General features: G+C 59.1%; 99 protein-coding genes, 1 tRNA gene and 2 rRNA genes (2 of these 102 only partly in view). 59 read left to right on the forward strand and 43 right to left on the reverse strand.

Features of this window, described 5'->3' with window-relative positions:
• From ACTG2T_RS09765 to tcdA, 3 genes are all read left to right on the forward strand, one after another.
• A 23S ribosomal RNA gene (locus ACTG2T_RS09765) occupies positions 1-1,520 on the forward strand (it extends 1,370 nt beyond the left edge of the window).
• 83 nt (positions 1,521-1,603) lie between these two features.
• Positions 1,604-1,718: ribosomal RNA gene (gene rrf / locus ACTG2T_RS09770) — 5S ribosomal RNA — on the forward strand.
• Positions 1,719-1,911: 193 nt separating this feature from the next.
• Positions 1,912-2,748, forward strand: coding sequence for a tRNA cyclic N6-threonylcarbamoyladenosine(37) synthase TcdA (gene tcdA / locus ACTG2T_RS09775; protein ID WP_330125316.1), 837 nt, complete (start codon positions 1,912-1,914; stop codon positions 2,746-2,748).
• Positions 2,749-2,769: 21 nt separating this feature from the next.
• Here tcdA and ACTG2T_RS09780 read toward each other — a convergent pair whose 3' ends face one another.
• The gene (locus tag ACTG2T_RS09780) at positions 2,770-3,204 is read right to left on the reverse strand and encodes a SufE family protein (protein WP_201948443.1); all 435 of its coding nucleotides are present in this window, start codon (positions 3,202-3,204) and stop codon (positions 2,770-2,772) included.
• A 13-nt stretch (positions 3,205-3,217) separates the two neighbouring features.
• A complete protein-coding gene (locus ACTG2T_RS09785; protein ID WP_330125315.1) occupies positions 3,218-4,438 on the reverse strand; it encodes an aminotransferase class V-fold PLP-dependent enzyme in 1,221 nt (406 codons plus the stop codon).
• Between the two features lie 181 nt (positions 4,439-4,619).
• Here ACTG2T_RS09785 and rep point away from each other — a divergent pair, with 181 nt between their 5' ends.
• Positions 4,620-6,632, forward strand: coding sequence for a DNA helicase Rep (gene rep / locus ACTG2T_RS09790; RefSeq protein WP_330125314.1), 2,013 nt, complete (start codon positions 4,620-4,622; stop codon positions 6,630-6,632).
• A 2-nt stretch (positions 6,633-6,634) separates the two neighbouring features.
• Here rep and ACTG2T_RS09795 read toward each other — a convergent pair whose 3' ends face one another.
• The 5 genes from ACTG2T_RS09795 to ACTG2T_RS09815 form a co-directional block, all read right to left on the reverse strand.
• The gene (locus ACTG2T_RS09795) at positions 6,635-8,911 is read right to left on the reverse strand and encodes a putative bifunctional diguanylate cyclase/phosphodiesterase (RefSeq protein WP_330125313.1); all 2,277 of its coding nucleotides are present in this window, start codon (positions 8,909-8,911) and stop codon (positions 6,635-6,637) included.
• An 84-nt stretch (positions 8,912-8,995) separates the two neighbouring features.
• Complete coding sequence (locus ACTG2T_RS09800) at positions 8,996-9,451, reverse strand: c-type cytochrome (protein WP_019444987.1); 456 nt, start codon at positions 9,449-9,451, stop codon at positions 8,996-8,998.
• Positions 9,452-9,648: 197 nt separating this feature from the next.
• Positions 9,649-10,677, reverse strand: coding sequence for an L-threonine 3-dehydrogenase (tdh, locus tag ACTG2T_RS09805; RefSeq protein ID WP_330125312.1), 1,029 nt, complete (start codon positions 10,675-10,677; stop codon positions 9,649-9,651).
• Positions 10,678-10,732: 55 nt separating this feature from the next.
• Positions 10,733-11,923 (reverse strand): glycine C-acetyltransferase, encoded by a 1,191-nt coding sequence (locus ACTG2T_RS09810; protein ID WP_005342487.1) that lies wholly within the window; start codon positions 11,921-11,923, stop codon positions 10,733-10,735.
• Positions 11,924-12,038: 115 nt separating this feature from the next.
• A complete protein-coding gene (locus tag ACTG2T_RS09815; protein WP_005340848.1) occupies positions 12,039-12,683 on the reverse strand; it encodes a TetR/AcrR family transcriptional regulator in 645 nt (214 codons plus the stop codon).
• A 158-nt stretch (positions 12,684-12,841) separates the two neighbouring features.
• On the opposite strand from ACTG2T_RS09815, the gene rfaD reads away from it, so the two are divergent.
• The 4 genes from rfaD (at position 12,842) to ACTG2T_RS09835 (ending at position 17,687) form a co-directional block, all read left to right on the forward strand.
• Complete coding sequence (gene rfaD, locus ACTG2T_RS09820) at positions 12,842-13,798, forward strand: ADP-glyceromanno-heptose 6-epimerase (protein WP_005340846.1); 957 nt, start codon at positions 12,842-12,844, stop codon at positions 13,796-13,798.
• Between the two features lie 118 nt (positions 13,799-13,916).
• A complete protein-coding gene (locus ACTG2T_RS09825; protein ID WP_330125311.1) occupies positions 13,917-15,677 on the forward strand; it encodes a polysaccharide deacetylase family protein in 1,761 nt (586 codons plus the stop codon).
• A gap of 7 nt (positions 15,678-15,684) precedes the next feature.
• Positions 15,685-16,932 carry an O-antigen ligase family protein gene (locus ACTG2T_RS09830; protein ID WP_330125310.1) on the forward strand — a complete coding sequence of 416 codons (1,248 nt, stop codon included), beginning with the start codon at positions 15,685-15,687 and terminating at the stop codon, positions 16,930-16,932.
• On the forward strand, positions 16,929-17,687 hold the full coding sequence (locus tag ACTG2T_RS09835) for a glycosyltransferase family 25 protein (protein ID WP_127007243.1): 759 nt from the start codon (positions 16,929-16,931) through the stop codon (positions 17,685-17,687). Before ACTG2T_RS09830 ends, ACTG2T_RS09835 begins: the two co-directional genes overlap by 4 nt.
• Before the next feature lie 46 nt (positions 17,688-17,733).
• Here the strand turns inward: ACTG2T_RS09835 and ACTG2T_RS09840 are convergent, their stop codons facing one another.
• Positions 17,734-18,795: a glycosyltransferase gene (locus ACTG2T_RS09840; RefSeq protein WP_236758168.1), complete on the reverse strand. Its 1,062-nt coding sequence runs from the start codon at positions 18,793-18,795 to the stop codon at positions 17,734-17,736.
• Positions 18,796-19,031: 236 nt separating this feature from the next.
• Here ACTG2T_RS09840 and ACTG2T_RS09845 point away from each other — a divergent pair, with 236 nt between their 5' ends.
• Complete coding sequence (locus ACTG2T_RS09845; RefSeq protein WP_330125320.1) at positions 19,032-20,231, forward strand: 3-deoxy-D-manno-octulosonic acid transferase; 1,200 nt, start codon at positions 19,032-19,034, stop codon at positions 20,229-20,231.
• 43 nt (positions 20,232-20,274) lie between these two features.
• Here the strand turns inward: ACTG2T_RS09845 and ACTG2T_RS09850 are convergent, their stop codons facing one another.
• Positions 20,275-20,814, reverse strand: a complete 540-nt coding sequence (locus tag ACTG2T_RS09850; protein ID WP_330125309.1) for a hypothetical protein — start codon at positions 20,812-20,814, stop codon at positions 20,275-20,277.
• Between the two features lie 298 nt (positions 20,815-21,112).
• Here ACTG2T_RS09850 and ACTG2T_RS09855 point away from each other — a divergent pair, with 298 nt between their 5' ends.
• The 7 genes from ACTG2T_RS09855 to ACTG2T_RS09885 all read left to right on the forward strand — a co-directional run bounded on the left by ACTG2T_RS09855 (position 21,113) and on the right by ACTG2T_RS09885 (position 26,723).
• A complete protein-coding gene (locus tag ACTG2T_RS09855) occupies positions 21,113-21,829 on the forward strand; it encodes a substrate-binding periplasmic protein (protein ID WP_330125308.1) in 717 nt (238 codons plus the stop codon).
• A gap of 60 nt (positions 21,830-21,889) precedes the next feature.
• The gene (locus tag ACTG2T_RS09860; protein WP_330125307.1) at positions 21,890-22,711 is read left to right on the forward strand and encodes a helix-turn-helix transcriptional regulator; all 822 of its coding nucleotides are present in this window, start codon (positions 21,890-21,892) and stop codon (positions 22,709-22,711) included.
• 40 nt (positions 22,712-22,751) lie between these two features.
• Complete coding sequence (locus ACTG2T_RS09865) at positions 22,752-23,387, forward strand: LysE family translocator (RefSeq protein ID WP_204380458.1); 636 nt, start codon at positions 22,752-22,754, stop codon at positions 23,385-23,387.
• A 57-nt stretch (positions 23,388-23,444) separates the two neighbouring features.
• Positions 23,445-24,575, forward strand: a complete 1,131-nt coding sequence (locus ACTG2T_RS09870) for a PotD/PotF family extracellular solute-binding protein (RefSeq protein WP_330125306.1) — start codon at positions 23,445-23,447, stop codon at positions 24,573-24,575.
• 390 nt (positions 24,576-24,965) lie between these two features.
• A complete protein-coding gene (locus ACTG2T_RS09875; RefSeq protein WP_100644777.1) occupies positions 24,966-25,622 on the forward strand; it encodes a DUF3313 domain-containing protein in 657 nt (218 codons plus the stop codon).
• Positions 25,623-25,722: 100 nt separating this feature from the next.
• Complete coding sequence (locus tag ACTG2T_RS09880) at positions 25,723-26,085, forward strand: cystatin domain-containing protein (RefSeq protein ID WP_026034886.1); 363 nt, start codon at positions 25,723-25,725, stop codon at positions 26,083-26,085.
• A 125-nt stretch (positions 26,086-26,210) separates the two neighbouring features.
• The gene (locus ACTG2T_RS09885) at positions 26,211-26,723 is read left to right on the forward strand and encodes a cupin domain-containing protein (RefSeq protein WP_330125305.1); all 513 of its coding nucleotides are present in this window, start codon (positions 26,211-26,213) and stop codon (positions 26,721-26,723) included.
• A gap of 101 nt (positions 26,724-26,824) precedes the next feature.
• Here ACTG2T_RS09885 and ACTG2T_RS09890 read toward each other — a convergent pair whose 3' ends face one another.
• Entirely contained in the window at positions 26,825-27,325 is a 501-nt protein-coding gene (locus tag ACTG2T_RS09890) for a DUF1993 domain-containing protein (RefSeq protein ID WP_330125304.1), read from the reverse strand.
• 311 nt (positions 27,326-27,636) lie between these two features.
• Here ACTG2T_RS09890 and ydfZ point away from each other — a divergent pair, with 311 nt between their 5' ends.
• The 5 genes from ydfZ (at position 27,637) to ACTG2T_RS09915 (ending at position 31,465) form a co-directional block, all read left to right on the forward strand.
• Positions 27,637-27,834: a putative selenium delivery protein YdfZ gene (ydfZ, locus tag ACTG2T_RS09895; RefSeq protein WP_005342516.1), complete on the forward strand. Its 198-nt coding sequence runs from the start codon at positions 27,637-27,639 to the stop codon at positions 27,832-27,834.
• Between the two features lie 202 nt (positions 27,835-28,036).
• A complete protein-coding gene (locus tag ACTG2T_RS09900) occupies positions 28,037-28,474 on the forward strand; it encodes a DUF2846 domain-containing protein (protein ID WP_330125303.1) in 438 nt (145 codons plus the stop codon).
• Positions 28,475-28,671: 197 nt separating this feature from the next.
• Complete coding sequence (locus tag ACTG2T_RS09905; protein WP_201906050.1) at positions 28,672-29,502, forward strand: sce7726 family protein; 831 nt, start codon at positions 28,672-28,674, stop codon at positions 29,500-29,502.
• 16 nt (positions 29,503-29,518) lie between these two features.
• Entirely contained in the window at positions 29,519-30,424 is a 906-nt protein-coding gene (locus ACTG2T_RS09910; RefSeq protein WP_330125302.1) for a sce7725 family protein, read from the forward strand.
• Between the two features lie 6 nt (positions 30,425-30,430).
• Entirely contained in the window at positions 30,431-31,465 is a 1,035-nt protein-coding gene (locus ACTG2T_RS09915) for an RES family NAD+ phosphorylase (RefSeq protein ID WP_201906054.1), read from the forward strand.
• Between the two features lie 98 nt (positions 31,466-31,563).
• On the opposite strand, the gene uvrD is transcribed toward ACTG2T_RS09915, so the two are convergent.
• Positions 31,564-33,735 (reverse strand): DNA helicase II, encoded by a 2,172-nt coding sequence (gene uvrD / locus ACTG2T_RS09920; protein ID WP_330125301.1) that lies wholly within the window; start codon positions 33,733-33,735, stop codon positions 31,564-31,566.
• 506 nt (positions 33,736-34,241) lie between these two features.
• Between uvrD and ACTG2T_RS09925 the strand changes: the two genes are divergently transcribed.
• From ACTG2T_RS09925 to ACTG2T_RS09940, 4 genes are all read left to right on the forward strand, one after another.
• Positions 34,242-35,240, forward strand: a complete 999-nt coding sequence (locus ACTG2T_RS09925) for a BMP family lipoprotein (RefSeq protein WP_005340803.1) — start codon at positions 34,242-34,244, stop codon at positions 35,238-35,240.
• A gap of 85 nt (positions 35,241-35,325) precedes the next feature.
• A complete protein-coding gene (locus ACTG2T_RS09930; RefSeq protein ID WP_100644783.1) occupies positions 35,326-36,891 on the forward strand; it encodes an ABC transporter ATP-binding protein in 1,566 nt (521 codons plus the stop codon).
• A complete protein-coding gene (locus ACTG2T_RS09935) occupies positions 36,891-38,009 on the forward strand; it encodes an ABC transporter permease (protein WP_005357011.1) in 1,119 nt (372 codons plus the stop codon). The genes ACTG2T_RS09930 and ACTG2T_RS09935 overlap by 1 nt, the downstream gene beginning before the upstream one ends.
• Positions 38,010-38,011: 2 nt before the next feature.
• Positions 38,012-38,977, forward strand: coding sequence for an ABC transporter permease (locus tag ACTG2T_RS09940; protein ID WP_021230728.1), 966 nt, complete (start codon positions 38,012-38,014; stop codon positions 38,975-38,977).
• A 266-nt stretch (positions 38,978-39,243) separates the two neighbouring features.
• Here the strand turns inward: ACTG2T_RS09940 and ACTG2T_RS09945 are convergent, their stop codons facing one another.
• Complete coding sequence (locus tag ACTG2T_RS09945) at positions 39,244-41,235, reverse strand: bifunctional 2',3'-cyclic-nucleotide 2'-phosphodiesterase/3'-nucleotidase (protein WP_330125300.1); 1,992 nt, start codon at positions 41,233-41,235, stop codon at positions 39,244-39,246.
• A 356-nt stretch (positions 41,236-41,591) separates the two neighbouring features.
• On the opposite strand from ACTG2T_RS09945, the gene ACTG2T_RS09950 reads away from it, so the two are divergent.
• Complete coding sequence (locus tag ACTG2T_RS09950; RefSeq protein WP_330125299.1) at positions 41,592-42,533, forward strand: hypothetical protein; 942 nt, start codon at positions 41,592-41,594, stop codon at positions 42,531-42,533.
• A gap of 80 nt (positions 42,534-42,613) precedes the next feature.
• On the opposite strand, the gene mgtE is transcribed toward ACTG2T_RS09950, so the two are convergent.
• From mgtE to argS, 9 genes are all read right to left on the reverse strand, one after another.
• Positions 42,614-44,038, reverse strand: a complete 1,425-nt coding sequence (mgtE, locus tag ACTG2T_RS09955; RefSeq protein WP_330125298.1) for a magnesium transporter — start codon at positions 44,036-44,038, stop codon at positions 42,614-42,616.
• Positions 44,039-44,184: 146 nt separating this feature from the next.
• Positions 44,185-45,585 (reverse strand): siroheme synthase CysG, encoded by a 1,401-nt coding sequence (gene cysG, locus ACTG2T_RS09960; protein ID WP_330125297.1) that lies wholly within the window; start codon positions 45,583-45,585, stop codon positions 44,185-44,187.
• A 12-nt stretch (positions 45,586-45,597) separates the two neighbouring features.
• On the reverse strand, positions 45,598-46,410 hold the full coding sequence (gene nirC / locus ACTG2T_RS09965) for a nitrite transporter NirC (protein ID WP_330125296.1): 813 nt from the start codon (positions 46,408-46,410) through the stop codon (positions 45,598-45,600).
• A 56-nt stretch (positions 46,411-46,466) separates the two neighbouring features.
• Complete coding sequence (gene nirD, locus ACTG2T_RS09970) at positions 46,467-46,784, reverse strand: nitrite reductase small subunit NirD (RefSeq protein ID WP_330125319.1); 318 nt, start codon at positions 46,782-46,784, stop codon at positions 46,467-46,469.
• Positions 46,784-49,330: a nitrite reductase large subunit NirB gene (gene nirB / locus ACTG2T_RS09975; protein WP_330125295.1), complete on the reverse strand. Its 2,547-nt coding sequence runs from the start codon at positions 49,328-49,330 to the stop codon at positions 46,784-46,786. Before nirB ends, nirD begins: the two co-directional genes overlap by 1 nt.
• A 264-nt stretch (positions 49,331-49,594) precedes the next feature.
• On the reverse strand, positions 49,595-50,923 hold the full coding sequence (hslU, locus tag ACTG2T_RS09980) for an HslU--HslV peptidase ATPase subunit (RefSeq protein WP_005340773.1): 1,329 nt from the start codon (positions 50,921-50,923) through the stop codon (positions 49,595-49,597).
• A 66-nt stretch (positions 50,924-50,989) separates the two neighbouring features.
• A complete protein-coding gene (gene hslV / locus ACTG2T_RS09985) occupies positions 50,990-51,523 on the reverse strand; it encodes an ATP-dependent protease subunit HslV (protein WP_005342555.1) in 534 nt (177 codons plus the stop codon).
• A 187-nt stretch (positions 51,524-51,710) separates the two neighbouring features.
• Positions 51,711-52,556, reverse strand: a complete 846-nt coding sequence (locus ACTG2T_RS09990) for an SPOR domain-containing protein (protein WP_005340771.1) — start codon at positions 52,554-52,556, stop codon at positions 51,711-51,713.
• 3 nt (positions 52,557-52,559) lie between these two features.
• Positions 52,560-54,305, reverse strand: coding sequence for an arginine--tRNA ligase (gene argS / locus ACTG2T_RS09995; protein WP_005355547.1), 1,746 nt, complete (start codon positions 54,303-54,305; stop codon positions 52,560-52,562).
• 310 nt (positions 54,306-54,615) lie between these two features.
• Here argS and ACTG2T_RS10000 point away from each other — a divergent pair, with 310 nt between their 5' ends.
• The 3 genes from ACTG2T_RS10000 to ACTG2T_RS10010 all read left to right on the forward strand — a co-directional run bounded on the left by ACTG2T_RS10000 (position 54,616) and on the right by ACTG2T_RS10010 (position 56,580).
• On the forward strand, positions 54,616-55,182 hold the full coding sequence (locus ACTG2T_RS10000) for an LON peptidase substrate-binding domain-containing protein (protein ID WP_101530424.1): 567 nt from the start codon (positions 54,616-54,618) through the stop codon (positions 55,180-55,182).
• A gap of 140 nt (positions 55,183-55,322) precedes the next feature.
• Positions 55,323-55,892: a sigma-70 family RNA polymerase sigma factor gene (locus tag ACTG2T_RS10005; protein WP_005355542.1), complete on the forward strand. Its 570-nt coding sequence runs from the start codon at positions 55,323-55,325 to the stop codon at positions 55,890-55,892.
• Complete coding sequence (locus ACTG2T_RS10010) at positions 55,885-56,580, forward strand: ChrR family anti-sigma-E factor (protein ID WP_236368155.1); 696 nt, start codon at positions 55,885-55,887, stop codon at positions 56,578-56,580. Before ACTG2T_RS10005 ends, ACTG2T_RS10010 begins: the two co-directional genes overlap by 8 nt.
• A gap of 66 nt (positions 56,581-56,646) precedes the next feature.
• Here the strand turns inward: ACTG2T_RS10010 and bacA are convergent, their stop codons facing one another.
• The 5 genes from bacA to galE form a co-directional block, all read right to left on the reverse strand.
• Complete coding sequence (gene bacA / locus ACTG2T_RS10015; protein ID WP_005355537.1) at positions 56,647-57,462, reverse strand: undecaprenyl-diphosphate phosphatase; 816 nt, start codon at positions 57,460-57,462, stop codon at positions 56,647-56,649.
• A gap of 115 nt (positions 57,463-57,577) precedes the next feature.
• A complete protein-coding gene (gene galM / locus ACTG2T_RS10020) occupies positions 57,578-58,567 on the reverse strand; it encodes a galactose-1-epimerase (protein WP_330125294.1) in 990 nt (329 codons plus the stop codon).
• The gene (gene galK / locus ACTG2T_RS10025) at positions 58,564-59,712 is read right to left on the reverse strand and encodes a galactokinase (protein ID WP_330125293.1); all 1,149 of its coding nucleotides are present in this window, start codon (positions 59,710-59,712) and stop codon (positions 58,564-58,566) included. The genes galM and galK overlap by 4 nt, the downstream gene beginning before the upstream one ends.
• Complete coding sequence (locus ACTG2T_RS10030; protein ID WP_330125318.1) at positions 59,709-60,767, reverse strand: UDP-glucose--hexose-1-phosphate uridylyltransferase; 1,059 nt, start codon at positions 60,765-60,767, stop codon at positions 59,709-59,711. The genes galK and ACTG2T_RS10030 overlap by 4 nt, the downstream gene beginning before the upstream one ends.
• Positions 60,768-60,827: 60 nt before the next feature.
• Complete coding sequence (galE, locus tag ACTG2T_RS10035) at positions 60,828-61,841, reverse strand: UDP-glucose 4-epimerase GalE (protein WP_330125292.1); 1,014 nt, start codon at positions 61,839-61,841, stop codon at positions 60,828-60,830.
• A gap of 202 nt (positions 61,842-62,043) precedes the next feature.
• Between galE and ACTG2T_RS10040 the strand changes: the two genes are divergently transcribed.
• The 6 genes from ACTG2T_RS10040 (at position 62,044) to ACTG2T_RS10065 (ending at position 71,949) form a co-directional block, all read left to right on the forward strand.
• Complete coding sequence (locus tag ACTG2T_RS10040; RefSeq protein WP_330125291.1) at positions 62,044-63,051, forward strand: substrate-binding domain-containing protein; 1,008 nt, start codon at positions 62,044-62,046, stop codon at positions 63,049-63,051.
• A 189-nt stretch (positions 63,052-63,240) separates the two neighbouring features.
• Entirely contained in the window at positions 63,241-66,300 is a 3,060-nt protein-coding gene (locus ACTG2T_RS10045) for a beta-galactosidase (RefSeq protein WP_330125290.1), read from the forward strand.
• A 276-nt stretch (positions 66,301-66,576) separates the two neighbouring features.
• The gene (gene mglB / locus ACTG2T_RS10050; RefSeq protein WP_005340747.1) at positions 66,577-67,563 is read left to right on the forward strand and encodes a galactose/glucose ABC transporter substrate-binding protein MglB; all 987 of its coding nucleotides are present in this window, start codon (positions 66,577-66,579) and stop codon (positions 67,561-67,563) included.
• A gap of 53 nt (positions 67,564-67,616) precedes the next feature.
• On the forward strand, positions 67,617-69,137 hold the full coding sequence (gene mglA / locus ACTG2T_RS10055; RefSeq protein ID WP_330125289.1) for a galactose/methyl galactoside ABC transporter ATP-binding protein MglA: 1,521 nt from the start codon (positions 67,617-67,619) through the stop codon (positions 69,135-69,137).
• A gap of 16 nt (positions 69,138-69,153) precedes the next feature.
• The gene (mglC, locus tag ACTG2T_RS10060; RefSeq protein WP_005342585.1) at positions 69,154-70,164 is read left to right on the forward strand and encodes a galactose/methyl galactoside ABC transporter permease MglC; all 1,011 of its coding nucleotides are present in this window, start codon (positions 69,154-69,156) and stop codon (positions 70,162-70,164) included.
• Between the two features lie 51 nt (positions 70,165-70,215).
• Complete coding sequence (locus tag ACTG2T_RS10065) at positions 70,216-71,949, forward strand: methyl-accepting chemotaxis protein (RefSeq protein WP_330125288.1); 1,734 nt, start codon at positions 70,216-70,218, stop codon at positions 71,947-71,949.
• Positions 71,950-72,016: 67 nt separating this feature from the next.
• On the opposite strand, the gene trmA is transcribed toward ACTG2T_RS10065, so the two are convergent.
• Positions 72,017-73,150 carry a tRNA (uridine(54)-C5)-methyltransferase TrmA gene (trmA, locus tag ACTG2T_RS10070; RefSeq protein WP_042081769.1) on the reverse strand — a complete coding sequence of 378 codons (1,134 nt, stop codon included), beginning with the start codon at positions 73,148-73,150 and terminating at the stop codon, positions 72,017-72,019.
• 170 nt (positions 73,151-73,320) lie between these two features.
• On the opposite strand from trmA, the gene ACTG2T_RS10075 reads away from it, so the two are divergent.
• Both ACTG2T_RS10075 and ACTG2T_RS10080 read left to right on the forward strand, forming a co-directional pair.
• Positions 73,321-74,463 (forward strand): DUF5610 domain-containing protein, encoded by a 1,143-nt coding sequence (locus ACTG2T_RS10075; protein WP_330125287.1) that lies wholly within the window; start codon positions 73,321-73,323, stop codon positions 74,461-74,463.
• A gap of 89 nt (positions 74,464-74,552) precedes the next feature.
• Positions 74,553-75,086, forward strand: coding sequence for a cobalamin adenosyltransferase (locus tag ACTG2T_RS10080; RefSeq protein WP_058059398.1), 534 nt, complete (start codon positions 74,553-74,555; stop codon positions 75,084-75,086).
• A 99-nt stretch (positions 75,087-75,185) separates the two neighbouring features.
• Here the strand turns inward: ACTG2T_RS10080 and malZ are convergent, their stop codons facing one another.
• From malZ to ACTG2T_RS10125, 9 genes are all read right to left on the reverse strand, one after another.
• Positions 75,186-77,015, reverse strand: coding sequence for a maltodextrin glucosidase (gene malZ / locus ACTG2T_RS10085; protein ID WP_330125286.1), 1,830 nt, complete (start codon positions 77,013-77,015; stop codon positions 75,186-75,188).
• A gap of 5 nt (positions 77,016-77,020) precedes the next feature.
• Complete coding sequence (locus ACTG2T_RS10090) at positions 77,021-77,869, reverse strand: HDOD domain-containing protein (protein WP_064341032.1); 849 nt, start codon at positions 77,867-77,869, stop codon at positions 77,021-77,023.
• A gap of 70 nt (positions 77,870-77,939) precedes the next feature.
• Positions 77,940-78,356 carry an META domain-containing protein gene (locus tag ACTG2T_RS10095; protein ID WP_064339147.1) on the reverse strand — a complete coding sequence of 139 codons (417 nt, stop codon included), beginning with the start codon at positions 78,354-78,356 and terminating at the stop codon, positions 77,940-77,942.
• A 165-nt stretch (positions 78,357-78,521) separates the two neighbouring features.
• Positions 78,522-79,883 (reverse strand): molecular chaperone, encoded by a 1,362-nt coding sequence (yegD, locus tag ACTG2T_RS10100; protein ID WP_330125285.1) that lies wholly within the window; start codon positions 79,881-79,883, stop codon positions 78,522-78,524.
• 92 nt (positions 79,884-79,975) lie between these two features.
• Positions 79,976-80,965 carry a 2-hydroxyacid dehydrogenase gene (locus ACTG2T_RS10105; RefSeq protein WP_005340720.1) on the reverse strand — a complete coding sequence of 330 codons (990 nt, stop codon included), beginning with the start codon at positions 80,963-80,965 and terminating at the stop codon, positions 79,976-79,978.
• A gap of 74 nt (positions 80,966-81,039) precedes the next feature.
• On the reverse strand, positions 81,040-81,534 hold the full coding sequence (locus ACTG2T_RS10110; RefSeq protein ID WP_005355485.1) for a CreA family protein: 495 nt from the start codon (positions 81,532-81,534) through the stop codon (positions 81,040-81,042).
• Positions 81,535-81,560: 26 nt separating this feature from the next.
• Entirely contained in the window at positions 81,561-82,007 is a 447-nt protein-coding gene (locus tag ACTG2T_RS10115; RefSeq protein WP_330125284.1) for an Mpo1 family 2-hydroxy fatty acid dioxygenase, read from the reverse strand.
• A 62-nt stretch (positions 82,008-82,069) separates the two neighbouring features.
• Positions 82,070-82,927: a hypothetical protein gene (locus ACTG2T_RS10120; protein ID WP_330125283.1), complete on the reverse strand. Its 858-nt coding sequence runs from the start codon at positions 82,925-82,927 to the stop codon at positions 82,070-82,072.
• A 147-nt stretch (positions 82,928-83,074) separates the two neighbouring features.
• A complete protein-coding gene (locus tag ACTG2T_RS10125) occupies positions 83,075-83,461 on the reverse strand; it encodes a TraR/DksA family transcriptional regulator (RefSeq protein ID WP_005356952.1) in 387 nt (128 codons plus the stop codon).
• A 480-nt stretch (positions 83,462-83,941) separates the two neighbouring features.
• On the opposite strand from ACTG2T_RS10125, the gene ACTG2T_RS10130 reads away from it, so the two are divergent.
• The 9 genes from ACTG2T_RS10130 (at position 83,942) to ACTG2T_RS10170 (ending at position 93,137) form a co-directional block, all read left to right on the forward strand.
• Complete coding sequence (locus ACTG2T_RS10130; protein ID WP_013723370.1) at positions 83,942-85,273, forward strand: glutamine synthetase family protein; 1,332 nt, start codon at positions 83,942-83,944, stop codon at positions 85,271-85,273.
• 187 nt (positions 85,274-85,460) lie between these two features.
• Complete coding sequence (locus tag ACTG2T_RS10135; protein ID WP_330125282.1) at positions 85,461-86,822, forward strand: aspartate aminotransferase family protein; 1,362 nt, start codon at positions 85,461-85,463, stop codon at positions 86,820-86,822.
• 53 nt (positions 86,823-86,875) lie between these two features.
• Complete coding sequence (locus ACTG2T_RS10140) at positions 86,876-87,973, forward strand: extracellular solute-binding protein (protein WP_005340709.1); 1,098 nt, start codon at positions 86,876-86,878, stop codon at positions 87,971-87,973.
• A gap of 119 nt (positions 87,974-88,092) precedes the next feature.
• Entirely contained in the window at positions 88,093-89,178 is a 1,086-nt protein-coding gene (locus ACTG2T_RS10145) for a polyamine ABC transporter substrate-binding protein (RefSeq protein ID WP_139733582.1), read from the forward strand.
• A gap of 78 nt (positions 89,179-89,256) precedes the next feature.
• Positions 89,257-90,411 carry a polyamine ABC transporter ATP-binding protein gene (gene potA / locus ACTG2T_RS10150; protein WP_005340704.1) on the forward strand — a complete coding sequence of 385 codons (1,155 nt, stop codon included), beginning with the start codon at positions 89,257-89,259 and terminating at the stop codon, positions 90,409-90,411.
• On the forward strand, positions 90,408-91,313 hold the full coding sequence (locus ACTG2T_RS10155; protein WP_005340703.1) for an ABC transporter permease subunit: 906 nt from the start codon (positions 90,408-90,410) through the stop codon (positions 91,311-91,313). Before potA ends, ACTG2T_RS10155 begins: the two co-directional genes overlap by 4 nt.
• Entirely contained in the window at positions 91,310-92,155 is an 846-nt protein-coding gene (locus ACTG2T_RS10160) for an ABC transporter permease subunit (protein WP_374880156.1), read from the forward strand. Before ACTG2T_RS10155 ends, ACTG2T_RS10160 begins: the two co-directional genes overlap by 4 nt.
• A 45-nt stretch (positions 92,156-92,200) precedes the next feature.
• A complete protein-coding gene (locus tag ACTG2T_RS10165; RefSeq protein WP_330125281.1) occupies positions 92,201-92,905 on the forward strand; it encodes an MOSC domain-containing protein in 705 nt (234 codons plus the stop codon).
• Between the two features lie 155 nt (positions 92,906-93,060).
• Positions 93,061-93,137, forward strand: a tRNA-Pro gene (locus ACTG2T_RS10170).
• 260 nt (positions 93,138-93,397) lie between these two features.
• Here ACTG2T_RS10170 and ACTG2T_RS10175 read toward each other — a convergent pair.
• Both ACTG2T_RS10175 and ACTG2T_RS10180 read right to left on the reverse strand, forming a co-directional pair.
• Positions 93,398-93,925, reverse strand: a complete 528-nt coding sequence (locus ACTG2T_RS10175; RefSeq protein ID WP_005356927.1) for an AbiTii domain-containing protein — start codon at positions 93,923-93,925, stop codon at positions 93,398-93,400.
• A 124-nt stretch (positions 93,926-94,049) separates the two neighbouring features.
• Complete coding sequence (locus ACTG2T_RS10180) at positions 94,050-94,514, reverse strand: thioesterase family protein (RefSeq protein WP_330125280.1); 465 nt, start codon at positions 94,512-94,514, stop codon at positions 94,050-94,052.
• A 133-nt stretch (positions 94,515-94,647) separates the two neighbouring features.
• On the opposite strand from ACTG2T_RS10180, the gene recQ reads away from it, so the two are divergent.
• A complete protein-coding gene (gene recQ, locus ACTG2T_RS10185) occupies positions 94,648-96,483 on the forward strand; it encodes an ATP-dependent DNA helicase RecQ (protein WP_201975670.1) in 1,836 nt (611 codons plus the stop codon).
• Between the two features lie 67 nt (positions 96,484-96,550).
• On the opposite strand, the gene ACTG2T_RS10190 is transcribed toward recQ, so the two are convergent.
• Positions 96,551-96,853: a c-type cytochrome gene (locus ACTG2T_RS10190; protein ID WP_127007298.1), complete on the reverse strand. Its 303-nt coding sequence runs from the start codon at positions 96,851-96,853 to the stop codon at positions 96,551-96,553.
• Positions 96,854-96,958: 105 nt separating this feature from the next.
• Here ACTG2T_RS10190 and ACTG2T_RS10195 point away from each other — a divergent pair, with 105 nt between their 5' ends.
• The 3 genes from ACTG2T_RS10195 to ACTG2T_RS10205 all read left to right on the forward strand — a co-directional run bounded on the left by ACTG2T_RS10195 (position 96,959) and on the right by ACTG2T_RS10205 (position 99,518).
• Complete coding sequence (locus ACTG2T_RS10195) at positions 96,959-98,386, forward strand: protein adenylyltransferase SelO (RefSeq protein WP_330125279.1); 1,428 nt, start codon at positions 96,959-96,961, stop codon at positions 98,384-98,386.
• A gap of 10 nt (positions 98,387-98,396) precedes the next feature.
• A complete protein-coding gene (locus ACTG2T_RS10200; protein WP_127007301.1) occupies positions 98,397-98,684 on the forward strand; it encodes a DUF3630 family protein in 288 nt (95 codons plus the stop codon).
• Between the two features lie 159 nt (positions 98,685-98,843).
• Positions 98,844-99,518: a 7-cyano-7-deazaguanine/7-aminomethyl-7-deazaguanine transporter gene (locus ACTG2T_RS10205; protein WP_127007303.1), complete on the forward strand. Its 675-nt coding sequence runs from the start codon at positions 98,844-98,846 to the stop codon at positions 99,516-99,518.
• A gap of 270 nt (positions 99,519-99,788) precedes the next feature.
• On the opposite strand, the gene rraA is transcribed toward ACTG2T_RS10205, so the two are convergent.
• Positions 99,789-100,274, reverse strand: a complete 486-nt coding sequence (gene rraA, locus ACTG2T_RS10210) for a ribonuclease E activity regulator RraA (RefSeq protein ID WP_005340678.1) — start codon at positions 100,272-100,274, stop codon at positions 99,789-99,791.
• 146 nt (positions 100,275-100,420) lie between these two features.
• On the opposite strand from rraA, the gene ACTG2T_RS10215 reads away from it, so the two are divergent.
• The gene (locus ACTG2T_RS10215; protein ID WP_127007305.1) at positions 100,421-102,274 is read left to right on the forward strand and encodes a methyl-accepting chemotaxis protein; all 1,854 of its coding nucleotides are present in this window, start codon (positions 100,421-100,423) and stop codon (positions 102,272-102,274) included.
• Between the two features lie 122 nt (positions 102,275-102,396).
• Positions 102,397-103,047, forward strand: coding sequence for a chromophore lyase CpcT/CpeT (locus ACTG2T_RS10220; RefSeq protein ID WP_005355447.1), 651 nt, complete (start codon positions 102,397-102,399; stop codon positions 103,045-103,047).
• A 110-nt stretch (positions 103,048-103,157) separates the two neighbouring features.
• Here ACTG2T_RS10220 and rpmE read toward each other — a convergent pair whose 3' ends face one another.
• Positions 103,158-103,373 (reverse strand): 50S ribosomal protein L31, encoded by a 216-nt coding sequence (gene rpmE / locus ACTG2T_RS10225; RefSeq protein WP_005340673.1) that lies wholly within the window; start codon positions 103,371-103,373, stop codon positions 103,158-103,160.
• Positions 103,374-103,520: 147 nt separating this feature from the next.
• Between rpmE and priA the strand changes: the two genes are divergently transcribed.
• Complete coding sequence (gene priA / locus ACTG2T_RS10230; RefSeq protein WP_330125278.1) at positions 103,521-105,728, forward strand: primosomal protein N'; 2,208 nt, start codon at positions 103,521-103,523, stop codon at positions 105,726-105,728.
• 64 nt (positions 105,729-105,792) lie between these two features.
• Here priA and ACTG2T_RS10235 read toward each other — a convergent pair whose 3' ends face one another.
• Positions 105,793-106,884, reverse strand: a complete 1,092-nt coding sequence (locus ACTG2T_RS10235) for a hypothetical protein (protein ID WP_330125277.1) — start codon at positions 106,882-106,884, stop codon at positions 105,793-105,795.
• A gap of 286 nt (positions 106,885-107,170) precedes the next feature.
• On the opposite strand from ACTG2T_RS10235, the gene ACTG2T_RS10240 reads away from it, so the two are divergent.
• From ACTG2T_RS10240 to dtd, 5 genes are all read left to right on the forward strand, one after another.
• Positions 107,171-108,604: a DUF2867 domain-containing protein gene (locus ACTG2T_RS10240; protein ID WP_069527629.1), complete on the forward strand. Its 1,434-nt coding sequence runs from the start codon at positions 107,171-107,173 to the stop codon at positions 108,602-108,604.
• 168 nt (positions 108,605-108,772) lie between these two features.
• A complete protein-coding gene (locus tag ACTG2T_RS10245; protein ID WP_069527627.1) occupies positions 108,773-109,999 on the forward strand; it encodes an aromatic amino acid transporter in 1,227 nt (408 codons plus the stop codon).
• A gap of 254 nt (positions 110,000-110,253) precedes the next feature.
• Positions 110,254-111,495, forward strand: coding sequence for a malic enzyme-like NAD(P)-binding protein (locus tag ACTG2T_RS10250; protein ID WP_042081680.1), 1,242 nt, complete (start codon positions 110,254-110,256; stop codon positions 111,493-111,495).
• 176 nt (positions 111,496-111,671) lie between these two features.
• Positions 111,672-112,544, forward strand: a complete 873-nt coding sequence (locus ACTG2T_RS10255; RefSeq protein ID WP_041209731.1) for a virulence factor BrkB family protein — start codon at positions 111,672-111,674, stop codon at positions 112,542-112,544.
• 92 nt (positions 112,545-112,636) lie between these two features.
• Positions 112,637-113,074, forward strand: coding sequence for a D-aminoacyl-tRNA deacylase (dtd, locus tag ACTG2T_RS10260; protein WP_005356887.1), 438 nt, complete (start codon positions 112,637-112,639; stop codon positions 113,072-113,074).
• Here dtd and ACTG2T_RS10265 read toward each other — a convergent pair.
• On the reverse strand, positions 113,063-113,743 hold the full coding sequence (locus ACTG2T_RS10265; RefSeq protein WP_330125317.1) for a spermidine synthase: 681 nt from the start codon (positions 113,741-113,743) through the stop codon (positions 113,063-113,065). The genes dtd and ACTG2T_RS10265 overlap by 12 nt on opposite strands.
• A 170-nt stretch (positions 113,744-113,913) precedes the next feature.
• On the opposite strand from ACTG2T_RS10265, the gene ACTG2T_RS10270 reads away from it, so the two are divergent.
• Positions 113,914-114,602, forward strand: the 5' portion of a protein-coding gene (locus ACTG2T_RS10270) for a bifunctional GNAT family N-acetyltransferase/hotdog fold thioesterase (protein ID WP_330125276.1). It continues 220 nt past the right edge of the window; the window shows 689 of its 909 coding nt (coding positions 1-689); it begins with the start codon at positions 113,914-113,916; its stop codon lies off the right edge, out of view.

Here is a 114,602-nt window from a genome sequence, read left to right on the forward strand (position 1 = left end):
AGCAGGTTAATATTCCTGCACGACTTGTAATTGCGATGGGGGGACGGAGAAGGCTAGGTGGGCCAGGCGACGGTTGTCCTGGTGAAAGTGCGTAGGTGGTGTTTCTAGGCAAATCCGGAGACACAACACTGAGACACGAGACGAACGCACTACGGTGCGGAAGCCATTGATGCCCTGCTTCCAGGAAAAGCCTCTAAGCTTCAGATTACAAGTCATCGTACCCCAAACCGACACAGGTGGTCGGGTAGAGAATACCAAGGCGCTTGAGAGAACTCGGGTGAAGGAACTAGGCAAAATAGAACCGTAACTTCGGGAGAAGGTTCGCTCCTGACAGTGAAGTCCCTTGCGGATGGAGCAGTTGGGAGTCGCAGTGACCAGATGGCTGGGACTGTTTATCAAAAACACAGCACTCTGCAAACACGAAAGTGGACGTATAGGGTGTGACACCTGCCCGGTGCCGGAAGGTTAATTGATGGGGTTAGCGCAAGCGAAGCTCTTGATCGAAGCCCCGGTAAACGGCGGCCGTAACTATAACGGTCCTAAGGTAGCGAAATTCCTTGTCGGGTAAGTTCCGACCTGCACGAATGGTGTAACCATGGCCATGCTGTCTCCACCCGAGACTCAGTGAAATCGAATTCGCCGTGAAGATGCGGTGTACCCGCGGCTAGACGGAAAGACCCCGTGAACCTTTACTACAGCTTGGCACTGAACATTGAACCTACATGTGTAGGATAGGTGGGAGGCTTTGAAGGCGTGACGCTAGTTGCGCTGGAGCCGTCCTTGAAATACCACCCTTGTATGTTTGATGTTCTAACGCAGGGCCCTGAATCGGGCTCGCGGACAGTGCCTGGTGGGTAGTTTGACTGGGGCGGTCTCCTCCCAAAGAGTAACGGAGGAGCACGAAGGTTGGCTAATCCTGGTCGGACATCAGGAGGTTAGTGCAATGGCATAAGCCAGCTTAACTGCGAGACGGACAGGTCGAGCAGGTACGAAAGTAGGTCATAGTGATCCGGTGGTTCTGAATGGAAGGGCCATCGCTCAACGGATAAAAGGTACTCCGGGGATAACAGGCTGATACCGCCCAAGAGTTCATATCGACGGCGGTGTTTGGCACCTCGATGTCGGCTCATCACATCCTGGGGCTGAAGTCGGTCCCAAGGGTATGGCTGTTCGCCATTTAAAGTGGTACGCGAGCTGGGTTCAGAACGTCGTGAGACAGTTCGGTCCCTATCTGCCGTGGGCGTTGGATGATTGAAGGGAGTTGCTCCTAGTACGAGAGGACCGGAGTGAACGAACCTCTGGTGTTCGGGTTGTCACGCCAGTGGCACTGCCCGGTAGCTAAGTTCGGAATCGATAACCGCTGAAAGCATCTAAGCGGGAAGCGAGCCCTGAGATGAGTCATCCCTGACCCCTTGAGGGTCCTAAAGGGCCGTTGGAGACCACAACGTTGATAGGTGGGGTGTGTAAGCGCGGTGACGTGTTGAGCTAACCCATACTAATTACCCGTGAGGCTTAACCATACAACACCCAAGAAGTGTTCTAAGGCTTGTAGCAAATACCAAGCGAACTACTTACGTCAGCTTTCTCAGATTGAAGATTTTTGCCTGGCGGCCATAGCGCCGTGGAACCACCTGATCCCATGCCGAACTCAGAAGTGAAACGCGGTAGCGCCGATGGTAGTGTGGCATTCGCCATGCGAGAGTAGGACACTGCCAGGCACCCAAGTTAAGAACCCCGCTCATCGAGCGGGGTTTTTTATTGGCTGCCATTCAGAAAGTTGGCTGATAATTGACCTTTTATTCTCTCTTCCCTGCCGTTTTCTCTGTTTTTCCTCCCCGATTTTCTCCGGTTATGCCATCGCCGCTGGCGGTGGTTGTCGCTATAATGGCCGCCCTCAAGCAAGGTGGTGGTATGAAAGCAGAATATCTACAGCGATTCGGGGGCATTGCCCGTCTTTATGGTCAGAATGCCCTGCGTTCCTTTAGCCAGGCGAAAGTCTGTGTGGTGGGGATCGGTGGCGTGGGCTCCTGGGCGGCGGAGGCGCTGGCCCGCGCCGGTATCAACCAGGTCACCCTGATCGATATGGACGATATCTGCATCACCAACACCAATCGCCAGATCCACGCCATGAAGGGGACGGTTGGTCGCCTCAAGACCGAGGTGATGGCCGAGCGTATTCGCGCCATCAATCCGGATTGCGAAGTGATCGAGGTGGATGATTTCGTCACTGCCGATAATCTGGCCGAGCATATCAAGCGGGAGTTTGACTATGTGGTGGACGCCATCGACTCGGTCAAGGCCAAGGTGGCGCTGATTGCCTTCTGCAAGCGCAACAAGATACCGGTAATTGTGGCCGGTGGTGCCGGCGGGCAGATGGATCCGACTCAAATCACCGTGGCCGATCTGGCCAAGACCATTCAGGATCCGCTCGCTGCGAAAGTGCGCTCCGACCTGCGCCGATTGCACAACTTCAGCAAGAATCCGGCGCGCAAATTCGGGGTGGAATGTGTCTTCTCAACCGAGCAGCTGAGTTATCCGGATGGTAATGGTGGCACCTGTCAGGCAAAAGCGGCCAGCGATGGCACCATGAAGATGGATTGCGCCTCCGGCTTTGGCGCGGTGACGCCGGTGACGGCAACCTTTGGGCTGGTTGCCGCGTCCCGGGTATTGAAGAAGATTGCCGAGCGGGGGGCCCGCGCTGAGAAAGAAGCCGGGAATGAAGAAGTAGGGTCGATTGGCGAAGCCTAATCGACCTCTGCACAAGGCGGATTAGACTGCCTGCTCCCGGATCGCCAGCACGATCGCTCTGAGCCCGTTACCTCGTGACGGGCTCAAGTGTTTCTCAAGCCCCAGTTCGGTAAAATACCCTTCCATATCAAAAGCCTGGATCGCCGCAGACGATTGGTGGTTAAGCGCCGCCAGCACGATAACGATCAGCCCGCGCACGATGCGGGCATCGGAATCACAGGCAAAATGCCAGCAGCCATCCTCGCTTTGTTCTCCCTTCAGCCAAGCCTGGCTTTCACACCCCTTGAGGCGAAACTCCTCCTGCTGCCATTCGCCGGGTAGCGCTGGCAGCTGTTTGCCGAGCTGGATGATGAGCCGGTACTGGTTCTCCCAGCCGTGAGCGGCGGCAAACTGCTGGCGGATGGTGTCGGCGTTGGGCTCAAGGCCAATCTGGGTATAGCTTGCGAGGTCACTCATTCGGTTATCTGCCTTAGAAGAAGTCACTGAGTTTGTGCAGGGCGGCCAGCAGAGCGTCGACATCATCCCGATTGTTGTAGCAGGCCAGCGAGGCGCGCATGGTGCCGCCGATCCCGAGCGATTCCATCAATGGCATGGCGCAGTGATGGCCGACTCGCAGGGCGATCCCCTGCATGTCGAGCAGGGTAGCAGCATCTTGCGGGTGGATGTCGTCTATCAGGAAAGAGACCGCACCGGCGCGCTGATTGGGTTCGCCGATCAGATGCAGCCCCGGCACCTGTTGCAGGCCTGCTACCAGATAGTCGGTCAGTGCCTGCTCATGGTTGGCGAGCCATTGCCGGTCTTGCTCCATCACAAAGTCGATGGCGGCGGCGAGGCCGATAGCGCCAGCGATATGGGGGGTGCCCGCCTCGAACTTGAAGGGCAGGGTATTGAAGGTGGTGCCGCTGAAACTGACCCGATCGATCATCTCGCCACCGGCTTGCCAGGGCGGCATCCGTTCCAATAGCTCGGTGCGGCCCCACAACACGCCGATGCCGGTCGGGCCATAGAGCTTGTGGCCGGAGAAGGCGTAGAAGTCGCAACCGATGGCTTGCACATCCACCTCGAGATGAGCCACCGCCTGGGCGCCGTCGATCAGCGTCACGGTGCCAACCGCTTTGGCGGCCTCTACTATCTGGGCGACCGGATTGACGGTACCGAGGGCATTGGATACGTGGGCCACGCTCACCAGCCGGGTGCGTGCTCCCAGCATGGCGTGATAGGCGGCCAGATCGAGATCGCCCCGCTTATCGAGTGGGATAACCCGGATCACCGCGCCGGTACGCTGGGCGACCAGCTGCCACGGGACGATATTGGCGTGGTGCTCCAGCGTGCTGAGGATGATTTCGTCCCCTGTCTTGAGTTCGTTCATCCCCCAGCTCTGGGCTACCAGATTGATCGCTTCTGTGGTACCACGGGTCCAGATAACTTCGTGGCTGCGGGGCGCATTGATAAAGCGGGCGACCGTTTCGCGGGCGGCCTCGAAGGCACGGGTCGCGCGGCCACTCAGGGTGTGGGCGGCACGGTGCACGTTGGCGTTGTCGATCCGATAGTAGTGAGCGATGGCATCCAGTACCGCTTGCGGTTTCTGGGTGGTGGCGGCGTTGTCCAGATAGACCAGAGGGTGGCCGTTTACCTCCTGCGTCAAGGCCGGAAACTGGCTGCGCAGTTGGTCGTGCTGTTGCTGATTCATGCTCCCCTCATCATCTGGAAAAAGTCATCATCTCGAAAGGTCGGCCATGATCCTGAAAATAGCGCCCGAACACAAGGCGCGATAAGCCCGATTGGCGGTTGCCTGCCGTGCAGCAGGTACGGCTCGTCGGGTGATTTCTGGTACAATGCCGCCCCTCATCATAAGCCAAGAGATCCGGCCCATGAAGCTCAACCCCAATCAGAACGAAGCGGTCAAGTATGTCTCCGGCCCTTGCCTGGTGCTGGCGGGTGCCGGATCGGGCAAGACCCGCGTCATCACCAACAAGATTGCCTATCTGGTGCAGCAGTGCGGCTACAGTGCGCGCAACATCGCCGCCGTCACCTTTACCAACAAAGCGGCGCGGGAGATGAAGGAGCGGGTCGGCCAGACTTTGGGCCGCAAGGAAGCGCGGGGGCTGATGGTCTCCACCTTCCATACTCTGGGGCTCGAGATCATCCGTCGGGAGCACAAGAGCCTGAATCTCAAGGCCAACTTCTCCCTGTTCGACGATACCGATCAGCTGGCGCTGCTGAAAGAATTGACTGAAGACGAGCTCGACAACGACAAGGACAAGCTCTCGGCCCTTATCAGCCAGATCTCCAACTGGAAGAACGACCTCATCCTGCCCGCCCGAGCCATGCGTATAGCCCGCGGGCCGGAAGAGGTGCTGATGGCCCAGCTCTACGAGCGTTATCACCGCCAGATGGTGGCCTATAACGCGCTGGATTTTGACGACCTCATCGTGATGCCGACCCTGCTGCTCAAGAGCAATCAGGAGGTGCGCGAGCGCTGGCAGAACAAGATCCGCTATCTGCTGGTCGATGAGTACCAAGACACCAACACCAGCCAATACGAGCTGGTGAAGCAGATCGTCGGCGAGCGGGCTCGTTTTACCGTGGTAGGGGACGATGACCAGTCCATCTACTCCTGGCGAGGTGCCAAGCCGCAGAACCTGGTGCTGCTGAGCGAAGATTTCCCCAGCCTCAAGCTGATCAAGCTGGAGCAGAACTACCGCTCCAAGCGGCGGATCCTCAAGTGCGCCAACATTCTGATCGCCAACAACCCGCACGTCTATGACAAGGCGCTCTTCTCCGAATTGGATGAGGGGGTGAAGCTCAAGGTGCTGTTCGCCAAGAACGAGGAGCACGAAGCGGAGCGGATCGCCGCCGAGATGATGGGACACAAGTTTATGAACCGCACCCGGTTCAAGGATTACGCCATCCTCTATCGGGGCAACCATCAGTCGCGCATCTTCGAGAAGGCGTTGATGACCAACCGGATTCCTTATCGCATCTCCGGCGGCACCTCGTTCTTCTCCCGCACCGAGATCAAGGACATCATGGCCTACCTCAAGCTGCTGGTGAATCCGGATGAGGACACTGCCTTCCTGCGGGTGGTCAACCTGCCGCGCCGCGAGATTGGCCCCACTACCCTCGAAAAACTGGGTCAGTATGCCAATCAGCGCGGCAAGAGCCTGTTTGCCGCCAGCTTCGAGCTGGGGCTCGAGCAGCACCTCTCCGGGCGCGGACTCGTGGCCCTGCAGGCATTCACCAACTGGTTGGTACGCCTTGGCGATCAAGCGCTGCGTGGCAATCCGGTGGAGGCGGTGCGGGACATGATCAAGGAGATCCACTACGAAGAGTGGCTCTACGAGACCTCCCCCAGCCCGAGAGCGGCCGAGATGCGGATGCAGAACGTTTCTACTCTCTATCGTTGGATCACCGAGATGCTGGAAGGGGATGAGCTGGAGGAGTCGATGACGCTGGCTCAGGTGGTCACTCGCCTCACCCTGCGCGACATGATGGAGCGCAACGAGGGGGAAGATGATGCGGATCAGGTGCAGTTGATGACGCTGCATGCCTCAAAGGGGCTGGAGTTCCCCTATGTCTACATGGTGGGGATGGAGGAGGGCTTGCTGCCCCACCAGACCAGCATAGATGAAGACAACGTGGAGGAGGAGCGGCGTCTCGCCTACGTGGGGATCACCCGGGCTCAGACCGAACTGACCTTCACCCTCTGCAAGGAGCGGCGTCAGTTTGGCGAGTCGGTACGGCCAGAGCCGAGCCGCTTCTTGCTGGAGCTGCCGCAGGATGACCTTGAATGGGAGAACCAGAAGAAGGTGACTGCCGAGGAGCGCCAGCAGAAGGGGCAGGTCGGTGTTGCCAACCTGCGGGCGTTGTTCAAGAAGGATTAACCCTAAGGATTGGCCGGGGTCAGTAGCGGTACTATGTCTGCTCCCGGCATGGGCGGTGAGATATAGCGCCCTTGCCCCATCCGGCAGCCGATATCAATCAGCTTCTGCAACTGCTGCTGGTTCTCGATCCCCTCGACGACCAGGGTGTAATCGAGATCCTGACAGATATCCCGCATGGCGCGGATCAGTGCCAAATCTTTGGGTGATTGCAGCATCCGCTGGGTAAAGCTGTCATCCACCTTGATGTAATCCACCGGGAAGTGGAACAGGGCGTTGAGGGAGGAGAAGCCGGTGCCGAAATCATCGAGGCTGATCTGGATACCCTTGGCCCTCAGGTCATGCAGGGATGCCAGCGCATCGGAATCTTGCCGCGACAGCTCCCGCTCGTTGAATTCAAAAATCAGATAGCCGGGGGCGACCCCCTCCTCTTCGATAATTCCCATCAGCCGCATGATGTGGTCATGGTTGACCAGATGTTTGCCCGACAGATTGATGGCGACCTTGAACTTGCTCTGCCCGGAGATTGGCAGCCAGTTCTTCAGTTGCTGACAGGTGTGGCGCAGGATCTGGTAATCCAGCTCCAGTATCAGACCACACTGCTCTGCCAGCGGAATAAAGTCGAACGCATCCTTCAGAATCCCCTCCTCGGTCAGCCAGCGCGCCATCACCTCCAGTCCGGTCAGGCGGCTATCCTGCAGCCGGATCACCGGCTGGAAGTAGGGGACGATACGCCCCTCCCGCAGGGCTCTGGCCAGCATCTCTTCCGGCGAATTCCAGTTCTGGTTGATGCAATCATCCGAGTAGCTGACGATGCGACTGCGACCATTGCGTTTGGCCTGATACATGGCCAGATCGGCCTGATGGAGCAGCTGGCTGATATCTGAGGTTTGCTCGGAGACGCTCGATACCCCCAGGCTGACGGTAATGCTCAACTCGTTGCCGAGTAGCCGGAACGGGTATGAGAGACGGCTGATAATGCGGTTGAGCACCGGGCTGATGTCATCGTCGCTCTTGCTGCTGTCCAGATAGATGACGAACTCATCGCCCCCCAGTCTGGCCACCAGATCGTTTTGCCGGATGCAGGTCTGCAGGCGGCGGCTCACCTCCTTGAGCAGCTGATCGCCAGCACTGTGGCCCAGGGTGTCATTGATCTGCTTGAAGTGATCCACATCGATAAAAATCACCGCGAATCCCGGCGATTTGTAGCGGTTGTAGTGGGTCATGGCATGGTTGAGGTGGTTCATCAACAGCGCGCGGTTGGGCAGCTGGGTCAGCGGGTCGTGAAGCGCATCGAATTGCAACCGCCGTTCCAGCTCCTGATGCTGCTTGAGCTGCTTTTGCAGCCTGAGGTTGGTCTGACGCAGCTGTTGCAGCCGCTGGTTGATGGAGTCTTCGGTATTGATGTCGTTGAGCTGCTGGCGGATCCGTCTCAGCTCCAGCAGCAGGGTGAGCTGGCCACGCAGGAAGTCGAGAAACAGCTTGTCGTCGGTCTCCAGCGATTGAGCCGTGCTGATGATGAAGTGGGCGAAGTACTGTTGTTGCAGCCGCAGCGGCATGCTGTGCCAGTAGCGGGACTCCCTGCTCACCTCGATATTGCTGGTGCTGTGGCACAAGCCGCTGATGAACTCGTCTCCCTGATGGGGATGGGCAGGGTAGATCTTTTCCAGCTTCTGACTGGTTAGCCTGACCAGCAACATGTCCTCAATGGTGAGCATCTGACGCAGTACCGCCTCCAGTTGGGAGAAGAGCGCCTGAGCTGGCAGGGTATTGGCGAGCCGCATGATGCGGCTGATGCTCTCGATTTTCTTTTTCCAGTTCGGGTCTTTGCGGATCAGCGGTGAAGGGAGCTCGGTGAGATGGGATCCCGCCTGGGTTTCGGTCAGCCGTTTGGCCAGACACTCCAGCAGCAGACGCAGGGTCGGCAGGTCGGCTGGTGTGCCACGCGCCAGCAACCACTGTATCTGGCCATGCTCGATGGGGAAGACGCACCACCCTTCGGCTTCATCCAGCTGGGTGAGTTGATCGGTGATGCGGGACTGCTCACGGCCCAGCTGTTGCTTGAAGATATCGCTGACCTTGTAGGCGTAAAGCCAGTTCAGACCGGTATCGGAGAGGCCCAGCATGCCGAAATGTTGCAGCGGGCAGAGTTGGTCAATCTGCTGGATCAGGGCATCGTAATCGTCAGACGTGGCGGTTTGTGGCGCCGGGAAGTCCATAATGGCAGAGACCAACGCCAACAGAGGAGTTGAGTAATGGGGTTCGATGGATTGGGACGACATGTGCAACTCCCGATATGTCTACCTTACAAGAGTAGTCGGAAGCCGATAGATTGAAAGGGCCGCAATTGCGGCCCTTTCAAATACTTACAGCTTGTCGATCATGTAGTGGATGGCGTTTTCAATCTCTTCATCACTACAGTTCGCACAGGTGCCGCGCGGAGGCATCATGCCGGACTTGCCGGTAAAGCCTTCAATGGCATGTTTCTTGAGAGTATCAATGCCCTGGGCGATGCGAGGATCCCAGGCTGCCTTGTCACCCCGTTTGGGGGCACCAGCGGCGCCGGTGTCGTGACAGGCAAAGCAGGCGCCCTTGTATACCGTTTCGCCATCGCGGGGACCGGAGGAGGCGGCCGCCGCCGGAGCAGCACTCGCGCCGGCAATACCTTCCAGATCCTTGGCGGTATAGACCTGACCGATTGGTTTGATCCGCTCGGCAATGGCCTCCGGTGACATCTCATCGGCAGCAAGCACTGCCCCAGACAAGCTGGCGGCCGTCATCCCGACAGCCAGCAAATAGCTCAGTTTTTTCAACACGCTCATATACTCCCAGCAGTCTTTTATTATCCATGTAAACGACGGGATTATAACCGAATAGTTACAGCCATTTAAACGCTTGTGTGTGAAGTGTTAAACAGTCTGCGTACAAAGTTTTGGGCGATATCACGGCAATTTGGGTGGTGGAGATAAAAAGAAACCCGGCATTCGCCGGGTTTCGGGTAACCAAGGGGTGAAACGGCCTATTTATCCCAGCTCAGGATCACCTTGCCGGAGTGGCCGGAGCTCATCGCATCGAACCCCTGCTGGAATTCGTCGATGTGGAATCTGTGGGTGATGATGGGGGAGAGATCCAGCCCGGACTGGATCAGGCTGGCCATCTTGTACCAGGTCTCGAACATCTCGCGGCCATAGATCCCTTTGATAAACAGTCCCTTGAAGATCACCTTGTTCCAGTCGATGGCCATGGTGGAGGGCGGGATGCCGAGCATGGCGATCTTGCCGCCGTGGTTCATCTTGTCGAGCATCTCCTGGAAGGCGCTCGGGACGCCGGACATCTCCAGCCCCACGTCAAACCCTTCGGTCATGCCCAGCTCGCTCATTACGTCGGCCAGCTTCTCCTTGGCCACGTTGACCGCGCGGGTAGCGCCCATCTTGCGGGCCAGCTCCAGCCGGTATTCGTTGACGTCGGTGATCACCACGTGGCGCGCACCCACATGGCGGCAGACGGCGGCGGCCATGATGCCGATGGGGCCTGCACCGGTGATGAGCACATCTTCACCCACCAGATCGAAGGAGAGGGCGGTGTGCACCGCATTGCCAAACGGGTCGAAGATGGCAGCCAGCTCGTCCGGGATGTTGTCCGGCAACTTGAAGGCGTTGAATGCGGGGATCACCAGATATTCGGCAAAGGCGCCCGGGCGGTTGACGCCAACGCCAATGGTGTTGCGGCAGAGGTGAGTGCGGCCAGCGCGGCAGTTACGGCAGTGACCGCAGGTGATGTGCCCTTCGCCGGAGACCCGATCGCCGATGGCGAAGCCGCGCACCTCCTGACCGATGGCGACCACTTCGCCGACATATTCGTGGCCGACTACCATGGGTACCGGAATGGTCTTCTGGGACCACTCGTCCCAGTTGTAGATGTGGATATCGGTGCCGCAGATGGCGGTTTTGCGGATCTTTATCAGCAGGTCGTTGTGGCCGAGCTCGGGGGCCGGTACATCCGTCATCCAGATGCCGACCTCTTTGTGCAGTTTGGAGAGTGCTTTCATGGCTGTTCCTTCAATATGAATGCAGAAAAAAGGGGCTGCAGCCCCTTGATTCAAATCAGATAACGCCGAGTTCACGGCCGATGCGGATAAAGGCGTCGATCGCCTTGTCCAGCTGCTCGCGGGTATGGGCGGCAGACATCTGGGTGCGAATGCGCGCCTGACCCTTGGGCACGACCGGGAAGGAGAAGCCCACCACATAGATGCCGGCTGCCAGCATGCGGCTCGCCATTTCGGAGGCGAGTTTGGCATCCCCCAGCATCACCGGAATGATGGCGTGGTCGGCGCCTGCCAGAGTGAAGCCGGCGGCGCTCATCCGCTCGCGGAAGTAACGGCTGTTCTCTTTCAGACGTGCGCGCAGGTCGTGACCTTCGGCCAGCATGTCGATCACCTTGATGGTGGCGGCAACGATGGAGGGGGCCAGCGAGTTGGAGAAGAGGTAGGGGCGGGAGCGCTGACGCAGCCAGTCGATCACCTCTTTCTTGCCGGAGGTATAGCCGCCGGATGCGCCGCCGAGCGCCTTGCCCAGGGTGCCGGTGATGATGTCGACCCGATCCATCACGCCGCAATATTCGTGGGTGCCACGACCATTCTCGCCGATAAAGCCGACGGCGTGGGAGTCATCCACCATCACCAGCGCATCGTATTTGTCGGCCAGATCGCAGATGGATTTGAGGTCGGCGATGACCCCATCCATGGAGAAGACACCGTCGGTGGCGATCAGCTTGAAGCGGGCGCCATCGGCGTCAGCCTGCTTGAGCTGGGCTTCCAGCTCGGCCATGTCGTTGTTGGCGTAGCGATAGCGCTTGGCCTTGCACAGCCGCACGCCGTCGATGATGGAGGCGTGGTTGAGGGCATCGGAGATGATGGCATCTTCGGCACCGAAAAGGGTCTCGAACAGGCCGCCATTGGCGTCGAAGCAGGAGGAGTAGAGGATGGTGTCTTCAGTGCCGAGGAAGGCAGACATCTTCTGCTCCAGCGCTTTGTGCTGATCCTGGGTGCCGCAGATGAAGCGTACCGAGGCCATGCCGAAGCCGTGGCTGTCGAGTCCCTGATGGGCGGCGGCGATCAGATCCGGGTGGTTGGCCAATCCCAGATAGTTGTTGGCACAGAAGTTCAGTACCTGCTCACCGCCGACGGCGATGCTGGCCTGTTGGGCGGAGGTGATGATGCGCTCCTGCTTGTACAACCCTTCAGCTTGCACCTGGTTCAGTTGCTCGGTCAGGTGACGATAGAATCCGTTAGACATCCTCGATCCTTAGTGGCTATTTCAGCTGCGTATCAACAGAGGGCGACATTTTACTGCAATCTGTTGCGGTAAATTCAAATGATTGTGCTGATATTCAACAAATGTGAAACAGATCTCACCCAGCTGGTTGGGCCAGCTGACGGTAGTGCTGTTCCAGTTGCTGGATCTGTCCGGCCACCTGGGGTTGCACATAGGGGCGCAGCAGGAACAGCACCTTCAACACGCCCTGATAGAGCAGAGGTTTGGTGATGCGGGTGTTGGGGGCCTGGGCAATCTGGAACGGGATCCAGCAGGTCACCACCATTTTGATGGTCTGGCCCAGATCCGGCAGGTCTTCATCGCTGACATCTATGATGCCCCCTTCGCGCAGGCTTCTGAGCAGCGCGACCACGGAAGAACGCATCTGCTCCTGGGCCTTGAGGTACTTCTGTTGCAGCGGCTCGTCACGGCTCAGGATGTCCGGCAGATTGGCGTAGAAGAAGCGGAACTGCCACATCAGATAGAAGATGGCATCGAGATAGCCCATCAGATCCTGCAGGGTGATTTCACGGTTGCGGGTCGGCACGAAGCTCTCGCTCAGGTGACGGGCATACTGGTCGAAGATGGAGTGGATGATGTCTTCTTTATTGCGGAAGTGGTAGTAGAGGTTGCCCGGGCTGATGCCCATGTGCGCCGCAATGTGGTTGGTGGTGATGTTGCGTTCACCCTGATCGTTGAACAGCTCGGTCGCGCTGTGAATGATCCTGTCTCTGGTTTTCATCACTCATTCCTCCAACAGGTTCCGCTCGGGGCAGTTTTGAACAAGGTCGAATCCCCGGACGGCCCGTGATAAACTTTTCGGCAATTTCAAATTGGCTCACTATACACAGCTTTAACAAGCAGTCACATGTAGCCATCAACGTACGAGAGGCAAACTCCATGATCGTAGTAACTGGCGGTGCTGGCTTTATCGGCAGCAATCTGGTCAAGCAGCTGAACGCTCAAGGACGGACCGATATCGTGGTCATTGATGACCTGACCGACGGCACCAAGTTCGTCAACCTGGTCGATCTGACCATCGCTGACTACATGGACAAAGACGAGTTTCAGGCGCGCATCGTCTCCGGTGACGAGTTTGAAGAGTGGGACAACGGCATCGAGGTGATCTTCCACGAAGGCGCCTGCTCTGCTACCACCGAGTGGAACGGCAAGTTCATCATGGAGGTCAACTACGAGTACTCCAAGGATCTGTTCCACTACTGCATCGAGCGTGAAATCCCGTTCATTTACGCCTCTTCTGCCGCGACCTACGGTGGCCGCAACGACAACTTCATCGAAGATCCCAAGTTCGAACAGCCGCTCAACGTCTACGGCTACTCCAAGCAGCTGTTTGACCAGTACGTGCGCCGCTGGATGCCGGAGATCAACTCTCAGGTCGTCGGCCTCAAGTACTTCAACGTCTACGGCCCGCGCGAGCAGCACAAAGGCTCCATGGCTTCCGTCGCCTTCCACCTCAATACCCAGGTGAAGAAGGGCGAGAATCCCAAGCTGTTCGAAGGTTGCGATGGCTTCCCGAACGGTGGTCAGATGCGTGACTTCATCTATATCGACGACGTCTGCAAGGTAAACCTCTGGTTCTGGCAGAACCCGCAGCACTCCGGCATCTTCAACTGCGGTACCGGTCGTGCCGAGCCGTTCCAGAACGTGGCCGAAGCGGTGATCAAGCATCATCAGAAGGGAGCCATTGAGTACATTCCCTTCCCGGATCACCTCAAGGGTCGCTACCAGAGCTTCACCCAGGCTGACATGACCAAGCTGCGCAGCGTGGGTTATGACGCCGAGTTCAAAACCGTTGCCGAAGGGGTAGCGGATTACATGGCTTGGCTCAACCGCTAACAGGTGAGCACAACGCGGCAGTTTGAGCGCAAAACCGGAAGTGGGCACTCGCCTGCTTCCGGTTTCTGGTCTCTGTGGCTGCTTGCCGTTCCTCTCTTCTCTACCGGGTAACCGCGCGATGAATATATTGATGGCACTCTCCCAGCTCGAGGTAACGGGAGCTGAGGTCTATGCCACTACGGTCGGTAACGAACTGACCCGGCGTGGTCACAACGTCTTTTATGTGTCAGATACCCTGACCAAGCCGACGCTTGGCCCCGTCTTCAAACTGAGATTCAACAAGCGCAGCATATTGCGCCGCTTCTGGCACGTCTTTTACCTCATCTATCTCATCAAGAAGTACCATATCCAGTTGGTGCATGCTCACTCCCGCGCCTCCGGCTGGAGCAGTTACGTAGCCTGTAAGCTGACTGGCACCCCGATGATCACCACGGTTCATGGTCGCCAGCCGGTGCACGCGTCCCGCAAGGCATTCCATGCTCTCGGCTATCGGGCAGTTGCCGTTTGTGAGGATATTGCCCATCAGATTGTCGACAATCTGGGGGTCGATCCCGCGATAGTGCAGGTGCTGCGCAACGGTATCGAAACCGACAAATTCCAGCCTGTGCCAGCGCCGGACAACCCAAAGCCGGTGATCGCCATCATTGGCCGTTTGAGCGGCCCCAAAGGGGAGCTTTGCTACCGTCTGCTCGATGAAGTACTCGATCTGGATGCCTGCAAGGTACGGATTGTCAGCGGTACCCGCGTGCCCGAGCGTTTTGCCCGTTTTCAGGATCGTGCCGAGTTTGTCGGTTATGTCGATGATGTGCCTGCTCTGCTGGCAGGGTGTGATCTGGTGATCGGTGCCGGTCGGGTGGCGATGGAAGCGCTGCTCTGCGGCCGGCCCGCCTTTGCCATTGGTGAAGCCAGGGCCATTGGCCTGGTGACCGAACAGAATCTGGATGATGCTCTGGCGAGTAATTTTGGCGATATCGGCCCCAAGGATCTGGCCATCGATTTTGCCGCGCTGAAGGGCGAAATCGAATCGGCCCTCACAAGCAAGGTGGTGCCGGAAGCCATTCGCCAACGCATTCAGGATGAGTATGGCTTGCAGGGGGTAGTATCTGGCCTCGAAACCATCTATCAGGATGCCGTAGTCGAAACCCTGCGCCGCGAGATGCCCGTCATCATGTACCACCGTTTTATCGAACAGGATAGCGAGAAAGGGGTGCATGGCACCTGGATGCCGATCACCATGTTCGAGAAGCATCTGCGACTGATGAAGTGGCTCGGCTACGAAACCCTGACTTTCCGCGATTTGGCGGACAAAGGCTTTATCCACCGTCTGCAATACGGCAAGAAGTACCTGATGATCACCGCCGATGACGGCTATCAGGACAACCTGACCCGCATGCTGCCGCTGCTGGAAAAAAATGGTTATAAAGCCGTGGTGTACGTGGTCACCGGTGAAGGCTATAACCGTTGGGATGTAGAGCATCCGACCAATCCGGACACCAAGGTTTCATTGATGAGTGGTGAGCAGGTCAAGGCGTTGGCCGCCAGCGGTCATGTGGAAATTGGTGGTCATACCCTGACCCATCCCCGCTTGAGCAAGCTCACACCCGAACAACAAGCCCATGAAATTCAGGAGAATAAACGCCAACTGGAGGCCCTGCTTGGCCATCCGTTGCTCTCGTTTGCCTACCCTTACGGAGATATGAACGAGAGTGCCAAGGAGCAGGCTATCGCTGCCGGGTATCGTTTTGCCGTTGCTACCAATAGCGGCCCCAAAGCAATGCACCAGGACCCTTTCCAGATCCGTCGGATTGCCATCTTCCCCCGTACCGATGTATTCGGGTTGTGGCGCAAAATTCGTGGGAATTATGTTTTTAGAAAGTGAGAAAAGAATGATGGTCTTAGTGAATAAAGAGAGGTTTGTACCTCTTGTGGTGCAAACCTCGGCTTTTTTGTTTGGCGCGCTTGCTCTTGCTGTTCCAAGTGGATACTCATATGGCCCCGTGTTGCTGGCAATAGTGAGTCTTTTTGTCTTTTGGCGTAAAGAGTACCTCTCTGCCATGGAGAAAGAACATAAAATAATTGCATCATTGCTTTTATCATACTTCGTTCTTTTTTTAATATCTGTTATTGTCGATGGTAGTTCATTTAGCCAATTAGATAGACCAAGTCGGGCATTAATGGCTGCTCTAGTGATCCCTATACTTGCTAAACATAAAGTTAAGTTGGAAGTTTTACTTTGTGGGTTCGTTTGTGGTGCGTTAATAGCAGCCAGCACCGCAATTTACGATAAATTCTATCTCGGATATGAGCGAGCATTCGATTTTTATTCAATGCCAATACAATCTGGAAATATTAGCATGTCACTTGGCCTTTTTTGTCTATGTGGCTATTTTTGGTATCGAGTTAAAAATGCTAAGTATTTTTCTTACCTTTATATGTTAGGTGCAATTTCTGGTTTTACTGGGAGCTTCTTATCCGGGGCCAGAGGTGGTTGGGTATTGCTTCCATTCGTGATTATTTCGATATTAATTCTGTATAGAAAAATTGTTACAAATAATGAAAAAAAAGGATTGTTGTTTTTGTTTGCAATTGTTATGGCTATGGTGCTTACACCTCAAACAGGCATGTTGAAAAGATTTTATGCTGCGAAAACTGATATAGAACAGTACATTGATGGTACTAACTTGGATACATCGCTTGGCATTCGTTTTCAATTGTGGGGGAGTGCTTGGGATTCATTTAAGGAGAAGCCATTTTTCGGGTGGGGACAAAATGGTTTACGTGAGTCACAGAAACAACAATTAAAAGAAAATAAAATCACTAATTTCATATATAACTTCAACTATCATGCACATAACCAATATCTTGAAGAGATGGCAAAACGTGGAATTATAGGGTTGTTAGTACTGCTTGCCATGCTATGTGTTCCTATCCTATTGGTGAGGAAGAGGTTCTCGATTATGGCACAAGAGTCGCCTGCATATAGTGGAGGCGTTCTCGTTATTGTCACTTGTTTGACAACAGCTGACTATCATCTTAGTCAAGCCTATTTTTGTCATAATTCAGGCATCTCGTTTTTTGTCTTCTCTTTAGTATTGGCACTATCAGTTTCAATTAATAATGAGAATCAACAATGAAGATATATGTTGTTAGTCTGGAACGTTCCAGTGAGCGTAGAGAGCGTATCACAAAGCATTTGTCTGGTTTAGGCATTGCATTTGAGTTTTTCTCCGCGGTAGATGGTCGCGTAGAAAAAACTCCAGGATATGATGATGAGCAAAGAATAAAAGAGAAGGGTCACTCACTAACTCTGGGTGAAAGAGGCTGTTTTTCAAGTCATAGAGCATTGTGGGCAAAGTGTGTTTTATTAAAAGAGCCAATATTAATTTTAGAGGATGATGTAGATGTTTCAGATTCGTTTTTAAATTGTGTCAAAGACCTCGATGATATCTTATCACATTATCGTTATGTGCGATTAGGGCGAGGACCACTTAAAAAGATGCCAATATTTGGCGCATATTATTCTATGCAACATCTTAGTGGAGTAGAGGGGCACTCACTCGTCAAGTATTTGAGAGGGCCGAGTTGCTGCCATGGATACGCGCTGTCGCCTACAGCTGCGGAAAAATTTCTCAGTTACTCAGAGTCATGGTGGTGGCCAGTGGATGATTATATGGATAGTGAACATATTCATGGTGTTTGTGACTATGGTATTGAGCCTCCGATCGTGTTGCAAACAGACCTGCCATCTGAAATTGGATATTCTGAACGAGAAAACAAAGGAAAACGCTCTCTATTTTCGAGAGCGAGAAAAGAAGTGTTTCGTTTTCGCGGCGATTTATTAAGCTATTTATTTAATATTGCTATCTATATTAAAAATTTTCGACGTTGATTGTTTTTTAACTAAAAATGGTGGTTTAAATATAAAATCACCATTTTTATAGAGACATAAAAGTAGTGACAGTTTCTTTTTTGGAGAACGCTTTAGATAAGCTACCATTTATAATGGCACGGTAGTCATCCATATCAGAAATAGCCAGAGCTAGTTTATGAACATCATTTAAAGGAACTAAATATCTCTCTATATCAGAGGTGATGATCTCAGCCGGCCCAGACGGACAATCCACGCTGATCACCGGGGTGTGGCAGATAAGTGCTTCAATAAGCACTGTTGGCAATCCTTCAGCATCGGATGTCAGGATGAGCGCCTGAGCTGCTTTGATATAGGGGTAGGGGTTCTTCTGAAAGTCGATGATCTTCACCTTGCTGGCAAGGTTCATCTCTTCGATCATGACTTCAATGTGAGGGCGTCGCTCCCCTTTGCCCATCAGGATGAGTGGCGTATCAACGCCACTTAGCTGATATGCCTGCAAGAGGCGATCGTGGCGTTTCCGCTCTTCGAAGGTGCCGACATGGATAAAATACTTGTCGAATGGCTTGCTGAAAGGCTCATTAGCCAACGCCTGAATTTTCTCGATATCAAACGGATTGTATATAACCTGACACGATTTGGGTGTGGCTTTTACATTTTGTAAAATGTCGTCCGCAATGCCACGAGATACGCAGATCAGTTTCTTGCCATTATAGAAGCGCTTGAATTTTTCATATCCTTTGGCGTTGTTTTTGGCAAAGCCAGTGATATTACCGTGGATCCAGTAATAAATATTCAGTGTATCAGGCAGGTGTCTGGTAATTTTGTCACATGAGCATGAGATAATTACGTCAGGCGAGATCTCTTTGACTTTTTTCAAGATCAGAGATGCTTGTATTTTTTCAACCGCAACATTGGATATGGCTTTAGTCAGCTTTGTGACAATGCCAAGATTAATCGGGTGAATGTTGTCAGGTAGCGTATGGTCTATTTTTTCCCGCAAGGTAAACAAAGTTACATCTGCACCGGCATCTTTTAGCAAGGATGCGGTATTGAGCAGAACCTTTTCCGCACCACCACCATACAAGTCTTCAACAATGAATAAAAATTTTTTAACTGGTGGGGTCATAACTGCTCCGCGGGTCTCATAACTGACTGGTAAATCTACTAAAAATGTGAATCGTAAACGAGCAAAATCAGGTGGCAACTGTTAAAGTCGTTAGCAATTTTTTCAATAGGTGTGGATCAATGATTGGTCTTAGTGGGCGCTACCATAACGCATTATTCGCGGCCTGTATATTTGCCGGGCTGCTGCTTTCCTGGCTGTTTTCCGATCACCAACTCCTCACCGGCGATCAGACCCAGATGCTCTACAAGGGTTACCTTGGGGCTTATGAGGGGGTCTGGCTCAGCTATGGCAATGCGGCGAGTGCGGTGGGCAATGTGCCGGGGAGTTTGTCGGCCTGGCTGATTGGCGGGCCGCTGCTGCTGTGGGATTCTCCCTATGCCCCCATGGTGTTGCTGCTGGCGATGCGGTTGGTCGGGTTTCTGCTGTTTGATGCGGTGATCCGTCAGGTGTTTGATGACAGGGTGCGTCTGCTGTTTCTGGTGCTCTGCTGGCTTAACCCCTGGTTCCAGTACGAGAGTCTGCTCTACAACCCCTCTTATCTGTTCCTCTTCTCGGCCATGCACTGCTGGTCTGCCTGGCATATGCGCGAGCGGGCCTCCTTCTGGCACATGATCGTTCACCTGCTGGCTATCGGCATGGCGATGCAGCTGCACTACTCTTGGCCGCTGCTGGCGGTAATGTCCACCTATCTGTTCTGGCGCCGCATTCTCAAGGTGAGCTGGAGCGGGGTGGTGGTGGCTACCCTGCTGATCGGTGCCTCCCTGATCCCTTACGCCATGGAAGTGATGAGCAACAGCCACATCACCCAGAACGTCGATCCCGAGGCGCGTCAGCGCTATATCGGCTGGGGGCTGGTGCATGTCTATCCGGTGTTGAAATCGGTGCTCTACTGGCTGCGTTACGGCTCCTGGCTGTTTGCCAGCAAGCTGGTCAACGATACCCAGTTCATCTGGCTGGCAGGCCATGAATACTTGCAGATGGCGGCAGTCTGGCTTTGGCGGGTGGTGATTTACGGGGTAGGCTCGGCGACCGTATTGCTGGCGGCAAAGGCCAACTGGCAGCTGTGGCGTGAACTCAAGCCGCGTCTGCTGCGCAGCGACCGCGCGCCAGTGGATGGTGAAAGCTGGCTCGGCCTCTATGCGCTGGCGGCGGTGCTGGCGGTGCTGGTGAGTGCGGCGCTGTCGCCCATCATCTTCAACTACTGGCACCTGATGCTGATATTCCCCTACGCCCTGTTCCCGATCCTGCTGTTACTGGTGCGCTGGAGCCGTCGTTATCCGCTGTGGGTTGGCAAGGGGCTGCTGGCAGCCACCCTGTTCTGCACCGCGGTGAACCTGATCGCGGCGTGCGACAGCACCAAGTTCTCCTATCAGGCGGACTACAAAACCCAGGTGCTGGAGTATCTGCAAGAGATAAAGCTGCAACCCAAGCAGTGAGTTATCCACGGCCAGCTCCCCTATCTCGGGGGGCTGGCTGTCACTATTCGAAACGGTCCATATGGGCGAAGTTTTTGGCTTCGGTAACCCAACCCTCACGCCCCTGCTTGTCCCGAATTTTTACCCACCACTGGTTCTGCGGTGACCGGCCGTATCTGATCTCTTTGCGCGCATAGTCATAATCGAGAATGTAGGTTTTGCCCTTGTACCAGAACAGGCTATTGCCTTCGCCCAGTCCGCCAAGGATATAAAGCGTTTCCCCTGCCTTCATATTCAACAGCGGCCCTTTGCCCTCCTTGCTGTAGCCCAGCTTGACAGATCTGAGTATCTCGACGATCCCCGGTTGTTCGGTAATGACAACCCCGGTCAGTCCTTCCACCTGTTGGCCGCGGGGTAGCCGGAACAGCGCTTTGGCAGTCAGGGATGGCTCGGCTCTGACGATCACCTCTTGCTTGGTGGTCCACGACTGATAGGTACAACCTTCAAACGGGCAGCGACCCCAGTCGTAATAGGGCAGGCGCGGCTTTTCATCAGAACTTACAGTCGCAGCAAACAACGACAACCACAGCAAAAACAGTCTCATGAATCTACCTGTCCGGCGGGGCGCTCACCCGCCGGTTTGATGAATGGGGCCGCACTATATCTCAAGAGACCAAAATCCATCAAAGCAGCTGAATTATTGATTTTCACCGCAATAAAACGGGGCTCATTGGTCATGGGAGTCGGTGGCGCAAGAGGTCGAAGCGCGGCGGGAGCGGATAGCCCGCCCCTTTGCCTTGTGCCATGCTGATGGCTATCAGGGCATCGGGTGGGCACCTATGGGCATCTCTCGTTCGGGCACGCGTTTGGTATTACTGCTATCGGCACTTCTTCTCCCTCTTATGACCATCAGCCAGGCCGTGGCGATCAACGCGCCACTGCGGGGATGTGTCTTCCAGCTGGCGCCGCTGGTTACCATCGATCAGCAGGGCGAGGTCTCCGGGCCGGTGATCGACTACTTTCGCCGTCATATCGAACCCGCGATCGGGCATACCATCGAGTGGCAGGGGCTCAATGTGGCGCGGCTGCTCAGCAACCTCGAGAGCGGCGAGTGCGATCTGACCCCGCTGCTGAGCTACAGTCCCGAGCGTGCTCGTCACTTTCGCTATATCGACCCCCACCTGTTGCAGCTGCGGCCGGTGCTGGTGGTACTGGTACCATCGCGACTTCACGCGGTCGAGCGGCAGGAAGATCTCTACGGCACCACCATCGGCTGGTCGAGTCAGGCGATCGTGCCGCCGCTGTTGCAGCATCCGCAGATCCATATCGACACCCTCTCCCAGCTCAGCTGGGAGCATGGCAACATGCAGAAGTTGCTGCGCGGGCGGATTGATGCCGCGCTCTTCTCCAACGATATTTCCGCCAACCATTTTCGCGCCAAACTTCCTGCGGCGACCCGCCTCATCTACCTGCCGGTCACCCCGCTGCAGGTGCATATTGTGCTGAACAAGTCGCTGGGGGATGGCAATCCCGAACTGGTGCAGCGTATGCGTCAGGTGGTGGCGCGGGTGCCGCTCGCCTCGCTGGTGGAGCCAACCCCTCGGCTGTGGGGGCGTTGAGAGGGGGTTGCGTGCAATAATCTACAAGTCCAAGGCCCGCTTCTGGTGTATCTATAACCCATGAGTACCACCGATTCCCTCATCCGCTACTGGCAATCCCCGCACCTGCCGGGGGTCGAGCTGTCACACTCCCACCACAGGGCGTTCAGCTACGGCCGCCATGTCCATCTCGACTACCATATCGGGCTGGTGCAGCGGGGTGGCCAGAAGTTTATCCACAAGGGAAACAGTCACCATCTGGTGCGCGGGGTGCTCTCTACCGTCAACCCGGACGAGGTGCACGACGGCCTCAGCCTGCTGCCGGAAGGGTACGAGGTGCGGGTCTTCGCCATCGATCCGCAGCAGCTGGCGCTCTGGCTGCCGGAGCAGCCGGAACCCTTCTTCGACAAGGGGTTGCAGAGTCGCCCCGACCTCTATCAGGGCTTTGCCCAGCTACACGGCTATCTCGACAACCCCAAGGCCGATGGCCTGCTGCTCGAGAGCCAGCTGCTCGCCCTGCTGGGGGAGCTGCTGCATCTGGCCCCCGAGGTACACCAGCTTGCCGATCCCCAGTTGCGATTCCTGCGCGACTACCTGATGGCGACCCTCGACGAGCCCCACTCGCTGGAAGAGCTGGCGGGGCTGCTTGGGCTCGACCGCTTCGCCTTCCTGCGCCAGTTCAAGAAGCGCAGCGGCATGACCCCCTATGCCTGGCTGAAACGGCTGCGGCTGGAGCAGGGCAAGCGGCTGTTGGCGAGCGGGATGGTGGTGAGCGAGGTGGCGTTGGCGGTCGGCTTCTTCGATCAGAGTCACTTCCACCACGGCTTTCGCCAGGCATTCGGTCTGACGCCCGCCGAATTTCGTGTCCAGATGCAATCTTTTACAAGCCGCGCCCCCCGCTGATCCGCCATGCTGGCTCTCCGTCGTTAAAGCGAGAGTTGTTATGCTGACCAGTCTGTTCGTTACCCTCGGCCTGATGCACCTGATTGCACTGGCCAGCCCCGGCCCCGATTTCGCCCTGATCCTGCGCACCAGCCTGCACCGGCCGACCGCCCTTGGCGCGGCGCTGGGCATCTCGCTGGCGATCATGGTGCACGCCACCCTTAGCCTGACCGGGATCAGCATGCTGATCGCCAGTCACCCGCTGCTGTTTATGGTGATCAAGTGCTGCGGCGCCCTCTATCTGGGCTGGTTGGGGTGGGGTGCCTTGATGGCGGCTCGGCAGCAGAGCAGCACCCTGATGGCCAGCGCCGCCAACGAGCTGCGCGGCTGGGGCAGGGGCGTGCGCACTGGCCTTGCCACCAACCTGCTTAACCCCAAGGCGCTGGTGTTCTTTATCGGTCTGCTGGCCGCCATGGTGACGCCAGAGGTGGATGGAATGACCCGCAGCCTGCTGGTGGGCGAGCTCTTCATCATCTCCCTCTGCTGGTTCGGGCTGCTGGCGTGGAGCCTCTCCACCGATCGTGCCCAGCGCCTGCTGCTGCGGGTGCAGCGGCCACTCAATCTGGTGACCGGCGTACTGTTTGCGGTGGTCAGCCTCTCCATTCTGGTGAGCATGGGGGCCGAGCTGATGGTCTGACGGGTGGGCGCATGGGCCTATACTCCAACAAGGTTTACCTGTCAGGAGTGCCCGGCCATGCGTCTACTGCCTCTTTGCTTGTTACTGGGGATGACCCCGGCGCTGGCGGCCCCGGTTCAGCTCAAATTGCTGGAGTGGGGCTATCTGCCAGCGGGTTATGAACAACAGTTTGCCGACTACGCCAACGCCCATGGGGTGGAGGCGACAGTCAGCCGGATCGAGCCGCTGCTGACCGATTTCGACAGCGTCTACCGCGCCCTGCGCACCCGCAGCGCCGATGTGGTGCTGCCGACCAGCTACTTCTACAAGGCCCATCACCAGCCGCTGTTCAAGCTGCTGCTCCCCATCGATTTCAGTCGCCTGCAGCACTACGCCGAGGTGAAGCCCGCCCTCAAGAACACCGAGTATGACAAGCAGGGGGAGCGCAACTACTCGGTGCCCTTCTCCTACGCCATGTTCAGCCTCGCTTATGACAGCAAGCAGGTGCCGCAAGCGCCCACCAGTTGGCAGGTGCTCGCCAACAGCTCGACGCCGGGCCAGTTTGCCGAGTTCTGCGACCAGTTCGAGCCGCTGCTCTTTTCGGTGCTGCTCTCGCTGGGCAAGTCGCCCGCTCTGTTTGCCAGCGGCGAGATGCTGGCCGACAAGACCTTGCAGCAAGAGGTGGAGCAGCAGCTCTCGCAGCGGCTGCGAGCCAGTCGCGGCTTCTGGTTCAATCAGGCCAACCGCTGTGAGGATCTGCGCCAGCAGACCTTTGCCACCACCTGGGGGCTGGAGCTGGTGGAGTGCAACAAGCAGAACGATCAGCAGTGGCGGATCGCCATGGTGCAGGAGGGGGCCATCTATGCCCTCGATGCGATCTCCATCGCCCGCCATGTCGGGGATGATCCCGCACGGCTCAAGGCCGCCTACCTGCTGGTGGATTTTCTGCTGAGCGCGCCGCTGCAACGCCAGATGCTGGTGGGCACGCCCACCATCTCGGCCAGCAATATGGCCTCCCGGCCGCCCCTCAGTCCGCAGGAGCAGGCGGTGCTGCCGGATCGCCCGCTGCCGGAGTTTGACGAGCGACTGCTGGTGCCCGCGCTGCCTGCCCATATCAAGAATCGCTACAAACGGATGGTACAGCAGGCGATCGTCGCCAGCGGCAAAGAGGGGCTGGTCAAGCAGTGTCCCTGGGATCTCGATAACTGATGGGTGTGCCTGTCGCTTGTCCGGCGGCAGGCAAGTTTGCGCAAGATGGCTGATGATCGGTCATCGCGTGTTCCAGGGCATTCCCCCATTCAACCCACGCCGCTCGTTGGCCCCCATCGTTTGAAAAAACTGCGCGCTTACCGCAGCCCCAATTAGCCGGATTAAACAATCAAACCCTCGCCAGATTGCCGTTCATACCCCTGCTGACCCTGTACAAAAGTGCCGCAATTGTGACAACTTGGATGTGAGCTGAACAATCCTGATCTGTCCCTTGTGGGAAGGTGATGAATAGGTTATTTCTCTGTGACATTGGCGGCATCCGGCACGGGTTCTCCAGCCATGTGGTGCGAAATCCACAGCAAAAACAAACAGTAAAATGCAGGAGCAAATATGAAAAAGGTCGTGATGGTTGCCGTGGCTGCAGCCCTTCTGGGTGGCTGCGCCGTCAAGAATCAGGTATCCCACAGCTTGCAGGCGATCCCGCTGACAGCCTTCCAGCAGAGCGAGAGCAACCCCAATCAGCGCGTCTACAAGGAGCCGGGCGTTGACCTGCGCCAATACAATGAGGTGCTGCTCGATCCGCTGCAGTTTATCCGGCAGGAGAACGGTCAGTGGTATCTGCTGACCGCCAACGAACAGAACCAGATTGGCCGCTACTACCACGACAAGTTCCAAAGCGAGCTGATCAAGCAGGGCGTCAAGATCGCCACAGCCCCCGGCCCGAAAGTCATGCGGATCCAGGCCGCTGTCACCAACTTCGACCTGACTCGCCCCGATCCCAAGCTGCGTGACCTGCTGCCCGCCAAGATCGCCATCAACGTCACCCGCGAAGTGATCGGCAAGGAGCCCTACCTGCTCAAGGTGGGCAGCATGGCCCAACTGCTCGACTCCCGGAGTGGCAAGCTGCTGGTGCGGGTGATGGATGCCCGCGAGAGCACAGATACCACCCACAAGGATGAGCCCATCACCGCCGAGGAGATGGAGAAGATGATCGACCAGTGGGCGGCCAGCCGCGCCAAACAGCTGGCGGACAATCTGGGGCGCTGATCGATTGGTGCGTCCAAGCGGGGCGCAGCGGGAGCCTTTTGGGCTGCAATAATGGCAAGATGTTGATAAGGTGGTCATTTTGCAGGCAGGAGAAAATGATATGAAACGCGTGTTGTTACCCATCCTTGTTGCTGGCCTGTTGAGTGCCTGCAGCACCTCGTCACCCACGCCGGAGTGTGCACCGATGGCGGGTGGCTGGCAGAGTCAGCCGTTGCCCAATGCGGAAGGGGAGGCTGCGCTGGCCAGCGTGCTGGCTCGCATGAACACGGCCGCCAAACTGCAGAGCATCCGCGAGGTGCGCAGCCAGGTGGTCTCCGGGGTCAACTACGACATCGAGTTCCAGCTCGACAACGGAGAGGTGTGGAACACCCGTGTCTATCGGGATCTTGCCGGCAACTACCAGATGACCCGCACGGCTGCACAGGGCGAGCTTCCTCCCTTGCCTTGCGTCAAGGCCAAGTAATTCCTGCTTGTTGAGCCCCTCGTCAGAGGGGCTCATCTGACCAGAAAATTTCTGCTTTTCTCCCCGCATTCTGACAGTCAGGATGACCCTTCCCGTGACTGCATCCTCATGGAAAAGGAACCGCTATGAATCGCCACCCCTGCATCAAACACTGGAGCGAGCTGCAAGAGCAGACGCCGCGCTACTACTCCGGCAGTCAGGAGCCCCTTTCTCTCGGCTGCGCCCTTGGCAAGCACTTCGGCTTTAGCCGCATCGGCATTCACCACGAGATAGTCGACCCCGGCCACCGTACCAGCTGGCCCCATGCCGAAAAGACCGAAGACGAGTTTGTTCACGTGCTGGAAGGGACGCCGGATGTCTGGCTCGATGGCGTGCTCTATCGGCTGCAACCGGGGGACTCGGTGGGCTTCAAGGCCGGTGACGGGCTGGCTCACGCCTTTATCAACAACACCGAAGAGACTGTCCGGCTGCTTTGCATTGGCGACACGGATCGGGAGGACAACCGCATCCACTACGCCGTGCATCCCGAGCGCAATATCACCCTTGGCAAGCTGCACTGGGATGATGTGCCCGAGCGCGAGTTGGGGGATCACGACGGCCTGCCCGACAAGCTGCGCGAGAACAATGGCCCCTTCTAGGGCGCAGCCTTTCTGCGCACCAGATCTGCACCACCCGATATAAAAAAGCCTGCCGCGTGGCAGGCTTTTGCTTTCTGTTTGCCACCTGTGGCGTGCAGCGTTTATTGCAGGTTGAGCCCGCCCAGATAGTCGCGCTTGCCGAGATCGACCCCGGCGCGGCGCAGCAGGGCGTAGGCCATGGTGAGGTGAAAGTAGAAGTTGGGAATGCCGTACTCATGGACGCAGGTATGGCCATCCATCCCCTTGCCGCCTGCCCAGTGGGGCACGTAACGGCCGCTGGCATACTGGCTGTAGTCTGCGTCCAGCTTGCCCTGCAGATAGCTGATGGTCTTGCCGATATGGGCGCGCAGATCGGCGATGGTTTTGGGATCATCGCCCATGGCCGGCAGCTCGCTGTGGCTGGCGGTGGCGACCACGGCGCGGGCCGAATCGCAGCAGATCAGCACCTGCTTGCTGAAGGGCAGCATATCGACAATCAGCCGATCGCCGAAGAAGTTGTCCACGTTGAACTGCTTCGCCGCGGCGTGGGCCTCGGCCTTGGCCAGACAGTGATCCAGATTGGTCAGCATCTTGATGAACTGGGCGGTGATATCGCGATTCATGAGCACTCTCCATCTTGTTGAAACAGCGGCCCGCGTGCGCGGCCACGGTGAATGAGACTGGCTAATCGGCCACCAATATACCCCAACCGCTGCCGGGTTCGAGCCTGCCACGATGAAAAGGGCAGGGTAGCGCTACTTCGCGCGACAACCACTGGCCAAGCGGCCATGCTCGCATTTTGAACCTATGAGTCCCTTATCGCCCCTTTTTTGATCTGTGACATAAATCACCTTTTTTCAGAGGCGTAGGCTGAATGCCGTTGTCCTGGACACGCGCCTGCGTATTCGCCAGGACACAAGAAAAGGAGAATGAAATGAAGATCTATGACCGTAACCGCAATGTGCTGAACCTGGGTCAGCGCGTCATGATTGCCGCCACTGGCGCAGTCGATTTTCTGAAAGAGGCCCACACCGACAATATGACCCCCTATCAGGCGGAGCATGAGAAGTGCGTGCTGCTGGCAAACTCCGGTGAGCGCTACGCCCCCATCGAGTTGATTAGACTAGGCTGATCCCTTTCCCTGTCACCCTACTCTTTACAATTCACCCGACCGCCGCGCCCCATCTGGCGGCCGGGTTTCTGATTTCCCCCTTCATCCCACCAAATGCTGAAAAATTGAACCGGGTCACACCCCGCTCGATTTGAGCGATTGTCAGCCAGTGCAGGCTCATGCGAACCTTTTGATCCCGTTAACCCACTAAAAAATAACGACTATGTTCAGGCAAATAATGATGAGTGCCGCCCTGCTGTCGGCGGCGCTGCTTTCCGGTTGTGCTTCCGTACCTATGGCCGATGTCACCGCAGATGCGCAGGCCAAGCAGTTTGTGGCGCCCAAAGATGCGGCCAACCTCTATATCTATCGCAACGAGACCTTCGGGGCGGCCGTGAAAATGCCGCTGCTGGTGGACGGTTCTGCCGTAGGCGATACCGTGGCTCACAGCTATATCCTCAAGCAGGTGACGCCGGGCAGCCACACCATCACCTCCAAGTCGGAGAACGATGCCACTCTGACCCTCAGCACCGAGGCGGGTAAAAACTACTACGTTTGGCAAGAGGTCAAGATGGGCCTGCTGATGGCTCGCTCCAAGCTGAGTCAGGTCAGTGAAGAGGAAGGCAAGCAAGGGGTAATGGAGAGCAAGCTGGTTAAGTGATAAATAGGAAAGAAAAGGCGTAGCCATATCATCTATGGCTACGTCAAATTGGTTGGTTACTGGGATTTTGTAATCATAAACGCAGTGTGAATGGCGACTCGAAAGAGGACTTACATCAAAAAATCAGAGCATTAATATTTCTTGGAAAAAGAAAATAGGTTACTCTTTAAGTTAATATATATGTTGGTAGAGTTAAAATGCAATTTTTGTTAAAAGAAGCGTCAAAATTATTTACTAGCAAGGGGCTTTCCCAGCTTGCTGATGGTGATATGTCGCTTATTAAAAAGATCTCTACTGAATTACTTGGAGGGGATGTCTGTAGCTCCCTTTATGATACATACAATAAGATATATTGCATTATTGATAAAAAATATAAAACCGAGTATTTTTTTAAAAATGCAATAGTGAACCGGCATCTTTTGGGAAAGCATTCTTTAAATACGGCAACCATGCTGTCAGAATTTCGGGTTGGCTCAAGTAAAGCCGATTGCGTTATTATAAATGGTTCTTCTGTATGCTATGAAATAAAAACAGAATATGACAGCTTATATAGGCTTGATGAGCAATTAAAGGATTACTGCGCTTTCTTTGATGAGGTGTATGTAGTTTGCGCTCCGCTTAATTTTAAATCTGTATATGAGGCAACCCCTGACAGTGTTGGCATTATGGTGCTAACCGCTGATAATTATTTAAGTGTAAAGAAATTGGCGAAAAAAAGAACTGAGCCTCTTTGTCCTGTCACTGTGATAAAGTCCTTGCGAAAGGATGAGTATATTCTTTTAGCAGAATTAATTTCTGGTGAAAAAATCACATGCTCTAATAGCGATGTGTTTTCGGTATGTCTTGATAAATTTTATCAAGCTGAACCTGATGTGCTTGCTGAACAGTTAAGAATGATTTTAAAGCTGAGTAGAAAAAACAACAAAGAGTTTATTTGTTCATTACCTTACTCGCTTAAAAACGCGGCTATCAGCTATAGTTTTAACAAAAAACAAATAGATAGTCTAATTATAAGATTCAATAGTTAATGATGAGGGATAAATCATGTACCTACCCTACTTACGAGGGAAGCAATTTGAATTAGCAGCATTAAGAGAGTGTGCGGATATTTCCTCGGCAAGGCATCTAAAACCGATTATAGAGCCTGTTAGAGAGAATATGAATGCATTAGTTAATACGATAGAACATTTAAATAAAAGCAATATAGTTCCTATCGTCGTGATCAACCCATCTGTTGGCGAGTTAAGTGGTCAACCTAGTGATCGGATCACTAGGATGCTTGATGAGTATAATTATACTCCGTGTATCCTGCTTGCAGGATCTTCTGATGAAATTGCTATTCATCTTGCAGAAAACATGACTCGCGAATTTGTTATATATTTAACTGAGGGTGTCGATAATACAATTATTAAGCTCTGTAACACAGCAGAATTTACTATTATAAATCCTAAAATATCCCCAACACTGCTCACAAAGTTTTCTAAAGTAGCATTCATCGATGATAATTTTAAAAAGAAACCGAGAAACGCGGATTATGGTTCAGAGTCTGCATTTTCACATTGGCATGTAACATTTCGAGATACACCAAACGCAGTGGGATTTGGTGATTATACGATTATGGGGACTGATTTTTCCGAGAGTGGTGGTCCTGCATATGTAGTGACAATACATTTGTCTTATATCAATAAAGAACAATATGATGAGATGTATGTAAAACATTATTCATCATATGATGATAACACTCCCACCAACCCTGGTGGTAAGTTCATCGATGCACTTGGTTCAGCTGTTAAAGATATAATTAAGAATCCCTCTATATTCTATGAAACTCTAGCCACTAGAGAATTTATAAGTCTCTATGAAAATCGTCATTACCCTGGATTAGGTCAGATTAAAAAACTATCTATTATGCACCATATAGAAACATTGTGTGACTATTTGGAAGGATAATTAAAAATGTCCAAATGTTGCATAAATTGCTTCAATGATAGTGCGCTAAGAGAGAAAATACAGCGGATGGGGAAAATATCTCGCTGTTCATTTTGCTCAAGCAAAGATGTATTGTGCGTTGAGCCGTCCATTTTAAGTGATGTTTCTGACGGCATTGAATTTTGCATTGATGAGGATATTCATGGTAAGGCGTTGCACGAAATCCTTTGCCATGATCTAAATATATTAAGCTCCACCGTCAGTAAGCCTGCCGAGCTTGTAAAGGAATTAGCTTTGGGGGTTGATGACTCAAAAAGATGGAAGGTTAAATATAGCCCTCAAAAAAATTCATTGTTATGGTTGGAATTCAAAAAAGAGTTGATTCATAAAAATCGTTTTTTCCCCACTGGAAATATTTACGGGAAAATGTTTTCCTCGTTTCAGAATGAGACAAATAGCATTGAAAAGAACACATTTATTCAGTTGATAGATGAGTTATGTGAGATCAGGGAGCAGACGGATTATTTTTATAGAGCTAGGATTTCGGACTCGGCATTGTTAAAAGAGCATATGGGTTCACCTCCGCCAGAAAAAGCATCTGCTGGACGTGCAAATCCGGCTGGTATTGTATATCTATATGTGGCTGAAAATGAAGACACATGTATTAGAGAGGTTCGCCCAAGCATTGGGTCAACGGTTTACATTTCTACCTGTGTTGCAAAAAGAAGCTTAAAGCTAATTAATTTGACAAATCCCAAAAAGCGAATTTCTTTACTGAAGTATGCAGGGGATGAAATGGAACTTATAATTAATCACTTAGCTTTGATTGAATTGTTTTCAAAAGAATTAGCTCAGCCAGTAATCCCTGAAAGGGCAACGTTGGATTATATACCAACACAATTCCTTTGTGAGTTCATTAAAAGTATCAGCGACTACGATGGAATTACCTTTACAAGCTCTTTTGGAACAGGAGAAAATATAGTTCTTTTCTATCCTGATACAGTGGAAATAAATAATCCAATTACTAAAAATGTTACGTCTGTATCAGTATGTGCAGAATGAGCCTCTAAAAAATATGGTTCAGCTCCGTCAGTTCTTACTAGAGATATAAAAACCAACCCGGCCTAAGCCGGGTTGGTTGCATCAAAAGGTAGGAAAAATCACAGCGCTTCCAATCTGGCATAGGCCGTCACCAGCCACTTGGCGCCGACGTCGTCGAACTGGATCTGCACCCGGCTCTGCTGGCCGACCCCTTCGAAGTTGAGTACCACCCCTTCCCCGAATTTTGGATGGAGCACCCGCTGGCCGAGCTTGATGCCGCTGGCGTCAAAGCTCTGCTGCACCTCGTTCTGGCTAAAGCGACCGTACTGGGTGGGGCGGCTGACCTGAGTGCGCAGCCGGATCTCTTCCAGACACTCGGCGGGCATCTCGCGGATAAAGCGGCTCGGCTTGTGGAACATCTCGCGGCCGTAGATGCGGCGGCTCTCGGCATAACAGATGTAGAGCTTCTCCATGGCGCGGGTCATGCCGACGTAACAGAGACGGCGCTCCTCTTCCAGCCGGCCCGACTCCTCGGTCGATTGCTGGCTGGGGAACATCCCCTCTTCGACGCCGACCAGCAGCACCAGTGGGAACTCCAGCCCTTTGGCGCTGTGCAGGGTCATCAGCTGCACCGCGTCGGCATATTCGTCGGCCTGATTTTCGCCGGATTCCAGCGCCGCGTGGGCGAGGAAGGCGGAGAGATCGCTCATATCCTCCAGCTCGTCCGGGCGCTGGTACTGGCGGCAGGCGGTGACCAGTTCGTCCAGGTTCTCTACCCGCGCCTGGGATTTTTCGCCTTTTTCCGCCAGATACATGGCCTTGAGGCCGGAGTTCTGGATGGCGATATCCGCCTGCTGGTGCAGCGGCAGCATGGCGACCTGCTCCTCCAGCGCGTCGATGAGATCGACAAAGCCGCGCACCGCGTTGCCGGCGCGACCGGTCAGCACCTTGTCGTTGAGCAGCACCTTGGCCGATTGCCACAGGTTGAGCCCCTGATCGCGGGCGTTGCCGCGCAGGATCTCGAGGGTGCGATCGCCGATGCCGCGGGTCGGGGTGTTGACCACCCGCTCGAAGCTGGCGTCGTCGCCACGGTTGTTGATAAGCCGCAGGTAGGCCATGGCGTCCTTGATCTCTTGCCGCTCGAAGAAGCGCAGGCCGCCGTAGATGCGGTAGGGCATGGCGTCCTGCATCAGCGCCTCTTCCAGCACCCGCGACTGGGCGTTGGAGCGATAGAGGATGGCGCAATCGGCCAACAGGCCGCCCTTTTCCTTCCAATCCTTGAGACGGCCGACCACGAAGCGCGCTTCGTCCACCTCGTTGAAGGCGGCGTAGAGTGAAATCGGCTCGCCCTCGGCCCCTTCGGTCCACAGCTCCTTGCCAAGGCGCTCGGCGTTGTTGGCGATGACGCTGTTGGCCGCTTTGAGGATATTGGCGGTGGAGCGGTAGTTCTGCTCGAGACGGATGGTCTCGGCGCCCTGATAGTCGGTCAGGAAGCGCTGGATGTTCTCGATCTTGGCGCCGCGCCAGCCGTAGATGGACTGGTCATCGTCGCCGACGATCATCACCTTGCCGCTGTTGCCCGCCAGCATCCGCAGCCAGGCGTACTGGATGCCGTTGGTATCCTGAAACTCGTCCACCAGAATGTTCTGGAAGCGGTCGCGGTAGTGCTCGAGGATGTGCGGCTTGTTCAGCCACAGCTCGTGGGCGCGCAGCAGCAGTTCGGCAAAGTCCACCAGACCGGAGCGATCGCAGGTCTCCTGATAGGTCTTGTAGATCTGCTGATAGGTGCGGGTGACAGGGTCGCCATAGAGATCGATGTCGCCGGGGCGCAAGCCCTCATCCTTCTTGCCGTTGATGTAGCCCATCACGGCGCGCGGGGCCCAGTGCTTCTCGTCGAGGTTGAGCGCCTTGAGCACCCGGCGGATAAGACGGTACTGGTCGTCGGAGTCGAGGATCTGGAAATCCTGCGGCAAGCCGGCATCCAGATGGTGGGCCCGCAGCAATCGGTGAGCGATGCCGTGGAAGGTGCCGATCCACATGCCGCGCACGCCGTCGCCGATCACTTTTTCGACCCGGCCGCGCATCTCGGCCGCCGCCTTGTTGGTAAAGGTGACCGCGATGATGGAGAAGGGTGAACAGCGTTCCACCTGCATCAGCCAGGCGATACGGTGCACCAGCACCCGGGTCTTGCCCGAACCGGCACCGGCCAGCACCAGCAGGTTGCTGCGGGGCGCCGCAACGGCATCTCTTTGCTTGTCGTTGAGCCCGTCGAGCAGGGTTGAAACGTCCATCACCACTCCTGTTTATTTATACAGGCGGCGATTATACGGCCATCCCCCCGTCAGACCAAATCCAAACTCGGGGGGAGGGGCAAGATGGGCGCTTGTAGGGGCGCCGGTGCGGCCATTTTTGGCTGGCGCAGAGAGAACGGGGCGGGGAGGTCTCCAGCTGTAGCCAATCCTTGCTCGCGCGTTTTGTGGGGATTTTGCGAGCCGGATCACGGGCTTGCCGGGGGGCTGGATGAATAAGAGGGGAAAACGGTTTACAGTAACTTGCTGAACAATAAGAGAAATGTCGTTTGGGTCTTCTGGTTGTTAGCATAAAAAACTGAAAAGTAGCTAAAAAACAACTGCTTATAAGGTTATTTGCTTAGAATTCAAACCGTTAACGCAAACGTTTTTCCCTTATCATTTGCTTGACCCGCATCGGGGCTGACTTAGAGTAAGCCTGCGTGCTAGATAGCCTGCTCTGACAGGCAAGCAAGTTCCCTCACTTAATAACAATCAAGGATACGATCGTGACTAAAGTGCTCAAGCTGGCCACAGTGGCCTCCCTCACTCTCGCTGCTCTCTCTGCTCAGGCTGCTTCCGAGCCAGCCGTCATTTATGACACCGCGGGCAAGTATGACAAATCATTCAACGAAGCCGTGTTCCGTAACGGCGTCGAGCTCTACAACAAGGACAAGGGCGTCAAGGTCAAAGAGTTTGAACCCCAGAACGAAGCCCAGCGTGAGCAGGGTCTGCGTCGTCTGGCCAGCCGTGGCAACGGCCCGATCGTGGCGGTCGGTTTCAACATGGGTTCTGCGGTAGAGAAGGTTGCGACCGAATTCCCGAAAACCCAGTTCACCATCATCGACATGGTGGTCGACAAGCCGAACGTCCAGTCCGTCATCTTCAAGGAGCATGAAGGTTCCTTCCTGGTGGGCGCGCTGGCTGCCATCGCTTCCAAGAGCGGCAAGGTCGGCTTCGTGGGTGGCATGGATATCCCGCTGATCCGCAAATTCCAGTGCGGTTACGAGCAGGGTGCCAAGTTCGTCAATCCGAAGATCGAAGTGTTCCAGAACATGGCGGGCTCTACCCCGGCCGCGTTTGCTGACCCGGCCAAAGGTGCCGAGCTGGCCAAGTCCCAGTTCGCCAAGGGTGCTGACGTGGTTTACGCCGCAGCTGGCGGTACCGGTATCGGTGTCTATCAGGCAGCCAAGGACAGCGGCAAGTTCGCCATCGGCGTAGACTCCAACCAGAACCACCTGCAACCGGGCACCATGCTGACCTCCATGGTCAAGTCTGTGGGGCTGGCCGCTTACCAGACCTGGGATGACGCTGCCAAAGGCGAGTGGAAGCCGGGTATCAAGAACCTGGGTCTGGCCGAAGGCGGTGTGGATTGGGCGCTCGACAAGGACAACGAGAAGCTGATCACCCCGGAAATGAAAGCCAAGGTGGATGCCATCAAAGCTGAAATCATCGCTGGCAAGGTCAAGGTTCATGACTACATGAGCGATAACACCTGCAAATACTAATTAGATAGTTGCTACGACTCTCAACGCACCACCGGCCCGCACGGGCCGGTTTTTAGTCTTATTTCATGAAACGCAGGGCTGCATCATGGACCAGACAGATCGCTATGCCATCGAATTAAGAGGTATCGATAAGCGGTTCGGCGAAGTGTACGCCAACAAGCTGATCGACCTTAAGGTTCGCAAAGGCAGTATCCACGGCATTGTCGGCGAAAATGGCGCCGGTAAGTCCACCCTGATGAGCATCATTTATGGTTTCTACCATGCCGACAAAGGCGAGATGCTGATCGACGGGAATCCTTTCAAACCCCATGGCTCACAAGATGCGATTGCCGCAGGGGTGGGCATGGTTCACCAGCACTTCATGCTGGTCAATAACTTCACCGTATTGGAAAACGTCATCCTCGGCGCTGAGAACGGCTGGCACCTTCAGCAGAGCGTGGCGTCAGCCGAAAAGCTGCTGGGCGAACTGGCGCGGGATTATGGCCTCGACGTGCCGCTGCACGAGAAGGTCGAAGATCTGCCGGTTGGCTTGCAACAGCGGGTCGAAATTCTCAAGGCGCTCTATCGCGGCGCCCGCATCCTGATCCTCGACGAGCCGACCGGGGTACTGACCCCGCAAGAGGCGGATCACCTGTTCGAGGTGCTGAAAAAGCTGCGGGATCAGGGGGCGACCATCATCCTCATCACCCACAAGCTGCGGGAGATCCTGGCCATTACCGATCAGGTCTCCATCATGCGCCGTGGCGAGATGGTGGCACACGTCGCCACCAAGGATACCGACAAGGAGCAGCTGGCCGAACTGATGGTGGGCCGCAAGGTGCGCCTCAAGGTCGACAAGGGGCCAACCCAACCCGGTGAAGCCAAGCTGAAGATCGAAGGGCTCAGCTATTTCGATGCCAGCAAGGTGGAGCGGGTCAAATCGGTCAGCTTCGAGGTGCGGGCCGGTGAAGTGGTCGGCATCGCCGGGGTCTCCGGCAACGGTCAGTCCGAACTGCTTAGCCTGCTTGGCGGCATTCTCAAGCCGAGCAAGGGCGGCTTTACCATCAGCAGCCGCAGCGGCGTGCACAAGGTGAGCGCGGAGCACCCGGCCGATCCCGAACTGGTGCGCAACTACGGCCTCGGTCATGTGCCGGAAGATCGCCACAAGATGGGGCTGATCAACCGCTTCGAGGCGAAAGAGGCCTTTATTCTCGGTTATCACCGCCGCCCGCAATACAACAAGGGTTGGCTGCAGAACAAGGAGGCGATCCAGCAGGATTGTCAGGCCAAGATGGAGAAGTGGGACGTGCGCCCGCCCCATCCCGATCACAAGACCGCCAACTTCTCCGGTGGCAACCAGCAGAAGCTGGTGATCGCCCGTGAAGTGGAGCAGGACCCGGATGTGCTGTTGATCGGCCAGCCGACCCGCGGGGTCGACATCGGCGCCATCGAGTATATCCATCAGCAGATCATCGCCATGCGCGACAAGGGCAAGGCGGTGCTGCTGGTCTCGGTGGAGCTGGACGAGATCATGAGCCTCGCAGACCGGATTCTGGTGATTGCCGATGGTCGCATCGTCGGCGAGCTGGATGGTGCCAAGGCGGATGAGCGCACCATTGGTCTGATGATGGCGAATATCGTTCCCGATGACGTTGCCAAGGAGGCCCACTGATGAGCCAAGTACGTATTCCTGCCTGGGTCTCCGTAGGCGTCTTGTCTGCGGTCAACATCCTGCTGGCCTTCCTGGTGTCGGCCATTCTGTTCTACTACCTCGACATCAACCCGGTCGATGCCGCCAAGATCATGTGGTACGGCGCGTTCGGCACAGGTGAAGGGGTCGGCTTCACCCTCTACTACGCAACCGGCTTTATCTTTACCGGTCTGTCGGTGGCGGTCGCCTTCCACGCCGGTCTGTTCAACATCGGTGGTGAAGGTCAGGCCTATATCGGCGGTCTCGGTGTCGGTCTGGTCTGTCTGATGCTCGGCGATGTGCTGCCGTTTGCCCTGCTGTTGCCGCTCTCCATCATTGCCGGTGGTCTGTTCGGTGCGGCCTGGGCCTTTATTCCGGCCTGGCTGCAAGCCAAGCGCGGCAGCCATATCGTTATCACCACCATCATGTTCAACTTCATCGCCGCCTCCCTGATGGCCTATCTGCTGGTGGAGGTGTTCAAGCCGCCCGGCTCGATGGCAACCGAGAGCAAGGTGTTTGCCGAGGCAAGCTGGCTGCCCAAGATGAGCGGGCTGGCGAACCTGTTCGGGATGGAGATCCCCAACAGCCCGCTCAATATCAGCTTCTTCTGGGCGCTGATCTGTGCGGCGCTGGTGTGGGTCTTTATCTGGCACACCCGCTGGGGCTACGAGATCCGCTCGGTCGGGGCCAGCCAAAGCGCCTCCGCCTACGCCGGTATCTCCTATCCCAAGGTGGTGATCCTGGCGATGGTCATCTCCGGCATGCTGTCGGGCTTCTTCGCCCTCAACGTGCTGCAGGGTGAGCTGCACCAGATCAAGCTCAACTTCGTGGAAGGGTTCGGCTTCACCGGTATCGCGGTGGCGCTGATGGGGCGCAACCATCCGGTCGGCGTTATCATCGCCAGCCTGCTGTTCGGTTTCCTCTATCAGGGGGGCGCCGAGCTCAGCTTCGAGTTCGGTGTCGACCGCAACATCGTGGTGGTGCTGCAGGGTCTGGTGATCCTGTTCTGTGGCGCCCTTGAGCACATGATGCGTCCGCGCATCGAGCAGCTCTATCTGGCGTTTGCCAACCGCTCAGCCGCGCAAGCTAAAGGAGTCTGATCATGTTTGAAATTCTGATCCTGATGCTGGATGCGACCATTCGTACCGCGCCGCCGCTCATTCTCGCCGCCATGGCGGGCATGTTTTGCGAGCGCTCCGGGGTGGTCAACATCGCGCTGGAAGGCAAACTGCTGGCGGCGGCGTTCGCCAGTGGTGCGGCGGCGGCGGTCTCCGGTTCTGCCTGGATAGGTCTGGGTGCCGGGGTGGGTGTCTCCATCCTGTTTGCCCTGATGCACGGTTTTGCCACTATCACCCATCGCGGTGATCAGGTGGTGAGCGGCATGGCCATCAACATTCTGGCGGCCGGTCTGACCGTCACCCTGGGCCGTTACTGGTTCGATCAGGGTGGCCAGACCCCGGCGCTCTCCGGTGATGCCCGTTTTGCCCCCATCGATCTGCCCTATGCCAAGGAGTTGTGGGATGTGCCGGTGATCGGCCAGCTCTACAGCGAGCTGCTGAGCGGCCACTCCCTGCTGGAGTACGTGGCGTTCGCCTGCGTGCCGCTGGCCTGGTGGGTGATGTTCCGTACCCGCTTCGGTCTGCGTCTGCGGGCGGTGGGCGAGGCACCGGCAGCGGTCGATACCGCCGGTATCTCTGTGGTGCGGATGCGCTACACCGCGCTCCTCATCGGCGGCCTGCTGGCCGGTATCGGTGGCACCTATCTGGCGGTGGCCCAGACGGCCCAGTTCATCCCCAACATGAGTGCGGGCAAGGGCTTTATGGCTCTGGCGGCGCTGGTGTTCGGCAAGTGGCGCCCCTGGAATGCCATGGCAGCCTGTCTGCTGTTCGGCTTCCTCGATGCGGTCGCCATCCGCCTGCAAGGGGTCAGCATCGGTGGCTTCGCCATTCCGGTGCAGGCCATTGAGGCTCTGCCCTACATCCTGACCGTGTTCCTGCTGGCCGGCTTTATCGGCCGCGCGGTGGCACCCAAGGCGCTCGGCACCCCCTATGTGAAGGAGCGGGAGTAGCGCCCTTTAGCGCGATATTCCCGATCACACAGATAACAGCAGGCCCACTTCGGTGGGCCTGTTTTTTTATGGGCGGGATGGGGCAGACCAGCCGGGATCTGGATGGTGTGATAGAGGGGGATGGTGGCGTGAAGGGATAAAGGGGCTGCGTGAGTTGCTGCGGGGAGCGGCTGGCGTACAAGAGCTGACCCCCTTGCCAGCACCATCAAAAACCCCCTCGTATCAGGAGGGGGTTGCAGAGGTTATTGCCGGATTAACCCTGAGGTTCAGGGTGCCAGCACCAGCTTGTAGACGCCAAAGCCGGGGTGTTTGGCATCGGTGGGTGGCAGGGTCTCTACATAGTTCAGCTTGCCACCGGTCAGGGCCTGCGCCTCGCTGCGTGGCGAGCTGTAGATGCGCAGATCCAGATTGGCGGGCAGGGGGGCCAGCTGCCAGTTGTTGTCTGCTGGAGGCTCGAAACCGGCCGGATTCTTCTCTGCCAGATCCTTGAGGTATTCGGAGAGCACTTCGCGGGTTTCGAACTGATCTTCATGGACGATCACCTTGGCGTTGATGCCCGGGAAGTTGCCACCACCGCTGGCGCGGTAGTTGTTGGTCACCACGTAGAACATCTGGGCCGGGTCGATTGCCTTGCCCTGATAGGTGAGGTTGGTGATGCGATAGCTGTCGCTCACCTTGTTGCCATCCACATCGTAACGGGCGGGTTTGGTCACATCGACCTGATAGTTCACCCCGTCGATCACGTCGAAGTTGTAGGTGCGGTACTTCTCGTTCACCAGCCACTGGGTGGCGGTGCTGGCGGCATCGATCTTGTTGAACTGGACGGCGCTCTTCTCCAGCCACTCCTGTACGGTCGCGCCATTGATGGCGACCACCTGCAGGGTGTTGGGGTAGACATAGAGGTCGGCCACGTTGCGCAGGGAGATATCGCCAGCCGGTACATAGGTGAAGTCGGTCGGACCGTTGCGACCGCCACGGAATGGCGCGGCGGCGGAGAGGATGGGCCATTTCTCCTTGAGCTGACCATCCTGTTGCAGCTTCTTGGCATGCCACAGCTGGGCGTCGCTGACGATCTGGATGGAGGGGTCATCCTGCACCAGCGCGAAGAAGCTGTGGATTGGCTTGGTGATCTTGCTGAGGGGCTCGTCCAGCCACTGGTTGGCCTGCTCGTGCTCGGCAATGACCTGATCGACTACCGCCTGATCTTCGGTGCTGCTGGCGCTGCTGTCGATTTTGCGCAGCTGGGACTGGCTGGAGGCCACTTCCCAGCGACCCTCTTTCCAGGTCATGTGCAGGTCGATGATGCCGAGGTGATTGCCCCAGACGCCCGGCATCACGGTCGGTACGCCCGCCAGGGTGCCTTTCTCGTTGTCCACGTCGGTCATGTTGGGGTAGTCACCCGGGAAGGTGCGGTGGGCATGGCCCAGCAGCAGGGCATCGACCCCTTTCACTTTGGCCAGTGGCAGGGCTGCGTTCTCCATCATGGGTTCGCGCGGGTCACCAATGATGCCAGTGTGGGCCACGACCACGACGATGTCAGCGCCCTTGGCGTGGATTTCGGGTACATAGTGCTCGGCGGTCTCGACCATATCGGCCACCACCACCTTGCCTTCCAGATTGCGCTTGTCCCACTGGGTGATCTGGGGAGGAGTCAGCCCCAGCACACCGACCTTGAGGGTCTGGGTATTGCCGTTGGCATCCTTCACCTGACGATCCAGCACCACATAGGGTTTGAACTTCTGCTTGCTCCAGTCGATGGTGCCCTTGCCATCACGGCTGAAGGCATCGGCCTGGAAGACGTTGGCGTTGATGTAGGGGTAGTTGGCCCCTTTCAGGGTCTCTGAGAGGAAGTCGAGACCGAAGTTGAATTCGTGGTTGCCCAGGTTGCCGACATCATAGCTCATGGTGTTGAGCGCCTTGATGGCGGGGTGGGTCTGCTTGCTCAGCCATTGCTGTTTGACCTGCTGGTCGTGGATATAGTCGGCCAGCGGGGTGCCCTGGATCAGGTCGCCGTTGTCGATCAGCAAGTTGTTGGCGTTCTCTTCGCGGGCCTTGCGGATCAGCACAGCGGTGCGGGCAAAGCCCAGCGAGGCATCCGGCTTGTTCTGGTAGTAGTCGTAGCTCAGCAGGTTGGAGTGGATATCAGAAGTTTCGATCAGCCGCAGGGTGAGATCACCGGGGGCCTGAGAGTTGTTGTCATCACAGCCGGACAGCAAAAAGATAACTGCCACCGCGCTCAGTTTGAGGGTGGTTTTCATTGTTGGATTCTCTTGTTATGGGTATGCCAGCGTGGTGCATTCTATCGACAGCAAAAGAATCCGATTGTGAGCAGGCTGGCAATTCGGGCTAATTACCCTCCTGTTAATAGAGTTATGGCTCTGATTTTAATCTGTTTTTTGTCTTTCTTCTGGGCCGCCACCCTCAATGCTATTTCACTGTTAGTCACCCTGTTGTCGTCACCGCTGTGCGGTCGGGGCAAGCGGCCTGCCGCTCCTGCGAGGCTGTAATGGTTGGTTACAGATCTCCATTCGACTGATAGATGACCTTTCCCTTAAATTCAGCGGCGATTGATTGCATCTAAAAATTACAAAGCGACAGCAAGGAATAAAAACTCATGAAAATGCACAACAAAGCGCTGATGGCTATCGCCTGCGCTGCGGCCCTGTCTGCCTGTGACAGCGAAAAAGCTGCCAACAGCATTGCCAAGCGGGTGCCACTGGCCCTGCCGGAGGCGGGTCTTTATCAAGCGAATCTGATGAGTCGCGACGGCGACAAGGCGACGCCGCGCATGATCAAGGATCTGGATGGTCTGGCGCTGGTCTACCCGAAGGGTGAAACCGTGCAGCACTGGGGTGTCTGGGTGGATCATCAGGTGGGCAAGGTCGAGACCAACAGCCAGTGGCTGGGTCAGGCTGACCAGAAAGCCGACAAAGACGGGATCTACCCGGTGCAGTTGATCCGCAACAGCGAGCGACTCGGCACCAGCACGGCGCTCAGCTCGGTGACCAATGACCACAACCTCATCACCTTCCAGGATCAGCCGGTCATCGATCTGCAGGGCAAGGAGATCAAGCGCTGGGTTTTTGATTTCACCCGGACTGGCACCAAGTTCTCCGACAACTCCCCCATCTATTCCGGTTTCAGCGGTCATGTGGCGGTGACGGCCCTGACCACCAAAGCGGTGACCACGGCCAGCTGGAGTGCCACGGACAGCGATGGCTTCAGCAGCGACATGGTGGGCAAGGTGGATACCACCAACAACGGCGGCAAGCTGACGGTGGCGATCGAGTTTCCGGCGGCAGGTTGTACGCTGGTGGGCGAGGGGAGTGCCACTGCCGGGTTGAGCAAGCTGACCATGACCGGGTTTGGCAAGTGCAACTTCAAGCAATCCGCTGCAGCCACGCCGCTCGAAAACCTCTGGAATGCCGCTCTGGCCCGGGCGATGGATAACCGCGTCGCTTATATCACCACCTTTACCTCGGATGCCAAAAAAGAGGCGCTGATCATCGGTTTCCCCGACACCAATGGCTTGCTGATCACCGCTGACAAGCGATAAGCAGCTAACGGCAGGGGTTGGCAAACGCGCCTGAAACAACAAGGGAGCCAGTGGCTCCCTTGTTGTTTTCAACGCACGGTTTACAGCAGGAACAGGGTCGCCAGCCCGAGGAAGATAAAGAAGCCGCCGGTATCGGTGATGGCGGTGATCATCACGCTGGCACCGACTGCCGGGTCGCGGCCGAGGCGGGTCATGGTCATGGGGATAATGACCCCCATCAGCGCCGCCACCAGTAGGTTGAGCATCATGGCGAGCGTCATCACGGCGCCGAGCGCCGCATCCTGATAGAGCAGATAGGTGGCAATGCCCATGGTGCCGCCCCACACCAGCCCGTTGATAAAGGCGACGCCAAGTTCCCGCAGCAGCAGGAAGGAGAGGTTGCCCGCCTGAATGTGCTGCAGCGCCAGCGCCCGCACTATCATGGTGATGGTCTGGTTGCCGGTGTTGCCGCCGATCCCGGCGACAATGGGCATCAGCGCCGCCAGTGCCACCAGCTGGGAGATGGTGTGCTCGAACAGACCGATCACCCTCGAGGCGACAAAGGCGGTGCAGAGGTTGATGGCAAGCCAGGCCCAGCGGGTCTTGACCGCCTTGGAGACAGGGGCGAACACGTCTTCATCCTCGCTGATACCCCCCATCCGGCGCAGGTCGGTGTCACTCTCCTCATAGACCAGATCCACCACCTCTTCGACGGTGAGGCGGCCCATCAGCTTGCCCTTGCCATCCACTACGGCGGCGGAGAGCAAGTCATCCCGCTCGAAGGTGCGGGCCGCCGCTTCGTCGTTATCCTCCGGATCGAAGGTGACCGGATCACGCTCCATCACGTCGCTCACCAGGGTGGCGGGCTTGTGCAGCAGTACAGTGGTGAGGGCCAGCTCCCCCAGCAGGTGGTTGCGCCGGTCGATGACGAACAGCTTGTCGGTGTTGGCGGGGATCTTGCCGCGCAGGCGCAGATAGCGCTGCACCGTGGCCAGACTCACCTCGGGGCGGATGGTGATGATCTCGAAGTCCATCATGGCGCCGACGGTGTGCTTGCCGTAGCGGATCACCTCCCGCACCCGATCCCGCTCTTCGGGGGCCATATAGGTGAGCAGCCGCCCCATCAGGTTGCGCGGCAGATACTGGCCCAGATAGATCTGGTCATCGATATCCAGGGTGCGCAGGGCGTGCAGCAGCTCCTTGTCGCTCATCCCGCTGATAAGGCTGTCCCACACCGTCTCCGACGCTTCGACCAGGATCTGGCCGCGCTTCTCCTCCTCCACCAGCGCCCACAGGGCATGACGCTCATCAGGCGGCAGCGATTCCAGCGCATCGGCGACGTCGGCGGCAGGCAACCCGTTGACCAGCGCAGTGAGTTCGCTGGTCTGATCGCGCTGCTCGGCATCCTGCACCACCTGCGGATCGAGCAGGCTGTCGGTGAGGGCATCATCGCGCAGCAGCAGGGTGAGAATGCGGGATCTGTCATCCGCGCGCTGCCGGGCGCTGTTCTTGATGGGAAGAGACATGGGATGAATTCCTGAGATGGTAGCCAAGGGCCCAATGCCCATAGGATACCAGACTTAAAACAACAGGTTATGACCGTGATGGGAGAAGAGGGGGGTAAAAGTGAGGCCACCTGCTGGTGGCCTCATGGTGAGTTGCCGAGAATCCCTCAGGCGAGGGCTCGCTGGCGCTGCGGGGCCTCGCCAAACCAGGCGAGCCGGTCGGCCAGGGTTACCACAGAACCCACCATGATCAGGGCAGGACTCTCGACCCCCACCGCCAGCGCGGGCAGCTCATCGAGGGTGCCGCGAATGACCCGCTGGCAAGGTTGGGTGCCGCGCTCGATCAGCGCCACCGGGGTGTTGCTCGCCTTGCCGTGAGCCAGCAACTGCTCGCGGATGGTGGTGCAGGAGGAGAGCCCCATATAGAAGACCAGCGTTTGCCGATCTTTGGCCAGCAGCGGCCAGTCGAGATCCCGGGCGCCCCCCTTGCCGTGGGCGGTGACGAAACGGACGCTCTGGGCGTGATCCCGGTGGGTGAGCGGAATACCGGCGTAGGCGGCGCAGCCGCTGGCCGCGGTGATGCCGGGCACCACCTGAAAGCCGATGCCTGTGCCGACCAGCGTCTCCAGCTCCTCGCCGCCACGGCCGAAGATAAAGGGGTCGCCCCCCTTCAGCCGCACTACCCGTTGCCCCTTCTGCGCCTCTTCCAGCAAGAGCTGGTTGATCCCCTCCTGCGGCACGCAGTGGTTGCCCGCCTGCTTGCCGACGAAGATGCGCTTGGCATCCCGGCGCACCAGTGCCATCACCTCGTCCGAGACCAGCCGGTCATAGACCACCACGTCCGCCTGCTGCATCTGGCGCAGGGCGTGCAGGGTGAGCAGGCCCGGATCGCCGGGGCCGGCACCCACCAGCACCACCTCGCCAGCGCTCTTGCTCTCGTCGGCAAACAGGCTGTCGGCCAGTTGGTTGGCCGAAGCGTGATCGCCCCGTGCCAGCGCCTGCCCGAGCCGATCCGCCCCGAGCAGCCGCTCCCAGAAGCGGCGCCGCTCCCCCATGCTGGCGAAGCGCGCCTTGACCCGATCCCGCAGGCTGCCGGCGAAGGCCGCCACGGCGCCCAGATGCTGGGGCAGCAGGGCTTCGAGTTTTTCTCGCAGCAAGCGGGCCAGCACCGGCGCCTTGCCGCCGGAGGAGATGGCTACCATCAGCGGCGAGCGGTCGATGATCGACGGCATGATGAAGCTGGAGCGTTTCGGGTCATCTACCACGTTGGCAAAGATCCGCGCCCGGTTGGCGCTCTGGTAGACCAGCGCATTCACCTCGCGCCGATCGGTGGCGGCCACCACCAGCCACTTGCCCGCCAGTTGCTGCGGCGCGAATTCACCGGCCAGCCACTCGATGCTGCCGTTGGCAGCCAGTTCAGCCAGCTCGGGGTCGAGCTCGGGTGCGACCACGGTGAGCTGGGCACCGGCATCCAGCAGCAGGCGCGCCTTGCGCTCCGCTACCTCGCCGCCGCCGACCAGCAGCACGGGTTTGTTGTCGAGTCGGCAAAAGATGGGCAAGTAGTCCATGGGGCCTCCGGATCAGGCGGTTCGGGTCTGGTTGGCGGTGCTGGTGGTTTCGCTCACTGCAACCGGGCGCTCGGCCTTGGGGGTGGCATACCAGTAGCCGAGGCCCATAAAGAGGGCGCCGGAGACGGTGTTGCCCAGGGTCACCCACAGCAGGTTGTGGCCGATGCCGCTCAGGGTGTAGGCATCCGAGTGGGCACCAAACCAGGAGAGGGCGAACAGGGTCATGTTGGCGATGGAGTGCTCGTAGCCGGAGGCGATGAAGGCCAGCAGGCACCACCAGATGGCGATGAAGCGGGCGGCACCCTCGGTGCGCAGTGCCATCCAGATAGCGAGGCAGACCAGCCAGTTGCAGAGGATCCCCTTCATAAACAGGGTCAGGGCCGGTGCCTGGGTCTTGGCCAGCGCCACCTTGTGGGCCAGACTGCCCGCGTCCGGCAGCAGGCTGCCGCCGTAGGAGTAGATCAGCGCCACCACAACGGAGCCAATCAGATTGCCCGCCCAGGTCTGCGGCAGGATGCGCAGCAGGTCGGCCATGGTGATCTTGCCCGTTTTCACCCCGAAGGTGAGGAACATGGTGTGGCCGGTAAACAGCTCGGAGCCGGCGATGATGACCAGGGTCAGGGCGATGCCGAAGGTGGCCCCCATCACCAGCGGTCGGATGCTCGGATCCACCAGATTGCCGAGGGTGAAGATAAGGATGATGCCGAGGCCCACATAGGCCCCCGCCATGGCGGAGCTGAGCCAGAAGCCGAGCTTGTCGCTGCGCTCGAAGCGGTTGATGCGGGCCGCGTTGGCGGCGCACTTGTTGATGGTTTCCGTGTACATCTTGTGAGTCCTTGAAAGGGCTGCCTCAGGCAGCCCGAAAGAGAGTGAAATCGGCGTTAGACGGCGACCCAGACCTGCTGGTCGCGCACTTCAACGGGGTAGCTTTGAACCGACATGGCGGGATTGTCGAAACAGTGGCCATCGCTCAGGCGAAAGCGCTGCTTCTTGATCGGGCTGGCCACCCAGAGCTCGCCGTCGTGTTCGCAGATCAGGCCCCGTGACAGCACGTTGGCGGCGAAGAAGGGATCCCGGTTGTCGATGGCGAACACCTCGGCCGCCGCGCTCGGGCGGAACAGGGCAATCTGGCGACCCTCAATGAGTGCGCAGACACCGGTTCCCGGCAGGATATCGTTGAGTTGACAGGCAAGTTTCATCATTTGGTCTCCACCTCGATCTGGTAGACGGGGATGCGCTCGGCCGGGGTCGCCGGTCGGTGCTGGTCGCGCTCGGCGACGAACTGAACGTCCGGATCGCGCTTGTCGCTGTTGATGAAGTGGCTGAAGCGCTTGAGCGCCTCCTCTTCATTGAGGGTGCGCGACCATTCGCACTCGTAGCTGTCGATCAGGGTCTGGATATCGCGCTCCAGCGTCTCGGCCAGCCCCAGCTTGTCATCGACGATCACCTCGCGCAGGTAGTCGACGCCCCCTTCCAGATTGCCGAGCCAGACCGAGGTGCGCTGCAGTTTGTCGGCGCTGGTGACGTAGAACATCATAAAGCGGTCGATCAGCTTGATGAGGGTCTCGCGGTCGAGGTCAGACGCCAGCAGATCGGCGTGGCGCGGTTTCATGCCGCCGTTGCCGCCCACATAGAGGTTCCAGCCCGCGTCGGTGGCGATGATGCCGACATCCTTACCTTGGGCTTCCGCACATTCGCGGGTACAGCCGGAGACGCCGAACTTCATCTTGTGCGGGGTGCGAATGCCCTTGTAGCGGTTCTCGAGGAAGACCCCGAGGCCAACGCTGTCCTGCACGCCGAAGCGGCACCAGGTGCTGCCGACGCAGGTCTTGGCCATGCGCAGCGCCTTGGCGTAGGCCTGACCTGTCTCGAATCCGGCCGCCAGCAGCTTGTGCCAGATGGCCGGCAGATCATCCTTCTGGGCCCCGAACAGGCCGATGCGCTGGGCGCCGGTGATCTTGGTGTAGAGCTTGTAGTCGCGGGCCACTTCGGCCACCGCCAGCAGCCCTTCCGGAGTCACTTCGCCACCGGCCATGCGCGGGATGACGGAGTAGCTGCCGTCCTTCTGCATGTTGCCGAGGAAGATGTCGTTGGTGTCCTGCAGCGGGATGTTGCGCGGGCTCAGCACATGCTCGTTCCAGCAGGAGGCGAGGATGGAGCCGACGGTCGGTTTGCACACCTCGCAGCCATAGCCCTGACCGTGCTTGGCCAGCAGTTCGTCGAAGCTCTTGATCCCCTCCACCTTGACCAGATGGAACAGCTCCTGACGGGAGTGGGGGAAGTGGGCGCAGAGGTGGTTGTTGACCTCGATGCCCTGCTTCACCAGTTCGGCGTTGAGCACCTGACTGATGAGCGGCACACAGCCGCCGCAGCCGGTACCGGCCTTGGTCTGCTGCTTGATGGCTGCCAGCGTGGTGTGACCCTCGGCCACCGCCTTGGCGATGTCGCCCTTGGAGACGTCGAAGCAGGAGCAGATCTGGGCGCTTTCCGGCAGGGCATCCACCCCCAGCGTCGGCTTGGCACCGGCGTAGGCGGGCAGGATCAGGGTGTCCGGGTGGCTCGGTAGCGGCAGGGCGTTGAGCATCATCTGCAGCAGGTTGCCGTAATCTTCCACGTCACCCACCAGCACGGCGCCGAGCAGGCGGCTGTTGTCCTCGCTCACCACGATCTTCTTGTAGACGCCAGCCTGATCGTCCTGAAACACATAGCTGTGGCTGCCCGGGGTGCGGCCGTGGGCATCACCGATGGAGCCGACGGAGACGCCGAGCAGCTTGAGCTTGGCGCTCATGTCTGCCCCCTCGAAACGGCTGTCGCCGCCCTGCAGATGGTCGACGGTGATCTGGGCCATCTTATAGCCCGGTGCCACCAGCCCGAAGAAGCGGCCCTGCCAGGCGGCGCACTCGCCGATGGCGTAGATGTCGGGGTCGGAGGTGAGGCAGTGATCGTCGATGACGATGCCGCCGCGCTCGGCGATGGCGAGATCACCATAACGGCCCAGAGTATCTTGCGGGCGAATGCCGGTGGAGAAGACCACCACATCCACTTCCAGCTGGCTGCCGTCGGCAAAGGCGAGGCGGTGTTTCGCCTGCTCGCCGCCATGCATCAGGATCTCGCTTGTGCTCTTGCTGGTGTGTACCTGCACGCCCATGGATTCAATCTTGCGGCGCAGCAGCTGGCCGCCCTGACCGTCGAGCTGCTCGGCCATCAGCACCGGAGCAAACTCCACCACGTGGGTCTCGAGACCCAGTGCCTTGAGGGCGCCGGCGGCTTCGAGGCCAAGCAGACCGCCCCCGATCACCACCCCGCTCTTGCCGCTTCTGGCGGCGCTGCGGATGGCTTTCAGATCCTCGATGGTGCGATAGACGAAGCATTCGTGGTGCTGACTGCCCGCAATGGGCGGCACCCAGGGGTAGGAGCCGGTGGCCAGCACCAGCTTGTCGTACCCGACCACAGTGCCCTTGTTGGAGTGCACTTCGCGGTTGGCCCTGTCGATTTTTTTCACCGCTTCGCCGAGCAGCAGGCGGATGCCGTGCTTGTCGTAGAAGCCGGGTTTGACGAGGGAGAGATCTTCGCTGGTGTGATGGGAGAAGTAGGAGGAGAGATGGACGCGATCGTAGGCGGGACGGGATTCTGCACCGAAGACGGTGATCTCGTAGCGGCCCGGGTCGGCCCGCTCGATCAACTCTTCGATGAAGCGGTGCCCCACCATGCCGTTGCCCACAACGACCAGTCTGACTTTGCTCATAGTTGCCTCAAGTTTGGAGTAATAAAACATCATTCTGGGGCTAGGCTACCCAGTCAGTCGGGGCGGACAATTGATGCAAATCAAGTGTCTATTTATATATCTCGTCAGGGGTAATTCGATAAAATTCAAAGATATACAAAAATAGGTATACCAGTTGAGTGTTTTGCTGCTGGGTGCGAGTGGGACATAGAGAGAAGGGGGCTGGGGCTTAAAATGCAAAACGCCCCCATTTCTGGAGGCGTTTTTTTACAAACAGAACTTCGCTTACAGAATAAAGCGGCTCAGATCTTCATCCTCGACAAGCGCACCGAGATGGGCGTTGACGTAGTCGGTGTCGATGACAAAGGTCTCGCCGGACTTCTCGGAGGCGTCGTAGGAGATATCTTCCATCAGGCGCTCCATCACGGTGTGCAGGCGACGGGCACCGATGTTCTCGGTACGCTCGTTGACCTGCCAGGCCGCTTCGGCCAGACGGCGGATGCCATCCTTGGTGAACTCGATATTGACCCCTTCGGTGGCCATCAGCGCCTTGTACTGATCGGTCAGCGAGGCGTTCGGTTCGGTCAGGATGCGCTCGAAGTCATCGGTGGTCAGCGCGGTCAGCTCGACCCGGATCGGCAGACGGCCCTGCAGCTCGGGGATGAGGTCGGACGGCTTGGCGATCTGGAAGGCGCCGGAGGCGACAAACAGGATGTGGTCGGTCTTGACCATGCCGTGCTTGGTGTTGACGGTGCAGCCCTCGACCAGCGGCAGCAGGTCGCGCTGTACCCCTTCACGGGAGACATCGGGGCCCGAGCTCTCGCCGCGCTTGCAGATCTTGTCGATCTCGTCGAGGAAGACGATGCCGTTGTTCTCGACAGCGGCGATGGCTTTCTGCTTCAGCTCTTCAGGATTGACCAGACGGGCCGCTTCCTCTTCGATCAGCGCCTTCATGGCCTCTTTGACCTTGATCTTGCGCTTCTTCTTCTGGTTCTGGCCCAGGTTCTGGAACAGTCCCTGCAGCTGGTTGGCCATCTCTTCCATGCCCGGCGGGGTCATGATTTCGACGCCCATCGGGGAGGCGGAGAGTTCCAGCTCGATCTCTTTGTCATCCAGCTGACCTTCCCGCAGTTTCTTGCGGAAGATCTGGCGGGTGTTGGAGTTGTCGGCTTTCTCTTCCTCACCCCAGGTGTTGCGCGGGTTGGGCAACAGGGCGTCGAGGATGCGCTCCTCGGCGGCTTCCTCGGCGCGATATTTCATCTTCTCCATCTCGGTTTCGCGCACCAGCTTGATGGCGGCATCGGTCAGATCGCGGATGATGCTGTCCACTTCCTTGCCGACGTAGCCCACCTCAGTGAACTTGGTCGCTTCCACCTTGATGAAGGGGGCGTTGGCCAGTTTGGCCAGACGACGGGCGATCTCGGTCTTGCCGACACCGGTCGGGCCGATCATCAGGATGTTTTTCGGGGTCACTTCATGGCGCATCTCTTCGTTGAGCTGCATCCGGCGCCAGCGGTTGCGCAGGGCAACGGCAACGGCGCGCTTGGCATCGGCCTGACCAATGATGTGTCTGTCCAGCTCGTGGACGATTTCTCTCGGGGTCATCTCGGACATGATGGTGTTCCTGTATCCGGGGCGGGCAGTGCCCGCCCCTTGGGAAATAGGGTTTGGCTGGCGGCCTTACTTGGCAGCGTAGTCCAGCACTTCGATGGTGTGGTTGCCGTTGGTGAAGACGCAGATGTCGCCCGCAATCTTGAGGGACTTCTCGACAATGGTCCTGGCATCCAGCTCGGTGTTTTCCAGCAGCGCGATGGCGGCGGACTGGGCGAAGTTGCCGCCGCTGCCGATGGCGATGAGATCGTGCTCCGGCTGCACCACGTCACCGTTGCCGGTGATGATGAAGGATTTGTGTTCGTCGGCCACGGCCAGCAGCGCTTCGAGGCGGCGCAGGGCGCGATCGGTGCGCCAATCTTTGGCCAGCGCCACGGCGGCGCGCTCCAGATTACCCTGATGGGCCTGCAGTTTTGCTTCGAAACGTTCGAGCAGGGTGAAGGCGTCGGCGGTACCGCCAGCGAAACCGGCCAGCACCTTGCCGTTATAGAGACGATGAACCTTGCGGGCGTTGCCCTTCATGACGGTGTTGCCAAGAGAGACCTGGCCATCGCCACCGATGACGACCTGACCGTTGCGGCGAACTGAAACTATGGTAGTCACTTTACTTACCTCGCTTGAGCCGAATGACGGCCTGACTGTGCATGGCAAGAAAGATGGGGATGGCAAACGGGCTTTTCAACCCTGCCTTTGGTCGGGGTAAACGGGGTAGCAAACAGGGTGGGTGCGGGTGGCACCAAAAGAACAGGGCCGGGTGTTGCCATCCGGCCCTGCGTCATCGGTAAGCGGATTACCCTTTCTTGGGAATGCAGCCGCTGATGCCGGAGCTCTGCAGCTTGCTGTTGGCCGCGTCGGCGGCCGCCTTGCCGTTGAAGGGGCCGACCATCACCTTGTAGACGGTGCCGTTGGCGCCATTGATCACCTGCAGGCTGGAGGAGAGGCCGGCGGTGAAGGCGATACGTGCCTTGAGCGACTCTGCGGAATCCTGCGAGCGCAGGGCGGCGCACTGCATCATATAGCGACCGCTGTCGGCGGCTGCGGTCTGGGCTGGCGGAGTGGCCGCTTTGGCCTTGGCCGCTTCGGCCCGCTCCCGTTCCAGCTCGGCGCGGATCTCCCGCTCCATCCGTTCCCGTTCGGCCTTGCGGTCGATCACCTGCTCTTGCGCGCTGGCAACCGGTGCACCCGAGGTGGAAGGGGTGGTCGCCGGATTGGGCTGATAGGGCTTGGGCTGGCCGATGGGTGTTCCCGGTTGGGGAATGTCGGTCGGCACCGGCTGCGGCAGTTTTTCCGGTTGCAGGGTCATGGTATCTGCCGGTGGTGGCGGCAGCACACCCGGCTGGGTCGGCGGCTCTATGATATCGACCTGCTTGTTCTCAAGCCGTTCGATGTAGCTCCACTTCTCCTGAGGCAGCCCGTTATTCTGCGCTTTTGGCTTGTTGGCCTTTACCTGCTCCTCAATGGTGGGGGCATCGTTGCCCTTGCCATTGATCATGTAAAGGAAGCCACCAAAGCCTGCCAGCAGTGCCACGACCAGCAGCACTGGAATAACAGGAAAGCGGCGAGGGGCCGCTTTCTTGGTATTGCGGCCACCCGCCCGACGTCGCGGGCGGCTGCCGACATAATCCCGGGTTGCCATCTATTACATGCGCTCCAGGGTATGGATGCCCAGTACGCCGAGGCCCAGCTTCAGCACCTTGGCGGTGGCGGCGCACAGCAGCAGACGGCTCTGACGGGTTGCCTCGTCCACGCCATCCTTGTTGATCGGGCAGGCTTCATAGAAGGTCATGAAGTTGCCGGACAACTCGTACAGGTAGGTACAGAGCAGGTGCGGCATGCCTTTGTCGGCCACGCCGTTGACCGCGTCGGAGAACTGGATCAGCTTCTGGGCCAGCACCTCTTCGGCCTCTTCGTTCAGGGTCACGTTGCCGGTCAGCGTTTCGGCATCGATGTTGGCCTTGCGGAAGATGGACTGGATACGGGTGTAGGCGTACTGCAGGTAAGGGGCAGTGTTGCCTTCAAAGGAGAGCATCAGATCCCAGTCGAAGATGTAGTCGGTAGTACGGTTCTTGGAGAGATCCGCATACTTGACCGCGCCCATGGCGATGGCGTTGACCACGTTGGCCTTCTCTTCGGCAGAGAGGTCGCTGTTGCGGCTCTCCAGCAGGGCGGCGGCGCGCTCTTCCGCTTCGTTCAGCAGGTCAACCAGCTTGACGGTACCACCGGAGCGGGTCTTGTAGGGACGACCATCCTTGCCCAGCATCATGCCGAAGGCGTGGTGCTCGAGGGGGACGGATTCCGGCACATAGCCCGCCTTGCGGGTGATGGTCCAGGCCTGCATCAGGTGCTGGTGCTGACGTGAGTCGATGAAGTACATGACACGGTCGGCGCCCAGGGTTTCATAACGGTATTTGGCACAGGCGATGTCGGTGGTGGTGTAGAGGAAACCGCCATCGCTCTTCTGGATGATGACGCCCATGGCCTCGCCATCCTTGTTCTTGAACTCGTCCAGGAAGACAACGGTGGCGCCTTCGCTCTCGACCGCCAGCCCCTTGGCTTTCAGGTCGGCGACGATCTCCGGCAGCATGTCGTTGTACATGGACTCGCCCATGATGTCCTTGTTGGTCAGGGAGACATTCAGGCGGTCGTAGTTGATCTGGTTCTGTTCCATGGTCATGTCGACCAGCTTCTTCCACATGGTACGGCAGTACTCGTCGCCGCCCTGCAGCTTGACCACGTAGTTACGGGCGCGCTCGGCGAAGGCTTCGTCTTCGTCGTAGCAACGCTTGGCCTGGGTGTAGAAGGCTTCCAGATCCTTGAGCGCCATGTCGCTGGCGTGCTCGTTGGACATTTTCTCCAGATAGGCGATCAGCATGCCGAACTGGGTACCCCAGTCACCGATGTGGTTGGCGCGGATCACTTTGTGGCCGAGGAATTCCAGTGCGCGCGCGGCCACGTCACCGAGTACGGTGGAGCGGATGTGGTGCACCGCCATCTCTTTGGCCACGTTGGGGGCGGAGTAGTCCACCACCACGGTTTGTGGCGCGGGCAACCGTACGTTGGCGTTGGCAGAGGTCACCATGGCCTCGACCTGACCGGCCAGCCAGCGCTGGTCGAAGAAGAAGTTGATGAAGCCGGGACCGGCGATCTCGACCTTGGCGATCAGGTCGGAGGCAGGCAGGTGCTCGATGATGGCAGCCGCCAGCTCACGGGGATTTTTGCGGGCCGGTTTGGCCAGCAGCATGGCCAGGTTGGTAGCCAGGTCGCCGTGAGCTTTTTCCTTGCATCGGTCTACTTGCACGCGGGCTTCCAGGTCCGCCGGCAGGACGCCTGCTGACTTGAGATTGGCTACCGTTTGTTCAAGTAGATGATGAATATGCTCTTTCATAACTGACCACCAAGGTTGCGCGTCGAAAAATGACTGATATATAAGGGCGTGAATTTTACCCGCATCGGCTCGAGAAAACTATAGGGATGACCCGCAGCTCGCTGTCGGGCGGATATTTCACTGCGTTTGGCGCCATATTCCAGAATATTGGGCGGAAATTACGGTGCTTATCCATTTCTACTGCATATCGAAGCGGCTTGTCCAGGCTATTTTCCCCTGATTGTTAAGGGTTTTTCCTTTCCGCTGACGGGAATGATCTCCTCCCTCTGGCCCGGCGTATCAACAGAGGTTCCCAACCGAGGAGTTTGCGATGCGACTGGCGCTGTTTCCCCTATCTGCCCACCTGCTGCCCGGCGGCGTCATGCCGCTGCGGATCTTCGAACCGAGATACCAGCGGATGATCGCCGAGGCGGGGGAGTCCGGCTTTGCCCTCTGCATGGTGGACCCTCGCCAGCCCGACGCCCTGCGCAACATGCTGCCCATCGCCACCCGGGTCACCATCATCGATTTCGACCGGCTGCCGGACGGCATGCTGGGGATCACGGTGCAGGGGATGGAGCGGGTGCAGATAGAGGATCTGTGGCAGGAGCAGGATGGCCTGCGTATCGGCGAGGTGACGCCGCTGACGGCCTGGCCGCCCCGCCGGCTCCATCCCGATCAGCAACCGCTGGTCGAGGCATTGCGGGAGGTGTTTGCCGACTATCCAGACTATGCCGCCCTCTATCCCGCCCCCCGCTGGGACGATGGTAACTGGGTGGCCCAGCGCTGGCTGGAGGTGCTGCCGATCCCCCCTGAACAGAAACAACTGCTGCTGGCCGCCGCCGACAATCAGCCCGCCATCGCCCTGCTCAAGGGGGTGCTGGTGGCCAGCCACTGATTTTTTCTGACCCGCTGATCCGCCAGCGCCGCAGCGCCGTAAAAGTCATCACCACAGCATGTTCGACAGCACACCAAAGGGATGGCGCAATGGCATATACTGGCCAACCACACTCGACCATACGCAGGACTTCGCCCGTGATGGATAACCCGGATGGCGACCTCAAATCTCTGCTGATCAGGGTGGCAGAGCAGGCCGACAAGGCTGCTTTTGCCCGCCTGTTCCAACACTTTGCGCCGCGTATTCGCAGTTACGGCCTGCGCCACCTCGGCAGCGAAGCCAACGCCATGGAGCTGGTGCAGGAGACCATGCTGCTGGTGTGGCAGAAGGCGCGCCTCTACCACCCCGAGAAAGGGGCGCCGACCACCTGGATCTACACCGTGATGCGCAACCAGTGCTTCGACATGCTGCGCCGTCGTCGTGCCAGCAAGGAGGATCTCTGTGCCGAGGAGTTGTGGCCGGTGCTGGAGTTTCAGGCCGAAGAGGAGCATCTGAGCGGGGGTGAGGATGCGGTGCTGACCCGTCAGATGGCCCACTATCTGGGCACCCTGCCGGAGCCGCAACAGCAGGTGGTGCGCGGCATCTATCTGCAGGAGTTCTCCCAGCAGGAGCTGGCGGAGCGCCTTGGCGTGCCGCTCGGTACCATCAAGTCCCGCCTCCGGCTGGCGCTACAGAAACTGAAAGAGCAAGTGGAGCAAGGCCATGATTAAAGCCCATCCGACCGACCCTATGCTGCGTGCCTTCGCCGCCGACGAGCTCCCTCTGCCGCTGGCGGTGGGGCTCTCCGCTCACTGTGAACTCTGCCCCGATTGTGCTGCCCGACTGAAGACATTCGAAGAGGAGCTGGCGCAGCAATATCTTGCTTCGCCAGCAGAGCCCGAGGTGGACTCCCGCGATGAAGTGGGACTGGACGCCGGATTCGACGCCATGCTGGCGGATATTCTGGCCCAGCCGCTTGCAGAGCCCCTCTCCGAGCCAACATATGACCAGCCCCGAGCCCAGCCCGGCGAGCTGGAGGTGGCCGGTCAGGCCTACCGTTTGCCACGGGTGCTGGCCCGTTATCGTTCGCCCAAGTGGCGCCATATCGGGGCCATTCGTCAACAGAGTCTGCCGCTGGACGAGATGGGGGCTCGCGCCAGCCTGCTCCATATCGAAGCGGGCGGTCGCATCCCCGAGCACACCCATCAGGGATATGAGCTGACCTTGCTGCTGGCTGGCAATATTCAGGATGGCGATACCCTTTACAAGGCGGGAGATTTCATCTGGCGCGATGCCAGCCACTCCCACAGCCCGCATACGCCCGATGGCTGCCTCTGCTACACGGTACAGGATGCGCCGGTGCAGTTCACCAAGGGGCTGTCGCGGCTGCTGAACGGCATCAGCCAGCACCTCTACTGAGCACCATGATGCCATAGAAAAAGGGACCATATAGGTCCCTTTTGTCATTTCATTGCAGGCTGCCGGTCAGGCGACAAACACCAGATAGACGGCGAATGCCACGATAAAGCGGTAGATGGCGAACGGGATGAAGTCGATGCGGCGGATCAATGTCAGGAAGGTCTTGATCGCAAACATCGCTACCACGAAGGCGGTGATAAAGCCCACTGCAAACATCGGGAAGTCGGCCATCGAGAGGAAATCGCGGCTCTTGTAGAGATCCAGCCCGCTGGCCGCCACCATCATGGGCACTGCCATGATGAAGGAGAACTCGGCGGCGGCGTGACGGCTGATCCCCATCAGCATGCCACCACTGATGGTGGCGCCGGAGCGGGAGAAGCCGGGCCACAGGGCCAGACACTGGAACAGACCGATGCCGAACGCCTGCTTGTAGCTGATGTCATCCAGGGTTTCAGCTGTGACGGCCGGGCGGAACTTCTCGGCGATGATCAGCAGGATGCCCCCCGCGACCAGCGCGTACATGACGGTCTGTGGGCCAAACAGGTTGGCCTTGATCCAGCTGTGGATGGCCAGACCGACCACGATGGCGGGCATCATGCCGAGGATGACATGCACCAGCGACAGGGTCGCGTGATCCCGGGACGGCTTCTGGCCGAAGTGAATGCCAATCAGGCCAAACAGGCGGCGCCAGAAGACGGCGACCACGGCGAGGATGGAGCCCAGCTGGATCACCACTTCGAAGGTGGCGGCCTTGGGCCCTTCAAAGCCCAGCAGATGGCCGACGATAATCATGTGGCCGGTGGAGGAGACGGGGAGGAACTCGGTCAGCCCCTCGACGACGCCCAGAATAAAGGCGACCAGCAGGCTATAAGTGTCAGTCATCGAACAAACAATCCTTAACTTCGTTGATGTAAAAACGCCCCGAAAGGGTCTCGGGGCGGCATATCTTGCTCGATTGTGACTGCTGAGGCTATGTAAAAATCATGAATTCTTTAAGTTAGTCGCGGATAAAGCGGTAGCGGGTCTGGTGGTGATAACGCTCGCCCGGCAGCAGCCAGGGGTTGCCCAGCTCGGGGCGATTGGGGCTGTCCGGTAGCTGTTGCGCCTCAAGACAGAAGCCGTCGTGATCCCGGTGCGACAGGCCGCTGCGGTTCGGGGTATTGGCCAGCCAGTTGCCGCTGTAAAACTGCAGCGAGGGTTGGTTGGTATAGACCTCCATCGCCAGCTGCCTGTCCCCTGATACCACGCGAGCTGCCCACTTCTGCTCCGGTCCATTGAGCACAAAGGCATGATCGTACCCCTTGGCCTGTTGCTGCTGGGAATGGCTCAGCCAATCCTGTCCGACAAGACGCTCGCGGCGCAGATCGAACGGCCCCTCCACCGGGGTGATGGCGATCGGCAAACCGCTCGGGTCGGTCGGCAGGAAGTGGTCGGCATTGATGCTGATGAGGTGGTCACGGACATCTTCGCCATCGGTTTGCCCATCGAGATTGAAGTAGGCGTGGCTGGTGAGGCTGATCGGCGTAGCGGCATCCGTGCTGGCGATGAAATCCACCACCAGATCGCTCTGCTCCAGCCGGTACTCCAGGGTGACCCGCAGATTGCCGGGAAAGCCCTGATCCCCCGCCCGGGAGAGCAACGCCAGCTTGACCCGATCCGCCTCCAGCTCCCTGATTTGCCAGCGCTGGCGATGAAAGCCAGCCTGCCCGCCGTGCAGACAGTTGGGTGCCTGATTGGCATTCAGCGGCCAGTGCTGTCCATCACGCACCAGCTCAGCACCGCCGATGCGGTTGGCAAAGCGTCCTGCCACCGCACCCAGCCACACCTGCTGGGTGGGATAGGCGTCGTCGGCACAGCCCAGCAGCACTTCACGCCGTTTACCCGCCACCGGCAGGGTTAGGGAGGTGAGGGTGGCGCCGAAGTCGAGGCCGCGCAGCCACAGCCCCTCTTCATTTTCCAGCTCGAACGGGGTCATGGCGCTGCTCATAGCTTGCCTGCACCGGCGCTGGCGCGGCAGACGTAGCAGTCGGCCTTGAGGCCCGAGATGGCCGGATACTCTGCCTCGACGGCAGCGATCACCTCGGCCACCTTCTCCGGGCGCAGCAGGGCGACCACGCAGCCGCCGAAGCCGCCGCCGGTCATCCGCACGCCGCCATCGGTACCGATCCTGGCCTTGATGATCTCCACCAGACCGTCGATGGCGGGCACTGTGATCTCGAAATCATCGCGCATGGCGGCGTGCGACTGCGCCATCAGTTCGCCGAGACGGGTCAGATCGTGGCTCGCCAGTGCATCGGCCGCCGCCAGGGTGCGGGCGTTTTCACCGACGATGTGGCGGGCACGACGATAGCAAGCATCATCCAGCCCGGCCTTGCCCGCTTCCAGTCCGGCCAGATCGAGGTCGCGCAGCGCCTTGACTCCGTAGTGACGGGCGGCCGCTTCGCACTGCTGGCGGCGGGTGTTGTATTCGCTGTCCACCAGACCGCGACGCACATTGGAGTTGACGATCAGCACCGCCAGATCCGCAGGCATGGGGATGAGGCGAGTCTCCAGCGAGCGGCAGTCGAGCAGCAGGGCATGATCGGTTTTGCCGCTGGCGGAGATCATCTGATCCATGATACCGCAGTTGCAGCCGACGAACTGGTTCTCCGCCTGCTGACCGTTGAGGGCGATCTCCGCCTGGCTGATATCGAGCCCCAGCGCCTCTTTGAAGGCCTGGCCGATGGCCACTTCCAGCGAGGCGGAGGAGGAGAGTCCCGCCCCCTGCGGCACGTTGCCGGAGACCACCAGATCGAGGCCGCGCAGGGCATAGCCGCGCTCCTGCAGATACTTCACCACGCCACGGATGTAGTCGCTCCAGCGCTGGCTGGGGTGGTGCTCGATAGGCTGGTCTAGGTCGAACTGGTCGCGCTGGTTGTCGTAGTCGGCGGCGATCACCTGTACTTGCCGGTCATCGCGCAGACCGATGGCGACGCAGGTCTCGTAGTCGATGGCGCAGGGCAGCACGAAGCCGTCGTTGTAGTCGGTATGTTCACCGATGAGGTTGACGCGGCCGGGGGCGCGCACCAGCAGATCGGGCGCTTTGGCAAATTGCTCGGCAAAAACGGTGCTGACGCGTTGGCTCGGGGTCATAGGGCCTCCTCATTGGTTTGATTGGTCTGGTTGTAGTGAATGGGGCTCAGCGCGCGCAGCCGCTCGGCGGCCTGCTCCGGAGTCAGGTCGCGCTGGGTTTCGGCCAGCATCTCGAAGCCGACCATGAATTTGCGCACGGTGGCGGAGCGCAGCAGCGGCGGATAGAAGTGGGCATGCAGTTGCCACGCCTCGGGGCACTCCGACTTGGGCGGTGCAAAGTGCCAGCCCATGGAGTAGGGGAAGCTGCACTCGAACAGGTTGTCGTAGCGGCTGGTGAGCTCCTTGAGCGCCACTGCCAGATCCTGTTGCTGGGCCTGGGTCATATTGAGCATGGAGGGAACGTGCGCCTTGGGCAGCAACAGGGTTTCGAACGGCCAGGCGGCCCAGAAGGGGACGACGGCAAGCCAGTGCTCGGTCTCTACCACGATGCGAGAGCGATCCGCCAGCTCCCGCTCCACATACTCCAGCAGCATGGGGCGGCCATGCTCGGCCAGCCAGCCGCGCTGGTGCTGCTCTTCGCGGGCGATCTCGTTGGGCAGGAAGTTGCTGCCCCAGATCTGGCCGTGGGGGTGCGGGTTGGAGCAGCCCATGACGGCCCCTTTGTTTTCAAACACCTGCACCCATTCCCACTGGGCTGACAGCTCGGCGACCTGATCCATCCAGGTGGTGATCACCCCTTCGATGGCGGGCAGTGGCAGCTCGGGCAGGGTCTTGCCGTGATCCGGCGAGAAGCAGATGACCCGGCTGGTGCCGCGGGCGGCTTCCAGCTTGAGCAGGGGATCGCTGGCGCTATCGGCGGCCGGGGTATCCTGCATCAGGGCGGCGAAGTCGTTGGTAAAAACGAAGGTGCCCTTGTAGTCGGGGTTGATGTCACCGGTGACCCGGGTGTTGCCCGCGCAGAGGAAGCAGTCGGGATCGTGAGCCTGTTTGGGGGCCTGACTCACCTTCTCCACCTGTCCCTGCCAGGGGCGTTTGGCCCGGTGGGGCGAGACCAGCACATACTGGCCGGTCAGCGGGTTGAAGCGGCGATGGGGATGATCGACGGGGTTGAACATCATCTCTCCTGAATAAGGTATTGAAAAATAGGGTCGTCTATTAACAGGGAGCAGGCAGGCCTACTCCTCGTAACCGTTCGGATTGGCGGATTGCCAGCGCCAGCTGTCGGCGCACATGGCGTCGATGTTGCGGGTCGCCTGCCAGCCCAGTTCACGCTGCGCCTTGGCCGGATCGGCCCAGCAGGCGGCGATGTCGCCCGGGCGGCGCGGTTCGATGCGAAACGGCAGCGGCTTGCCGCAGGCATTGGAGAAAGCGGCGACCAGCTGCAACACGCTCTGGCCCTGGCCGGTGCCCAGGTTGTAGGTGTGCACGCTACCCTTGCCGGCGCAGTGTTGCAGTGCCTTGACGTGCCCCTCGGCGAGATCCATCACGTGGATGTAGTCACGTACGCCAGTGCCATCCACAGTTGGGTAATCGTTTCCAAAGACAGACAGGCAGTCGCGACGGCCGATGGCCACCTGAGTGATATAAGGCATCAGGTTGTTGGGGATGCCCTGCGGGTCTTCCCCCATGGTGCCCGATTCGTGGGCGCCGACCGGATTGAAGTAGCGCAGCAGGGTCATGCTCCAGTGGGGCTCGGCCAGCTGCAGATCTTCGAGGATCTCCTCGATGATCAGCTTGGATCGTCCGTAGGGGTTGGTGGCGCTGCGAGGGAAATCCTCGCGGATTGGCAGGCTGGCGGGATCGCCGTAGACGGTGGCCGAGGAGCTGAACACCAGATTGTGCACCCCGGCCCGCTTCATCGCCTGCAGCAGGGTGAGGGTGCCGCCGAGGTTGTTCTCGTAGTAATCCAGCGGAATGCGGGTCGATTCACCGACCGCTTTCAGGGCGGCAAAGTGGATCACTGCGTCGATCTGCTGCTCGGCAAAGATCTGGTCAAGCAGGGCCGCATCGCGAATATCCCCTTGATAGAACACGGGTTGCTGGCCGCTGATGGCGGCGATTCGCGCCAGCACGCTGCGCTTGCTGTTGCCGAGGTTGTCGACTACCACGGGATTCATGCCTGCCGCTTGCAAGGCCAGACAGGTATGGCTGCCGATATATCCGCAACCGCCGGTGACCAGAACGTTCATCTTGCTCTCCACTGAAAAAGTGTCTGGAAGGAGTCTAGCCGAGGGTGTGGTGGCCAAACTGTGAGCTCGCTTGCAAAACAGTGTAAACGATTACACTGTTTTTGTGATCATCCTGACGGCAGATATTTATTTCACCCCTGTTTTCAATGGGTTTGCTGGGTATAATGGTGCTCTATTGCACAGTGAAATAAGTGAAAACAGCATGAGCACCATCAAGGATGTCGCCCGTTTGGCCAATGTGTCGGTGGCAACGGTTTCACGGGTGATGAACAACTCCCCCAAGGCCAGCGCTGCGTCTCGCGAAGTGGTGCAGAAAGCCATGGCCGAACTGGGCTACACCCCCAACGCCAACGCGCGGGCACTGGTCAGCCAGACCTGTGACACCATGGGGGTGGTGGTGGGTGACGTGGCCGATCCCTTCTTCGGTGCCCTGGTGAAGGGGGTCTCGGGCGTAGCCGTCGAGCAGAACCTCCACCTGCTGATGGGTAACGGTTTTCACAAGGCGCGGCAGGAGCGCGAAGCGATCGAGCTGCTGATCGGCAAGCGCTGCGAGGCGCTGGTGGTGCACAGCAAGGCGCTGAGCGACGAAGAGCTCTGCGATTACGCCATGCGGGTGCCCGGCATGGTGCTGATCAACCGCGATATTGCTGCCCTCAAGGGGCGCTGTATCGCCCTCAATAACCGACTGGGGGCGGCTACGGCGACTCGCCACTTGATCGAGCTGGGTCACCGCCATATCGCCTTTATCAGCTCTGATCACGCCATCGAGGATGCCACCTTGCGCCTGCAGGGCTATCAGGATGGGCTGATGGAGGCGGGTCTGGCCGCCGATCCCGAGCTTATCGAGAGCGGTACGCCGAACGAGGAGGGGGGGGAGCGCGCCATGCTCAACCTGCTGGCCAAGGGGCTCAAGGTGACCGCAGTGGTGGCTTATAACGATGCCATGGCGGCCGGTGCCATCTCGGTGCTGGCGGATAACGGCCTGCGGGTGCCGGAGGAGGTCTCGGTGGTGGGCTTCGATGACATCATCTATGCCAGATACCTGAGACCCAAGCTCTCCACCATGCGCTATCCCATCGAGCTGATGGCGGCCCAGGCGGCCAAGCTGGCCATTCAGCTGGCGGCGGGGGAGAGTGAAGCGACTCAGAGCCGGATCTACACCCCCACCCTGATCAATCGCCACTCGGTGGCACCGGTTCGGGCCGGATAGTCCCCTTTTGCGGCCCTGTTCGGGGCCGTTTCTTGCACGGTTATTGTTTTACCTATTTTTAATCATTTTTACTCCGCTTTACTTAACAAAATCAGTGTAATCGTTTACATCTGTGTGAGCGAGATCGCCGTTCCCTGCGTCATACTTCTCTAGACTGAATACGTTTTCCAATCAGCAGGGAGAGAGTGAATGCTCAGGGAGATAGTGGCGCGTCAGGATTGGCAGACCCAAGCGATTACGTCGGTAAACCGCTTGGCTGCCCATACCCCCATGTTCAGCTGGCGCAGCGAAGCGGATGCCAGAGACGATCTCCTCTCCCCCTCCCGCCGTTCACTGGATGGCGAGTGGCGCTTCTCCTTCTTTGCCGCCCCCGAGCGTGTGCCCGAGAGCTGGCTGGAACAGGATCTGGTGGATGCTTGCCCCATTACAGTGCCGGGCAACTGGCAGCTGGATGCCGCCTATCCAGCTGCGCGGCCGCTCACCGATGGCCCCATCTACACCAATATCAAGTACCCCTTTCCTTGCGATCCGCCCCGGGTGCCGGCAGAGAATCCTACCGGCTGCTACTCCCGCGAGTTCGAACTGCCCGCCGACTGGCTGGCAAGTGGACAGAGCCGGATCATCTTCGACGGGGTGAGCAGCGCCTTCCACCTCTTCTGCAACGGCCGCTGGGTAGGTTACTCCCAGGACAGCCGCCTGCCCGCCGAATTCGATCTGACTCCTTATCTGCAGAGCGGTCGCAACCGGCTGGCGGTGCTGGTGCTGCGCTGGTCTGATGGCTCCTATCTGGAAGATCAGGATATGTGGTGGCTGTCGGGGATTTTCCGCTCCGTCAGCCTGCTGCACAAACCGATCCGCCATCTGATGGATATGCGGGTGACCCCCGAGCTGGATGCCTGCTATCGGGATGGCCGTCTCAAGATTGCCCTGCAGGTGGCCAATGCGGCCGGTCTGTCGGTTGAGGCCAATCTCTATGACGGTGGCGAGCGGGTCGCGATCCTGCGCCAGCCGATCGGCACCCAAGCCATTGATGAGAAAGGGGCGTATGACGATCGTGCCGAGCTGTGGATCGATGTGGCTGCGCCGCGCAAGTGGAGCGCCGAGACGCCCCATCTCTATCGTCTGACCCTGACCTTGCTGGACGAGCAGGGTCAGGCCATCGAGAGCGAGGCGTGCGATGTGGGCTTTAGGGTGGTGGAGATCTGTGGCAGCCTGCTGCGGGTCAACGGGCAGCCGCTGCTTGTTCGCGGTGCCAACCGTCATGAACACCATCCCGCCAAGGGTTATGCCATCGATCGCGCCACCATGGAGCGGGATCTGCTGCTGATGAAGCGGCACAACTTCAATGCGGTGCGTTGCTCCCACTATCCCAACCATCCCGACTTCTATCGCCTCTGCGATCGGCTCGGTCTCTATGTGGTGGACGAGGCGAATCTGGAGACCCACGGCATGACCCCCATGGGGCGGCTGGCGCGGGATCCCGCCTGGAGCAACGCCTTTCTGGAGCGGGCGACCCGCATGGTGGCGCGGGATTTCAACCACCCCTCCATCATCATCTGGTCGCTGGGCAACGAGTCGGGTTACGGCCCGGCCCACGATGCCATGTATGGCTGGATCAAGCGCAGCGACCCGAGTCGTCCGGTGCAGTACGAGGGTGGCGGGGCCGATACCCCGGCTACCGACATCATCTGCCCCATGTATGCCAGAACCCATCAGGATCAACCCTTCCCGGCGGTGCCCAAGTGGGCGCTGGCCAAGTGGATCGGTCTGCCCGACGAGCACCGGCCGCTGATCCTCTGCGAATATGCCCACGCCATGGGGAACAGTCTCGGGGGCTACGGCCACTATTGGCAGGCGTTTCGCGATCATCCACGCCTGCAAGGCGGGTTTGTCTGGGATTGGGTCGATCAGGGGCTCGACAAATACACCGCCGATGGCCGTCACTACTGGGGCTATGGCGGTGACTTCGGTGACCTGCAAAACGATCGCCAGTTCTGCTGCAACGGCCTGCTGTTCCCGGATCGCACTCCCCATCCCACGCTGTTCGAGGCAAAGCGCGCCCAGCAGCCGTTCCGCTTCACTCTGCTTGAGCACACCCCGCTGCGGGTGCGGATCGAGAGTGAATACCTGTTTCGGGAAACCGACAACGAGCAGCTTTGCTGGCAGTTGTGCGAGAACGGCCATGTGCAGCTGCAGGGGGAGGTTTCCCTCACGCTGGCGCCGCAAGGGGCGGTCGAGTTGACCCTGAGCGGGACGCTGCCCGCCTTTGCGGCAGGCTCACTGGCCTGGCTCGATCTGGCCATCGTTCAGCCACAGGCCACTCTCTGGTCGCAGATGGATCAAAAGGTCGCCCGTCAGCAGTTCACCCTGCCGACTCCCCTTGCCCTGCCAGCGCCGGTCGCTGCCGCTACCCTGAGCGAGCAGCCGGATGGCTGGCGGATCACCGCCGCAAACAGCCAGTGGTGGCTCGACAAGCAGAGCGGCCGTATCACCAGTTGGCAAAAATCGGGGCAGGAGCAGTTGCTGGCGCCGATCATGGATCATTTCTACCGAGCGCCGCTCGACAACGACATTGGCACCAGCGAAGCGGATCACGCCGACCCCAACTCCTGGATTGCCCGCTGGCAGGGCTGTGGTCTCGGTCAGTGGCAGCACCGCTGTCTGGGGATTGCGGTCGCTGGAGGGGATATCCGGGTCAGCCATGGCTACTTCCATCACGATGAGCTGCTGCTGGTGAGTCACTGGCATCATCGCTTTACCGACGATGGCGCCATGAGCCTGGAGATAGAGACCGAGCTGGCGCAAGCGCTGCCGTCGCTGCCGCGGATCGGCCTGCTGCTTCATCTGGCCGAGGTACCGGCGCGAGCCGAATGGTTGGGACGCGGCCCTCACGAGAACTATCCAGATCGTCTGCTGGGCGCTGATCTGGGGCGCTGGAGCCTGCCGCTGGAGGCCATGCACACCCCTTACATTTTCCCGAGTGACAACGGCTTGCGCTGCGATACCCGTCAGCTGCAGCTGGGCAGCACGACGGTGAGCGGCACCTTCCATTTCAGTGCCAGCCGCTTCAGTCAGCAACAGCTGGCCGTTGCTCGTCACCAGAGCGATCTGGTGGCCGAAGAGGGGCTGTGGGTCTGCCTCGATGGCGCCCATATGGGGGTGGGCGGTGATGACTCCTGGAGCCAGAGCGTGCGTCCCGAGTATCAACTGCTCGAGCGTCGTTACCGTTGGGGCTGCACTCTCCGCTAATCCAGCTATTGAAGCGACTGTCGAGCCAGTGCGCCATTTTGACAACAGACCAGTAACGACTAGCCTCAATGCTGTGGGAAAGATTGAGTCTCAAATCTGATTTTTATTTATATGTATTTGAAAAATAAATATAAAGTTTCAATGTAACAGAGTGTAAACGTTTTCATTTTGTCGTCATGATCACAGAAGAAATGACAACAAACTGATTACATTGATTGGCGCTTGCTCAATTGCTCGCCACCCTACAACACAGATAGACACATCGGAGCACACATAATGAAAAAACTGACCACAGTTGCCGCCCTGCTGATGGGCATGATGGCTGGAGCCAATGCCCAGGCTGACACTCGTATCGGGGTAACCGTCTACAAATACGATGACAACTTCATGGCGGTCGTGCGCAAGGCCATCGAGAAGGAGGCGGCAGCCACTCCGGGGGTGGAACTGCTGATGAACGACTCCCAGAACGACCAGTCCAAGCAGAACGACCAGATCGATGTGCTGCTGGCCAAAGGGGTGAAGGCGCTGGCCATCAACCTGGTAGACCCGGCTGCGGCCCCGGTGGTGATTGAGAAAGCCCGTGGCGAAGATATCCCGGTAGTCTTCTACAACAAGGAGCCGAGCGCTACTGATCTGGCCAGCTACGACAAGGCCTACTACGTGGGCACTGACTCCAAGGAGTCAGGGATCATCCAGGGTCAACTGATTGCCAAACACTGGAAAGCCCATCCGGAGTGGGATCTGAACAAGGATGGCGTGATCCAGTTCGTGCTGCTGAAAGGGGAGCCGGGCCACCCGGATGCCGAAGCGCGCACCTCCTACGTGGTCAAGACCCTGAACGATGGTGGCGTCAAGACTGAACAACTGCACATGGATACCGGTATGTGGGATACCGCCATGGCGAAAGACAAGATGGATGCTTGGATCTCCGGCCCCAACGCCAACAAGATCGAAGTGGTCATCGCCAACAACGACGGCATGGCAATGGGTGCGGTCGAGTCACTGAAAGCCCAGGGCAAGACTGCCATTCCGGTATTCGGCGTCGATGCGCTGCCGGAAGCGCTGGCCATGGTCAAGAGCGGCGCCATGGCGGGTACCGTGCTGAACGATGCGGCCAACCAGGCCAAAGCCACCTTCGAGCTGACCAAGAACCTGGCTGAAGGCAAACCGGCCGGTGAAGGCACCAAGTGGAATATCGTCGACAAGGTAGTACGTGTTGCCTACGTCGGTGTGGATAAAGACAACCTGTCCCAATTCGAGTAATTCCCTCCTCCAGGGCAAGGGAGATCCCCTTGCCCTTTTTTCAACCAGATGTGATGGCTGATATGACAACACAGCAACAATCAGAATGGCTGTTGGAGATGATTGACGTCAGTAAGAGCTTTCCCGGCGTCAAGGCACTCGATAATGTCAATTTACGGGTCCGTCCTCATTCTGTGCATGCGTTGATGGGCGAGAACGGAGCGGGAAAATCCACACTGCTCAAGTGCCTGTTCGGCATTTACGAGAAGGATCAGGGCAAGATCTTCTTCAAGGGGCAGGAGATCAACTTCACCTCCTCGAAAGAGGCGCTGGAAAATGGCGTCTCCATGGTGCATCAGGAGCTCAACCTGGTGTTGCAGCGTACTGTGATGGACAACATGTGGCTCGGCCGCTACCCGACCAAGGGGTGGTTCATCGACCACGGCAAGATGTATGACGACACCAAGCGTATTTTCGATGAACTCGATATCGACATCGACCCCAGGGTCAAGGTCGCGACCCTGTCGGTCTCCCAGATGCAGATGATCGAGATCGCCAAGGCGTTCTCCTACGATGCCAAGATCGTCATCATGGACGAACCCACCTCCTCGCTGACCGAGAAAGAGGTGAACCACCTCTTCAAGATCATCAACAAGTTGAAGGAGAAGGGGTGCGGCATCGTCTACATCTCTCACAAGATGGAGGAGATCTTCCAGCTCTGTGACGAGATCACCATATTGCGGGATGGCCAGTGGGTGGCAACCCAGCCGCTCAAGGGCATGACCATGGATCAGATCATCGGCATGATGGTCGGCCGTGAACTGACCCAGCGCTTCCCTGAAAAAACCAACCTGCCGAAAGAGGTGATCCTCGAGATCGAACATCTGACGGCGAAGAACCAGCCCTCCATTCAGGATGTGACCTTCAACCTGCACAAGGGGGAGATCCTCGGCATCGCCGGACTGGTGGGGGCCAAGCGCACCGACATCGTCGAGACCCTGTTCGGTATTCGTGATCGCAGTCAGGGCAGCATCAAGCTGCACGGCAAAGAGGTGGCCAACCACAACGCCCACGAAGCGATCCGCAACGGCTTTGCGCTGGTGACGGAAGAGCGCCGATCCACCGGTATCTACTCCCGGCTCGATATCGCCTTCAACTCCCTGATCGCCAACATGGACAGCTACAAGGGCTCCATGGGGCTGCTCAGCGACAACAAGATGAAGAGCGATACCCAGTGGGTGATCGACTCCATGCGGGTCAAGACGCCGACCCAGCAGACCCAGATCGGTTCCCTCTCCGGGGGTAACCAGCAGAAGGTGATCATCGGTCGCTGGCTGCTGACCCAGCCGGAGATCCTGATGCTCGACGAGCCCACCCGCGGCATCGACGTCGGGGCCAAGTTCGAGATCTACCAGCTCATCCTGGAGCTGGCGAAGAAGGACAAAGGGATCATCATCATCTCGTCAGAGATGCCGGAATTGCTGGGGATTACCGACCGGATCATGGTGATGAGCAATGGCAGGGTCGCCGGGATCGTCAATACCAAAGAAACTGACCAGAGCGAGATACTGCGCCTGGCATCTCTGTACCTCTAGAGACAGGAAGACATTTATGGAGTCGGCTAAAAATTTCAATCTGATGCAGGCGCTCAAGGAAAACGCCATCTATCTGGTGCTGCTGGTGCTGCTCATGGTCATCGTGATCCAGGAGCCCTCCTTCCTGAGCCTCACCAACTTCAGCAACATCCTGACCCAGTCCTCGGTGCGGGTCATCATCGCACTGGGGGTGGCGGGCATCATTATCACTCAGGGGACGGATCTCTCGGCCGGTCGTCAGGTTGGTCTGGCGGCACTCATCGCGGCAACCATGTTGCAGGCGCTGACCAACGTCAACAAGGTGTTCCCGACGCTGGGAGAGGTGCCCATTCCGGCGGTGATCCTGCTGGTGTGTGTGGTGGGGGCGCTGATTGGTCTGGTCAACGGTCTCATTGTGGCCTACCTGAACGTTACCCCGTTCATTACCACCCTGGGCACCATGATCATCGTCTACGGTATCAACTCCCTCTACTTTGACTCGGTAGGGGCGTCGCCGGTGGCCGGGTTTGATCCCCGCTTTTCCAGCTTCGCCCAAGGGTTTATCCGGATAGGAGGATTCAAGCTCTCCTATCTCACCTTCTATGCAGCCATCGCCAGCGTCTTTGTCTGGGTACTGTGGAACAAGACCCGCTTTGGCAAAAACATCTTTGCCATCGGCGGTAACCCGGAGGCGGCCAAGGTCTCCGGCGTCAACGTGGCGGTCAATCTGGTGATGATCTATGCACTGGCGGGGGTCTTCTACGCTTTCGGCGGCATGCTGGAAGCGGGCCGTATCGGTAGCGCCACCAACAACCTCGGCTTCATGTACGAGCTGGATGCCATCGCGGCGTGCGTGGTGGGCGGCGTGTCGTTTGCTGGCGGGGTGGGAACGGTCGCGGGTGTGATTACCGGCGTACTTATCTTCACCCTGATCAACTACGGTTTGACCTATATCGGGGTCAGCCCTTACTGGCAGTTCATCATCAAGGGCGGCATCATCATTCTGGCGGTGGCCCTGGACTCCATGAAGTACGCCAAGAAGAAATAACGATTGGCAGGGAGGGTTGGCGTTGTCAGCCCTCTCTTCTGGAGGGAACCCATGCCATTCAAGGTCAAGATTTACCTCTTGCTGCTACTGGCCATTCTGGTCACCATCGGCACTGCCGGGCTCAGCGTCAACCACTTCATCAGTGGCTATATTCGCACTCAGGCCACCCACAACATCAACGAGCAGATCACTCTGGTCAAAGAGAAGCTGGCCAGCGACATCAATCAGAAAATCCTGTTGGCCGCCAACCTCAACTTCGGGGTGACCAACGTCAAGAAGACCCTGCAAGAGACCGGCTTTCACAACATCGTCAAGGTGATCGGCGACATGGCCTTCGATGTGAACGGGGTCATCAATGACAGTGCCAAAGTCGATGCCCTGCGCAAGCTGATCCCCGCCGCCAACAACCAGATCACCGTCAGCCCGCTGCAACAGGTGGATGGCAAGCCGGTCATCACCATTCTGGTGCCGCGCGGTGCCGATTCCGCCTATCTCTACTACCTCGACATGAGCGAGTTCAAAAGCCTGCTTGAGAAGATGAGTGGCGATGGCCGCTACTTCACGCTGGCCGACAGTCAGGGCAACAGCCTCTATAACAGCAAGCCGCAGGGGGAGAGCGAAGCGCGCCCCAACCAGCTGGATATTCGCGGCAGCAGCTGGACGCTGACCGGCTACATCGATCTTGACTACATCCGGGCCATGACCCGGGCTCTCAACGGCCAGATCATCATGGCGCTGTGCGGCGTGGCGATCGTGGTGATGGTGCTGGCGATGCTGGCGCTCAATGTGGCCTATCGCCCCATCCTCTCGTTGCGGGATCTGGTGCTGGAGCTCTCTCGCGGCAGCGGCGATCTCACCCGCCGACTGGCGGTGACCAGCAAGGATGACCTTGGCCAGATCTCGGCCGGTATCAACCGCTTTATCGAGCGGTTGCAGGAGATGATGGGGGAGGTGCGGCAGGCGAGCGGCCAGCTCAACAGCGGTATCGAGGGGCTGGCCAGCCAGACCGGCGCCGCCCAGTCTCTTCTGGCGGACCATGTACGCGAGACCGAGCAGGTGGTGACCGCCATCAACGAGATGAGCCGCACCGCGATCTCCGTCTCCGAGAGTGCGGCCAGCACCGCCCAGCTCACCGGTCAGAGCCAGCAGCTGGCGAGCCAGTCCCGTCAGGTGGTGGATCAGGCCATGGCCAGCGTGATGGCGCTGGTGGACGAAGTGGAAGCCACTGCCCGCTCCATCGAGGCGATGCAGCAGGATGTGCAGCAGATTGGCTCAGTGCTCGGGGTGATCGGCAGCATTGCCGAGCAGACCAACCTGCTGGCCCTCAATGCCGCCATCGAGGCGGCCCGCGCTGGTGAACAGGGTCGTGGCTTTGCGGTGGTGGCAGACGAGGTGCGTTCCCTCGCGGCCCGTACCCAGCAGAGCACAGCGGAGATCCAGACCATGCTGGCCAGTCTGCAGCGGGGCACCCGAACTGTGGTGGATGCCATGGGCAACACCAAGCAGAGCTGTCAGGGGGCGGCCGAGAACACTACCAGGGTCAACGAGTCGCTGGATCTGATGGCAGGGGAAGTGGTGGAGATCAACGATCTCATCAGCCATATCGCCACGGCGGCGGAGCAGCAGAGTGCGGTGGCCGAAGAGATCAACCGCAACATGAGTGCCATCGCCGAAGTGATCCGCCAGCTGACCCACAACGGGGAAGCGACGGTCGCCAGCTCCGCGGCGATGCAACAGACCTACGACCGGCTGCGGGAGATCGTGGGCCACTTCCGGCTGGAGTGAGGCTGGTGTTCAGTCAATAACAAAACAGGGCCATCCGGCCCTGTTGTTGTTTTCCTGTCTGCCTGAATCAACCGGCCTTACGGCGCAGATAGACCCCGGCTTCCATGTGATGGGTCCAGGGGAACTGGTCGAACAGGGCGAAACGGGCGATCTCGTGGGTCTCGCCCAGTACCGCCATGTTGGCCTGCAGAGTCTCGGGGTTGCAGGAGATATAGAGGATGTTGTCGTACTCCTGCACCAGCTTGACGGTGGCATCATCGAGACCGGCGCGGGGCGGGTCGACGAAGATGGTGTTGCACTGGTAGCTCTTGAGATCGACCCCCTTGAGGCGGTTGAACTCCCGCTCGCCACGCATCGCCATGGTGAACTCCTCGGCTGACATGCGCAGGATGATCAGGTTGTCGACGCCGTTGGCGGCGATGTTGAACTGGGCGGAGTCGACGCTCGGCTTGGCGATTTCGGTGGCCAGCACCTTGCGGAAGTTCTGCGCCAGCGCGATGGAGAAGTTGCCGTTGCCGCAATAGAGCTCCAGCAGGTCCCCTTCGCTCCCCTTGGTCACATCCAGCGCCCAGGCCAGCATCTGCTCGTTGATGGCGGCGTTGGGCTGGGTGAAGCTGTTCTCCACCTGCTTGTAGATGAGCTGGCGACCCGCCACGTTGAGCTGTTCGATGACGAAGTCATCCCCCAGACAGATCTTCTGCTTGTGGGCGCGGCCAATCAATTGCAGCTCGAACCCCTTGGCGCGCAGATCGGCCTGCAGCACTTCGGCGGCTTGTTGCCATTCGGCCTCCAGCTTGCGGTGATAGAGCAGGCTGACAATGATCTGGCCGGACTGGGTGGAGAGGTAGTCAATCTGGAACAGCTTGCGGCGCAGCACCGGGTGTGGGCGCAGCCCCTCCAGCAGCAGTGGCATCAACTGGTTGATGAGGCGGCTGGCGGTAGGGAAGTGGTCTATCTTGATGATCTCTTTGGTCGCCGGGGCATACATGCAGTGGAAGAGGTCATCCCCTTCGTGCCAGATGCGAAATTCGGCGCGCATCCGGTAGTACTCCGCCGGCGAGCTGTGCACCTCCAGCGCCGGGAGGGTGAAGCCGGCAAACAGCTCGGTGAGGCGAGCGCGCTTTTCGTCGAGCTGGGCCTGATAGTCGGCCGCGGTTCTAGGCGCCGGAGCGTTCGCGGAAGGCTGTTGGGACTGGGTCATAAATACCTCACATGCACACCGGCCGGGCCGGGTCGAAATCGGGGGAAGGCAACAGGCCACCCAAAGGGGCCCGATTTTAAAAGCCAGCCGCAGATTGTCCAGCATTTTGTGGTCAAGAAGTGTTCAGTCAGGCCGATAGCTGATCTACAGGCATGGTGGGAGGACACATTATGCAGATCGAAGGCGTGGGCGCAGCCCAACCCAAGGGAGTGGGGGTTTCTCCCAAATCGCCCCAACAGGCGGAGCAGAAACAGGTCAAGAGCGAGGAGGAGGTCTCCTTGCACAAGCCGCCCAAGTGGGCGCAGGTGCTGATCCAGCAGGCGTTGCAGTTCTCGCTGGAGATCAACGGCCAGGGCTATCAGGCGCCGAAGGTGAAAGAGCCCGAGGAGATCACCCCGGAGACCCTGTTCGACTTCCAGTCGGTGGCGGACAACGTGCTGCAGTTCGTGACCGGGCGGCTCGGTGCCGCGCGGGCCGATGGCAAATCCGACGACGACCTGACCGGGATGGTGGAGCAGGCCCGCAAGGGGGTCGACAAGGGCTTTGACGAGGCGAAGAAACAGCTCGGCAAGTGGGCGACCGACAACGACGATATCAAAACCGGTATCGATCAGAGCTACAAGCTGATCCAGAAAGGGCTCGAGGAGTTCGAGAAGGAGTTCTTCGGCAAGGTCTCCCCGACCGACATGGGACAGGCCGAGATGGCCAGTCGCCAGCAGGGGTATCTGGAGATCCAGACCAAGGATGGCGACAAGGTGGTGCTGCGCTTCAACGACAGCTGGCAGACCAAGTCCCAGAGCAGCGAGAGCGGCAGCCAGTTCAGCCTCAAATCGAGCCAGAGCTTCAGCTTCTCGCTGGAGGGGGATCTCAACAGTGACGAGATGGAGTCCATCGGCAAGCTGGTCAAGGGGATCGACGAGCTGGCGGGGAACTTCTTCTCCGGCAACTTCGAGGATCTGCTGGACAAGGCGGGCGAGCTGAAACTGGATGACAGCCAGCTGGCCTCCTACTCCCTCAAGCTCAAGCAGAGCGTCAAGCTGAGCCAGACCTATCAGGGGGCGCACTCCCTGCAGGATCTGATCAAGCCGTTTGCCGACTACCTGCCGAAGCTGGATCAGGTGCAGAAACAGGCGGATAGCCTGCTGCCCCCAGCCCAACAACAGGCGTTGACCCCGGCCGTGCTGGCCGCGAGAGGAGAAGAGGAACCGGCGCAGGTCGATCGCTTCACCAGCTTCAACCAGCGGATGCTGGAGGCGCTGCGGATGATCAACCAGTTCCAGCCCTCCACCGAGCCCGCCAGTAAGAACGCCTGAGCCACAGCGTGTAACGCAAGTAATGACCTGCCGTTTGCCAGCCCTTCCCGGGGCTGGCAAACTGGCCTTTTCTCCAATCCGGTTGCCCCATGAACCCCAAGAAGCCAAGAGACAAGCGCGAGCTCTGCTACCCCTTTATCTTCGAAACCTCGTTCAAATGTGATTTTGAAATCGCCACCGACGAGCTCTGCTGTCAGGTCGGGGCCGTGCTGTCACACCTTGCGCCGGATGCCGATACCGAGCCCATGCTGGCGGATCTCGCGGCGTTGCAGCGGCTTATCTACAACCTCAACGGCTCGGTGCGCGGCAAGCTGGGGATCTTCGACGCAGATCTTGAGTGGCTCAAGGCCCGTTACGACCACTACAACGAGGCGAGTCGCGGCAGCGTCACCGGTTTTGTGCTGCCACAGGGGCCACAGCCCATTCCCACCCTCCATCTGTGCCGCTGCGGCAGCAAGAAGGTGGTGCGGCTACTGGTCAGGCTGGAAGAGAGCGAGGTGGCCTTCGATCCCATTCTCTATCGCTTCGCCAACCTGCTGGCCAACTTCTTCTTCGTGCTCACCGTCTACCTCAAGCAGCGCTGGCAGGTGCCGGAAGTGCCCTACGTCAGCATCAATTACTGATGGCGGCTGGTTAGCGGCCAGACGTCATGGTGGATTGAACGGAATAAAAAACCGGAGCCTTGGGCTCCGGTTTTGCTTTTCAGCGCGTAAGTTGCCCGCTCAGCTGGAGATCAGCACCCGGGCCGAGTTGGCGGGGATGGTGAGCTGCACCTCGCCCTGCACCACTTCAAACTTCTCACCGTTGAAGGCGTCGGTGAAGCGGCTGGCAGGGCTGGCGGTCTGCCACAGGGGCAGGCTGATGGTGCGCGGCTCGCTCGGGTGGCGGTTGCAGGCTACTACCACCTGATCGCTTTGCAGGGTACGGGCGAACACATAGCTGTGGGGCCCGGCGTAGAGGGTCTGGATATCGCCACGGCGCAGGGAGGGGCGCTGGCGGCGGATCTGGATCAGCCGGCGATAGTGGTCGTGCAGCACGTGATCCCAGTCTGTGGTATCCCACGGGAAGCAGCGGCGGCAGTCCGGATCGTTGCCGCCGGAGAGCCCCACTTCATCGCCGTAGTAGATGGACGGCACGCCGATATAGGTGAGCAGCAGGGTGGCGGCCAGCTGCATCCGCTGTTTGTCTTCACCCAGAAGATGGAGGAAACGGGCGGTGTCGTGGCTGTCCAGCAGGTTGAACTGGGCCAGCTGGTTCTTGAACGGGATGTGGGCCCGCGCCAGCTTGAGCCAGCGATCCAGCTCTTCAGCGCTGATCTTGATGGGGTGGTAGGCGATATCCTGCCCCGCCAGGAAGGCGCGGATCGGGTGAGCGAAGCCATAGTAGTTCATGGCGCCGTCCTCCTGATCCCCTTGCAGCCACTGGCTCGCCTCGAAGAAGTGTTCGCCGAGCACATAGGCATCCGGGTTCTCCTGCTTCACTGCCCCGCGAATGGCTCGCACGTGACTGCGGTTACCCTCGGCGGTGCCGCGCTCGCCCAGCATGTGGATGACGTCAAAGCGCCAGCCATCGATCTGGTAGGGGGCGCGCATCCAGTAACGGAGGATGGCGTCGTCGGCCCGATAGACGGCGTCTTGCACCTTCTCGCAGGAGAAGTCGAGCTTGGGCAGGCTGCGAATGCCCTTCCAGCTGACGTAATCCCCTTCTTTATCAAAGGTGTAGAAGCTGCGCCACGGGGAGTCCGGATTGCTCTGGGCTCCCAGTGGCGGGCAGAACCAGGGGTGCTCGGTAGAGGTGTGGTTGACCACCGCATCAAGAATGATCTTCATGCCGCGCTGGTGCAGGTTGCGGGTCAGCTCGGCGAACTGCTCGTTGCTGCCGAGGTGGGCGTCCACCTTGAAGTAGTCCTGGGTGTCGTACTTGTGGTTGCTCGGCGAATCGAAGATGGGGTTGAGGTAGAGCGCCGTCACCCCGAGAGATTGCAGGTAGTGCAGCTTGGCATCGATGCCTGCCAGATCGCCGCCGTAAAATTCGCAGGCGCCGTGGCCCTCTTCGTGGCGACTGACCGGCTCGCCCCACGCCTTGCTGATCACAGCCTTGCCACGGTACTCGTACTCGTGATGCTTGACGCTCAGCGACGGATCGCCGTTGCAGAAGCGGTCGGGGAAGATCTGGTAGAACACCTGATCCTGCACCCAGGCCGGTGGCTGGTGCAGGCTGTTGAAGCGAAAATGCTGTTCCCGTGGCGGCATGGACGCGCTGACGCCCGCCCCGTGCAGCCACCACTGCTCCTCGTCGGTGAGGCACTTGAAGCTGTAGAGGTGGATATCTTGTCCTTTGATGAGCGGCAGGGCCGCCTGCCACACCTGCAGCCGATCGCGGGTGGAGACCGCTGTCATCGGGATCAGGTATTCCTCGTTATCCGGCTCGTGGCGCAGCCACACCTCGCGGATTGGCGCATCCAGCTCGCTAAAAAGAGTCAATTGCAGTGCGTCGGCGCTCTCTTTGAACCAGGGCGCCACCTGGGGATGAAACAGAAACGGATGGGTCATGATGCTTATTGAGTCAGAAGATCGGCGAGGGCATTACCCTGTTCATGCAGTGTTTCGAGCTGGCCTGCCAGCGACTTGGGATCCAGTCCCAACTGGTCGGCGAGCGGCTTGGGGAAGCGGGCGATGATGGCCTGGGCAGGCACGCCCGCGTTCCAGGCGAAGGAGATAAAGACCGCCAGACGGATCAGCACCGCCTCCTTGCTGACCGGGTCGTGGGAGAGCGGGTCAAGCTGTTGGGAGATGGCATCGACGAAGGCCTCGGAGAGGTTCCAGCGCCGCGCCAGCTCGGCACCGAGCTGGGCGTAGTCGTAACCCAGCATCTCCCGCTGTGCCTCGACCCGGCTGCTGCCGTTCTGGATCGCCATGTTGATGAGCTCGGCCTCTTCCGGCAAGGTGCTCTGGATAAGCAGTTCGCCGATGTTGTGGATCAGAGCGCAGGTGAAGGCGGTCTCGGGATCCATCACCTTGGCCTCCTGGGCCAGCGTTTTGGCGATGGTGGCGACCTGGAAGGTCTCGGTCCAGAACTTGTTCTTGTCGAAGCTGGGCGGGGCCTTGAAGGTGCCGATGATGCCGGAGGCGACCACCACGGAGCGCAGCCGGTTGAAGCCGAGCCGGATCACCGCCTGTTCGATGGAGGTCACTTCGTTGCCCCGGCGCAGGGCGGCCGAGTTGGCCATCCGCAGCACCTTGACGCTGATCACCTGATCCATGGCGATCTTGGCCGCAATCTCGTCGATGCGGGCATTCTCGTCGTTGAAGCTCTGCATCAACTCGTGCAGCAGCTTGGGAATAGTGGGGAGTTGTTTGATCTTGTCAAACAGGCGATCCATCGACATGGCTGAGGCAGCCTCCATTGCGAACTCTGCCTCATATTGTGCCACAGCCGGACAACATGTTCCTGTTTGTGATGCGGCTTTGTGAGCGCTAGAACACCCAGTCGCGCAAGGTGTATTCCAAACGGTGCTGTTTGCCCTGCAGGATCAGGTTCTGACTGGTACCGCTCAAGGTCGCCCCCTCGGTAAGGGTGGTCAGTACAGCTTGTTCGATAGTGTCGAGCGGCGGCATGCAGGCCATTTCGGTGCTGCCCAGACTGGTGACCCACAGTTTGTCATCTTCCAGATGGCCCTGACCGAAGTAGCGGTTGCAACCGGCGATGCCGTTGACGGTGAAGTGCTCGCCGATCTCGAAATCGGGGGGATTGTCGCGGGGGGCCTCGATCGGCTGGCCATCCAGTTTGCTCAGTACCCAGTGGTGGTGTTGCAGATCTTGCTGAACAAAGGCGGTCGAGCTGCAGCCAGCGAGCAGTAACAGGGGGATCAGCAAAAAGGGCAATCTGGGCATGAGGGGGCTCCGGTTGGGGGAGCGTCAAGAATACCCTTTTTAGGCAGTCGGGAGCAGGGCGGGAGAGGGGACGACCGACCGCTTCTGTCGTCCCTTGTCCCGCACGACTGTCGCTTAATGGCAACACACGGGTGATGTTGCCATCGATTTACGCTATCTCAGGGCTCAGTTGGCGAACAGCCGCTCGGCATAACGGGCGAGACCGGCGGCCACCGAGCCGAAGTCATCGCCACCCTCAAGCGGGATGGACGGGAGCTTCTGGCGGATAAAGCTGGCGATCAGCGGCGAGCGGGCGCTACCACCGGTGACGAAGATGCGATCCGGCTGCACACCGGCGGCGGCAATCGCTTCGTCCATCAGCTCGCCAATTTTCTCCAGCAGCAGGGTCGATGCGTTAGCCAGCTGTTCGCGGGTCAGTTCGGCTTCCAGCCCTTTTTCCAGCTCGGCCAGCGACTGGCGATTGAGTTCCTGCTCCGAGAGGGCGATCTTGCCCTGCTCGGCACGCCACACCAGCTGGTGGCTCAGCTTGTGGGCCCGCAGGCTGGCCAGACGACCCAGCTTGCTGCCGGGTTGGCTGTCGAGCTGCAGGTCCTGCAGCTGGCGGGCGGTGTCGAGGCTGTAGAAGCGGCTCTGGGCGCTGACGTCGTTGATGGCGGCCGCATCCCAGAACAGCGGGTGGGGCAGCGGCTTGCCGGTCTTGAGGGTCTCGTGCATGCCGAGTAGCGGCATCATCCCCTCCACCGTCAGGCGGATGTCGAAGTCGTTGCCGCCGATCCGCTGGCCGCTGTGGCCGAGCAGATCGCCGCTGCGATCCAGCTGATCGCGGTAGCTGGGACCCATCCGCAGCATGGAGCAGTCGGTGGTACCGCCGCCGATATCCACCACCAGCACCACGGCGTCTTCGGTGAGGCGCGCCTCGAATTCAAACCCGGCGGCCACCGGCTCGTAGAGGAACTCCACCTGCTCGAAACCGGCCAGACGGGCCGCCTCGGTCAGGATGGCGATAGCTTGCTGGTTGCTCTCTTCCCCCGCCAGACCCTGGAAGTTGACCGGTCGGCCGATCACCGCCTGGCGGATCGGGGCGCCGAGCTGCTGCTCCGCCTGCTGGCGGACATGGAGCATCATGGCGCAGACGATGTCTTCAAACAGGGCGATCTGGGGGGCCTTGAGGCCATAGGCACCGAGGAAGGATTTCGGCGATTTGATGTAGTAGCCGTCGTCCGGCTCTTCCAGATAGCGCTCCAGCGCGGCACCGCCAAAGCTCAGCTCGTCGATCAGTCCCTCTTCGCGCATCTGGCGGCGAACCATCTGGGCGCGGGTGACCACGGGGCCACGCAGCTTGAGGTACTCCGCCTGCTGGGCGGGGGCCAGCCCTTCGGCCAACAGACCGGCGATAGCATCCCGGTGGGGGGCATGCAGGGTGGAGGGGAGATAGTGGGATGCACCAAGATTCAGCAGCCTGGGGCTACCTTGTTCCATCACGGCCACGGCACAGTTGGAGGTGCCGTAATCAAATCCGATAAACATGGGCGCCAGACTCCTGAATAAAAAAGGGGGGCTAGCCTACCCGAAGGCGCCGGGTCTCACAACCCGGCGCGTGACGAAGAGAGGGCGAGCCCCTATTCCACTTCGTTGTCGCAGCGGCCCTGGCTCTCGATGGCGCGGATATTGCCGAGGGTGGTATCGGCGATGGCGTGCAGCGCCTCGCGGGTCAGGAACGCCTGATGGCCGGTGAACAGCACGTTGTGGCAGGCAGACAGGCGGCGGAACACGTCATCGGTGATCACTTCGTTGGACTTGTCGGAGAAGAAGAGATCCTCTTCCTCTTCGTAGACGTCCAGCCCCAGAGCACCGATACGGGAGGTTTTGAGTGCCTCGATGGCCGCGTTGGAATCGAGCAGGCCGCCACGACTGGTGTTGATGATCATCACCCCGTCCTTCATCTTGGCGAATGCCTCCTTGTTCAACAGGTGGTAGTTCTCTTTGAACAGCGGGCAGTGCAGGCTGATGATGTCGGATTGGCGGAACAGGGTATCGAGATCCACGTACTCGGCTCCCAGCTCGATGGCTGCCGGATTCTGGTAAGGATCGTTGACCAGCAGGCGAACCCCGAAGCCCTTGAGGATGCGCAGGGCAGCCAGACCGATCTTGCCGGTGCCGATGACGCCAACGGTCTTGCCATGCATGTTGAAGCCGACCAGCCCTTCCAGCGAGAAGTTGGCGTCGCGGGTGCGCTGATAAGCCTTATGGATGCGGCGGTTGAGGCACATCATCATGCCGACAGCATGCTCGGCGGTCGCCTCGGGGGAGTAGGCGGGCACCCGCACCACTTTCAGCCCCAGCTCTTTGGCTGCGGCCAGATCCACGTTGTTGTAACCGGCGCAGCGCAGGGCAATCACCTGGGTGCCGTTGGCAGCCAGTTCGGTCAATACCTCGCGGTCGGCATCGTCATTGACGAACAGACACACCACCGGGAAGCCGTGAGCCAGTCGGGCCGTTTTGGCCTCCAGCCGCACATCGAAAAACTCCAGGTCGAAGCCGTACTGGCTGTTGGCCTGGTTGAAATGCTCTTTGTCATAGCTCTTGGTACTGAATACGGCGACTTTCATGGTATGTGCTCCGCAGCGTGTGTGTCGTCAAATTACAACAAAATGGGTCAGCTATCACCGGACAAACCGGCTGGTTATTGTCCCCACGGCATAATGGGAACGGCGCTGACTGCACTCTTGTAAGAACCATCCACCAGTTTGGTGCTGTAGGTCAGGTAAACCAGTGCATTGCGTTTCTTGTCGTAAAAACGCACCACTTTCTGCTCCTTGAACACCAGCGAGGTGCTGACATCGAACACCTCTTCCCCCGCTTTCAGCTTTTCGGGCAGGGTGATGGGGCCGATCTGGTGGCACGACAGGGAGGCGTGGGAGGGATCTTCCGCCAGTCCCAGCCCGCCTTTTACACCACCGGTCTTGGGGCGCGCCAGATAGCAGGCGACGCCGTCGATGCGCGGGTCGTCGAACGCCTCCACCAGGATCTTGTGGTTGGGGCCAAATAGCTTGAAGGCGGTGCTCACTTCACCGACCGGGTCGGCCTTGTCGGCCAGTGCCGGGCCGGCAAACAGGGCCCCCAGCAGCAGGGGCAGGGCGCGGCGCAGGGCATTATGTCGCGTGTGGTTATGTGTCATGGTCTCTCCTGTTGGCCCGGCATTCCTCAATAGGGAATGCCCAGGCGACGATAGAGGCTGGCAAGCACCCAGGCGGGGCCTATCAGCAGAAATTGCAGGTCGGCGAGGAAGGAGGGGCGCTTGCCCTCGATCTTGTGGCCGACAAACTGGGCTATCCAGAGCAGCACGAACGCTGCCACGGCGGGCCACAACAGCGGCCCCTGCCATTGGTGGCAGAAGGCCAGCCCGAGCGCGGTCAGCCCGGCCATCCCCGCGAACAGCGAAAACGACAGCTGCAGATAGAACAGCAGCACTGGAATGGCTGCCACTGCCGCCCAGTTGAGGGGCTCTGGCAAGGGCCCGTGTGGCAGACACCAGAGCAGCGCCAGCGAGCAGAGATAGATGCCCGGCACCGCCAGTTTGTGGATGGCGACGTTTGTCGGATGGCAATGACTCTGGCCGTACTGCGCAAACCACTCCTGGATTCCCTTCATGGCACCTCCCTGGCGCACTGTGTTCTCGCTTCCCGACCCTCATGGTCAGGCACTCGGGATGCTTATCCCTGCGGTGGATACTCCCAATATTGGGCCGGAATGGATTTTAGCAACGGGGTCATATCAGGATTGGGCAGGGCGATGGTGACCCGCTGATCGAGGTTGGCGCTGGCGAGCGCTTCGCGGATCTTGGGGTTGTCATTGAAGAACTTCATAAAACTGCCATCGGCATAGGCCCGCTCCAGCCCGGTCTGAATCGCCTTGGCCAGCTTGGGGTATTCGGGGCTGACGAAGAAGAACTGGGCGAAGGGGTAGCGGATCAGCAGATGCTGCTCGATGGCGAGGTTGGGATACTGCGCCATCAGCTCGCTGCGCTCGGCGAAGATCTCCACCAGGGCGCGCGGGAAGAAGTCGATCTTGTCGCCGTCGTTGATAAGGCGAAACAGGCTGCTGTATCGGCCGGAGAAGGTCGGGATGCCCGCATTTTCCAGAATTTTGTTATCGGCCCAACCGACCCCTTGCGCCGCCTTCAGCTGTTTGAGGTCGGCCAGGGTATTGATCTGGTTGAACTTCTCCTGGGCATCTGCGTGGATGAAGGACAGCCGCAATCCTTCCAGCCCGCGAAACAGCGGAATGGGGACGGCAATCAGGGAGGATTCGAGTGTGCTGGAGGTGCCCATCCAGAAGACATTGATGGACTTGCCCTTGCTCAGCTGCTGCTGGAGGGTGAACTGGTTGAGGTCGAGTTCGACAGGCTGGATACGAAAGGGTTGCCCGGAGCGGGTCAGGGCCAGTTCCAGCAGCTTGTACTGGTACTCCTGGTCAAGATTGTTGACGGGACGGCTGGGGACCTTGACCGTCAGAACCTGTGCTTGTGCCAGCAGTGGCAGGCACAAACACAGCTTGATGAGCCATTTCACTCTCTGTTCTCCTGTAGATTCCGGAAGGTGTCCGGAGTCTAACAGAACTTGTCACCATCTTGCTGCGAGGCGTTGTGCAAGGTTTGAGCGCGGGGCCCTGCCTTGCTGGCGTCTGTTGCACCAGAATGGTGACGGTTCTTCGAAGAATCAGGCGACGCGACGGAACACGTGGGTATCGTTAAATTCCTTGGTGCTCTGGCATTCGACGCAGAAACGGGATTCCGGACGGGCATGCAGCCGCTTGAGGGAGATCTCGTCACCGCAAGATTCGCAGTAACCAAAATCCCCTTCGCTGATGCGCTTCAATGCGCCCCGCAGCTTGCGCAGGTGCAGCTTGTCGTGCTCGATGCGGTTCAGCTCCAGACGGCGGGCTTCCTCGATACTGGCACGGTCAATTTCATCAGCCATCTCGTTGGTGTCGGTGGCGATGGCCTGGCTGGCCTGGGAGTTCAGGCGCTCTTCGAGCTCGACGATCTGTCGCTCGATCTGCCCCTTGTAAAAGGCCAGTTGGTCTTCAGTCATGAAATCACACATACGATTAACTACCAGTCAGTTTACTAACCCAATTATCCCTGTTTATGGGGGCTGTCTGCCTACAGACCAAGCCCTTGTATCCCGATTTGCACCTGTTTCATGCAAGAGAGTGCAAATCAGGGCGGGCCTTGTACCAAAAAAAAGCAGCCAAGCAAAGCAAATAGGATAAGGATTGTGCGCCCTTGCAAAAAAATGGTCCGTTCCTGCGGGGGATTGGCCGGGATCTGGCGTCCGCTTCACCCTCTGTTGGCATCGCCTTTGCAACGATGAGAAGGGTGGGCTTCGTACGGATTTGAGTGTTTAGTATTTGGTGCCGCCTTGGTCATTATATGCGCCGTTATTTATAGTTTTTTAAACACGCCCGCTTGACATTGCCCTTGATGGCGGGCTTTTATGGTGATGTTGATTACATTTTTATAACAAGGGTGTTCCATATATTAGACACCCTTGCCAATGGCAACCGTAAAGTCGGGGTTTAACATGGACAGTATCAAAGGCTGGATGGAGAGCAATCGCATCACGGAAGTGGAGTGTCTGTTCCCGGATTTCACCGGCAACGCCCGGGGCAAGATCATCCCAGCCAACAAGTTTTTGCGCGAAGGGGGCATGCGTCTGCCCGAGGTGATTTTCACCCAGACGGTGACCGGCGAATATCCGGATGACGACAGCATGATCGACCCGCTGGAGCGGGACATGCAGCTCTATCCCGACCCCAACACCATCCGTTTTGTCCCCTGGGCGCTGGAGCCCACTGCACAGGTGATCCACGACTGTTTCGACGTCAACGGCAAGCTGATCGACATCGCGCCGCGCTCCGTGCTGCGTCGGGTTCTGTCATTTTACGAGAAGCAGGGCTGGAAGCCGGTGGTGGCGCCCGAGCTGGAATTCTATCTGGTCACCCGCAACGAGGACCCCGACTATCCGCTGGTGCCGCCGGTCGGTCGCAACGGCCGCCCTGAGACCGCCCGCCAGTCGTTCAGTATCGATGCGGTCAACGAGTTCGACCCCATCTTTGAAGACATGTATGACTACTGCGAGGCGCAGGAGCTGGAGGTGGACACCCTGATCCACGAGTCGGGCGCCGCCCAGATGGAGATCAACTTCCTGCATGGTGATGCCATCGATCTGGCGGATCAGGTGTTCCTGTTCAAGCGCACCATGCGTGAGGCCGCACACCGCCACGGCATCTATGCCACCTTTATGGCCAAGCCGATGAGCGACGAACCGGGGTCGGCCATGCACATCCACCAGAGTCTGGAAGATGTGAACGGCCACAACCTGTTCGGTACCCCGAACGGCGGCAACAGCGAACAGTTCATGCACTTTATCGCCGGTCTGCAGAAATACACCCCGGCGGTGACCGCCCTGCTGGCCCCCAACGTCAACTCCTACCGCCGCCTCACCTTTGGCGAGAGCGCGCCGCGCAACGTCCAGTGGGGTGTCGAGAACCGCACCTGTGGTCTGCGGGTGCCCTTCTCCGACCCGAGCGCACGGCGGGTGGAGAACCGCTTCGCCGGTGCCGATGCCAACCCCTATCTGGCGCTGGCCGCCACTCTGGCTTGTGGCTATCTCGGCATGATGGAGAAGCTGGAGCCGCTGCCGGAGATGAAGTCGAGCGCCTATGACCTGCCCTACAGCCTGCCCCGCTCGCTGGAAGAGGCACTCAGCCATCTCGAACAGTGCGAGCCCATCAAGGAGATGCTGGGTGAGCGCTTCACCCGCGCCTTCGTCGCGGTCAAACGCAAAGAGTACGAGACCTACTTCGGGGTGATCAGTCGCTGGGAGCGGGAGTTCCTGCTGCTGAACGTCTGATCCCCCCTGTAACGGGGGGGCCGGAGTCGGCCTCCCCGGTCCCTGTATCGAAGAGACCGGAACGCGAGTCAGGTGGCGTCAGCCACCTGTGAGTGGTTGTGGCTGCGAGCATGCAAGCCCGCCTGACTACCCACCTGACTGTTTGACGACAGAATCTTGCCAAATCGAAGGAACCGAGGAGCAACAAATGCAGCAGACAACCCGTGAGTGGCAACAGCTGGATGCCAGCCACCACCTGCACCCCTTTACCGATTTTCAGGCCCTGAACAAGAAGGGCTCGCGCATCATTACCAACGCCAGCGGCGTCTATCTGGAGGATTCCGAGGGAAAACGCATTCTCGACGGCATGGCGGGCCTGTGGTGCGTCAATATGGGCTATGGCCGCCAGGAGCTGGTGGATGCCGCTACCCGCCAGATGCAGCAGTTGCCCTACTACAACCTCTTCTTCCAGACCGCTCACCCGCCGGTGATCGAGCTGGCGACCCTGCTGGCCGAGGTGACGCCAGCCCATCTCAACCACGTCTTCTTCACCGGCTCCGGCTCCGAGTGCAACGATACCGTGTTGCGGATGGTGCGCCACTACTGGGCCAGCAAGGGTCAGCCTGACAAACAGGTGATCATCAGTCGCCATAACGCCTATCACGGCTCCACCGTGGCGGGGGCGAGTCTGGGCGGCATGAAGGGGATGCATGCCCAGGGTGGTCTGCCCATTCCCGGCATAGTGCACATCGATCAGCCCTACCACTTCGGTGAGGGGCAGGGGATGAGTGCCCACGAGTTCGGGCTTGAGCGGGCCCGTCAGCTGGAGCAGAAGATTCTGGAGCTGGGGGTGGACAAGGTGGCTGCCTTTATCGGCGAGCCGATCCAGGGGGCGGGCGGCGTCATCATTCCGCCTGACAGCTACTGGCCGGAGATCCAGCGTATCTGCGATCACTACGGCATTTTGCTGATCGCCGACGAGGTGATCTGCGGCTTTGGCCGTACCGGCCACTGGTTTGCCAGCGAAGGGTTTGGCATCAAGCCAGACCTGATGTGTCTGGCCAAGGGGATCACCTCCGGTTATCTGCCGCTCGGCGCCGTCATGGTGAGCGACCGGGTTGCCAAGGGGCTGGTGGAGGAGGGGGGCGAGTTCAACCACGGCTTCACCTACTCGGGTCATCCGGTTTCTTGCGCCGTGGCGGTGGCCAATATCCAGCTTATGCAGAATGAGAGCATAGTTAAGCGAGTGCATGATACTATCGGCCCCTATTTGCAGCGCCGCTGGGCGGAGCTGGCCGATCATCCGCTGGTGGGAGAAACCCGAGGCAAAGGATTGGTCGCCGCGCTGGAAATCGTTGAGGACAAGCAGACCAACCGGCGTTTCCCTGCTCAGGCAAATGCGGGGATGACTTGCCGGGAGTTCTGCTTTAACAATGGCTTGGTGATGAGGGCGGTAGGCGATACCATGATCATATCGCCCCCCTTGGTCATCACCGAGGAACAGGTTGATGAATTGGTCGATCTGGCCAGGCTCAGTCTGGATCTGACAGCCGCAAAGCTGAAGGGTTGAGGCAGGTCGGGCAGGTTGGCATGCGCATACAATTTGCTTAGGAGACAAGGATGATGTCTTTCAAAACAGGAGTGATCGCTGCCTCTGTGGCTCTGGTCATGGCAAGTGCCGGAGCAATGGCTGAAGAGAAGGTGCTGCACGTCTACAACTGGAGCGACTACATAGCGCCGGATACCTTGGATAACTTCCAGAAGGAGACGGGGATCAAGGTGGTTTATGACGTGTTCGACAGTAACGAGGTACTGGAAGCCAAGTTGCTGGCGGGTAGTTCTGGCTACGACATCGTGGTGCCATCCAACCCCTTCCTGGCCAAGCAGATCAAGGCGGGCGTGTTCCAGAAACTGGACAAGTCCAAGCTCTCCAACTGGCAAAACATGGATGTCGACCTGCTCAAGGCGCTCGAGCCGAGCGATCCGGGCAACCAGTACTCCATCCCCTATCTGTGGGGCACCATCGGCTATGCCTACAACGCCGAGAAGGTGAAAGCCGTGCTGGGGGCCGATGCCCCGGTCAACTCCTGGGATCTGGTGTTCAAGCCGGAGAACATGGCCAAGTTGAAAGAGTGTGGCGTCTCCTTCCTCGATTCACCGACCGAAATGCTGCCGGCTGCCCTGCAATATCTGGGCTTCAAACCGGATAGCCAGAAACCGGCCGAGCTGAAGAAGGCTGAGGAGCTGTTCCTCTCCATCCGTCCCTATACCGCCTATTTCCACTCCTCCAAGTACATCTCGGATCTGGCCAACGGCAACCTCTGCGTCGCGGTCGGTTACTCCGGTGACTTGCAGCAGTCCAAGGCGCGGGCAGCCGAGGCCAAGAATGGCGTCGCGCTCACCTACACCATTCCGAAAGAGGGGGCAGGCAGCTTCTTTGACATGATCGCCATTCCGGCGGATGCCAAGAACGTCGAGGCGGCCCACACCTTCATCAACTACCTGATGAAGCCCGAGGTGATCGCCAATATCACCAACGTGGTGCAGTTCCCGAACGGCAACAAGGCGGCGACCCCGCTGGTGGATGAGGCGATCCGCACCGATCCGGGTATCTACCCTGATGCGGCGACCCTGCAGAAGATCTACACCTTCCCGGATCTGCCGGCCAAGGTGCAGCGTCTGATGACCCGCAGCTGGACCAAGATCAAGTCCGGCAAGTAAGTAACGAATACCCCTCCCGGTCCGCAGTTCGGCCGGGAGGGTAGTGATGCCATCCATCTGGATGGGCCGCGCGAATGGATGCGCAGACGGTCAACCACTGAAACAGGAGAACTGACACCGTGAATACAACCAGATTGCTAACCATAGCGCTGACCATGGGATTGGCGAATGTGGCCCAGGCTGCCCCTGTGCTGCACTTCTACAACTGGTCTGACTATATCGGCGAGACCACCCTCAGCGATTTCCAGCAGGCGACCGGGATCAAGACCGTCTATGACGTGTTTGACTCCAACGAGACCCTGGAAGGCAAGTTGCTGACGGGGCGGACCGGTTACGATCTGGTGGTGCCCTCCAATAATTTCCTGGCCAAGCAGATCAAGGCGGGAGCCTTCCAGAAACTGGATAAATCCCTGCTGCCCAATCTGGACAACCTGGATCCCGTGCTGCTCAAGCAGCTCGACAAGGTGGATCCAGGTCATCAGTACGCGGTGCCCTATCTGTGGGGGACCAACGGCATCGGCTACAACGTCGACAAAATCAAGGCGGTGCTGGGGGTCGACAAGATTGACTCCTGGGCCACTATCTTCGAACCGGAAAATATGGCGAAACTCTCTCGCTGCGGCGTCGCCTTCCTCGACTCTGCCGACGAGATGATCCCTGCTGCCCTCAACTACCTCGGACTCGATCCCAACAGTCATGCGACGGGGGATATCAAGCAGGCCGAGGCGCTGCTGCTCAAGGTGCGGCCCTATGTGGCCTACTTCCACTCCTCCAAATACATCGGCGATCTCGCCAATGGCGACATCTGCGTGGCAGCCGGTTTTTCCGGCGACATCCTGCAAGCCGCTGCCCGCGCCGATGAAGCTGGCAAGGGGGTGAAAATTGCCTACAGCATTCCGAAAGAGGGGGGCAATCTCTGGTTCGACATGATGGCGATCCCGTCCGATGCCACCAATGTCAAAGAGGCGCACGCCCTCATCAACTACGTCCTGCAGCCCGAAGTGATCGCCAAGGTCAGCGACTATGTGGGCTACGCGAATCCCAACTCAAGGGCGGGCGAGTTTATGGATGAGGCGGTGCGCAACAATGAGGAGGTTTATCCCCCTCAGGCCGTGCTGGAGCGACTCTATGTGCAGGAAGCACATCCCCGCTCGGTACAGCGTCTAATCACCCGGAGTTGGACCAAGATCAAGTCCGGTACCTAACCTTGGTGCCCGTTCGGGGGCGCCAAATCGCTTTTATGAATCGGCCGCAAGGCCGGTATCACGTTGGGGAGTTTGGTAATGGCGATAGCCTCCAGTGCCTACAAGAAAGCCCTCGAGGGCAGTCAGCAGCGCAAAGAAGTGCTGGTGAAAATTGATCGGGTAAGCAAGCAGTTCGACGAAACGCTGGCGGTCGATAACGTATCTCTCAATATTCACAAGGGGGAGATTTTCGCCCTGCTCGGCGGGTCCGGTTCCGGCAAATCGACCCTGCTGCGGATGCTGGCCGGTTTCGAGCGCCCGACCGAGGGGCGGCTGTTCCTCGACGGGGTCGACATCACCGATATGCCCCCCTATGAACGCCCCATCAACATGATGTTCCAGTCCTACGCCCTGTTCCCCCATATGACGGTGGCCCAAAACATCGCCTTTGGCCTCAAGCAGGATGGCCTGCCCAAGGCCGAGATCGATGCCCGCGTGGAGGAGATGCTCAAGCTGGTGCAGATGACCCAGTATGCCCGCCGCAAACCGCATCAGCTCTCCGGTGGCCAGCGCCAGCGGGTGGCGCTGGCCCGTTCCCTGGCCAAGCGTCCCAAGTTGCTGCTGCTGGATGAACCCATGGGGGCGCTCGACAAGAAGCTGCGTTCCAAGATGCAGCTGGAGCTGGTAGAGATCATCGAGCGGGTCGGGGTTACCTGCGTCATGGTGACCCACGATCAGGAAGAGGCCATGACTATGGCGGAGCGGATCGCCATCATGCACCTCGGCTGCATCGAGCAGATCGGCAGCCCGATGGATATCTACGAGACCCCGGCCAGTCGGCTGGTGTGCGAGTTCATCGGCAACGTCAACCTGTTCGATGGCCTGCTGGTGGAGGATGAGCAGGACCACGCCACAATCGCCTGCGCCGATCTGGAGCAGCCCATCTATGTGGGCCACGGCATCAGCTCCCGCGCCGAAAACAAGAAGGTGACCTATGCCCTGCGGCCGGAAAAACTGCTGATGAGTCTGCAAAAACCGGAGGAGATCGAGCACCCGGACTTCAACTGGACCAAGGGTGAGGTCTATGACATTGCTTATCTGGGCGGTCACTCGGTTTATCACATTCAGCTGCCCTCGGGCAAAATCGTTCAGGCTTTCATCGCCAATGCCGAACGCCACGGCAAGCGGCCAACTTGGGATGACCAGGTGTTCCTCTACTGGGAAGATGACAGCGGCGTGGTGCTGCAATCATGAAGTTCTTGCAACGACTGAAGCGGGTCGGGGGGCGCCGACTGGTGATTGGCATCCCCTTCTTCTGGCTGTTCCTCTTCTTCCTGCTGCCCTTCGTCATCGTGGTGAAGATCAGTTTTGCGGAAGCGGATGTGGCGATCCCGCCCTACACCGACGTGGTGAGCTGGGCCGACAATCAGCTCACCATTCTGCTCAACATGGGCAACTACCTGCTGCTGCAGGAGGATGAGCTCTATATCGCGGCCTATCTGGGCTCCCTCAAGATGGCCTTTGTCAGTACTTTGCTCTGCCTGCTGATTGGCTATCCTATGGCCTACTCCATCGCCCGGGCCAACAAGGAGACCCAGACCGTTCTGCTGCTGCTGATCATGATGCCGACCTGGACCGCGATTTTGATTCGGGTCTATGCGTGGATGGGGATCCTCAGCAACAACGGACTGCTCAACAGCGTTTTGCTGGGGATCGGGGTGATCGACGAGCCGCTGCAGATCCTCAACACCAACCTGGCGGTCTATATCGGCATCGTTTACTCCTACCTGCCCTTCATGGTGCTGCCGCTCTACGCCAATCTGGTCAAACACGATCAGAGCCTGCTGGAGGCTGCTTCCGATCTGGGGGCCCGCAACCTGACCCGGTTCTGGCAGATCACGGTACCGCTCTCCAAGAACGGCATCATCGCCGGCTGCATGCTGGTGTTCATTCCGGTGGTGGGGGAGTTCGTTATTCCGGAAATGCTGGGCGGCCCGGAGACCCTGATGATCGGCAAGGTGCTGTGGCAGGAGTTCTTCAACAACCGCGACTGGCCGGTTGCCTCTGCACTGGCGGTGGTGATGCTGGCGGTGCTGATCATTCCGATCATCCTGTTCAACCGTAACCAGGCCAAAGAGCTGGAGGGCAAGGCATGATGAAGCGTTTCGGTTTTGCCAAACTGATGCTCTGGCTGGGGCTGCTGTTTATCTACCTGCCCATGATCATCATGGTGGTCTACTCCTTCAACGCCTCCAAGCTGGTGACGGTGTGGGGCGGTTGGTCACTCAAGTGGTACTTCGGCCTGCTCGACAACAAGCAGCTGATTGGATCCGTGTTCCGCTCGCTGGAGATCGCCTTCTACACCGCGATCGCCGCGGTGGCGCTGGGGACGGTGGCAGCCTTCGTGCTGACCCGAATTCCCCACTTCCGTGGTCGCACCCTGTTCGGCGGCATGGTGACGGCGCCGCTGGTGATGCCCGAGGTGATCACCGGTCTGTCGCTGTTGCTGCTGTTCGTGGCGATGGCCCAGCTGGTGGGCTGGCCCGCCGAGCGGGGCATGCTGACCATATGGATCGCCCATACCACCTTCTGTACCGCCTACGTGGCGATCGTTGTGTCGGCGCGGTTGCGGGAGCTGGATCTCTCCATCGAGGAGGCGGCAATGGATCTTGGCGCCAAGCCGTGGAAGGTGTTCTTCCTGATCACCATCCCGATGATTGCCCCCTCGCTGGCGGCAGGTGGCATGATGTCGTTCGCCCTGTCGCTGGATGATCTGGTGCTGGCGAGCTTCGTCTCCGGCCCGGGCTCGACCACCTTGCCGATGGAGGTCTTCTCGGCGGTGCGGCTAGGGGTGAAACCCGAGATCAACGCGGTGGCCAGCCTGATCCTGTTGTCGGTATCGCTTTTTACCTTCGGCAGCTGGTATCTGATGGCCAGGGCGGAGAAGCGCCGTCGTGCCGAGATCGCCATGACCACCCAGATGCAGGCCGTCGTCTGACGCCATGATAAGATCCGCCTACTCTCGTCAACCTGGAGGATGAGTATGCGGGTCTCTCTTTTTAGCGGCCGCGGCACCGAGCTGGTGCCCGGCCTCACCAGCGCCATTCACAAGCAACCGATCTCTGCACCAGTTCGCTGTACCTTTGCCGGTCTGGAAGGGGATGAGCAGTGTGACCTGCGCCACCACGGTGGCCCGGATCGGGCGCTCCACTACTATCCTGCCGATCACTATCTCTGGTGGCATACCTGGCAAACCGCGCTGGACTTGCCTGCGCCACGTACACCCTGGCAACCTGCCGCCTTTGGCGAGAACCTCTCCGGTATCGGGCTGACCGAGACGCAAGCCTGCATTGGCGATGTCTATCGACTCGGCGAGGCGCTGATCCAGATCAGCCAGCCGAGATCCCCCTGCTTCAAGCTCAACCAGCGCTTTGGCTATGGCCAGATGTCCCAGGTGATGCAGCTGAATGGCCGTTGTGGCTGGCTGCTACGGGTGCTGGAGGAGGGCATGATCGCGCTTGATACGGCCATGGAGCTGGTAGACAGACCCTATCCCGAACTGACGGTGAAGCGCACGGCGGATATCCTGTTCAATCAGGTGCGCAATGAAGCGGATCTGCTGCTGTTGCTGGAAAATCCGGCCCTCTCGCCCAACTGGCGCCAGCATGCAGCCGACTGGCTGGAGCATGGCACTGTGGCTGACTGGCAGCGCCGTCTGCTGGGGCCGGCATCCCTGCGCCTGGCCTGACGGCCGGTTGCCGGAATGTCACCAGCTGGCTGCAGCCCGGTAAACGGATGAAAAGAGTGCTGAATAGTTGAGCGAACGGCACTTTTTTTCCTGCCAAACGCAAAAAAGGCTTGTGTCGGGTCTGGGCTTTCGGTAAATTCCCGTCCCGCAGACATCGGTGTGTAGCGCAGCTTGGTAGCGCACTTCGTTCGGGACGAAGGGGTCGGAGGTTCGAATCCTCTCACACCGACCAAATTTGAAAAGGCCGCTCAATAGAGCGGCCTTTTTGCATTTATCCTTCCTGTTTTCCCGATTTTCTTTAGCTGCTGACCTGTTACCTGGCCAAGTGATCTGACTTGCAGTATGCAGGGGCGAAGCAAGACCACAAACATTAAAAGGGCCACCGCTCGGTGGCCCATCGGTGGAGTCTGATCCTGACTCCGGCACTCTAGATTGTGGCAATCTCGCTATGGGTCTTGTCTATGGTGCCCTCCTTGCGCGCCAGGCGCTTACTCAGATATGCCAGTGCTGATGCCGCAAAGCCTTGAAACTGTGTTGAGGCAGCAAGGCCGCGTGCTTGGGGTACTCACTAATGAAATGTTCTATTCCCTCCATCAGTTGTGCACGTAATGAAATAACGGGCTCATGCCAGGCTTGCAGGCATAGATGGCCGGGGATCAACTGCTCCTGATAATCTTCCAGCAGCTGTTCTGGCCAGGGTTCAATACCGGAATTGCGTTGCAGCAAATAGTGGGCGGCGGGTTCACGGGCATAAATGAACTGAATTTGGGCCAGATCGCGTTGGCATAGCGTTTGACTGTTGATGTGACAGGTCAAATATTTTCCCGTTTTCAGATCCAGAAAGTGGCCGCGTTGCCGACAGGGAACGATGCGATACCAAGGCAAGGGTGAGGAGAGAGAATACCCCTCAAGCTCCTGTTCCAACCAGTGGCGACACTCGGGTGTCTGCACCTCGTCGAGCATGGACTCGAGCTGTGTCAACAAGGCTCTGGATGGTTTGATGGCCAGTTTCGCACTCATCGCCTGCAATCCTCCCTCTGCACACAATCCCGACTATCAGTATGGACCTTGTTCGGCCAGAGGGGGTAAGGAATCTAATGATTAAAAGTGGATTAGCCGCGTGGTTTTTATGCACTAACTTGGTTCAACCCACCAGATAGGTACCTGTGCCGAAGGCGATGTGGGTGCCCTCTTCGTTGTGCAGCTCCATCCGGGCGACGGCCACCTTGCTGCCAGCCCGGATGATGTGGGCGGTGGCGATAAACTCGTTGCCGCGTCCTGGGCGCAGGTAATCCACCCGCAGATCTATGGTGCCGAGGCGGGCGAAGCGCTCCTTGAGATAGCTGGGGGAGAACTCCTCCAGCTCGTCGATGCAGGATGCGGCGACGATCATGCCGCCCGCCACATCCAGCAGCGTGGCGGTGACGCCGCCGTGCAGGATGTTGTGGAAGGGGTTGCCGATCAGCTTCTCGTCCATCTTGATGCGCAACTCCACCTTGTCGAAGTCGTAGTGGGTCACCTGCATGCCGATCAGCTTGTTGAAGGGCATCTTCTCGGCAAACAGGTTGGCAATGCCACTGAGCGCTATCTTCTTGAGCATCTGTTTCATTCTCTGATCCCAATCCTTGTCATCAAAGCCGAGTAAAAACTCCAGCCAGTCTGCAACAGTTCCTTAACAGTCGCAATGGCAGGTTTATTGTGGGCGGCGGCTGCTTTAGAATGGCGACCCCAAAGGAGAGCCCATGACCGCGATTGCCGAAACCCTGCCAGATCCTCAGTCAGAGAGTCCGCTTGCCCTGCTGCAGGCGGTCTTCGGCTATCAGCAGTTTCGGCCGGGTCAGCTCGAGATCATCGAGCAGATCGTGGCGGGGCGCGATGCGCTGGTGCTCAAGCCCACTGGCGGCGGCAAGTCGCTCTGCTACCAGATCCCGGCACTGCTGCGGCCCGGGCTCGGGGTGGTGGTCTCTCCACTGATCTCCCTGATGAAGGATCAGGTTGACAGCCTGCGCGCCAACGGTGTGGCGGCGGTCTACATCAACTCGGCCCTCAGTCGGGAGGAGATGATCCAGAACTTCGCCGCCATGCGCCGCGGCGAGATCAAGCTGGTCTATGTCTCCCCCGAGCGCTTGCTGCAGCACGAGTTTATGGATCGGCTGGCCGAGCTGCCGCTCGGGCTGTTCGCCATCGATGAGGCGCACTGCGTCTCCCAGTGGGGCCACGATTTCCGGCCTGAGTATGCGGCGCTGGGGCGGCTAAAACAGTGGTTCCCGCAGGTGCCGGTGGTAGCGCTTACGGCCACCGCCGACGAGGCGACCCGCAGCGACATGCTGCACCGGTTGGAACTCAACGATCCCTTCATCCACACTGCAAGCTTCGATCGCCCCAATATCCGCTACAGCCTGGTGGAGAAGTTCAAGGCGGCCGAGCAGCTGCTGCGCTACGTCCAGAGCCAGAAGGGCAACTGCGGCATCGTCTACTGCTCCAGTCGCAACCGGGTGGAGGAGGTGGCCGAGCGGCTATCCCGCCACGGCTGCAAGGCCGCGCCCTATCATGCGGGGCTGCCGCTCGAGCAGCGCCAGCAGACGCAGGATGCCTTCCTCAAGGACGACATCGAGATAGTGGTGGCGACGGTGGCGTTTGGGATGGGTATCGACAAGCCCAATGTGCGCTTCGTGGTGCACTACGACATCCCGAAGAACATCGAATCCTACTATCAGGAGACCGGCCGTGCCGGGCGCGATGGCACTCCCGCCGAGGCGCTGCTGCTCTACGATCCTGCCGACATCGGTCGGGTGCGCCGCCTGCTCGACAACATCGAGAATCCCCAGCAGTTGCAGGTGGAGCAGTACAAGCTTAACGTGATGGCGGCGTTTGCCGAGGCCCAGACCTGCCGCCGTCAGGTGCTGCTCAACTACTTCGGCGAGTACAACGACAAGCCGTGCGGCAACTGCGATATCTGCCTCGATCCGCCAAAAAGCTATGATGGCACCGAAGATGCCCAGAAGGCGCTCTCCTGCGTCTGGCGGGTGGGGCAGAATTTCGGGGTGGGTTATGTAGTGGAGGTGCTGCGCGGGTCGCTGAACCAGCGCATCAAGGATCACGGCCACGACAAGCTCTCGACCTACGGCATCGGCAAGGATCAGAGCCACGAATACTGGATGAGCGTGATCCGCCAGCTGATCCACAAGGGGCTGCTGACCCAGAACATCACCCGCAATCTGGTGCTGCAGCTGACCGAAGCGGCCCGCCCCGTGCTGCGTGGCGAGGTGAAGCTGGAACTGGCGGTACCCCGCTTGCAGCCTATCTCCAGCCGCAAGGAGAAGCGCAATGGCCTGCTCGACAACGCCAACTACGACAAACGGCTGTTCAAGGAGTTGCGCGGCCTGCGCAAGCAGATTGCCGAGGATGAAGAGGTACCGCCCTACGTGGTGTTCAACGATGCGACCCTGGTGGAGATGGCTCAGCTGATGCCGATGACCGAAGACGAGATGCTGGCCATCAACGGTGTCGGGCACCGCAAGCTGGAACGCTTTGGCGAAGCCTTTATGGACCTGATCATCGACTACTGCCGTCGTTAGGGTCGATTAGGCAGCCTAATCGACCACGGTAAGCGCGGCTCGGAAGAACCTGGGGTCAGACGCGAGGTTATTTCAGGCTGGCGTAGAAGGCGGCCAGATTGTCGATATCCGCATCGGTCAGCGGCGCCATGAAGGGGTCCATCAAGGGCTCTTTGCGGGTGCCATCCTTGAAGGCTTTCAACTGTTTCACCAGATAGGCGGCATTCTGACCCGCCAGATGGGGATAGTTGGGGATCATCGCCTTGCCTTCCACGCCGTGACAGGCGGCACAGACCGCTGCCTTGGCTTTGCCGGCTTCTATATCGGTAGCCTTGGCCTGATGACCCCACGCCAGTGCCAGCAATGGCAGGGCATATACCCATTTTTGCATCTTCTTCTCCTTGAATTGAAAAATGATGGTCGCCAGTTAGCGCAAGCATGGCTGACGGCAGTATAAAGAGTGACACGAGCATACGCAGGGACGAATGGCACAACCATGAAGTTGATCAACACTTTTGCGACCGAGCTGCCTTGGGCCTGTGAACCCGTGGTCCCCCAGCCGCTGCAGCAACCCCGGTTGCTTCATCTCAACCGCGCTTTGCTGGCAGAGCTGGGGTTGGGAGGCGTCAGTGAGGCTGACTGGATTGCCTGCTGTGGCGAGGGGAAATTACTGCCCGGCATGCAGCCGGTAGCTCAGGTCTATGCCGGCCATCAGTTCGGGGGTTATAGCCCCTGGCTTGGGGATGGCCGCGCGCTGCTATTGGGTGAGCAGCTGGCGCCGGATGGCCAGCGCTGGGATCTGCACCTGAAGGGGGCGGGTAAAACCCCGTTCTCCCGCTTTGGTGACGGCCGCGCCGTGCTGCGCTCCAGTATCCGCGAATATCTCGCCTCCGAGGCGCTCCATGCCCTCGGCATTCCGACCACCCGGGCGCTGGTATTGGTGGGGAGTCAGGAGCCTGTTTATCGCGAGCAGGTGGAGACCGGGGCGACCGTGCTGCGTACCGCCCCCAGCCATCTGCGCTTTGGTCATATCGAGTATTTCGCCTGGAGCGGGCAGGGAGAGAAGATCCCGCCACTCATCGACTATCTGCTGCGCCACCACTTCCCCGAGCTGGAGAGTGGTGCCGAACTGTTTACCGAAGTGGTGCGCCGCACCGCGCGGTTGATTGCCAAATGGCAGGCGGCGGGGTTCTGTCACGGGGTAATGAATACCGACAACATGTCGCTGCTTGGCCTGACGCTGGATTACGGGCCATACGGCTTTATCGATGCCTATGTGCCAGATTTTGTCTGCAACCACTCGGACCCTGCGGGCCGCTACGCGCTGGATCAGCAGCCTGCGGTCGGTTACTGGAATCTGCAAAAACTGGCGCAGGCGCTGGCTGGCCATGTAGACGGTGATGAGCTGGCTGCAGCGTTGGCCCAGTACGAGCAGCAGCTGATGCTGCACTACTCCGAACTGATGCGGGCCAAACTCGGGCTGGCAGTGTGGGAGGAGGATGACCCGGCGCTGTTCCGCGATCTGTTCCGGTTGCTGGCGGCCCACAAGGTGGATTACCACCTGTTCCTTCGCCGTCTCGGTGAGGTAACGCAAGAGGGGGCGTGGCCTGCGTCTCTGCTGGCCCTGTTGTCTGAACCTGGTGTTTGGCAGGCGTGGCTGGAACGCTATCGGGCGCGGCTAATGCGCGAAGGCAGCGAGGATGCCGTGCGCAAGGCGCAGATGGATGGCATCAATCCCAAGTATGTGCTGCGCAATGCGCTGGCCCAGCAGGTGATAGATGCCGCCGACGCAGGGGATATGCAGCCGTTTGAGCGGCTGTTCACCGCCTTGCAGCGCCCCTTTGATGAACAACCCGAATATGAGGATCTCGCCACCCCGACTCCGGTATGGTATTGCGGTGGTGAGCTCTCCTGCAGTAGCTGAGAGATTGGGCATGAGTTGGCAAATCAAACAGGTAGATAGCGAAGCTGGCGTGGTGACGCTGGCTTGCCCTGCACTCGACTGGGACACGTTTCCGCTGTTGGCGCAGGCCTTGCTACGAGATTGGGAGCTGCAGCCGCTCGAGCAGGATGCGGGGGCCGACCGCCATAGCTGGTTGCTGGCGTTTGAAGGGAGCCAGTTTCGGCTGGAGTATGAACACTACAGCGGCTGCTGGCTGGAGGCGGTGCGCCCGGCGGATCGGGAGGCGCTGCTCTGGCTCGCCAGACAGCACAAGGCGTGACTATCGCCCACAAGGCCTGCTCTGCCGCTGGCCAACCTGGACAAGCGTAATCGCATAAAGATTGAACTATCGGTTTGGGGGCGTATAATCTCGCCCCTCGATTATCGCCAATGGTGGCGATATGGGTTCCCTAACCCCATTAACCAAAAAGGTCACAAGATGAATTTGACCCCTGCACAGTACCAAACGGCGCTCGTTCGCCTGTCGTTGTTCCACATCCTGATCATTGCCAGCAGCAACTATCTGGTGCAGCTGCCGATCACCGTGTTTGGCTTCCATACCACCTGGGGCGCGTTCAGCTTCCCGTTTATCTTCCTGGCCACTGACCTGACGGTGCGGATCTTCGGTGCCGGTCTGGCACGCAAGATTATCCAGACCGTGATGCTTCCTGCGCTGGCGGTCTCCTATGCGCTCTCCGTGCTCTTCTTCGAAGGGAGCTTTCAGGGCGTTGGTCATCTGGCTGAATTCAACCTGTTCGTGGCTCGTATCGCGCTGGCCAGCTTTATGGCCTATCTGGTAGGGCAGTTCATGGATGTGGTGGTGTTCAACCGCCTGCGTCTGCTCAAGCAGTGGTGGATTGCGCCAGCGGCCTCCACCCTGTTCGGTAATCTGGTTGATACCATCGCTTTCTTCAGTGTGGCCTTCTGGCGCACCACAGATCCTTTCATGGCAGAGCACTGGGTCGAGATCGCAACCGTCGATTACGTATTCAAGTTGCTGATAAGCCTTGGTTTGTTCGTGCCGCTCTACGGTGTCTTGTTGCGCTACCTCAGCCGCAAGCTGGTGGGCGAGGCCGGATTATCCAGCCTGCAAGCGGCCACCCGGCAAGCCTGACCAGATTGACCACCCTTCGCGGTGGTCAATTTTTTTGCACTTTCTGCAAATAGCGCTTGCCTAGTTAAATGAGAATGATTATTGTTAACTTGTTTTCCGGGAAAGACTTCATTCGTTCCAACGTGATGGACTTCTTGTGAAGGCACGACATTGCTCACATTGCTTCCAGTTAAGGGCCAGTTTATCTGGCCCTCTTTTTTTGTAATTTTTCAGCAAGTTGCAGGCATAAAAAACGGGAGCCAAGGCTCCCGTCGTCACGCTGTCTGTGGCTTACTCGATATCGAGTGCCTCGGGGGAGAGGATCACCCCTGTGGTATCGGCGTAGAGGTGGTCGTCGGGCAGGAAGGTCACCCCACCGAAGTTGACCGGCAGATCGGTCTCCCCTACATCCTTGCTGTCGGCACCGACCGGAATGGCTGCCAGTGCCTGAATGCCGATGTCCAGATCTTCCAGAATATCGACTTCGCGGACGCAGCCGTAGCAGACAATCCCTTCCCAATCGTTCTCGGCCGCCGTGGTGGCGATGTCGCTGTCGATCAGAGCTCGGCGCATGGAGCCACCGCCATCGATCAGCAAGACGCGTCCCAGTCCGTTCTCTTTGACGAGTTCACGGATCAGGCCATTCGATTCGAAGCATTTGACGGTGGTGATGACGCCGCCGAAAGAGGCGCGGCCGCCGAAGGAGCAGAGCATGGGTTCAAGCACATCCACCATGTCCTGATAGATGTCGCACAGTTCAGAAGTATTGTATTCCATAGTGTCAAATCCACGGCTGGAAACAGGTGCAACCAGTATAAGGAGTGGGTGTGGCATTTCAATGAATATTCCTTGCACAGATCACCAGTCGCCGCTTTTCTGCATAAGCTCAATGCAGTTCACTGCCAGTTTGCGAGAGGTCCATCGTGCTTATCCGTCATAAGTTGATCCTGAATACCGTGCTGGTTGCCGTTGCCATGCTGGTACTGAGCGGCCTGTTTATCTACTCCAGCCAGGTGCATCGTCACCTGACCGAAGCCCAGCGCAATATCGACCAGCTGGAGATCGCCATGCTCAACCTGCGGCGGGCCGAGAAGGATTTTCTGATCCGCAAGGATATGGCCTTCGTCGAGCGCTTCAATCAGGGACTGTCAGATTTTCACCAGCACAATCGGGAGCTGGTGACCGATGACAATCTGGCGGCCGTCGAGGGGGAGCTGACCAGACTGGATCAGCAGATCAGCGGCTATGGCAAAGCCTTCAACGATCTGGTGGCCCAGCAGCAGAAGATTGGTCTGGGGCCGGAGGAGGGGCTCTATGGCAAGCTGCGGGCGGCAGTGCATGAGGTGGAGAATGGGCTCAAGCAGCTGGATCAGCAGGGGTTGCTCATCACCATGTTGCAGCTGAGGCGGGCGGAGAAAGACTTCATGCTGCGCTCCGATATCCAGTATCTGGAGCGTTTTGAGACCTTGCACAAGAGTTTTCAGGATAGTCTTGCCACTTTGCCGGAGGCGGATCGCGGCAAGCTGGAGCAGGCCAGCAAGCAGTACCGGCAGGACTTTGTGGCGCTGGTGCAGGGGATGCAGGTACTGGGACTGAAAGAGGATGAAGGGCTGCGCAACCAGATGCGGGATCTGGTGCATCAGACCGAACAGGGGTTTGCCGCCGTAGATCAGCACATTGTCGCTGAACTGGAGCGGCAGAGCACTCGCCTCAACAGCCTGATGCTGGTCTGTGGCGGGGTGATTGTGGTGCTGATCGGCATCATGAGCGTGTTGCTGGGGCGCAGCATCGACCGTCCCATTACTCAGGTGAATGATACCGTCAACCGCATTCGTCAGGATAATGACCTGCGCCTGAAGATAGATCTGCGCGGGGCAGATGAAATGGCCCAGCTGGCAGGCAATCTCGACGTGATGCTGGGCGGGTTTCGCGATCTGATCGGCGATGTGAAGCAGAGCGTGCACACCCTGACTGAAGCGGCGGATCACCTCTCGGCCAACGTCAAGCGCACCAGTGAAGGGGCGGCGCGCCAGCTGCAGGAGACTGATATGGTGGCGACCGCTTCCACCGAGATGGGCTCTACCATCGAAGAGATCGCCCGCAACACCGAGCAGGCGGCCAACAATGCACAGGCGACCAACAACAAGGCGATGGAGGGGCGGACTGCGGTCGAGAATACTGTCGAGCAGATCCGCTCGCTGGCGGGCAATCTGGATAGCTCATCTCGCGAGGTGAGCCAGCTGCAAAAAGAGAGCGAGACCATCGGCTCCGTGCTCGACGTGATCCGCGGCATTGCCGAGCAGACCAACCTTCTGGCCCTCAACGCAGCCATCGAAGCAGCTCGGGCAGGGGATCAGGGACGTGGTTTTGCGGTGGTGGCCGATGAGGTGCGCAATCTGGCCATCCGTACCCAGAAATCGACCCAGGAGATCGCTGGCATCATCAGCTCGCTGCAGAAACAGACCGGCAGCATCGTCGAGGTGATGGCGACCTGCCGCGAGCAGGGCAACCGCAGCTCGGATCAGGCCAGTACCGCAGGGGAGTTGCTGGGGCAGATCACTCAGGATGTTACCCACATCATGGATATGAGCACCCAGATTGCGGCAGCCATCGAACAGCAGAGTCTGGTGGCCAACGAGGTGAACCGCAACGTCAACAACATCCGCGACATCGCCCAGGAGTCGAGCATCATGGCGGAGGAAAATGCGAGATCCAGCGAGGGCCTCAACGAGCAGGCCCAGCTGCTCAACAAGGCGGTGGCAAAATATCGGGTTTAGTGAGCGGACTGGCATCCTTGTGAGGTTTTTACACCAGAGTGGCAATGATTTGATCGTAATGGCTGTTATTGGGGAAATTCGCTCATATAATCGCCGCCACTATGATGATTCGGAAGGATTCGATGGCAAAGTTGCTGGTGGCCGCATTCGGGCTGCTCTGTTCCTGTCTGGTGTTGGCAGGGCCGGCGCCTCAGGCTACCCCACTCAAGCCCGGTATGGAGCCGCTACTCAGCTGGTTCAACGGGGCCTTTACGAGCCGGGAGCAGGCCAGTTACGACAGCCGCTTTACCAGTGCCGAGCTGCGCCTGATGGAGATCTGGCCCGGCTATCAGGGCTATCGCTGGGTCTATGCCGAGCAGTACCTGAGTCTGCGCTCCGTCCGTCCCTTCCGCCAGCGCATCTATCGCTTCTCCCCCGCCCCTGACGGGCGGATCCTGATGGCAGAGCTGACCATGCCCCGTGCCACCGATTTTGCCGGTGCCTGGCATGATCCCGCCCTGCTCGACAGCCTGACCCCACAGCAGCTCTCCTTGCGCCACGGTTGCGAGATCTGGCTGACACGCACTCCCTCCGGCGAATATGCCGGCCACACCCGGGTGGGCCATTGCTCCACCGATTTTGGTGGTGCCACGACGCTGGTGCAGCATATCTGGATTGGCCCCGATAGCGTCAGATTGCTGGATCGCGCCTATGACAACGCAGGGAGTCCGCGCTGGGGCAGCCCGGGTGAGGGGTATGTCTATTTGCGTCGTTCCAAAGGGTTTGGCCAGTAGGGGAGAGTGCGTCTGGCTGCGGGAAAGGGGTAAACCATATTCAGGACGGGACAAAGACAATGAAAAAGGCGCCCATTGGGCGCCTTTTTCAGAATTCTTCAGAAGTAAAATTACTTCTTGGTGGTCATCGCACCGAAACGCTTGTTGAACTTGTCTACGCGGCCGCCGCTAGAAACTTCTTTCTGCTTGCCGGTGTAGAACGGGTGGCACTCGGAGCACACGTCCAGGTTCAGATCTTTACCGATGGTAGAGAAAGTGTTGATGACGTTACCGCAAGAGCACTTGGCGGTGATGGCTACGTAGTCAGGATGGATACCAGCTTTCATGGACAACCTCAATTAATAGGCCGTGTCGCCATCCGATCTCTTGTCGGACACCACACGATTGTTGAACACAGTTTCAAAGGCTGCGAATAATATAGGAAATGCCTGAGATCAGGCAAGTGGCTTCGCAGAAAAAATAGGCAACCCCTGGTGAATTCTTCCCAAACGCTGGATCTGGTTCGTGTCGCTGTCCCGGTACCGTTACGCCGTCACTTCGACTATCTCTCTCCCCTGCCGTTACCTGCCCCCGGTTGCCGGGTCGAGATCCCTTTCGGTCCCCAGACCCTGGTCGGGCTGGTGGTGGATCATCCGGTTGACAGCCAGGTGCCCCGCAACAAGCTCAAGCCCATCAAACGGGTATTGGACACGGCTCCGGTGCTGGGGCCGGATATTCTGGCGCTGATGAACTGGAGCGCCAGCTACTACCAGCATCCGCTGGGTGAGGTGTTGCCTCATGCCCTGCCAGTGCTGGTGCGCAAGGGGGAGCCTGCCGCCTATCGCGAGCTGGAGTTCTGGTTTGCCACCGAGGCTGGCATGGCCATCGATCTCAACGAGTTCAAGCGGGCGGCCAAGCAGCAGCAAGCGCTCGCCCTGCTGCGCAAGGGGCCGCAGACCCCCTCCGCCCTCAAGCAGGAGGAGATCCAGAGCGCAGCTCTCACTGCGCTGGAGAAGAAGGGGCTGCTGGAGAAGCGCTCGCTGGAGCCAAGCCATGACGGCGACTGGGCCGCCCGTTTTGAACCGGGGGAGGGGCTGCGCCTCAACGGCGAGCAGGCGCTGGCCGTCTCTGCCGTTACCAGCCAGAGCGACAAGTTCGGTGCCTTCCTGCTGGATGGCATCACCGGCTCCGGCAAGACCGAGGTCTACCTGAGCATCCTCGAGCCATTGCTCAAAGCGGGCAAGCAGGCGCTGGTGATGGTGCCGGAGATCGGCCTCACCCCGCAGACCATCAACCGCTTCCGGCGCCGCTTCAACGTGCCTGTGGTGGCGATGAACTCCGCCATGAATGACAGGGAGCGGCTCGATGCCTGGCTCGCCTGTCGAGACGGCGCCGCCGCCATCCTAATCGGTACCCGCTCCGCGGTGTTCACCCCGTTTCACAACCTCGGCATCATTATCATCGACGAGGAGCACGACGGCTCCTTCAAGCAGCAGGACGGTTTTCGCTACCACGCGCGGGATCTGGCGGTGATGCGGGCCCATCGTGCCGGTATTCCCATCCTGCTTGGCTCGGCCACCCCGTCGCTGGAGACATTGCACAACGCCCGCACCGGCAAGTATCACCACCTCAGCCTGACCCGTCGCGCTGGTAACGCCCAGACCGCCCGTCAGGTGATCCTGGATATCAAGAGCGTGCGGCTGCAGGCCGGGCTCTCCCCCCAGCTGGAGCAGCTGATGGCGGAGCATCTGGCGGCGGGCAATCAGGTGATGCTGTTTCTCAACCGCCGTGGCTATGCCCCGGCTCTGATCTGCCACCAGTGCGGCTGGAGCGCCGCCTGCGAGCGCTGCGATGCTTGGTACACCTGGCATCAGGCCGGGCGGCGGCTGCACTGCCATCATTGCGACAGCGTACGCCCGCTACCCCACCACTGCCCCGAATGTGGCAGCAACGAACTGATGGGATCGGGAGTGGGCACCGAGCAGTTGGAGCAGTTGCTCACCACGGTGTTCCCGCAATATCCGGTGGTGCGCATCGATCGGGACAATACCCGCCGCAAGGGGGAGCTGGAGACCCATCTCGGCGACATCAAGGCGGGCAAGTACAAGATCCTGATCGGCACCCAGATGCTGGCCAAGGGCCACCACTTTCCGGACGTGACGCTAGTGGGTCTGCTGGATGTGGATGGTGCCCTGTTCAGCGCCGATTTTCGCGCGGCCGAGAAACTAGCCCAGCTCTACACCCAGGTGGCGGGCCGTGCCGGTCGCGCCAGCAAGCCCGGGTTGGTAGTGCTGCAGAGCCACCATCCGGAGCACGCCCTGCTGCAGGATCTGACCCAGAACGGTTACGGCCACTTCGCCGATACGGCGTTGAAAGAGCGTCGTCTGCTGGGGCTGCCGCCATTTAGCTATCAAAGTTTGTTCCGGGCTGAGGCCACAGGCCGCGACGAGGTGCAGTTGTTCCTTACCCGCCTCGCCGATACCCTGCGCAGCGCCCGCTATCCCCACGTTCAGGTGCTGGGACCCATCAGCGGCTTTATGGAGCGTAAGGCGGGCAAGTTTCGCATGCAGTTGCTGGTGCAGGGGCCAAATCGAGCGCCACTGGCCCAACTGCTGGATTGGGCGGTGAAGGAGCTTGAGGGGTGGCCCGAGACCAAAAAGGTGCGCTGGAGTCTGGATATCGACCCCACCGAGCTGAGTTGATGGTGCCGGAGCCGGTCGCTGGCAGATCTCGTCAGCGACCGGGTTTGCAATGCGGGTGCGGGGTTCAGACCCGCAGATCGATCTGCTGCACCCAGCCTCCTTTACCTTGTTCGGTGAGATAGAGGCCGGATTGGCGCAGCACCCCCTGATTGCCGCTCTCCCCCAGATGGTTGAAGGGGGTGTCGAGGGGGCGTAGCAGGATGGCGCCGATCCCCAGTTCGACCAGAGCTATAGGTGCGTGCTCCGGATGCCAGAACTGCAGGGCTGAAAACCGGCTATCCCCCTCATCCAGCACTCCGTTGCCATCCTCATCCAGGGTGGCCAACTCGCCGAAGCCATTGCCGGAGCGAGCACCAAACAGCTCGCCCCCATCGTCTATGGTGCCGTTGCCGTTGCGATCCAGCGCCACAAAGCCGCTGCCTTCACTCAAGCCCGGCAGGCTATCCTCTTTGCCATCCTGATCAATGTCGAACTTGACCCGGGCGTCGGTCAGGCCGGCGATTTTTCCATCCAGACTGAGCACCAGCGGATCCTTGAGGGCATTGAGGGTAGTGCGGCGCTTGCTGATATCGAGCTGGCGCCAGTCGAGGATAAAGCCGAGATCGAGTTGCAGGCTCTGGCCATCCTGAGTCGCTACGCTGGCCGATGCCACCACGTTGAGCTGCTCCTGTTGCAGCAGGGTGTCCGTTACCTCCACCAGGTGATCCGGCTCGGCGGCTTGAGCAGCGGCATCTCCTTGGGTCACTCCATCGCCCCCCTCTTCGGAGGGTTTGATCGGCTTGGGCAGCTCGATTTCGTGGCCCAGCATCGCCTCAATCATCAGCTTGATCAGCCGCTGGCGGTTATCCAGTCCATCGTCGGGAATACCATCCTGCTCTTTGCCGACGTCCCCTGCGGGCGGGGTGGGAGGTGTTGCAGCTTGCTGGCTGGCGGCTGATTGCCTTGCGGTTTGCAGCGTCAGGGCGCTGGTGAGGGTCAGAGTGCTGCTGCGTTCGCCGGCCGCAGCCGTGTTGTTGCCTTCCGGTGGATTGACGACGGGTGGCACTGGCCCGAGGTTGCGCACCTTGCGGCTCTGGGCCTGTTTTTGCCGGTATTGCACCTCCCCCTGGAGGTCGTAGTGATCGATGCGCATACGTTCGCCCTCGGCGCTATACATCTGGTCAGTTATCGACCAGCCAATGAGCAGGGCTTAACACCAAATCGGACTAATCAGAGAGGTGGTTAGTACTAGGTTGCAAGGTGGTGGCGTGGCAGGATGGCAAAAGACTGGATGGTGGCGCTTTAGTTGAACATTTTCAGGTAGCGCTGCGCACGCTGGATGACAAGCGGCATCGGTAAGGATAGGGAGAATTACATGAGAAATTGTCTGGTGATGGACGTGGCGGGCTATGGTGGATTCCTGTCTGGCGCCCCTTGCATCAATGATGCTGAGGGCTGCACGCATGCGTAACTGTCTGGTGATGGGGGCGGCGGGCTATATAGGCTCCTATCTGGTGCCTCACCTGCAAACGCTGGGCTACAGGGTGATTGCCGGGGCGCGCCGTCCCTGCCGCTTGCCTGAGGGAGTCGAGTTTCGCCTCGCCGACAGCCTCAAGCCGATCACCTTGCTGCCTGCGCTGGCGGGCATAGATACCGTCTTCTATCTGGTGCATGCCATGGGGGCGGGGGCAGATTTTCACCGATTGGAGCAGCAGGGGGTAAAGAACTTCGCTGCCGCCGCCCGTGCTGCCGGGGTGCGCCGCATCATCTATCTCGGGGCAATCCAGCCCGAGCAGTGCAACAGTCGCCATCTCAACTCCCGCCGCCATTGCGGCGAGCTGTTTCGTGACTCCGGTGTGCCGACGGTGGAGCTGCGCGCCGGCATCATCATCGGGCCCGGTTCGGCGGCGTTCGAGGTGATGCGGGATCTGGTGTTCAACCTGCCGATGATGGTGACGCCCAAATGGGTGCGCTCGCGCACGCCGCCGATAGCGCTGTCCAACCTGCTGCACTATCTGGGTGGGCTGGTGGAAGCCGACGAGGTGGATGGGCGCATCTTCAATGCGGTCGGCCCCGAGCTGCTCAGCTATCAACAGCAGTTGCAGAAGTTCGCCGCCCATATCGGCAAGCGCTGCCCCATCATTCCCATTCCGTTTCTGAGTCCGCGCCTCTCCGCCTGGTGGCTGCAGTTTGTCACCTCGGTGCCACAGCCGGTGGCCAAGGCGCTGGTGGGGGGTCTCAAGCACGATATTCCGGCCGATGACGGCCCGCTACGTGCCCTGCTGCCCCAGACCCTGCTCAGCTTCGACGAGGCGCTGGCGGAGAGTCTGGCGCTGGAGCAGAAGCTGGGAGCCGAACAGCAGGGGCAGGAGACGCCGCTCGGCCTGCGCTGGCGCCATCCCGAATATGGTTTCTACGATCGCACCGCCAGCGGCGAGGCCATCTGCCTCGCCTCTCCCGAGGTGGTGTGGCAGGTGTTGCAGCAGCTGGGGGGTGAGCAGCGCTACTTCTACATGAACGAGCTGTGGGTGGTGCGCGAATGGATGGATCACCTGATCGGCGGCCCGGCCCGCACCCGTGGCCGCACCAATCCGGATCGCTTCGTGAAGGGTGACATGCTCGACTCCTGGCAGATCCTCGGCGTGGATGAGGGGCGCAGGCTCGATCTCTTGTTCAACATGAAGGCCCCGGGCGTCGGGCGGCTGGAGTTCAACATCCTGCCGGAGGAGTCGGGGCTGACCCGCATCCGGGTCACTGCTCACTGGCACCCGCAGGGCGCCTGGGGGTTGGCCTACTGGCTCGCCATGCTGCCGTTCCACCTCTTTATCTTTCAGGGGATGACCGAGGCCATCGCCCGTCAGGCCGAGGCGAGGGCTGGTATCCCGGTGATGGATTAACCCTCTTCACATCATTCCCGCTGATAGAGTGCCCCGCTCGGGGCACTTTTTATGCGGCGGCCATGCCCGGTTATGGCAGATAGTGGTAGGCGTCTCATGGCAAAGGCTGGCATCATGCCGCGGTCTTGTTTACCGCGGATAGATAATCAGTCAGAAAAAGAAGGGATTATGAAGAAGAAACCGTCAATTTTGGGGGGCGCCTGCATCATTGCCAGCGTCTGCGTGGGAGCCGGCATGCTCGGTCTGCCAAGTTCGGGGGCGGGGGCCTGGACCCTCTGGTCGGTGCTGGCGCTGACCGTCACCATGGTTATGATGACCCTCTCCGGCTGGATGTTGCTGGAATCCTTCCAGCACCACGACATGCGGGTCTCCTTCAATACCGTGACTCGCGAGCTGCTGGGGGAGAAGCTCAATCTCCTCAACAACCTCTCAGTCTACTTTGTTGGCGGCATTCTGCTCTACGCCTATATCACCTCCTCCGGTGCCATCTTGCAGGGGATACTGGGGATCGACAGCAAGCTCGCGTCCGTGCTGTTCGTGGCGCTCTTCTCTGCGGTGGTGTGGCACTCGACTCGCGCCGTTGACCGCATCTCTGTGGTGCTGATCGCCTTCATGATCCTCAGTTTCGCCCTCGGTGTGGCCGGGCTGCTCGGCAGTATCAAGCTGCCGACCCTGCTCGATCTGGCGGGCAGCGAGAGTCGCTATGCCCCCTATGCCATGGCGATGTTGCCGGTGGCACTCACCTCGTTTGGCTATCACCACTCGGTGGCCTCCCTGCGTGCCTACTACCAGAACGAGCAGCAGGCCAGATGGGCCATTCTGGGGGGAACCCTGATCGCGCTGGCGCTCTACGTGCTCTGGCTGCTGGGGATCTTCGGCAACCTGCCCCGTCAGGATTTTGCTCCCGTGATTGCCAAGGGGGGCGATGTGAGCGTGCTGCTCTCGGCCCTCTCCGGGGTCATTGAATCGGAGAAGGTGGCCAGCGCCATCAACGGCTTCTCCATGGCGGCTATCCTCTCCTCCTTTATCGGGGTGGGGCTCGGGGTGTTCGACTATCTGGCTGATCTGTTCAAGTTCGACAACAGCCGCGCCGGTCGCAGCAAGACCTGGGCGGTCACCTTCCTGCCGCCGCTGGTGCTCTCCCTGCTCTTCCCATTCGGCTTCCTGCTGGCCATCGGCTATGCCGGTGCCGCCGCCACCATCTGGACCTGCATCATCCCGGCATTGCTGGTGCTGCGCACCCGGGCGCGGGCCGAGCGGGGCGAAGTGACCCCCCATTTCGTCACCCCCGGCGGCAAGCTGATGGCCTGGTTGCTGATCCTGTTCGGTTTGGCGACCGCACTGTTCCACTTCCTGTCGATGGCGAATTTGCTGCCGGTCTATCTGGGCAACTGAGTCAGGTCTACAGCACTGACAGAAAGGGCGGCAAGGCCAACTTGCCGCCCTTTTTGCTCCATTTTTATCCCATGTGGCAGAATCTATAACTAAAGTGGTAGTTGTGGGCGGGGTAAGGTGCTGAAATAACTGGTCTGATCTGGCTGATGGCAGCATGATCTGCTGGGCATGCCCACCGCTTTCTTTTATGATCCCCGCCCTTCTGCGTGCCCCCTGTCGGCACCTCATTTGCACCAACCACATCGGGGTCCCCCATGTCCGATCTGCGTCAAGAAGCACTCGATTACCACGCCCAGCCCGTACCGGGCAAAATTGCCATCGCCCTGACCAAGCCTGCCGAAACCGCCCGCGATCTGGCGCTGGCCTACAGCCCGGGGGTTGCCGAGCCGGTGCGCGAGATCGCAGCCAACCCGGCCGATGCCTACCGCTATACCGGCAAGGGCAATCTGGTGGCCGTCATCTCCAACGGCACCGCCATTCTGGGTCTGGGCAATCTGGGGCCGCTGGCCTCCAAGCCGGTGATGGAAGGCAAGGCCCTGCTGTTCAAGCGCTTCGCCGGTATCGATGCCATCGACATCGAGGTGAAGCACGAGACCAGCCAGCAGTTTATCGACACGGTGGCGGCTATCGCCGATACCTTCGGTGGCATCAATCTGGAAGATATCAAGGCACCGGAGTGTTTCGAGATCGAGCAGGCGCTGATCGCACGCTGCGACATTCCGGTATTCCACGATGACCAGCACGGTACCGCCATCGTTACCGCCGCCGGCCTGCTCAATGCGCTGGAAGTGCAGGGCAAGCAGATCAGTGACAGCCGCATCGTCTGTATGGGGGCGGGGGCTGCCGCGACTGCCTGTATGGATCTGCTGATCAAGTGTGGCGCCAGGGCGCACAACATCTTCATGCTGGATCGTCAGGGTGTCATCCACACCGGCCGCAGCGATCTCAACAAGTACAAGCAGCGCTTCGCCAACGAGACCCCGCTGCGTACCCTGATGGATGTCATCGAAGGGGCGGATGTGTTTGTTGGTGTCTCCGGCCCCGATGTGCTGCCCGCCGAAGCGGTCGCCCTGATGGCACCGAATCCGGTGATCTTCGCCTGCTCCAACCCGGATCCGGAGATCAAACCGGCACTGGCCCACTCGGTGCGCAGCGACCTTATCATGGGCACCGGTCGATCCGACTACCCGAACCAGATCAACAACGTGCTCTGCTTCCCCTTCATCTTCCGCGGTGCCCTCGATGCCCGTGCCAGCCGCATCAACGATGCCATGAAGATTGCCGCGGTCGAGGCGATCCGTGCGCTGGCCAAGGAGCCGGTGCCGGCCGAGGTGCTGACCGCAGCCGGGGTGAGCGAGCTAGCCTTCGGCAAGGATTACGTCATTCCCAAGCCGATGGATGCCCGTCTGCTGCCGCGGGTTGCCCGTGCCGTGGCGCTGGCGGCGGTGGCCTCTGGCGTCGCCCGCATCGAGCTGCCCGCGGACTACATGCTGTAATCCGGCGTTGCAAACGGCCCCATAGCGGGGCCGTTTTTAATTCTGCCTCTCGCGACAGCCAGAGGCGCAACCCGGGTGACAGGCGGGGTGATAAGAGGGCAAATCGGGTTCAAAGGTGGTCAAACAGCGCTCTCCTCTGACACAATATTGCCACTATGACGCTAACGAGAATCAAGATGCAGCAGCCTGTCAGCGGCCGTTTGGCCCACGCCCTCTCCTTCTTGCGCCATGATGGTCGCCACTTTGCCCAGTTTGTCTGGGGCCGTTTCCAGCAGGACAGATTGACCGTCACCGCCGGCTATCTGGCCTATGTCACCCTGCTTTCGCTGGTGCCGATGATCGCCGTGGTCTTTGGCATGATGTCCGCCTTCCCGGTGTTCCAGAGCCTCAAGCAGGCGATGGAGCAGTTCGTCTACCACAACTTCGTACCGACGGCGGGAGAGGTGCTCAAGGAGTACATCGATGGCTTCGTCGCCAATGCCACCAACACCACGGCGGTGGGGATCGGGGCGCTGGTGGTGGTGGCGCTGATGCTGATCTCCGCCATCGACAAGAACCTCAACTACATCTGGCGTTCGACCCAGGGCCGCCCGCTGGCGCAGGCGTTTGCCATGTACTGGATGATCCTCACCCTGGGGCCCGTGCTTATCGGGGCCAGTATCGCCATCTCCTCTTACATCTTCTCGCTGCGGCTGTTTGGCGCCGAGAGCCTGTTCGGCATCGGCTATCTGCTGCTGCGCGGCTTGCCGTTCCTCTTCTCGGTGCTCACCTTCCTGCTGGTCTATACCGTGGTACCGAACTGCAAGGTGCGGCTGGCCCACGCCTTTATCGGCGCGCTGGTGGCGGCGACCCTGTTCGAGCTGGCCAAGCGCGGCTTTGCCATCTACATCACCAGCTTCCCCTCCTATCAGGCCATCTACGGCGCTTTGGCCACCATCCCGATCCTGTTTGTCTGGGTCTATCTCAGCTGGCTGGTGGTGCTGCTCGGCGCGGAGACTACCGCCTGCCTCGGCGAGTACGAGAAGCCGGCGAGCGAGGAGCTTGGCTAAGCCATCGCCTTGGCCACCGGTTTATTGGTAGCATCGACGACCGCCCCTGCAATCGAGCCGGGGCGGTCGTTCTGTTTTGAGAGGAGAGGGATGTGATTGCATTGATTCAGCGGGTCAGCGAGGCCAGCGTGACTGTCGAGGGGGAGGTGACCGGCGCCATCGGTCAGGGATTGCTGGTACTGCTCGGGGTAGAGCAGGGGGATGACGAGGCCAAGGCCGACAAGTTGCTGCATCGGGTCAGTGGTTATCGCATCTTTCCGGATCAGGAGGGCAAGATGAACCTGAATGTCAGCCAGATCGGCGGCAGTCTGCTGGTTGTCTCCCAATTCACGCTGGCGGCGGATACCAAGCGAGGGATGCGTCCCAGCTTCTCCTGCGGTGCTCACCCGAGCGAGGCCGAGCGGCTCTATGACTACTTCGTGGCCAAGGCCGCCGCCAGCGGCATCCCGACCGAAACCGGCCGTTTTGCCGCCGACATGAAGGTGGCGCTGGTCAACGAGGGGCCAACGACGTTCTGGCTACAGGTCTGAAGATGTTTCGTCCCGCGGTGTGACGTGGACGATTACGTTGATGAGCCCCGCAACCGGATAGGGGGTGGCGGGGCCAATCCACTGTTCTATCAGTGTCAGGGCGTGGGTTAGCTCCAGTGCGGTGCGCGGCAGCAGGTTGATCACCAGGGTGCCGCAGAGGCGGGGAGCCAGCGCCCGGTAGAGCCGCTCCTGAAACAGCAGCAGCGGGTTGCCATCCTGACTGAAGAGATCGAGCAGGATGAGGTCGTACTGCTGCTCGCTCTGCTCGAGAAAGGCGAGGGCATCGGCCTGATGGAGTGCGGGAGCGGCGTGTTCATCGCTCTCCTGATACTGGAAAAACTGCTGATAAACGGTCAGTACCTCTTCGTCGAGGTCAACGCACTCGTGGCGGGCATCTGGCCAGCGTTGGCAGAGATGGCGGGTGAGATCGCCGCCACCCAGACCCAGCTCGAGTATCTGTGTGGCCTGTTCCGGCAGCAGGCAGGCGATGACTCGCTGATGGGGTAGACAGAGAGCTGCGGGGTCGGCGAGCGACATGGCGGATTGCACCACGCCGTCTATCTCCAGCCAGCGGTGCTGGTCATTTTCCTGTACCGTGAGGCGGCGCTGGGGTTTGACGCTGAGGTGCAACAAGTGATCGGCTTGGTACGCTTGCAGATTGAAGTCCATGAATTTGCACGGCAAGATGGTTTCCGACCAGTGTAACTCAAGGATCGATCTATGTACCGGGTGGTCACCCCCCAAACGGCAGCCGAGCCGGGTACTTACTGCAAGCTGCGCTGGAAACGTCTGTGTAAGCCCTTCCATCTGCCAGTCGGCGCAAACTCAAGGATGAAACTATGTATCGGGTAGTCACACCTCAAACGGCCGCCGAGCTGGATGCCTACTACCAGTTGCGCTGGGAACTTCTGCGTAAGCCCTTCAATCTGCCGGTCGGTTCCGAGCGGGACGAATATGACACGGTTGCCATTCACCGGCTGATGCTGGCACCCGATGGCACCCCTATTGCGGTAGGGCGCCTCTTTATCGGCGGCGACGAGGCGCAGATCCGCTTTATGGCGCTGCGTCCCGAATATCGCGGCCAAGGGCTGGGCGCCCGAATGGTGGAGGATCTCGAGGAGCTGGCCCGCAGCGAGAAGGTGAAGCGACTAGTGATGAACGCCCGTCAGGAGGCGGTGGAGTTCTATCGCAAGTGCGGCTTTCTCGAAGTGGGGGGCGGCCCCGTCTCCTTTGGCCGGATTCCCCATCGCCAGATGATCAAATCCCTGAGCCCGTTGCAGACTATCCAGTATCGGCCGGAGTGGTGTCAGGATCTCACCACCCGCTGGTCGCGCGGGGTGCCCATCAGCGAGAAGATGGGGATGCACATCAGCCACTACGATGGCCAGACCTTCCACCTCAAGGCCAATCTGGCGGCCAACCTCAACGTGCACGGCAGCATGTTTGCCGGCAGTGTCTACAGCCAGTGTGTGCTGGCGGGTTGGGGGCTGATCTGGCTGCAACTTAAAGAAGAGGGGCTGGTGGGCGA

It is taken from the genome of Aeromonas sp. 75A (assembly GCF_051919425.1).
Lineage (GTDB): Bacteria > Pseudomonadota > Gammaproteobacteria > Enterobacterales > Aeromonadaceae > Aeromonas > Aeromonas veronii.

Excerpts from the sequence above, each read along its gene's own strand:
- ACTG2T_RS09860 (WP_330125307.1), top strand. The coding sequence starts at position 21,890 with ATGAGTACCACCGATTCCCTCATCCGCTACTGGCAATCCCCGCACCTG.
- ACTG2T_RS10190 (WP_127007298.1), bottom strand. The coding sequence starts at position 96,853 with ATGCAAAAATGGGTATATGCCCTGCCATTGCTGGCACTGGCGTGGGGT.
- uvrD (WP_330125301.1), bottom strand. The coding sequence starts at position 33,735 with ATGGACGTTTCAACCCTGCTCGACGGGCTCAACGACAAGCAAAGAGAT.
- ACTG2T_RS10155 (WP_005340703.1), top strand. The coding sequence starts at position 90,408 with ATGAAGTTCTTGCAACGACTGAAGCGGGTCGGGGGGCGCCGACTGGTG.
- ACTG2T_RS10180 (WP_330125280.1), bottom strand. The coding sequence starts at position 94,514 with ATGAAACAGATGCTCAAGAAGATAGCGCTCAGTGGCATTGCCAACCTG.
- ACTG2T_RS10130 (WP_013723370.1), top strand. The coding sequence starts at position 83,942 with ATGGACAGTATCAAAGGCTGGATGGAGAGCAATCGCATCACGGAAGTG.
- bacA (WP_005355537.1), bottom strand. The coding sequence starts at position 57,462 with ATGACTGACACTTATAGCCTGCTGGTCGCCTTTATTCTGGGCGTCGTC.
- ACTG2T_RS10250 (WP_042081680.1), top strand. The coding sequence starts at position 110,254 with ATGTCCGATCTGCGTCAAGAAGCACTCGATTACCACGCCCAGCCCGTA.
- ACTG2T_RS09855 (WP_330125308.1), top strand. The coding sequence starts at position 21,113 with ATGACCATCAGCCAGGCCGTGGCGATCAACGCGCCACTGCGGGGATGT.
- ACTG2T_RS10110 (WP_005355485.1), bottom strand. The coding sequence starts at position 81,534 with ATGACACATAACCACACGCGACATAATGCCCTGCGCCGCGCCCTGCCC.
- galE (WP_330125292.1), bottom strand. The coding sequence starts at position 61,841 with ATGAACGTTCTGGTCACCGGCGGTTGCGGATATATCGGCAGCCATACC.
- ACTG2T_RS09780 (WP_201948443.1), bottom strand. The coding sequence starts at position 3,204 with ATGAGTGACCTCGCAAGCTATACCCAGATTGGCCTTGAGCCCAACGCC.
- ACTG2T_RS10240 (WP_069527629.1), top strand. The coding sequence starts at position 107,171 with ATGCGTAACTGTCTGGTGATGGGGGCGGCGGGCTATATAGGCTCCTAT.
- ACTG2T_RS10140 (WP_005340709.1), top strand. The coding sequence starts at position 86,876 with ATGTCTTTCAAAACAGGAGTGATCGCTGCCTCTGTGGCTCTGGTCATG.
- ACTG2T_RS09830 (WP_330125310.1), top strand. The coding sequence starts at position 15,685 with ATGATGGTCTTAGTGAATAAAGAGAGGTTTGTACCTCTTGTGGTGCAA.
- ACTG2T_RS10255 (WP_041209731.1), top strand. The coding sequence starts at position 111,672 with ATGCAGCAGCCTGTCAGCGGCCGTTTGGCCCACGCCCTCTCCTTCTTG.
- cysG (WP_330125297.1), bottom strand. The coding sequence starts at position 45,585 with ATGGACTACTTGCCCATCTTTTGCCGACTCGACAACAAACCCGTGCTG.
- rep (WP_330125314.1), top strand. The coding sequence starts at position 4,620 with ATGAAGCTCAACCCCAATCAGAACGAAGCGGTCAAGTATGTCTCCGGC.
- ACTG2T_RS09915 (WP_201906054.1), top strand. The coding sequence starts at position 30,431 with ATGTCCAAATGTTGCATAAATTGCTTCAATGATAGTGCGCTAAGAGAG.
- ACTG2T_RS09900 (WP_330125303.1), top strand. The coding sequence starts at position 28,037 with ATGTTCAGGCAAATAATGATGAGTGCCGCCCTGCTGTCGGCGGCGCTG.
- ACTG2T_RS10030 (WP_330125318.1), bottom strand. The coding sequence starts at position 60,767 with ATGTTCAACCCCGTCGATCATCCCCATCGCCGCTTCAACCCGCTGACC.
- rpmE (WP_005340673.1), bottom strand. The coding sequence starts at position 103,373 with ATGAAAGCTGGTATCCATCCTGACTACGTAGCCATCACCGCCAAGTGC.
- ACTG2T_RS10265 (WP_330125317.1), bottom strand. The coding sequence starts at position 113,743 with ATGGACTTCAATCTGCAAGCGTACCAAGCCGATCACTTGTTGCACCTC.
- ACTG2T_RS10195 (WP_330125279.1), top strand. The coding sequence starts at position 96,959 with ATGAAGTTGATCAACACTTTTGCGACCGAGCTGCCTTGGGCCTGTGAA.
- ACTG2T_RS10045 (WP_330125290.1), top strand. The coding sequence starts at position 63,241 with ATGCTCAGGGAGATAGTGGCGCGTCAGGATTGGCAGACCCAAGCGATT.
- potA (WP_005340704.1), top strand. The coding sequence starts at position 89,257 with ATGGCGATAGCCTCCAGTGCCTACAAGAAAGCCCTCGAGGGCAGTCAG.
- nirD (WP_330125319.1), bottom strand. The coding sequence starts at position 46,784 with ATGAAACTTGCCTGTCAACTCAACGATATCCTGCCGGGAACCGGTGTC.
- ACTG2T_RS10075 (WP_330125287.1), top strand. The coding sequence starts at position 73,321 with ATGCAGATCGAAGGCGTGGGCGCAGCCCAACCCAAGGGAGTGGGGGTT.
- ACTG2T_RS09875 (WP_100644777.1), top strand. The coding sequence starts at position 24,966 with ATGAAAAAGGTCGTGATGGTTGCCGTGGCTGCAGCCCTTCTGGGTGGC.
- mglB (WP_005340747.1), top strand. The coding sequence starts at position 66,577 with ATGAAAAAACTGACCACAGTTGCCGCCCTGCTGATGGGCATGATGGCT.
- ACTG2T_RS09835 (WP_127007243.1), top strand. The coding sequence starts at position 16,929 with ATGAAGATATATGTTGTTAGTCTGGAACGTTCCAGTGAGCGTAGAGAG.
- galK (WP_330125293.1), bottom strand. The coding sequence starts at position 59,712 with ATGACCCCGAGCCAACGCGTCAGCACCGTTTTTGCCGAGCAATTTGCC.
- tdh (WP_330125312.1), bottom strand. The coding sequence starts at position 10,677 with ATGAAAGCACTCTCCAAACTGCACAAAGAGGTCGGCATCTGGATGACG.
- ACTG2T_RS10105 (WP_005340720.1), bottom strand. The coding sequence starts at position 80,965 with ATGAAAGTCGCCGTATTCAGTACCAAGAGCTATGACAAAGAGCATTTC.
- ACTG2T_RS10000 (WP_101530424.1), top strand. The coding sequence starts at position 54,616 with ATGCGACTGGCGCTGTTTCCCCTATCTGCCCACCTGCTGCCCGGCGGC.
- rraA (WP_005340678.1), bottom strand. The coding sequence starts at position 100,274 with ATGGAATACAATACTTCTGAACTGTGCGACATCTATCAGGACATGGTG.
- ACTG2T_RS09870 (WP_330125306.1), top strand. The coding sequence starts at position 23,445 with ATGCGTCTACTGCCTCTTTGCTTGTTACTGGGGATGACCCCGGCGCTG.
- ACTG2T_RS10175 (WP_005356927.1), bottom strand. The coding sequence starts at position 93,925 with ATGAGTGCGAAACTGGCCATCAAACCATCCAGAGCCTTGTTGACACAG.
- ACTG2T_RS09905 (WP_201906050.1), top strand. The coding sequence starts at position 28,672 with ATGCAATTTTTGTTAAAAGAAGCGTCAAAATTATTTACTAGCAAGGGG.
- ACTG2T_RS09810 (WP_005342487.1), bottom strand. The coding sequence starts at position 11,923 with ATGTCTAACGGATTCTATCGTCACCTGACCGAGCAACTGAACCAGGTG.
- ACTG2T_RS09795 (WP_330125313.1), bottom strand. The coding sequence starts at position 8,911 with ATGTCGTCCCAATCCATCGAACCCCATTACTCAACTCCTCTGTTGGCG.
- ACTG2T_RS10235 (WP_330125277.1), bottom strand. The coding sequence starts at position 106,884 with ATGTATAGCGCCGAGGGCGAACGTATGCGCATCGATCACTACGACCTC.
- ydfZ (WP_005342516.1), top strand. The coding sequence starts at position 27,637 with ATGAAGATCTATGACCGTAACCGCAATGTGCTGAACCTGGGTCAGCGC.
- ACTG2T_RS09940 (WP_021230728.1), top strand. The coding sequence starts at position 38,012 with ATGTTTGAAATTCTGATCCTGATGCTGGATGCGACCATTCGTACCGCG.
- ACTG2T_RS10090 (WP_064341032.1), bottom strand. The coding sequence starts at position 77,869 with ATGGAGGCTGCCTCAGCCATGTCGATGGATCGCCTGTTTGACAAGATC.
- malZ (WP_330125286.1), bottom strand. The coding sequence starts at position 77,015 with ATGACCCATCCGTTTCTGTTTCATCCCCAGGTGGCGCCCTGGTTCAAA.
- ACTG2T_RS10125 (WP_005356952.1), bottom strand. The coding sequence starts at position 83,461 with ATGTGTGATTTCATGACTGAAGACCAACTGGCCTTTTACAAGGGGCAG.
- mgtE (WP_330125298.1), bottom strand. The coding sequence starts at position 44,038 with ATGTCTCTTCCCATCAAGAACAGCGCCCGGCAGCGCGCGGATGACAGA.
- ACTG2T_RS09890 (WP_330125304.1), bottom strand. The coding sequence starts at position 27,325 with ATGAATCGCGATATCACCGCCCAGTTCATCAAGATGCTGACCAATCTG.
- trmA (WP_042081769.1), bottom strand. The coding sequence starts at position 73,150 with ATGACCCAGTCCCAACAGCCTTCCGCGAACGCTCCGGCGCCTAGAACC.
- ACTG2T_RS10005 (WP_005355542.1), top strand. The coding sequence starts at position 55,323 with ATGGATAACCCGGATGGCGACCTCAAATCTCTGCTGATCAGGGTGGCA.
- ACTG2T_RS09815 (WP_005340848.1), bottom strand. The coding sequence starts at position 12,683 with ATGAAAACCAGAGACAGGATCATTCACAGCGCGACCGAGCTGTTCAAC.
- ACTG2T_RS09935 (WP_005357011.1), top strand. The coding sequence starts at position 36,891 with ATGAGCCAAGTACGTATTCCTGCCTGGGTCTCCGTAGGCGTCTTGTCT.
- ACTG2T_RS10245 (WP_069527627.1), top strand. The coding sequence starts at position 108,773 with ATGAAGAAGAAACCGTCAATTTTGGGGGGCGCCTGCATCATTGCCAGC.
- ACTG2T_RS10010 (WP_236368155.1), top strand. The coding sequence starts at position 55,885 with ATGATTAAAGCCCATCCGACCGACCCTATGCTGCGTGCCTTCGCCGCC.
- ACTG2T_RS09945 (WP_330125300.1), bottom strand. The coding sequence starts at position 41,235 with ATGAAAACCACCCTCAAACTGAGCGCGGTGGCAGTTATCTTTTTGCTG.
- ACTG2T_RS10200 (WP_127007301.1), top strand. The coding sequence starts at position 98,397 with ATGAGTTGGCAAATCAAACAGGTAGATAGCGAAGCTGGCGTGGTGACG.
- ACTG2T_RS10220 (WP_005355447.1), top strand. The coding sequence starts at position 102,397 with ATGGCAAAGTTGCTGGTGGCCGCATTCGGGCTGCTCTGTTCCTGTCTG.
- ACTG2T_RS09850 (WP_330125309.1), bottom strand. The coding sequence starts at position 20,814 with ATGAGACTGTTTTTGCTGTGGTTGTCGTTGTTTGCTGCGACTGTAAGT.
- ACTG2T_RS10160 (WP_374880156.1), top strand. The coding sequence starts at position 91,310 with ATGATGAAGCGTTTCGGTTTTGCCAAACTGATGCTCTGGCTGGGGCTG.
- ACTG2T_RS10205 (WP_127007303.1), top strand. The coding sequence starts at position 98,844 with ATGAATTTGACCCCTGCACAGTACCAAACGGCGCTCGTTCGCCTGTCG.
- ACTG2T_RS10040 (WP_330125291.1), top strand. The coding sequence starts at position 62,044 with ATGAGCACCATCAAGGATGTCGCCCGTTTGGCCAATGTGTCGGTGGCA.
- yegD (WP_330125285.1), bottom strand. The coding sequence starts at position 79,883 with ATGTTTATCGGATTTGATTACGGCACCTCCAACTGTGCCGTGGCCGTG.
- ACTG2T_RS09800 (WP_019444987.1), bottom strand. The coding sequence starts at position 9,451 with ATGAGCGTGTTGAAAAAACTGAGCTATTTGCTGGCTGTCGGGATGACG.
- ACTG2T_RS09930 (WP_100644783.1), top strand. The coding sequence starts at position 35,326 with ATGGACCAGACAGATCGCTATGCCATCGAATTAAGAGGTATCGATAAG.
- ACTG2T_RS10135 (WP_330125282.1), top strand. The coding sequence starts at position 85,461 with ATGCAGCAGACAACCCGTGAGTGGCAACAGCTGGATGCCAGCCACCAC.
- mglC (WP_005342585.1), top strand. The coding sequence starts at position 69,154 with ATGGAGTCGGCTAAAAATTTCAATCTGATGCAGGCGCTCAAGGAAAAC.
- ACTG2T_RS09865 (WP_204380458.1), top strand. The coding sequence starts at position 22,752 with ATGCTGACCAGTCTGTTCGTTACCCTCGGCCTGATGCACCTGATTGCA.
- nirC (WP_330125296.1), bottom strand. The coding sequence starts at position 46,410 with ATGTACACGGAAACCATCAACAAGTGCGCCGCCAACGCGGCCCGCATC.
- tcdA (WP_330125316.1), top strand. The coding sequence starts at position 1,912 with ATGAAAGCAGAATATCTACAGCGATTCGGGGGCATTGCCCGTCTTTAT.
- nirB (WP_330125295.1), bottom strand. The coding sequence starts at position 49,330 with ATGAGCAAAGTCAGACTGGTCGTTGTGGGCAACGGCATGGTGGGGCAC.
- ACTG2T_RS09825 (WP_330125311.1), top strand. The coding sequence starts at position 13,917 with ATGAATATATTGATGGCACTCTCCCAGCTCGAGGTAACGGGAGCTGAG.
- ACTG2T_RS09880 (WP_026034886.1), top strand. The coding sequence starts at position 25,723 with ATGAAACGCGTGTTGTTACCCATCCTTGTTGCTGGCCTGTTGAGTGCC.
- galM (WP_330125294.1), bottom strand. The coding sequence starts at position 58,567 with ATGAGCAGCGCCATGACCCCGTTCGAGCTGGAAAATGAAGAGGGGCTG.
- ACTG2T_RS09885 (WP_330125305.1), top strand. The coding sequence starts at position 26,211 with ATGAATCGCCACCCCTGCATCAAACACTGGAGCGAGCTGCAAGAGCAG.
- argS (WP_005355547.1), bottom strand. The coding sequence starts at position 54,305 with ATGAAAGAGCATATTCATCATCTACTTGAACAAACGGTAGCCAATCTC.
- ACTG2T_RS09840 (WP_236758168.1), bottom strand. The coding sequence starts at position 18,795 with ATGACCCCACCAGTTAAAAAATTTTTATTCATTGTTGAAGACTTGTAT.
- mglA (WP_330125289.1), top strand. The coding sequence starts at position 67,617 with ATGGCTGATATGACAACACAGCAACAATCAGAATGGCTGTTGGAGATG.
- ACTG2T_RS10115 (WP_330125284.1), bottom strand. The coding sequence starts at position 82,007 with ATGAAGGGAATCCAGGAGTGGTTTGCGCAGTACGGCCAGAGTCATTGC.
- ACTG2T_RS09785 (WP_330125315.1), bottom strand. The coding sequence starts at position 4,438 with ATGAATCAGCAACAGCACGACCAACTGCGCAGCCAGTTTCCGGCCTTG.
- ACTG2T_RS09845 (WP_330125320.1), top strand. The coding sequence starts at position 19,032 with ATGCTCTACAAGGGTTACCTTGGGGCTTATGAGGGGGTCTGGCTCAGC.
- ACTG2T_RS10095 (WP_064339147.1), bottom strand. The coding sequence starts at position 78,356 with ATGCCCAGATTGCCCTTTTTGCTGATCCCCCTGTTACTGCTCGCTGGC.
- ACTG2T_RS09910 (WP_330125302.1), top strand. The coding sequence starts at position 29,519 with ATGTACCTACCCTACTTACGAGGGAAGCAATTTGAATTAGCAGCATTA.
- ACTG2T_RS10065 (WP_330125288.1), top strand. The coding sequence starts at position 70,216 with ATGCCATTCAAGGTCAAGATTTACCTCTTGCTGCTACTGGCCATTCTG.
- hslU (WP_005340773.1), bottom strand. The coding sequence starts at position 50,923 with ATGTCCGAGATGACCCCGAGAGAAATCGTCCACGAGCTGGACAGACAC.
- ACTG2T_RS10165 (WP_330125281.1), top strand. The coding sequence starts at position 92,201 with ATGCGGGTCTCTCTTTTTAGCGGCCGCGGCACCGAGCTGGTGCCCGGC.
- ACTG2T_RS09950 (WP_330125299.1), top strand. The coding sequence starts at position 41,592 with ATGAAAATGCACAACAAAGCGCTGATGGCTATCGCCTGCGCTGCGGCC.
- ACTG2T_RS10080 (WP_058059398.1), top strand. The coding sequence starts at position 74,553 with ATGAACCCCAAGAAGCCAAGAGACAAGCGCGAGCTCTGCTACCCCTTT.
- ACTG2T_RS09990 (WP_005340771.1), bottom strand. The coding sequence starts at position 52,556 with ATGGCAACCCGGGATTATGTCGGCAGCCGCCCGCGACGTCGGGCGGGT.
- recQ (WP_201975670.1), top strand. The coding sequence starts at position 94,648 with ATGACCGCGATTGCCGAAACCCTGCCAGATCCTCAGTCAGAGAGTCCG.
- rfaD (WP_005340846.1), top strand. The coding sequence starts at position 12,842 with ATGATCGTAGTAACTGGCGGTGCTGGCTTTATCGGCAGCAATCTGGTC.